Source organism: Pseudomonas sp. MWU16-30316 (assembly GCF_020515645.1).
GTDB lineage: Bacteria > Pseudomonadota > Gammaproteobacteria > Pseudomonadales > Pseudomonadaceae > Aquipseudomonas > Aquipseudomonas cerasi.
Map to the genome: position 1 here is coordinate 1 of NZ_JAIZAZ010000004.1, position 114,609 is coordinate 114,609.

The 114,609-nt window shown below is 59.9% G+C and carries 103 protein-coding genes, 1 other RNA gene and 1 pseudogene (1 of these 105 only partly in view); 63 read left to right on the forward strand and 42 right to left on the reverse strand.

What is annotated here, in order from left to right; genetic code table 11:
* Window positions 1-98: 98 nt before the first annotated feature.
* From LCH65_RS14690 to LCH65_RS14700, 3 genes and pseudogenes are all read right to left on the reverse strand, one after another.
* Window positions 99-797 carry a phasin family protein gene (locus LCH65_RS14690; protein WP_058397799.1) on the reverse strand — a complete coding sequence of 233 codons (699 nt, stop codon included), beginning with the start codon at window positions 795-797 and terminating at the stop codon, window positions 99-101.
* Window positions 798-807: 10 nt separating this feature from the next.
* Window positions 808-1,005, reverse strand: a pseudogene (locus LCH65_RS14695) (phasin family protein); the annotation flags it as partial.
* Between the two features lie 61 nt (window positions 1,006-1,066).
* Window positions 1,067-1,345 (reverse strand): polyhydroxyalkanoic acid system family protein, encoded by a 279-nt coding sequence (locus LCH65_RS14700; protein WP_003316638.1) that lies wholly within the window; start codon window positions 1,343-1,345, stop codon window positions 1,067-1,069.
* A gap of 144 nt (window positions 1,346-1,489) precedes the next feature.
* Here LCH65_RS14700 and ubiE point away from each other — a divergent pair, with 144 nt between their 5' ends.
* From ubiE to LCH65_RS14755, 11 genes are all read left to right on the forward strand, one after another.
* Window positions 1,490-2,260 carry a bifunctional demethylmenaquinone methyltransferase/2-methoxy-6-polyprenyl-1,4-benzoquinol methylase UbiE gene (ubiE, locus tag LCH65_RS14705; protein WP_002551635.1) on the forward strand — a complete coding sequence of 257 codons (771 nt, stop codon included), beginning with the start codon at window positions 1,490-1,492 and terminating at the stop codon, window positions 2,258-2,260.
* Window positions 2,260-2,883: an SCP2 sterol-binding domain-containing protein gene (locus LCH65_RS14710; protein WP_122266744.1), complete on the forward strand. Its 624-nt coding sequence runs from the start codon at window positions 2,260-2,262 to the stop codon at window positions 2,881-2,883. Before ubiE ends, LCH65_RS14710 begins: the two co-directional genes overlap by 1 nt.
* Window positions 2,880-4,499, forward strand: coding sequence for a ubiquinone biosynthesis regulatory protein kinase UbiB (gene ubiB, locus LCH65_RS14715; protein WP_003365970.1), 1,620 nt, complete (start codon window positions 2,880-2,882; stop codon window positions 4,497-4,499). The genes LCH65_RS14710 and ubiB overlap by 4 nt, the downstream gene beginning before the upstream one ends.
* Before the next feature lie 67 nt (window positions 4,500-4,566).
* Window positions 4,567-4,959: a phosphoribosyl-AMP cyclohydrolase gene (gene hisI / locus LCH65_RS14720; RefSeq protein ID WP_003432368.1), complete on the forward strand. Its 393-nt coding sequence runs from the start codon at window positions 4,567-4,569 to the stop codon at window positions 4,957-4,959.
* Between the two features lie 2 nt (window positions 4,960-4,961).
* Entirely contained in the window at window positions 4,962-5,294 is a 333-nt protein-coding gene (locus LCH65_RS14725) for a phosphoribosyl-ATP diphosphatase (RefSeq protein ID WP_002551631.1), read from the forward strand.
* A 44-nt stretch (window positions 5,295-5,338) separates the two neighbouring features.
* Window positions 5,339-5,614 (forward strand): twin-arginine translocase TatA/TatE family subunit, encoded by a 276-nt coding sequence (locus LCH65_RS14730; RefSeq protein WP_003316632.1) that lies wholly within the window; start codon window positions 5,339-5,341, stop codon window positions 5,612-5,614.
* A 4-nt stretch (window positions 5,615-5,618) separates the two neighbouring features.
* Window positions 5,619-6,095, forward strand: coding sequence for a Sec-independent protein translocase protein TatB (gene tatB / locus LCH65_RS14735; protein ID WP_003365964.1), 477 nt, complete (start codon window positions 5,619-5,621; stop codon window positions 6,093-6,095).
* A complete protein-coding gene (gene tatC / locus LCH65_RS14740) occupies window positions 6,092-6,892 on the forward strand; it encodes a twin-arginine translocase subunit TatC (RefSeq protein WP_003365962.1) in 801 nt (266 codons plus the stop codon). Before tatB ends, tatC begins: the two co-directional genes overlap by 4 nt.
* On the forward strand, window positions 6,889-7,596 hold the full coding sequence (locus tag LCH65_RS14745; RefSeq protein ID WP_003365960.1) for a 16S rRNA (uracil(1498)-N(3))-methyltransferase: 708 nt from the start codon (window positions 6,889-6,891) through the stop codon (window positions 7,594-7,596). Before tatC ends, LCH65_RS14745 begins: the two co-directional genes overlap by 4 nt.
* A gap of 88 nt (window positions 7,597-7,684) precedes the next feature.
* On the forward strand, window positions 7,685-9,601 hold the full coding sequence (locus LCH65_RS14750) for a methyl-accepting chemotaxis protein (RefSeq protein WP_054081254.1): 1,917 nt from the start codon (window positions 7,685-7,687) through the stop codon (window positions 9,599-9,601).
* Window positions 9,602-9,803: 202 nt separating this feature from the next.
* The gene (locus LCH65_RS14755; RefSeq protein ID WP_122266745.1) at window positions 9,804-11,747 is read left to right on the forward strand and encodes a methyl-accepting chemotaxis protein; all 1,944 of its coding nucleotides are present in this window, start codon (window positions 9,804-9,806) and stop codon (window positions 11,745-11,747) included.
* A gap of 882 nt (window positions 11,748-12,629) precedes the next feature.
* Here LCH65_RS14755 and mdoH read toward each other — a convergent pair.
* From mdoH to pip, 4 genes are all read right to left on the reverse strand, one after another.
* On the reverse strand, window positions 12,630-15,212 hold the full coding sequence (gene mdoH, locus LCH65_RS14760) for a glucans biosynthesis glucosyltransferase MdoH (RefSeq protein ID WP_024662890.1): 2,583 nt from the start codon (window positions 15,210-15,212) through the stop codon (window positions 12,630-12,632).
* Complete coding sequence (locus tag LCH65_RS14765; protein ID WP_003432358.1) at window positions 15,205-17,148, reverse strand: glucan biosynthesis protein G; 1,944 nt, start codon at window positions 17,146-17,148, stop codon at window positions 15,205-15,207. Before LCH65_RS14765 ends, mdoH begins: the two co-directional genes overlap by 8 nt.
* Before the next feature lie 263 nt (window positions 17,149-17,411).
* Complete coding sequence (gene dtd, locus LCH65_RS14770; RefSeq protein WP_058397805.1) at window positions 17,412-17,849, reverse strand: D-aminoacyl-tRNA deacylase; 438 nt, start codon at window positions 17,847-17,849, stop codon at window positions 17,412-17,414.
* 39 nt (window positions 17,850-17,888) lie between these two features.
* Entirely contained in the window at window positions 17,889-18,860 is a 972-nt protein-coding gene (gene pip, locus LCH65_RS14775; protein WP_003365948.1) for a prolyl aminopeptidase, read from the reverse strand.
* Between the two features lie 77 nt (window positions 18,861-18,937).
* Between pip and LCH65_RS14780 the strand changes: the two genes are divergently transcribed.
* The 7 genes from LCH65_RS14780 (at window position 18,938) to LCH65_RS14810 (ending at window position 28,272) form a co-directional block, all read left to right on the forward strand.
* A complete protein-coding gene (locus tag LCH65_RS14780) occupies window positions 18,938-19,075 on the forward strand; it encodes a hypothetical protein (protein ID WP_154583503.1) in 138 nt (45 codons plus the stop codon).
* Between the two features lie 65 nt (window positions 19,076-19,140).
* The gene (locus LCH65_RS14785; RefSeq protein ID WP_003365946.1) at window positions 19,141-21,591 is read left to right on the forward strand and encodes a glycogen/starch/alpha-glucan phosphorylase; all 2,451 of its coding nucleotides are present in this window, start codon (window positions 19,141-19,143) and stop codon (window positions 21,589-21,591) included.
* Window positions 21,592-21,858: 267 nt separating this feature from the next.
* A complete protein-coding gene (locus tag LCH65_RS14790; protein WP_058416536.1) occupies window positions 21,859-24,663 on the forward strand; it encodes a DUF2339 domain-containing protein in 2,805 nt (934 codons plus the stop codon).
* A 26-nt stretch (window positions 24,664-24,689) separates the two neighbouring features.
* Window positions 24,690-26,039 (forward strand): DUF3999 domain-containing protein, encoded by a 1,350-nt coding sequence (locus LCH65_RS14795; protein WP_226439654.1) that lies wholly within the window; start codon window positions 24,690-24,692, stop codon window positions 26,037-26,039.
* 134 nt (window positions 26,040-26,173) lie between these two features.
* On the forward strand, window positions 26,174-27,184 hold the full coding sequence (locus LCH65_RS14800) for a class 1 fructose-bisphosphatase (protein WP_003341445.1): 1,011 nt from the start codon (window positions 26,174-26,176) through the stop codon (window positions 27,182-27,184).
* 251 nt (window positions 27,185-27,435) lie between these two features.
* Window positions 27,436-27,690, forward strand: a complete 255-nt coding sequence (gene bamE / locus LCH65_RS14805) for an outer membrane protein assembly factor BamE (RefSeq protein WP_003403102.1) — start codon at window positions 27,436-27,438, stop codon at window positions 27,688-27,690.
* 3 nt (window positions 27,691-27,693) lie between these two features.
* The gene (locus LCH65_RS14810) at window positions 27,694-28,272 is read left to right on the forward strand and encodes a lipocalin family protein (RefSeq protein ID WP_003432336.1); all 579 of its coding nucleotides are present in this window, start codon (window positions 27,694-27,696) and stop codon (window positions 28,270-28,272) included.
* Window positions 28,273-28,360: 88 nt separating this feature from the next.
* Here LCH65_RS14810 and LCH65_RS14815 read toward each other — a convergent pair whose 3' ends face one another.
* The gene (locus tag LCH65_RS14815) at window positions 28,361-29,725 is read right to left on the reverse strand and encodes a formimidoylglutamate deiminase (RefSeq protein WP_003365936.1); all 1,365 of its coding nucleotides are present in this window, start codon (window positions 29,723-29,725) and stop codon (window positions 28,361-28,363) included.
* Window positions 29,726-29,929: 204 nt separating this feature from the next.
* Between LCH65_RS14815 and hutC the strand changes: the two genes are divergently transcribed.
* The 6 genes from hutC to LCH65_RS14845 all read left to right on the forward strand — a co-directional run bounded on the left by hutC (window position 29,930) and on the right by LCH65_RS14845 (window position 34,471).
* Window positions 29,930-30,640 carry a histidine utilization repressor gene (gene hutC, locus LCH65_RS14820; RefSeq protein ID WP_161420743.1) on the forward strand — a complete coding sequence of 237 codons (711 nt, stop codon included), beginning with the start codon at window positions 29,930-29,932 and terminating at the stop codon, window positions 30,638-30,640.
* Window positions 30,637-31,233 (forward strand): HutD family protein, encoded by a 597-nt coding sequence (locus LCH65_RS14825; RefSeq protein ID WP_003432335.1) that lies wholly within the window; start codon window positions 30,637-30,639, stop codon window positions 31,231-31,233. The genes hutC and LCH65_RS14825 overlap by 4 nt, the downstream gene beginning before the upstream one ends.
* A gap of 49 nt (window positions 31,234-31,282) precedes the next feature.
* On the forward strand, window positions 31,283-32,458 hold the full coding sequence (nhaA, locus tag LCH65_RS14830; RefSeq protein ID WP_003432334.1) for a Na+/H+ antiporter NhaA: 1,176 nt from the start codon (window positions 31,283-31,285) through the stop codon (window positions 32,456-32,458).
* Between the two features lie 104 nt (window positions 32,459-32,562).
* Window positions 32,563-33,096, forward strand: coding sequence for a DUF3455 domain-containing protein (locus LCH65_RS14835; protein WP_003365928.1), 534 nt, complete (start codon window positions 32,563-32,565; stop codon window positions 33,094-33,096).
* Window positions 33,097-33,200: 104 nt separating this feature from the next.
* Window positions 33,201-33,767 (forward strand): sigma-70 family RNA polymerase sigma factor, encoded by a 567-nt coding sequence (locus tag LCH65_RS14840; protein WP_003365926.1) that lies wholly within the window; start codon window positions 33,201-33,203, stop codon window positions 33,765-33,767.
* Window positions 33,764-34,471 (forward strand): anti-sigma factor, encoded by a 708-nt coding sequence (locus tag LCH65_RS14845; protein ID WP_122265761.1) that lies wholly within the window; start codon window positions 33,764-33,766, stop codon window positions 34,469-34,471. The genes LCH65_RS14840 and LCH65_RS14845 overlap by 4 nt, the downstream gene beginning before the upstream one ends.
* 12 nt (window positions 34,472-34,483) lie before the next feature.
* Here the strand turns inward: LCH65_RS14845 and epsC are convergent, their stop codons facing one another.
* Window positions 34,484-35,437 carry a serine O-acetyltransferase EpsC gene (gene epsC / locus LCH65_RS14850; protein WP_003432332.1) on the reverse strand — a complete coding sequence of 318 codons (954 nt, stop codon included), beginning with the start codon at window positions 35,435-35,437 and terminating at the stop codon, window positions 34,484-34,486.
* Between the two features lie 197 nt (window positions 35,438-35,634).
* Between epsC and LCH65_RS14855 the strand changes: the two genes are divergently transcribed.
* From LCH65_RS14855 to LCH65_RS14915, 13 genes are all read left to right on the forward strand, one after another.
* Window positions 35,635-36,633 carry a D-cysteine desulfhydrase gene (locus LCH65_RS14855; protein WP_226439584.1) on the forward strand — a complete coding sequence of 333 codons (999 nt, stop codon included), beginning with the start codon at window positions 35,635-35,637 and terminating at the stop codon, window positions 36,631-36,633.
* A gap of 220 nt (window positions 36,634-36,853) precedes the next feature.
* Window positions 36,854-37,651: a cystine ABC transporter substrate-binding protein gene (tcyJ, locus tag LCH65_RS14860; protein WP_003432330.1), complete on the forward strand. Its 798-nt coding sequence runs from the start codon at window positions 36,854-36,856 to the stop codon at window positions 37,649-37,651.
* Window positions 37,648-38,316, forward strand: coding sequence for a cystine ABC transporter permease (gene tcyL, locus LCH65_RS14865; protein ID WP_003341471.1), 669 nt, complete (start codon window positions 37,648-37,650; stop codon window positions 38,314-38,316). Before tcyJ ends, tcyL begins: the two co-directional genes overlap by 4 nt.
* Window positions 38,317-38,319: 3 nt before the next feature.
* Window positions 38,320-39,063, forward strand: coding sequence for an L-cystine ABC transporter ATP-binding protein TcyN (gene tcyN, locus LCH65_RS14870; RefSeq protein WP_004409156.1), 744 nt, complete (start codon window positions 38,320-38,322; stop codon window positions 39,061-39,063).
* A 577-nt stretch (window positions 39,064-39,640) separates the two neighbouring features.
* Window positions 39,641-40,360: a hypothetical protein gene (locus tag LCH65_RS14875; protein WP_024661618.1), complete on the forward strand. Its 720-nt coding sequence runs from the start codon at window positions 39,641-39,643 to the stop codon at window positions 40,358-40,360.
* Between the two features lie 538 nt (window positions 40,361-40,898).
* The gene (locus LCH65_RS14880) at window positions 40,899-42,071 is read left to right on the forward strand and encodes an SfnB family sulfur acquisition oxidoreductase (protein WP_226439655.1); all 1,173 of its coding nucleotides are present in this window, start codon (window positions 40,899-40,901) and stop codon (window positions 42,069-42,071) included.
* A gap of 25 nt (window positions 42,072-42,096) precedes the next feature.
* Window positions 42,097-43,302, forward strand: a complete 1,206-nt coding sequence (locus LCH65_RS14885; protein WP_226439585.1) for an SfnB family sulfur acquisition oxidoreductase — start codon at window positions 42,097-42,099, stop codon at window positions 43,300-43,302.
* The gene (locus tag LCH65_RS14890; RefSeq protein WP_226439586.1) at window positions 43,302-44,660 is read left to right on the forward strand and encodes an LLM class flavin-dependent oxidoreductase; all 1,359 of its coding nucleotides are present in this window, start codon (window positions 43,302-43,304) and stop codon (window positions 44,658-44,660) included. The genes LCH65_RS14885 and LCH65_RS14890 overlap by 1 nt, the downstream gene beginning before the upstream one ends.
* Before the next feature lie 1,551 nt (window positions 44,661-46,211).
* Entirely contained in the window at window positions 46,212-47,000 is a 789-nt protein-coding gene (locus tag LCH65_RS14895) for a MetQ/NlpA family ABC transporter substrate-binding protein (RefSeq protein ID WP_003432321.1), read from the forward strand.
* Entirely contained in the window at window positions 46,997-48,127 is a 1,131-nt protein-coding gene (locus tag LCH65_RS14900) for a methionine ABC transporter ATP-binding protein (protein ID WP_096128450.1), read from the forward strand. The genes LCH65_RS14895 and LCH65_RS14900 overlap by 4 nt, the downstream gene beginning before the upstream one ends.
* Entirely contained in the window at window positions 48,117-48,761 is a 645-nt protein-coding gene (locus tag LCH65_RS14905) for a methionine ABC transporter permease (protein WP_044308745.1), read from the forward strand. Before LCH65_RS14900 ends, LCH65_RS14905 begins: the two co-directional genes overlap by 11 nt.
* A 56-nt stretch (window positions 48,762-48,817) precedes the next feature.
* Window positions 48,818-49,444: a class I SAM-dependent methyltransferase gene (locus LCH65_RS14910; protein WP_096128451.1), complete on the forward strand. Its 627-nt coding sequence runs from the start codon at window positions 48,818-48,820 to the stop codon at window positions 49,442-49,444.
* Window positions 49,445-49,581: 137 nt separating this feature from the next.
* A complete protein-coding gene (locus LCH65_RS14915) occupies window positions 49,582-50,082 on the forward strand; it encodes a hypothetical protein (RefSeq protein ID WP_096128452.1) in 501 nt (166 codons plus the stop codon).
* Window positions 50,083-50,111: 29 nt separating this feature from the next.
* On the opposite strand, the gene LCH65_RS14920 is transcribed toward LCH65_RS14915, so the two are convergent.
* The 8 genes from LCH65_RS14920 to LCH65_RS14955 form a co-directional block, all read right to left on the reverse strand.
* Complete coding sequence (locus tag LCH65_RS14920; RefSeq protein WP_044308748.1) at window positions 50,112-53,213, reverse strand: efflux RND transporter permease subunit; 3,102 nt, start codon at window positions 53,211-53,213, stop codon at window positions 50,112-50,114.
* Window positions 53,210-54,295 (reverse strand): efflux RND transporter periplasmic adaptor subunit, encoded by a 1,086-nt coding sequence (locus tag LCH65_RS14925; protein ID WP_122267350.1) that lies wholly within the window; start codon window positions 54,293-54,295, stop codon window positions 53,210-53,212. The genes LCH65_RS14920 and LCH65_RS14925 overlap by 4 nt, the downstream gene beginning before the upstream one ends.
* Entirely contained in the window at window positions 54,292-55,410 is a 1,119-nt protein-coding gene (locus LCH65_RS14930) for an efflux RND transporter periplasmic adaptor subunit (protein ID WP_003432315.1), read from the reverse strand. The genes LCH65_RS14925 and LCH65_RS14930 overlap by 4 nt, the downstream gene beginning before the upstream one ends.
* Before the next feature lie 306 nt (window positions 55,411-55,716).
* On the reverse strand, window positions 55,717-56,700 hold the full coding sequence (locus tag LCH65_RS14935) for an RHS repeat-associated core domain-containing protein (RefSeq protein WP_096105869.1): 984 nt from the start codon (window positions 56,698-56,700) through the stop codon (window positions 55,717-55,719).
* Between the two features lie 626 nt (window positions 56,701-57,326).
* On the reverse strand, window positions 57,327-58,346 hold the full coding sequence (locus LCH65_RS14940; protein ID WP_003432311.1) for an ABC transporter substrate-binding protein: 1,020 nt from the start codon (window positions 58,344-58,346) through the stop codon (window positions 57,327-57,329).
* Window positions 58,347-58,384: 38 nt separating this feature from the next.
* A complete protein-coding gene (locus LCH65_RS14945) occupies window positions 58,385-59,251 on the reverse strand; it encodes an ABC transporter permease (RefSeq protein ID WP_054081243.1) in 867 nt (288 codons plus the stop codon).
* Between the two features lie 91 nt (window positions 59,252-59,342).
* A complete protein-coding gene (locus tag LCH65_RS14950; protein ID WP_003432308.1) occupies window positions 59,343-60,224 on the reverse strand; it encodes an ABC transporter ATP-binding protein in 882 nt (293 codons plus the stop codon).
* A gap of 16 nt (window positions 60,225-60,240) precedes the next feature.
* Complete coding sequence (locus LCH65_RS14955) at window positions 60,241-61,137, reverse strand: TauD/TfdA family dioxygenase (protein ID WP_058397812.1); 897 nt, start codon at window positions 61,135-61,137, stop codon at window positions 60,241-60,243.
* Window positions 61,138-61,353: 216 nt separating this feature from the next.
* On the opposite strand from LCH65_RS14955, the gene LCH65_RS14960 reads away from it, so the two are divergent.
* A complete protein-coding gene (locus tag LCH65_RS14960; protein ID WP_058397813.1) occupies window positions 61,354-64,452 on the forward strand; it encodes an autotransporter domain-containing protein in 3,099 nt (1,032 codons plus the stop codon).
* Between the two features lie 115 nt (window positions 64,453-64,567).
* Here the strand turns inward: LCH65_RS14960 and LCH65_RS14965 are convergent, their stop codons facing one another.
* Window positions 64,568-65,794 carry an MFS transporter gene (locus LCH65_RS14965; RefSeq protein ID WP_096105866.1) on the reverse strand — a complete coding sequence of 409 codons (1,227 nt, stop codon included), beginning with the start codon at window positions 65,792-65,794 and terminating at the stop codon, window positions 64,568-64,570.
* A 116-nt stretch (window positions 65,795-65,910) separates the two neighbouring features.
* Here LCH65_RS14965 and LCH65_RS14970 point away from each other — a divergent pair, with 116 nt between their 5' ends.
* Window positions 65,911-67,173 (forward strand): lipase family protein, encoded by a 1,263-nt coding sequence (locus LCH65_RS14970; protein ID WP_058416522.1) that lies wholly within the window; start codon window positions 65,911-65,913, stop codon window positions 67,171-67,173.
* Between the two features lie 299 nt (window positions 67,174-67,472).
* Here LCH65_RS14970 and LCH65_RS14975 read toward each other — a convergent pair whose 3' ends face one another.
* The 4 genes from LCH65_RS14975 to LCH65_RS14990 form a co-directional block, all read right to left on the reverse strand.
* Complete coding sequence (locus LCH65_RS14975) at window positions 67,473-68,255, reverse strand: MetQ/NlpA family ABC transporter substrate-binding protein (protein ID WP_072365130.1); 783 nt, start codon at window positions 68,253-68,255, stop codon at window positions 67,473-67,475.
* A gap of 203 nt (window positions 68,256-68,458) precedes the next feature.
* The gene (locus tag LCH65_RS14980) at window positions 68,459-69,409 is read right to left on the reverse strand and encodes a sigma 54-interacting transcriptional regulator (protein WP_072365132.1); all 951 of its coding nucleotides are present in this window, start codon (window positions 69,407-69,409) and stop codon (window positions 68,459-68,461) included.
* 83 nt (window positions 69,410-69,492) lie between these two features.
* Entirely contained in the window at window positions 69,493-70,074 is a 582-nt protein-coding gene (locus LCH65_RS14985) for an alpha/beta hydrolase (protein WP_003365875.1), read from the reverse strand.
* A gap of 213 nt (window positions 70,075-70,287) precedes the next feature.
* Entirely contained in the window at window positions 70,288-71,571 is a 1,284-nt protein-coding gene (locus LCH65_RS14990) for an MFS transporter (RefSeq protein WP_003365873.1), read from the reverse strand.
* A 637-nt stretch (window positions 71,572-72,208) separates the two neighbouring features.
* Between LCH65_RS14990 and LCH65_RS14995 the strand changes: the two genes are divergently transcribed.
* On the forward strand, window positions 72,209-73,201 hold the full coding sequence (locus tag LCH65_RS14995) for an AraC family transcriptional regulator (RefSeq protein ID WP_003365871.1): 993 nt from the start codon (window positions 72,209-72,211) through the stop codon (window positions 73,199-73,201).
* 203 nt (window positions 73,202-73,404) lie between these two features.
* On the opposite strand, the gene LCH65_RS15000 is transcribed toward LCH65_RS14995, so the two are convergent.
* The 4 genes from LCH65_RS15000 to LCH65_RS15015 all read right to left on the reverse strand — a co-directional run bounded on the left by LCH65_RS15000 (window position 73,405) and on the right by LCH65_RS15015 (window position 77,833).
* On the reverse strand, window positions 73,405-74,634 hold the full coding sequence (locus LCH65_RS15000) for a 2-octaprenyl-3-methyl-6-methoxy-1,4-benzoquinol hydroxylase (protein ID WP_003432291.1): 1,230 nt from the start codon (window positions 74,632-74,634) through the stop codon (window positions 73,405-73,407).
* Between the two features lie 51 nt (window positions 74,635-74,685).
* The gene (ubiH, locus tag LCH65_RS15005) at window positions 74,686-75,873 is read right to left on the reverse strand and encodes a 2-octaprenyl-6-methoxyphenyl hydroxylase (RefSeq protein WP_003365867.1); all 1,188 of its coding nucleotides are present in this window, start codon (window positions 75,871-75,873) and stop codon (window positions 74,686-74,688) included.
* Window positions 75,870-77,204 carry a Xaa-Pro aminopeptidase gene (gene pepP / locus LCH65_RS15010; protein ID WP_003432287.1) on the reverse strand — a complete coding sequence of 445 codons (1,335 nt, stop codon included), beginning with the start codon at window positions 77,202-77,204 and terminating at the stop codon, window positions 75,870-75,872. The genes ubiH and pepP overlap by 4 nt, the downstream gene beginning before the upstream one ends.
* 74 nt (window positions 77,205-77,278) lie before the next feature.
* Window positions 77,279-77,833, reverse strand: coding sequence for a YecA family protein (locus LCH65_RS15015; RefSeq protein WP_003432285.1), 555 nt, complete (start codon window positions 77,831-77,833; stop codon window positions 77,279-77,281).
* A 150-nt stretch (window positions 77,834-77,983) separates the two neighbouring features.
* On the opposite strand from LCH65_RS15015, the gene LCH65_RS15020 reads away from it, so the two are divergent.
* The 4 genes from LCH65_RS15020 (at window position 77,984) to LCH65_RS15035 (ending at window position 79,434) form a co-directional block, all read left to right on the forward strand.
* Window positions 77,984-78,193: a TIGR02449 family protein gene (locus LCH65_RS15020; protein ID WP_002551573.1), complete on the forward strand. Its 210-nt coding sequence runs from the start codon at window positions 77,984-77,986 to the stop codon at window positions 78,191-78,193.
* Complete coding sequence (locus LCH65_RS15025) at window positions 78,190-78,519, forward strand: cell division protein ZapA (RefSeq protein WP_003317331.1); 330 nt, start codon at window positions 78,190-78,192, stop codon at window positions 78,517-78,519. The genes LCH65_RS15020 and LCH65_RS15025 overlap by 4 nt, the downstream gene beginning before the upstream one ends.
* A gap of 30 nt (window positions 78,520-78,549) precedes the next feature.
* Window positions 78,550-78,728: non-coding RNA, 6S RNA (gene ssrS / locus LCH65_RS15030), on the forward strand.
* 94 nt (window positions 78,729-78,822) lie between these two features.
* The gene (locus LCH65_RS15035; RefSeq protein WP_003365861.1) at window positions 78,823-79,434 is read left to right on the forward strand and encodes a 5-formyltetrahydrofolate cyclo-ligase; all 612 of its coding nucleotides are present in this window, start codon (window positions 78,823-78,825) and stop codon (window positions 79,432-79,434) included.
* Between the two features lie 45 nt (window positions 79,435-79,479).
* On the opposite strand, the gene LCH65_RS15040 is transcribed toward LCH65_RS15035, so the two are convergent.
* Window positions 79,480-79,632 (reverse strand): hypothetical protein, encoded by a 153-nt coding sequence (locus LCH65_RS15040; RefSeq protein WP_003317333.1) that lies wholly within the window; start codon window positions 79,630-79,632, stop codon window positions 79,480-79,482.
* Between the two features lie 194 nt (window positions 79,633-79,826).
* Here LCH65_RS15040 and LCH65_RS15045 point away from each other — a divergent pair, with 194 nt between their 5' ends.
* Complete coding sequence (locus LCH65_RS15045) at window positions 79,827-80,276, forward strand: EVE domain-containing protein (protein ID WP_046718820.1); 450 nt, start codon at window positions 79,827-79,829, stop codon at window positions 80,274-80,276.
* A 6-nt stretch (window positions 80,277-80,282) separates the two neighbouring features.
* Here LCH65_RS15045 and LCH65_RS15050 read toward each other — a convergent pair whose 3' ends face one another.
* Window positions 80,283-80,690, reverse strand: a complete 408-nt coding sequence (locus LCH65_RS15050; protein ID WP_003365857.1) for a flagellar basal body-associated protein FliL — start codon at window positions 80,688-80,690, stop codon at window positions 80,283-80,285.
* A gap of 130 nt (window positions 80,691-80,820) precedes the next feature.
* On the opposite strand from LCH65_RS15050, the gene LCH65_RS15055 reads away from it, so the two are divergent.
* The 4 genes from LCH65_RS15055 (at window position 80,821) to LCH65_RS15070 (ending at window position 85,427) form a co-directional block, all read left to right on the forward strand.
* Window positions 80,821-81,804 (forward strand): NADPH:quinone oxidoreductase family protein, encoded by a 984-nt coding sequence (locus LCH65_RS15055; protein ID WP_074806610.1) that lies wholly within the window; start codon window positions 80,821-80,823, stop codon window positions 81,802-81,804.
* 895 nt (window positions 81,805-82,699) lie between these two features.
* A complete protein-coding gene (locus tag LCH65_RS15060) occupies window positions 82,700-84,331 on the forward strand; it encodes an S-type pyocin domain-containing protein (protein WP_226439656.1) in 1,632 nt (543 codons plus the stop codon).
* A complete protein-coding gene (locus LCH65_RS15065) occupies window positions 84,328-84,597 on the forward strand; it encodes a bacteriocin immunity protein (protein WP_010413539.1) in 270 nt (89 codons plus the stop codon). The genes LCH65_RS15060 and LCH65_RS15065 overlap by 4 nt, the downstream gene beginning before the upstream one ends.
* A gap of 47 nt (window positions 84,598-84,644) precedes the next feature.
* Window positions 84,645-85,427, forward strand: coding sequence for a hypothetical protein (locus LCH65_RS15070; RefSeq protein WP_060708539.1), 783 nt, complete (start codon window positions 84,645-84,647; stop codon window positions 85,425-85,427).
* A 70-nt stretch (window positions 85,428-85,497) separates the two neighbouring features.
* On the opposite strand, the gene LCH65_RS15075 is transcribed toward LCH65_RS15070, so the two are convergent.
* Window positions 85,498-86,133 (reverse strand): energy transducer TonB, encoded by a 636-nt coding sequence (locus LCH65_RS15075; protein ID WP_024661631.1) that lies wholly within the window; start codon window positions 86,131-86,133, stop codon window positions 85,498-85,500.
* A complete protein-coding gene (locus LCH65_RS15080; RefSeq protein ID WP_080480111.1) occupies window positions 86,130-86,777 on the reverse strand; it encodes an energy transducer TonB in 648 nt (215 codons plus the stop codon). The genes LCH65_RS15075 and LCH65_RS15080 overlap by 4 nt, the downstream gene beginning before the upstream one ends.
* A gap of 292 nt (window positions 86,778-87,069) precedes the next feature.
* Between LCH65_RS15080 and glpT the strand changes: the two genes are divergently transcribed.
* Window positions 87,070-88,419: a glycerol-3-phosphate transporter gene (gene glpT / locus LCH65_RS15085; protein ID WP_054081231.1), complete on the forward strand. Its 1,350-nt coding sequence runs from the start codon at window positions 87,070-87,072 to the stop codon at window positions 88,417-88,419.
* Here the strand turns inward: glpT and LCH65_RS15090 are convergent, their stop codons facing one another.
* The 6 genes from LCH65_RS15090 to LCH65_RS15115 form a co-directional block, all read right to left on the reverse strand.
* Window positions 88,420-89,088, reverse strand: a complete 669-nt coding sequence (locus LCH65_RS15090) for a gamma-glutamylcyclotransferase (protein WP_003365840.1) — start codon at window positions 89,086-89,088, stop codon at window positions 88,420-88,422.
* 208 nt (window positions 89,089-89,296) lie between these two features.
* Window positions 89,297-90,265: a CDP-6-deoxy-delta-3,4-glucoseen reductase gene (locus LCH65_RS15095; RefSeq protein ID WP_003432257.1), complete on the reverse strand. Its 969-nt coding sequence runs from the start codon at window positions 90,263-90,265 to the stop codon at window positions 89,297-89,299.
* Window positions 90,265-91,731: a 4-hydroxy-3-polyprenylbenzoate decarboxylase gene (gene ubiD, locus LCH65_RS15100; RefSeq protein WP_003317344.1), complete on the reverse strand. Its 1,467-nt coding sequence runs from the start codon at window positions 91,729-91,731 to the stop codon at window positions 90,265-90,267. Before ubiD ends, LCH65_RS15095 begins: the two co-directional genes overlap by 1 nt.
* Before the next feature lie 127 nt (window positions 91,732-91,858).
* On the reverse strand, window positions 91,859-93,118 hold the full coding sequence (rho, locus tag LCH65_RS15105) for a transcription termination factor Rho (RefSeq protein WP_002551560.1): 1,260 nt from the start codon (window positions 93,116-93,118) through the stop codon (window positions 91,859-91,861).
* Between the two features lie 231 nt (window positions 93,119-93,349).
* A complete protein-coding gene (gene trxA, locus LCH65_RS15110; RefSeq protein WP_003365837.1) occupies window positions 93,350-93,679 on the reverse strand; it encodes a thioredoxin TrxA in 330 nt (109 codons plus the stop codon).
* 121 nt (window positions 93,680-93,800) lie between these two features.
* Window positions 93,801-94,505 carry a FadR/GntR family transcriptional regulator gene (locus LCH65_RS15115; RefSeq protein WP_003365835.1) on the reverse strand — a complete coding sequence of 235 codons (705 nt, stop codon included), beginning with the start codon at window positions 94,503-94,505 and terminating at the stop codon, window positions 93,801-93,803.
* Window positions 94,506-94,755: 250 nt separating this feature from the next.
* On the opposite strand from LCH65_RS15115, the gene LCH65_RS15120 reads away from it, so the two are divergent.
* From LCH65_RS15120 to ppx, 5 genes are all read left to right on the forward strand, one after another.
* Window positions 94,756-95,541 carry a transporter substrate-binding domain-containing protein gene (locus tag LCH65_RS15120; protein ID WP_003432256.1) on the forward strand — a complete coding sequence of 262 codons (786 nt, stop codon included), beginning with the start codon at window positions 94,756-94,758 and terminating at the stop codon, window positions 95,539-95,541.
* A gap of 29 nt (window positions 95,542-95,570) precedes the next feature.
* Window positions 95,571-96,236, forward strand: a complete 666-nt coding sequence (locus tag LCH65_RS15125) for an amino acid ABC transporter permease (RefSeq protein WP_003365831.1) — start codon at window positions 95,571-95,573, stop codon at window positions 96,234-96,236.
* Window positions 96,233-96,883: an amino acid ABC transporter permease gene (locus tag LCH65_RS15130; protein ID WP_032609283.1), complete on the forward strand. Its 651-nt coding sequence runs from the start codon at window positions 96,233-96,235 to the stop codon at window positions 96,881-96,883. Before LCH65_RS15125 ends, LCH65_RS15130 begins: the two co-directional genes overlap by 4 nt.
* On the forward strand, window positions 96,870-97,604 hold the full coding sequence (locus tag LCH65_RS15135; protein ID WP_003432251.1) for an amino acid ABC transporter ATP-binding protein: 735 nt from the start codon (window positions 96,870-96,872) through the stop codon (window positions 97,602-97,604). The genes LCH65_RS15130 and LCH65_RS15135 overlap by 14 nt, the downstream gene beginning before the upstream one ends.
* Window positions 97,605-98,982: 1,378 nt before the next feature.
* Entirely contained in the window at window positions 98,983-100,485 is a 1,503-nt protein-coding gene (gene ppx, locus LCH65_RS15140; protein WP_003367359.1) for an exopolyphosphatase, read from the forward strand.
* Here the strand turns inward: ppx and ppk1 are convergent.
* Window positions 100,472-102,682, reverse strand: a complete 2,211-nt coding sequence (gene ppk1, locus LCH65_RS15145) for a polyphosphate kinase 1 (protein ID WP_003432250.1) — start codon at window positions 102,680-102,682, stop codon at window positions 100,472-100,474. The two genes, ppx and ppk1, sit on opposite strands and share 14 nt — an antisense overlap.
* 16 nt (window positions 102,683-102,698) lie before the next feature.
* Window positions 102,699-103,709, reverse strand: coding sequence for a porphobilinogen synthase (gene hemB / locus LCH65_RS15150; protein WP_003317357.1), 1,011 nt, complete (start codon window positions 103,707-103,709; stop codon window positions 102,699-102,701).
* A gap of 231 nt (window positions 103,710-103,940) precedes the next feature.
* Here hemB and LCH65_RS15155 point away from each other — a divergent pair, with 231 nt between their 5' ends.
* From LCH65_RS15155 to LCH65_RS15175, 5 genes are all read left to right on the forward strand, one after another.
* Window positions 103,941-104,603 carry a DedA family protein gene (locus tag LCH65_RS15155; RefSeq protein ID WP_003367362.1) on the forward strand — a complete coding sequence of 221 codons (663 nt, stop codon included), beginning with the start codon at window positions 103,941-103,943 and terminating at the stop codon, window positions 104,601-104,603.
* A 208-nt stretch (window positions 104,604-104,811) separates the two neighbouring features.
* The gene (elbB, locus tag LCH65_RS15160; protein WP_003432245.1) at window positions 104,812-105,480 is read left to right on the forward strand and encodes an isoprenoid biosynthesis glyoxalase ElbB; all 669 of its coding nucleotides are present in this window, start codon (window positions 104,812-104,814) and stop codon (window positions 105,478-105,480) included.
* Between the two features lie 120 nt (window positions 105,481-105,600).
* Window positions 105,601-106,659, forward strand: a complete 1,059-nt coding sequence (locus LCH65_RS15165) for a PA0069 family radical SAM protein (protein ID WP_103736019.1) — start codon at window positions 105,601-105,603, stop codon at window positions 106,657-106,659.
* A gap of 207 nt (window positions 106,660-106,866) precedes the next feature.
* Window positions 106,867-107,607 (forward strand): carbonic anhydrase, encoded by a 741-nt coding sequence (locus LCH65_RS15170; protein WP_003432243.1) that lies wholly within the window; start codon window positions 106,867-106,869, stop codon window positions 107,605-107,607.
* Window positions 107,608-107,711: 104 nt separating this feature from the next.
* A complete protein-coding gene (locus LCH65_RS15175) occupies window positions 107,712-109,244 on the forward strand; it encodes a SulP family inorganic anion transporter (protein WP_003432242.1) in 1,533 nt (510 codons plus the stop codon).
* A gap of 119 nt (window positions 109,245-109,363) precedes the next feature.
* On the opposite strand, the gene LCH65_RS15180 is transcribed toward LCH65_RS15175, so the two are convergent.
* The gene (locus LCH65_RS15180) at window positions 109,364-110,014 is read right to left on the reverse strand and encodes a hypothetical protein (RefSeq protein ID WP_003367366.1); all 651 of its coding nucleotides are present in this window, start codon (window positions 110,012-110,014) and stop codon (window positions 109,364-109,366) included.
* 280 nt (window positions 110,015-110,294) lie between these two features.
* Here LCH65_RS15180 and LCH65_RS15185 point away from each other — a divergent pair, with 280 nt between their 5' ends.
* Together LCH65_RS15185 and LCH65_RS15190 are read left to right on the forward strand one after the other, a co-directional pair.
* Entirely contained in the window at window positions 110,295-110,789 is a 495-nt protein-coding gene (locus LCH65_RS15185) for a cytochrome c oxidase assembly protein (RefSeq protein WP_054081229.1), read from the forward strand.
* 69 nt (window positions 110,790-110,858) lie between these two features.
* The gene (locus LCH65_RS15190) at window positions 110,859-111,491 is read left to right on the forward strand and encodes an SCO family protein (protein ID WP_054081334.1); all 633 of its coding nucleotides are present in this window, start codon (window positions 110,859-110,861) and stop codon (window positions 111,489-111,491) included.
* A 234-nt stretch (window positions 111,492-111,725) separates the two neighbouring features.
* On the opposite strand, the gene LCH65_RS15195 is transcribed toward LCH65_RS15190, so the two are convergent.
* The 3 genes from LCH65_RS15195 to LCH65_RS15205 are packed head-to-tail and all read right to left on the reverse strand — an operon-like array spanning window position 111,726 to window position 114,231.
* Complete coding sequence (locus tag LCH65_RS15195) at window positions 111,726-112,499, reverse strand: MetQ/NlpA family ABC transporter substrate-binding protein (RefSeq protein ID WP_003432230.1); 774 nt, start codon at window positions 112,497-112,499, stop codon at window positions 111,726-111,728.
* 50 nt (window positions 112,500-112,549) lie between these two features.
* On the reverse strand, window positions 112,550-113,224 hold the full coding sequence (locus LCH65_RS15200; RefSeq protein ID WP_003317371.1) for a methionine ABC transporter permease: 675 nt from the start codon (window positions 113,222-113,224) through the stop codon (window positions 112,550-112,552).
* Window positions 113,224-114,231, reverse strand: coding sequence for a methionine ABC transporter ATP-binding protein (locus tag LCH65_RS15205; RefSeq protein ID WP_003317372.1), 1,008 nt, complete (start codon window positions 114,229-114,231; stop codon window positions 113,224-113,226). Before LCH65_RS15205 ends, LCH65_RS15200 begins: the two co-directional genes overlap by 1 nt.
* Before the next feature lie 307 nt (window positions 114,232-114,538).
* Here LCH65_RS15205 and katE point away from each other — a divergent pair, with 307 nt between their 5' ends.
* On the forward strand, window positions 114,539-114,609 hold the 5' portion of the coding sequence (gene katE, locus LCH65_RS15210; protein ID WP_003367375.1) for a catalase HPII. It continues 2,080 nt past the right edge of the window; only the first 71 of its 2,151 coding nucleotides appear in the window; its start codon is at window positions 114,539-114,541; its stop codon lies beyond the right edge, outside the window.

The window sequence follows — 114,609 nt, forward strand, 5'->3', positions numbered from 1 at the left end:
AACGATAGTCGCCCGTAAGAACACCATCGTGCCCATGCTCCGCGTGGGTATGCCGTTCGGGACGCTCTGCGTCCGGTCTTCTTTGTTGCAGCCGGGTATCAGGACTGAATCGCGGGTTTTTCCGATGCGACCGGCGTAGAAGGCTTGGCCGCAGGTTTGGCGGCCGGCTTTCTTGCCGCTGGTTTTTTCGCTGCGGCAGGCTTTTTGGCAGCCTCGACGGGCTTGGCCGCTGCTTTCTTGACGGCAGGCTTGGCTGCTACGGTTTTGTTGGCTGACTTGTCCGCCACTTTGGCGACAGGTTTGGCAGCAGCGACCAACGGTTTTGCCGCGCTCTTCGCCGCTGCCGGTTTGGCCGCCACAGTGCGCGAGGCAGCCGGCTTGGCTTTCGCGCCCACCAATAGCTCGATCTGTCGGCTCAGCTGGTCGACCTTGCTGTGCAGCGCCTGCACCTCAGTGCGACTCGGCACACCCAAGCGTGAAATCGCGCCATTCAGGCGCTTGTCGAAAGCCTCTTCCAGCTCGTTCCACTTGCCAACCGCAAGGTCTTTCACGTCGTCCACACGGGACTTGGCCGACTTGCTGGTGCTCTTGACGTCATCGAGCTGCTTCTGCGCTTCGGCCTTGGTCAGCTTCTCGGCTTTTTCGCCGTCCTTCACCAGGGTCTCGAAAAGCTTGCTGCCATCATTGCTGATCTTGGAATACGCGCCCAAACCAGCCAGCCAGATCTGACGAGAGTACTTCTCAACCTCGCCCATCCAGGAGCTGCCATCTTTGTCGGTTTTTTTCTTGCCAGCCATCCTGTTCTCCTTATCGTCCAGACTTGGAACACCCGAGTCGTTTCGGCACGCAGCGTTCGAGCTTTATCGGCCCGACACGCTCGAGCAATGCCGTCAGCTCATCGAGCCTGGCAAAGAGCGTGTCTACATCATGTTTAGACGGGATACCGACCCGGTTCAAGGCCTTTGCGACTCTAAGGTCGAAAGCACGCTCGATTCTGTCGATTTGCGCTCACAAAAGAGCGCATGGGCATACGGCGGCGAAGAAAAAAATGGGCTGCGTACAACGCTCAGGCAGCGAGCGCCTTGTCCAGAACGCGCTCGACTTCTGTCTTGATCGAACCGCTCATGGCCGACAGGATGAAGTTCAGCTCGATGTTGACGCGGATCAAAGCCTCTTCGACCTCGACCTCACCCTTGGCTCCCTTGCCCTCCAGTTTTACGGTATCGCCAGCCCATTCGTGAGCCAGTCCGTATCGGGTGGACAGCTTCTCGACCAGTTGCTCGGCCTTTTCGCGAGCCTTCTCAAGGCCCAGGGCGTGCGGGCGTTCAACGGTTATCTTGGCCATCGGAGGCTTCCTTGATCGTCATATGAAATGCGGCGCAACTATATACACCCGCCCGCATCCAAGAAAGCGTTGCAGGTGAGCCTTGTCAAGACAAAGCCGGCCTTGGCGATTAGAATGACCCGCACTCTATTCCGGTGAAGCGATATGAACGATCAGCGCAAAGGCAGCGATGCCGAACCTACGACTCACTTCGGTTACAAAAATGTACCGGAAAGCCAGAAGGCAGAAAAAGTCGCTGAGGTTTTCCATTCGGTAGCGGCCAAGTACGACCTGATGAATGACCTGCTGTCCGGCGGCATGCATCGCCTGTGGAAGCGTTTCGCAATCGAGCTGTCCGGCGTCCGCACCGGCAATCGCGTGCTGGATATTGCTGGCGGTACGGGCGACCTGACCCGCAAATTCTCCAACCTGGTCGGCCCGACCGGCCAGGTGGTACTGGCTGATATCAACGCCTCCATGCTCAAGGTCGGCCGTGACCGCCTGCTGGACCTGGGTGTGTCGGGCAACGTCGAGTTCGTCCAGGCAGACGCCGAAAAGCTGCCATTCCCGGACAACCATTTCGACTGCGTGACCATCGCGTTCGGCCTGCGCAACGTGACGCACAAGGAAGACGCCCTGCGTTCCATGCTGCGCGTGCTCAAGCCGGGTGGTCGTCTGCTGGTACTGGAGTTTTCCAAGCCGACCAACAAGCTGATGTCCAAGGCCTACGACGCCTACTCGTTCGCGTTCATGCCGTTGATGGGCAAGCTGGTCACCAATGACTCGGAAAGCTACCGTTATCTGGCCGAATCGATCCGCATGCACCCCAACCAGGAAACCCTCAAGTCGATGATGGTAGAAGCCGGTTTTGACCGCGTGACCTATCACAACATGACTGCCGGCGTCGTGGCCCTGCATCGCGGTATCAAACCCTGATGTTGCTCCGGGGGCTGCTCGCCAGCATCGAGCACGGCATCAATCGGGTGCTGCGCCTGGACAGCACCGCGCTGCCACGCATGGCGCGTCTGTCCGGACGTGTCATTGCGGTGGACTGTCGCGATCTGTCCCTGAAGCTGTTCATCCTGCCCAGCGACGAAGGCTTGCTGCTCGCCGCTGACTGGGCTGCCGAGGCTGACTGCACCCTGCGCGCGCCGGCTTCCAGTCTGGTGCGCCTGGCCCTGAGCAAAGACAAAACCGCTGTGTTGCACGGCCCGGACGTAGAGCTCGACGGTGACAGCGGCGCGCTGCTGGAACTGGTCGGCATTCTTCAGGACCTGGAGCTGGACTGGGAACACGAACTGTCCAACTGGATCGGCCCGGTGGCCAGCCAGTTGTTCAGCAGCCACCTGCGCAACAGTGGGCGCTGGACGCGGGAAAGCTTCAACAGCCTCAGCCAGAACGTTGCCGACTACCTCAGCGAAGAATCGCGCACGCTGGTGGGCAAACACGAAGCCGAAGCACGATTCGCCGAACTCGACCAGATCAAGCTCGATCTGGAACGCCTCGAGGCGCGCTTTGCCCGCCTTGCCCACTCCCTCAATACCAGCGATAACGCATGAAGCTGCTTGCCGTCCGCCGTCTGTTTCGCATTCAACGTGTCGTTATCCGCTATCGTCTCGATGACCTGTTGTTCGCCCTGCCCCTGCCGTGGTGGATGCTCGCGCTGCGTTTCGTGCTGCCCTGGCGCTGGCTGCCACGGCGCAAATCCGAGCTGAGCCGGGGCGTACGCTTTCGTCTGGCGCTGCAGGACCTGGGGCCTATTTTCATCAAGTTCGGGCAATTGCTGTCCACCCGGCGCGACCTGTTGCCTGAGGACATCGCCGACGAACTGATGCTGCTGCAGGACCGCGTGCCGCCGTTCGATCAGCAACTGGCGATCAAGCTGATCGAAGAACAGCTCGGCGCGCGCATCTGTGACGTGTTCAGCCGCTTTGACGAGAAGCCTTTGGCATCCGCTTCGGTCGCTCAGGTGCATGCCGCCTGCCTGAAGACCGGCGAAGAAGTCGTGGTCAAGGTGGTACGCCCCGGCCTCAAGCCGATCATCGGCCAGGATCTGGCGTGGCTGTTCATTCTCGCCCGCACCGCCGAGCGCGTCTCCGCCGATGCCCGCCTGCTGCACCCGGTGCAGGTGGTGATGGATTATGAAAAGACCATCTACGACGAACTCGACCTGCTGCGTGAAGCGGCCAACGCCAGCCAGTTGCGGCGCAATTTCGAAGGCTCCGACCTGCTTTACGTGCCACAAGTCTACTGGGACTGGTGCCGCCCGAAAGTGCTGGTCATGGAGCGCATCTACGGGCTTCAGGTAACCGATCTGGCCGCGCTGGCAGATCAGCGCACCGACATGAAACTGCTCGCCGAGCGCGGTGTGGAGATTTTCTTCACGCAGATATTTCGCGACAGTTTCTTCCACGCCGACATGCACCCCGGCAACATTTTCGTCAGCACGGTCAACCCGTGGGCGCCGAAGTACATTGCCATCGACTGCGGTATCGTCGGCAGTCTGACCCCGGAAGATCAGGATTATCTGGCGCGTAACCTGTTTGCCTTTTTCAAACGAGATTATCGTCGCGTTGCGCAACTGCACATCGATTCGGGCTGGGTGCCGGCAGAGACCAAGCTCAATGAATTCGAAGCGGCCATCCGCACGGTCTGCGAGCCGATTTTCGAGAAGCCGCTCAAGGATATTTCCTTCGGCCAGGTGCTGATGCGTCTGTTCCAGACCGCGCGCCGCTTCAATATGGAAGTCCAGCCGCAACTGGTTCTGCTGCAAAAGACCCTGCTCAATATCGAAGGCTTGGGTCGTCAGTTGTACCCTGATCTGGACCTGTGGAGCACCGCGCAGCCTTATCTGGAGCGCTGGATGCGTGAACGGGTCAGCCCGAAGACCCTGCTGGGCAATCTGCAATCACAGGTCGAGCAACTGCCGCACATCGCGGGCATGACCCGTGACCTGCTGGAGCGCATGTCCCGCCCGCACGCCTCGGATCCGCCGCGCCCGTGGCACGATCGCAAGGACGAGCCGGTCCTGCGGCTGATCGGCGCGGCATTGCTGGTCGGCGGCGCGATACAGGGCTGGGTGATGAGCGAGGCCGCTACCCAGTTGCTGACGCTCACCGCGTGGCCGGCGGCGATCATGCTCATCGCCGGGCTGTATCTGATCGTTCGCCGATAGCCAGCAGCGGATGGCGCTGGCACACTGTTCAATCCGCCGGGCATGAACGCCGGCTGCCGGAGTAGATATGAAAGACTGGCTGGACGAGATTCACTGGAACAGCGACGGTCTGGTGCCTGCAATTGCTCAGGATCACAAGACCGGCCGGGTATTGATGATGGCCTGGATGAACCGCGAGGCCCTGAGCCTGACGGCGTCCGAGAACCGTGCCATCTATTGGTCGCGTTCGCGTGGCAAACTCTGGCGCAAAGGTGAAGAATCGGGTCATGTGCAAAAGCTGCATGAACTGCGCCTGGACTGTGACGCCGACGTCATTATCCTGATGGTCGAGCAGATCGGTGGCATCGCTTGCCATACCGGCCGCGAAAGTTGCTTCTACCGAGTGTATGAAAATTCAGGCTGGAAGACCGTAGACCCGGTTCTGAAAGATCCTGATGCTATTTACCAGGCAGGCCATTGAACATGACTGATACGTTGTCCCGTCTGGCCGAAGTGCTGGAATCACGCAAGGACGCCGCTGCCGACAGCTCCTATGTCGCAAGCCTGTATCACAAGGGCCTGAACAAGATTCTGGAAAAGCTCGGCGAAGAGTCGATCGAGACCATCATCGCTGCCAAGGACGCTGCGGTCAGCGGTGATTGCAGTGACGTGATTTATGAAACCGCTGACCTGTGGTTCCACAGCATGGTGATGCTCGCCGCGCTGGGTCAGCACCCGCAGGCCGTGCTCGATGAACTGGACCGCCGATTCGGCTTGTCCGGCCACGCGGAAAAAGCCGCTCGCACGGCAGAGTAACGCTCTCCCCTTTCAAGCTTGAAATCTTTTACGAGGACTGTTTCATGGGTATTTTTGACTGGAAACACTGGATCGTCATCCTGATCGTCGTTGTACTGGTTTTCGGGACCAAGAAACTCAAGGGCCTGGGCAGCGACGTCGGCGAATCGATCAAGGGCTTTCGCAAGGCGATGAATGACGACGACAAGCCAGCCGAACAGCCTGCACCTCAACCCCAGCAGGCCCAGCCAGCGCCACAGGGCTCGCCGCTGAATCAGCCACACACTATTGACGCTCAGGCGCACAAAGTCGACGAGCCGATCCGCAAAGACCAGGTTTAAGCCCATGTTCGGTATCAGCTTCTCTGAACTGCTGCTCGTTGGCCTGGTTGCCTTGCTGGTACTGGGTCCCGAGCGCCTGCCGGGTGCTGCACGCACCGCAGGCTTATGGATCGGTCGGTTGAAGCGCAGCTTCAATGCGATCAAACAGGAAGTTGAACGTGAAATCGGGGCTGACGAGATTCGTCGGCAGTTGCATAACGAGCACATTCTTTCGCTGGAAGACGAAGCGCGCAAAATGTTCGCGCCCAATCAGCCGCCCGAGAACGGCTCCGAGCCGGTAAACCCGTCGCCCGCACCGGCAGCAGCCGAAGCGGCAAGCCCCGCGCACGATGAAGCCGCACACCACGAAATCGGCCCGGCACAACCTGCGGCGCCGAAGACCGAGCTGTCGCTGGAGAAAACCGCGAAACCGGCTGACGCCGGCACACCGGTCCCGACGCCTCCCGCCCACGATTCGTCATTGCCACCGCGAGCACCATGAGCGCTGATATCCCGGAAAACGATCAGCAAATGCCGCTGATCTCGCACCTCACCGAGTTGCGTACACGTCTGTTGCGTTGTGTTGCGGCAGTGTTCCTGATTTTTGCCGGCCTGTTCTACTTCACGCAGAAGATCTACACACTGGTCTCGGCGCCGCTGCGAGTCTATCTGCCTGAAGGCGCAACGATGATCGCCACCGATGTGGCCTCGCCGTTCATCACGCCGTTCAAGCTGACCATGATGGTCGCGCTGTTTCTGTCCATGCCGGTCATCCTGCATCAGATCTGGGGCTTTATCGCGCCAGGCCTGTACAAGCACGAGAAGCGCGTCGCGGTGCCCCTGCTGGTGTCGAGTATCATCCTGTTCTACGCAGGCATGGCGTTTGCCTACTTTCTGGTCTTCCCGCTGATTTTCCACTTCTTCGCCAGCGTAACGCCGGAAGGCGTTTCGATGATGACCGACATCGCCAGTTACCTGGACTTCGTGATGACGTTGTTCTTCGCCTTTGGCGTGGCCTTCGAAATCCCGGTGGCCGTGGTGTTGCTGGTGTGGATCGGCATCGTCGACGTCAAATACCTGAAGAAGATCCGCCCTTACGTAATCATCGGCTGCTTCGTGGTCGGCATGATCCTGACGCCGCCGGACATCTTCTCGCAGACGCTGCTGGCGGTGCCGATGTGGCTGCTCTTCGAGCTGGGCGTACTGTGCAGTACGATGATCAAGAAGCGTGGCGAACATCCGGACGATGAGACCGAGGACGCTGACAAGCAGGACCAGCCGCCCGCGACCACACCGTGAACCTGCTGCTGCTTGAGGAAGCCGATTTCATTGCGGCTGACCGGGTGGTCCTGCGTGATCGCCGCCTGAAGCACATGCAGGAGGTGCACCGCGCAGAGGTCGGCGACAGTGTGCGGGTGGGCCGCGTCAACGGCCTGCTGGGCAATGCCGAACTGCTGCGCCTTGAACCCCATGAGGCAGAGCTGCGTGTCGAACTGCAGAGTGCTCCGCCGGCAAAACTGCCGCTCACCCTGCTGCTGGCGTTGCCACGTCCCAAGATGTTACGCCGGGTGTTTCAGACCGTCGCGACCATGGGCGTGCCGAAAGTCATCCTGCTGAACAGCTACAGGGTGGAAAAAAGCTTCTGGCAGACGCCGTTTCTAGAGCCTGAAGCCATCCGCGAGCAACTGATTCTGGGCCTGGAACAGGCGCGCGATTCGGTGCTGCCTGAGATTGTGATCGAAAAGCGCTTCAAGCCTTTCGTTGAAGATCGCTTGCCGCAGATCGCGCTCGACACACTGGGCCTGGTCGGCCATCCCGGTGATTTCCCCGCCTGCCCGCGTGCGGTCACAGAGCAAGTCACACTGGCCATCGGCCCTGAAGGTGGCTGGATACCCTACGAAATCGATCTGTTGCGTCAGTCGGGTTTGCAGCCCGTGCAATTGGGCGAACGTATCCTGCGCGTCGAAACCGCTGTAACGGCCCTTCTCGCCCGCTTGTTCTAAGCTGTCAGTGTCGACTCAATCGCTTCAGTTAACCGATAACTGGCCGATGCAATTGCATACTTAGAGCAAAAGACGTCAAGGAGTGATCATGTCTCGTGGGTTATCCAAAAGCCTCGCCAATGCGAGTGTCAGCCTGAAATTGGCGATCGGCTTTGGCCTGGTGCTGTTGATGACGCTGATGATTTCGGCCACCGGCTGGTTCAGCAATCAGGCCCTTATTGATCGTGGGGACCGTGTTACTGCGATTGCGCAGGTCAATGAGCTGACCCTTCAGTTGCGCATCAACCGTATGAGCTACGAGGCGCTGTACAACGCAGAGACCGCAGCGAAGGTCAGAAGTACACTCGATCAGCTGGACGCCGCGCTGCAAAGCGCCAGGAACCTGCTGCGATCCCCCGAGAACCTGCAGTTGCTGGATGCCCAGATTCAGGCCACTCGCGACTATCGCCAGTCGTTTGAGGACATGAGCAAGGCGATCGAAACCCGCGAAGCGAGCCGCAGCCAGATGGGCGAAAACGCCGACAAAGCGGTGGATCAGGCCGACAGGATCGAAGCCGAACTGCTCAAGGAAGATAACATCCTGGCCTTCAATGGCATCGTCGGCGTCAGCAAGCTGATTCAGCAGGCGCGTTTTCAGGTACGTGGTTACACCTACAGCGGCCGTCCCGATTTCGAAAAAGACGCCAATAAGGCCATCGATGACGCGGTGACCGGGATCAACACGCTGGCTGGCGACATTTCTTCCACTTATTCGCCCATGCTGCAACAGGCCATCGCCGGGCTGAATGGCTACCGCGCGGCTGTGGGCCGCTACCGCGATGCCCAGGCCGCCTCCAAGGCCGCACTGGATAAAATGACCACGTTGGGCGTCAGCATGCTAGACACCAGCAACGACCTGATCATCCGGCAGAACAAGAGCCGTGACGCAGACAGCGCCAAGTCGGTCACTATGATCGCTGCCGCTACGGCGTTGGCGCTGGTGCTGAGCATTCTCGCGGCGTGGGTCATCACTCGCCAGATCACCACCCCGTTGCAGGAGACCCTCGAAGTAGTGGAGCGGGTGGCCTCGGGCGACCTGAGTCGCAACCTCAAGGTTGATCGCAAGGACGAACTGGGCAAACTGCAGGCCACGATTCAACGTATGACGGTGAGCCTGCGTGAGCTGGTCGGCGGGATTCGCGATGGCGTCACCCAGATCGCCAGCGCGGCGGAAGAGCTGTCAGCGGTCACCGAGCAGACCAGCGCCGGAGTCAACAGCCAGAAGGTCGAAACCGATCAGGTCGCCACCGCCATGCATGAAATGACGGCAACGGTTCAGGAGGTTGCGCGCAACGCCGAGGAAGCCTCGGAAGCAGCAGTGGCGGCAGACCGTCAGGCCCGTGATGGCGAACGAGTGGTCAACGAGGCCATTGCGCAAATCGAACGTCTTGCCTCCGCGGTGGGCAACTCCAGCGAAGCGATGGGCGCGCTGAAACAGGAAAGCGACAAGATCGGCAGCGTGCTGGACGTCATCAAATCGGTCGCCGAACAGACCAACCTGCTGGCCTTGAACGCCGCTATCGAGGCAGCCCGCGCCGGTGAGGCCGGTCGGGGCTTTGCTGTGGTCGCCGATGAGGTGCGCAGTCTGGCGCAGCGCACGCAGAAATCCACCGAAGAGATCGAAGCACTGATCGCCGGCCTGCAAAGCGGCACACAGCAGGCCACAACGGTCATGGACAGCAGTCGCGAGCTGAGCACCAGCAGCGTGGAACTGACACGTCGGGCCGGAGGATCGCTGGAAAGCATCACCAAAACCGTCTCGGCGATCCAGGCGATGAATCAGCAGATCGCCGCCGCCGCCGAAGAACAGAGCGCCACCGCCGAAGAGATCAACCGTAGCATCATCAACGTCCGTGACGTGTCCGAGCAGACATCGGCGGCCAGTGAAGAAACCGCGGCTTCCAGCGTAGAACTCGCAAGACTGGGCAACCACCTTCAGGTGCTGGTGAGCCGCTTCACCGTCTGACCTGTCAGCACACAGCCCGCGCCCGCACTCGGCGCGGGCCATTTTCCCCAACTAAATGTGACAGCGTTCACCCCTCCTTCGTACTCGGAAATCTCCTACGACCTTCTCAGGTCACGCAATGAGTCACCACGCCGATGCGCTCACAACGCACGTCCCGACCGGTTCGGAACGTGCTTTTGTTCGCTCATTGCAGGAGATTCCAATGTTCCGACTGATCAATCAAGCGCTCGGCAACATGAACGTCAGATTCAAGCTGTCCCTGGGTTTCGGCCTGGTGCTGCTATTGACGCTGATCATCACACTGACCGGCTGGCATGGCCTGTACACCATGATCGACCGCTCGGAGTCGCTCTCGGACATCGCCCAGCTCAACGGTCTGACCAAAGACCTGCGCGCCGAGCGAATCACCGACCGCGTCGAAAAAACGCCGGAGAGCACCGCGCTGGTCACAGAGAAGCTCAATGAAATGAAAGCCCAACTCACCCTGCTGCACACACAGAGTGAGGAGGAGGCAACCATCAAGCTGCTAAACGGCCAGTTCGAGATGCTGAACAGGCTGGAAAAGACCTTCGCGGACGTTCGCACCAACCGACAAACCCGCAACCAGATACGCGCGCGCCTGGAGCAGACGTCCGAACAGGCCTTGCAGGCCATCGCGCAGGTTGAGGTAGAGGTACTCAAAAGCGTCAGCCAGGAACAGGACAGCAGCGAGCGGATGGAGGAGTTCACCAACATTTCCCAACTGAGGCAGCAGGTGCAGACCGCTCGTTATCAGGTGCAGGCGTATACCTTCACCACCCGCGACGCGGATGAGCACGCGGCCATTGCGGCCATCGACGAAGCGCTCAAGGAGATCGGGCAGATCGCTCAGGATCAAGGCAATGAAAGCCTTCAGGGCCTGACCCCGGCGACCGCCGCCTTGCAGAGTTATCGGGAACGGCTTGGCGAGTTCAAGCAGATACAGACCAAGGCCGAAGCGGATCAGGAAATCATGGAAGGTCTTGGCGAAACGCTGCTGGACTCCGTCGCGGCGCTGAACCGCCTGCAGACTGCCCAGCGTGACAGCGAGGCGGCCAACTCCAGCGCCATGCTGAGCAGTGTTGCAGGCCTGGCATTGCTGATCGGATTGCTTGCCGCCTGGATCATGACCCGGCAGATCACCGTGCCGTTGCAGCAGACTCTGGGGGCCGCAACACGCATCGCCCAGGGCGACCTGAGTCGGGACATATCGGTCACACGCCGTGACGAAATGGGTCAGTTGCAACGCAGCATGCAGACCATGACCATCAGCCTGCGCGAACTGGTTGGCGGCATCAGCGAGGGCGTATCGCAGATCGCCAGCGCGGCCGAGCAATTGTCAGCAGTGACCAGGCAGACCTGCATCGGGGTCACCAGTCAGAAAGACGAAACCGATCAGGTGGCCACGGCCATGAATGAAATGGCCGCAACCGTGCAGGAAGTCGCGCGCAATGCGCAGGAAGCGTCGCAGGCGGCCGCTCAGGCGGATCAACAGGCGCGCAGTGGCGATGAAGTGGTCGGGCAGGCGATCAGTCAGATCGAGCAACTGGCTCGCGAGGTGCTGAACTCCACGCAGTCAATGAGCGCGCTCAAGCAGGAAAGCAACAAGATCGTTGGCGTTCTAGATGTGATCAAGTCTGTTTCACAGCAGACCAACCTGTTGGCCCTCAATGCGGCCATCGAGGCAGCCCGCGCGGGAGAGGCCGGGCGCGGCTTCGCGGTGGTTGCCGATGAAGTCCGTGGTCTGGCGCAACGCACGCAAAAGTCCACCGAGGAAATCGAAGAGCTGATCGCCGCCCTGCAAACCGGCACCCAACAAGTCGCAACCACCCTGGATAACAGCCGCACCCTGACCGACAACACGGTTGAGCTGAGCCGTCGCGCGGGTGGCGCACTGGAGCAGATCACCCGCACCGTGGCGACGATCCAGCACATGAACGAACAGATCGCTACCGCCAGCGAGGAACAGAGCGTAGTCGCCGAACAGATCAACCGTAACGTCATCAGCGTACGCGACATCTCCGAACAGACCGCTGCAGCCAGCGAGCAAACCGCAACCTCCAGCGTCGAACTCGCCAGACTGGGAACGCACCTGCAGGCACTGGTGGGGCGATTCAGGGTGGGTTGAACCCATGCCATCACGCCGGTAGACGTCCGGACAACGCCATCGTGCCCATGCTCCAGCGTGGGCATGCCGGTCTCGGCGCTCCACGTCCTCTTGCGACGCAGAGCGTCGTGAACTGCATTCCCACGCCGGAGCGTGAGGAACGATCGTCGGCAGGAATAACACTATCGTACCCATGCTCCGCGTGGGTACGCCGGTCTGGACGCTCCGCGTCTTCTTGCGACGCAGAGCGTCGTGAACTGCATTCCCACGCCGGAGCGTGAGGAACGATCGTCGGCAGGGGTAACACCATCGTGCCCATGTTCCAGCGTGGGCATGCCGGTCTGGGCGCTCCACGTCCTCTTGCGACGCAGAGCGTCGTGAACTGCATTCCCACGCTGGAGCGTGAGGAACGATAGTCGGCAGGGATAACACCATCGTGCCCAGGCTCCAGCGTGGGCATGCCGGTCTGGACGCTCCGCGTCCTCTTGCGACGCAGAGCGTCGTGAACTGCATTTCCACGCCGGAGCGTGAGGAACGATCGTCGGCAGGGATAACACCATCGTGCCCATGCTCCAGCGTGGGCATGCCGGTCTGGACGCTCTGCGTCCTCTTGCGACGCGATGCGTCGTGAACTGCATTCCCACGCTGGAGCGTGAGGAACGATCGTCGGCAGGAATAACACTATCGTACCCATGCTCCGCGTGGGTATGCCGGTCTGGACGCTCTGCGTCCTCTTGCGACGCGGAGCTTCGTGAACCGCATTCCCACGCTGGAGCGTGAGGAACGATCGGGGTTCTGGAGAACCCGTCTTGACCATGTCCTGTGCATGTATGTGCCACAAAGCCCAATAAAAAAGCCCCCGACGCGTTAGGCGTCAGGGGCTCTTTTCGTAGCCGGGCGGTTTTAGACCGGGACCGGCTCCGATGCTTTACCTACAGGCTGCAAAGGCAGCAAAGGCGCATGCGGATCGGCTTCGATGGAAGCTCTCCACGCGGCCAGCCACTCTTCGTGACCTTCGCTCCAGACGCGCTCGTGCAAGCGGCCAAGGGCGACCGGGTCGCTCAGCAGCATCAGGCGTTCCTGATTGCCGAGTTTTGCCGGGCCGACCTTGAGTGCCTGATCAACACGTTCCATACGCACCACTTCAATAGGCTGAGCCTGACGGTGACGCGACGTCGCCAGGGCGCAAGCCAAAGCGTTCTGTCGCGGGTCGACCACAGCCCGAATGAAGCCCTGCTTCAGCGCATGCCAGCGGTTCTCGTAGGTGTACTGATCCGTCGAGATCAGCTCTTGCGGCGGCTCGAACTCTTCAGGAATCAGGAAGAACTTCTCGTCACGCGCCTTGACGCCCAGATTGGTACGGCTGGAAATCACCGACACCGGAATCGACAGCATCAACGACACCACGATCGGCGCAAGCCACCACAGGAAGCTTGGGTTCAACCAGAACACCAGCAAGGCCCAGCACGCGCCCAACAGGGTTTGCGGACCGTGGCGCTTCACTGCTTCGATCCACGGCGTGGAGTCATCGTCGCGTTGCGGCGAGTTCCAGGTCGCGGCCCAGCCCAGGAAAGCGGCCAGTACGAAGCGGGTGTGGAACAGCATGCGCACCGGAGCCAGCAGCACCGAGAAGAGCATTTCCAGCAGCATCGAAATGGTGACCTTGAACTTGCCACCAAAGCCTTTCGCACCCTTGGCCCAGATCAGAATAACGCTGAGCAGTTTAGGCAGGAACAGCAGGACGATGGTCGTCGAGAACAACGCGACGGCTTTTTCCGGGTGCCATTGTGGCCACAGCGGATACAGCTGACGCGGTTCAAGGAAGTAGGTCGGCTCCATCAGCGTGTTCACCGCCAGCAGGGCCGTGGATAGCACGAGGAAGAAGAACCACAACGGTGCCGACAGATAAGACATCACACCGGTCAGGAACACCGCACGGTGAACCGGGTGCATGCCCTTGACCAGGAACAGCCTGAAGTTCATCAGGTTGCCGTGGCACCAGCGACGGTCACGCTTGAGTTCGTCCAGCAGGTTGGGCGGCAACTCTTCATAACTGCCTGGCAGGTCGTAAGCAATCCACACGCCCCAGCCTGCACGGCGCATCAGCGCAGCTTCGACGAAGTCGTGGGAGAGGATCGCACCGGCGAACGCGCCCTTGCCGGGCAACGGCGCCAGGGCGCAGTGCTCGATGAAGGGTTTCATGCGGATGATCGCGTTGTGACCCCAATAGTGGGATTCACCCAACTGCCAGAAGTGCAGACCGGCGGTGAACAACGGGCCATAGACCCGGGTAGCGAACTGCTGCATGCGTGCATACAGCGTGTCCATACCCGACGCACGTGGCGCGGTCTGGATGATACCGGCGTCCGGCGTGGCTTCCATCAGGCGAACCAGGCTGGTCAGACACTCACCGCTCATGACGCTGTCGGCGTCCAGCACGACCATGTAGCGGTATTCACCGCCCCAGCGACGGCAGAAGTCGTCGAGGTTGCCGCTTTTGCGTTTTACGCGGCGGCGACGGCGACGATAGAAGATCTTGCCGAAACCTTTGGTCTCGCGGCACACGTCCAGCCACGCCTGTTGCTCGGCAACGGCGATGTCGGTTTCGTTGGTGTCGCTGAGCACGAAGAAATCGAAACGATCCAGGTCACCCGTGGCAGCTACCGACTCGAACGTAGCGCGCAGACCGGCGAAAACCCGAGGCACGTCCTCGTTGCAGATCGGCATGACCAGCGCAGTACGTGCGCCCTTTTCGATCGGCTCGTTGCCAGCACTGGCACCCGAGATGCGATATTTGTCGCGACCGGTGAGCAGCTCAAGGAACCCCATCAGCGCGGTCCAGAAACCGGCCGATACCCAGCAGAACAAAATCCCGAACAGCAACAGGATACTGGTCTGCAAGGCATAAGGCATGACCTGCAAGGCGGTCTGCACGAAGGTCTGACGGGTGATTTCGTCGAGCGAAACCAGCGACCAGCCCTGATACGGCAGGATGCCCTTCATGTACCAGCCAGCCACGATCGTCTGGCCCAGCATGAGGATCAGCAGGATGTAGCGACGGATCGAGCCGACGGTGCGCCAGCGCGCCTTCGGCAGATCCCGCGGCAGATCATCATGCGCGGGCTTGGGCGGGTTGGTCTTGCCGGTCAGACGACGCCAGCCGCGCACCAGAATGTTGGTGCGCCATGGCTCTGGCACGACCTTGGTCCGGCGAATCGGCGGTGTGGCCTTCAGGCACAGGCGACCGCTGGCATCGACGCCGAGCATCTCGGCGTCCTCCAACTGATCTGCAGTGGTCAGCGTCAGACGGCGACCCACCGAAGCCTGAGCGGCCTCGGCAGGGTCAGTGACCGGCTGCGCGGAAAGTCGCTCATGCAATTCGGCGAAGGTCGTGCAGCTGGCAAGTTCTGCCCGCTGCTCGTCGCTCATCGGTAAATGCGCCAGGTACTCGTTCAGAGACATTGGCACCGGTAGAGAATTACTCATCGCTCGGCAACTGATAGCTCCAGGTCTCGGTCATGACTTGCAACGTCTTGGCCGGTTCCGGATGGGTGGGCGCTGCCTCGGTTTCAGGCTGCTGAATTTCTTTACCGTCTTTATCCTTGGCTACTTCAGCCTTGGATGCGTCGGCTTTGCTTGCGTCGGCCTTGGCGACTTCGCCTTTGCCTTTGGCTGCATCAGCTTTTGCTGCGTCAGCCTTGCCAGCTTCAGACTTGGCAGTCTCAGGCTTGGCAGCTTCGGCCTTCGGCGCGTCGGCCTTGGCGATTTCTACCTGGTCGTTGGCGGACTCCTTGGCGACTGCCGGCTTGGCAGCTTCCTTGGCGGCAGCCTTCTTCTCTTCGGCCTTGTCAGCCACGAGCAGCGCAGGCTCCTTGCCTGGTTCGGCAGGGATTTCACGCAACAGGTAGGCGCGCATTTCGGTCGGCTTGCTGGAGTCCTTGACCTTCACCCGCAGGGTCAGGCGATAGCCTTTGGTGACCGGGTTGTAGCGCAGGTTGTTTTCCACCAGTTCGACGTTGTCGTCAGTGGTCACCTGGCTGCGAATGGTCTTGTCTTCCGGCAGTGCGGCGAGAACCGGGCCCACGAAGTCGACCAGGAAGGCAAGGCTGCCGTCCGGCTGACGGATCAGGTTGGACTGACGCACGTCACCGATGGAGCGTTGGGTCTGCTTGACCCAGCCCAGATCCGGCGAGTGGATCGAGTTTTCCTGCATGGTCCAGTGCAAACGGTAGTCGAACGCCATTTCCTGGCCAGGTTCTGCCAGAGTTTCAGGCTTCCAGTAGGCCACGATGTTGTCGTTGGTCTCGTCGGCAGTCGGGATTTCGACCAGCTCGACAGTCCCTTTACCCCAATCGCCCTTCGGCTCGATCCAGGCACTTGGGCGCTTGTCGTAGCGGTCATCCAGGTCTTCGTACTGGCTGAAGTCGCGGCCGCGTTGCAGCAGACCGAAACCACGCGGGTTCTCGACCGAGAAGCTGCTGATGGACAGATGTTTAGGGTTGTTCAGCGGACGCCACAGCCACTCACCGTTGGCCGCCTGGATCGACAGACCGCTGGAATCGTGCAGTTCACGACGGTAGTTAGGCACACGCGAAGGCTGGTTGGCGCCGAACAGGAACATACTGGTCAGCGGAGCAACGCCCAGCTTGTTGACCTTGTCACGCAGGAACATGCGCGACTTCACGTCAACCAGGGTGTTGGTACCCGGACGCAGGGTCAGCTGATAGGCGCCAGTGGCACGCGGCGAGTCGAGCAGTGCGAAGATCACCAGATGGTTGTCATCCGGGCCCGGCTTCTCGATCCAGAATTCCTTGAAGCGCGGAAATTCTTCACCGGACGGCGAGGCAGTGTCGATCGCCATACCGCGCGCGGACAGGCCATAAACCTGACCCTTGCCGATCACGCGGAAGTAGCTCGCGCCCAGCATGGTCATGATTTCGTCCTGCTTGTCATCCTTGTTGATCGGATACAGGACACGGAAACCGGCATAACCCAGTTTCTCGGTGGATTTTGGGTCGATCTTCAGATCGCCGAAGTCAAAACGACTCGGGTCGTATTTGATCTCGTCGACGCTGGTCGCGGTCACTTCGTTGATTTTGACCGGCGTGTCGAAGTGCATGCCCTGGTGGTAGAAAGACACTTTGAACGGAGTCTTTTCGCCCGCCCATTCGGCCTTGTCATCACGGAAGCGGATCTTCTGATAATCGGCGAACTTCATGTCGCGCAGCTCGTTCGGCAGATTGCTCCTCGGAGCCTCGAACTTCTGCCCGGCCATTTCTTTGGCCTTCGCCGCTACATCATCAAGGTTGAACGCCCACAGCTGACCTGCACTGAACAGGCATACAAGGGCCGAGCTTGCCAGAAGTGCACTACGCAACCGCTTGACAGGTGTCTTTGGAGCATCACAGGGACTAACAATCACGAGCAACCCTCGCCGAAAAACAGATGAAAAAACCAACGGCCAGCTATCAATGCCGGGTTGGCGAGCATTGTTCCGACTCCGAATGGGCTTAATGATTCCCCAACCCGGTGTCAGAACCGCTTTTGTCATACCAAATGGACCAACAGTGTCGATCCCCGTAGCGCGCGATTATCCAGTAGCACGCGCCACAACGCATCAGGTATGACAAAGAAATTTATTCCCGCAAGACAGATGAATTCAGGGGGACAAAGTGAAATCGTAGCTTATGTATCAAACAAAAATGTCACGGGGCCATCATTTATCAGGTGCACCTGCATGTCTGCACCAAACTGGCCCGCCGCTACCGTGGGATGCGCGATTCTGGCCTGGCTCAACAGATAGTCGAACAACTCGGCACCCAGCGCTGGAGGCGCGGCTTTCGAGAAGCCCGCGCGCAACCCGCTTTTGGTGTCTGCAGCCAGCGTGAACTGGGAAACCAGCAACAAGCCGCCACTCACCTCGCGCAAAGACAGATTCATCTTGCCCTCGGCATCGCTGAACACTCGATAATTGAGCAACTTGTGCAGCAACTTATCGGCACTGGCGCGGGTGTCTTGAGGCTCTATTCCCACCAACACCAGTAGGCCCTGTTCAATCGCACCCACCACCTCGGTGCCGACCTCGACGCGCGCACTTCGCACGCGCTGCAACAAACCTTTCATAGATGCCTTTCCAGACTCAAAACCAATACCGGATCACTGTCACGCTTCTTCGGGCGGCAGGTCGAGCAGGTTGCGTGCAACTTCTGCAGCGGCCCGCACCAGTGCGTCGGCGATACCGGGTTCGGCTGCCGAGTGCCCGGCCTCGCGAATCACCTGCAGCTCGCTGCCAGGCCAGTTCTGGTGCAACTCCCACGCATTGTCCAGCGGACAGATGACATCGTAACGACCGTGGACAATGATTGCCGGCAGGTGCGCGATCTTCGGCATGTCGCGAATCAGCTGGTTGTCTTCCAGAAAGGCGTTGTTCATGAAGTAGTGGCATTCGATGCGCGCGATGGACAACGCACGGTGCGGCTCGGCGAAGCGATCGACCACTTGCGGATTGGGCCGCAAGGTGGCGCAACGCCCCTCCCAGGTCGACCAGGCCTTGGCGGCATGCATCTGGGCAATCTGATCCGGCCCGGTGAGCCGCTTGTGGAAGGCAGCCAGAATGTTGTCACGCTCGTCCAGCGGAATCGGCGCGACATAATCCTGCCAATAATCCGGGAACAGACGGCTGGCACCTGCCTGGTAGAACCAGTCGATTTCCTGCTGACGGGCAAGGAATACGCCACGCAGGATCAGCGCGTGCACGCGGTCGGGATGGGTCTGTGCATACGCCAGGGCAAGGGTCGAGCCCCACGAACCGCCGAACAACACCCATTTGTCGATCCCGAGGTGCTCGCGGATCGCTTCAAGGTCTTCCACCAGTTTCCAGGTGGTGTTGTTTTCAAGGCTGGCATGCGGAGTGGAACGACCGCAGCCGCGCTGGTCGAACGTAACGATGCGGTACAGGTTTGGATCGAAATAGCAGCGACTGTGCGCATCGCATCCCGAACCCGGGCCGCCGTGGATGAACACCACCGGCAACCCTTCTGGCGAGCCACTTTCATCGACGTAAAGCACATGCGGTTGTTCCACGGCCAGATCGTGCCGGGCGTAGGGTTTGATCTGCGGGTACAAAGTCTGCATAAGTGCTCCATAAGTCCAATTTAGAGGCTTCTATTATTCTGCCGTGGGGCATCATAAACCCGAAACGAAGAATCAGCATGCTGCACGTCATCGATCAGGATGGAACGAACGATGCAAGCGTTTTGCCAATTTCAACGGTGCGCGAACCAGAGCCGTTGCGCTGGGTCGAAGCGAGAGCTGTGCCGTCAATTATTTCTCTTTTTTTCAGGAAATAATTGACGACACGCCTACAGTCTAAGAATCCCGTTTTCCATTCGTCAGACTACTTGAGGTTTTACCGATGTCTCAGGAACCACTTGTTCGTGACGCTGATGTGGCCGCTTTTCGCGCCGCTGTGCTCGCCAAACTCACCTACTCGGTGGGCAAGGACCCCGACCATGCGTTTGAGCATGACTGGTTTGAAGCTGTTGCCCTTGCCGCCCGCGACCACATGGTCGAACACTGGATGGACCACACGCGGCAGATCTATCGCAAGGTTCAGAAACGCGTTTACTACCTGTCTCTCGAATTCCTGATAGGCAGGCTGCTGTACGACAGCCTCAGTAACCTCGGCCTGCTCGAAGTCGCTCGCGAGGCGCTGACCGAACTGGGTGTGGACATCGAGCGCATCCGCCTGCTTGAACCGGATGCGGCACTGGGTAACGGCGGCCTGGGTCGTCTGGCGGCGTGCTTCATGGAAAGCATGTCGACCCTGGGTATCGCGGGTCATGGTTACGGCATTCGTTACGAGCACGGCCTGTTTCGTCAGGGCATCGTCGATGGCTGGCAGCAGGAACAAACCGAGAACTGGCTGGACTTCGGTAACCCATGGGAATTCGAACGCCCTGAGGTGGTTTACTCCATTGGCTTCGGCGGCAGCGTCGACACGGTCCCGACCGAAGCAGGCGACTCGCGTCAGGTATGGCGTCCGGGCGAGACCGTTCGGGCCATCGCCTATGACACCCCGGTGGTAGGCTGGCGTGGCAAGAGCGTCAACACGCTGCGCTTGTGGCGCGCCCGTGCAGTAGAAGACCTGCACCTGGAACGCTTCAACGCCGGCGATCACTTCGGCGCGGTTGCCGAAGTGGTGCGCGCCGAAAGCATTTCCCGCGTGCTTTACCCGAACGATGCAACCGAAGCGGGTCAGGAACTGCGTCTGCGTCAGGAATACTTTTTCGTCTCCGCGTCGCTGCAGGACTTGCTGCGCCGCCATCTGAACCAACACGCCACGCTGACGGATCTGTCCGAGCACGCGGCGATTCAGATGAACGACACGCACCCCTCGATCGCAGTGGCCGAGCTGATGCGTCAGTTGATCGACAACCACAACATCCCGTGGGACACCGCGTGGAAAATCACCGTCGGCACCCTCGGCTACACCAACCACACCCTGCTGCCTGAAGCGCTGGAAACCTGGTCGGTCGGTCTGATGGAGCGGATGCTGCCGCGCCACATGCAGATCATCTACCTGATCAACGCGCAGCACATTGACACACTGCGCGCCAAAGGCGTCGACGACGTCAACGTACTGCGTGCCGTATCGCTGATCGAAGAAGACAACGGTCGTCGGGTACGCATGGGCAACCTGGCGTTCCTCGGCTCGCACAGCGTCAACGGCGTTTCGGCGCTGCACACCCAGCTGATGCGCAAGACCGTGTTCGCCGAGCTGCACAAGATCTACCCGGAGCGGATCAACAACAAGACCAACGGCATCACCTTCCGCCGCTGGCTGTTCCAGGCCAACCCGAAGCTGACCGAGATGCTTGTCGAGTCACTCGGCGAGGATGTTCTGGACAACGCCGAGACGCGCCTCAAAGAGCTCGAGCCGTTCGCCGAGAAGTCGTCGTTCCGCAAGCAGATGGCCGATCAACGCCTGCACAGCAAGCGTGCGCTGGCCGCGATCATTCACGAGCGCCTGGGCATTGCCGTCAATCCTGCCGCGATGTTTGACGTTCAGGTCAAGCGGATTCACGAATACAAACGCCAGTTGCTGAACCTGTTCCACACGGTTGCTCTGTATCAGGCCATTCGCGCCGAGCCGGGTACCGATTGGGTGCCACGGGTGAAGATCTTCGCCGGCAAGGCGGCGGCCAGTTATCACTCGGCCAAGCTGATCATCAAGCTGACCAACGACATCGCACGGACCGTGAACAACGATCCGACCGTACGCGGTCTGCTGAAAGTGGTGTTCATGCCCAACTACAACGTCAGCCTGGCGGAGAGCATCATCCCGGCGGCCGACCTGTCCGAGCAGATTTCCACCGCAGGCCTGGAGGCGTCCGGCACCAGCAACATGAAGTTCGGCCTCAACGGCGCACTGACCATCGGTACGCTGGACGGTGCCAACGTGGAGATGAGCGAGCAGGTCGGGCTGGAGCACATGTTCATCTTCGGCATGTCCTCGCAACAGGTCGAAGCCCGCAAGCGTGCAGGTGAATTCAGCGCGCACGACGATGTGGCCGCCTCCGGACGCTTGAACGATGTCCTGCAGGCGATCCGTGGCGGTGTGTTCTCGCCGGATGATCCGAACCGTTATGTGGGGCTGATCGATCAGTTGCTGGCGTATGACCGCTTCCTGGTCTGCGCTGACTTCGACTCGTATTGGGCGGCCCAGGCCAAGGTCGAAGAGCGCTGGCACGACTCCAAGGAATGGTGGCGCTCGGCGGTCCTCAACACCGCACGCATGGGCTGGTTCTCCTCGGACCGGACCATCCGCGAGTACGCCGGAGACATTTGGAAGGCGCTGGACTGACGTCAGAGCCTGAAAAGACTCACAACCCCAGTGGGAGCGAGCCGGGCGACGCTTCGCTTGCTCGCGAAGAGGCCATTAAGGTCTCCGTAAAGAAGGCGCTCGAGACGACGCCTTCGTGAGCAAGCTCACTCCCACAAGCGCCACGAGGATCTGTCTCAGTCCTGCAGAGACTCTGGTGCCCCCGGCATAAAACATTACAAACGATGTCCGCCCGCCCCTATATACTGCGCTCGATGAACCTTCACACATCGAAAAGGATGTCGTCGCGTGCTTTGGATTTGTCTGGTGTTGGGCGGCGCTGCGCTGGGCTATTCGCTGAGTTATGACGAGTGGGCCGGTGCACTGATTGGTGCAGTCATGGGCTGGGCCGTGTGGGCCGGCATTCGCGTGCGCGTGCTTGGCAGGCAATCGGCTGATCAGCAGCAACAACTGCTCGCAAACCGCAAATCCCTCGACGCCCTTCAACAGCGCCTGAGCGCACTCGAACGTCAGTCCGCGCCTGGCGTACCGCCTGCGCAGGACCCTGCGCCGCTTCCACTCGATGCGATCATTGTCGAAGCACCCGGCGACGGCCCCGAGCTGATCTGGGACCTGCCGGACGAAGCGCCGCAGGTAGCAACACCTGTCGAGCCCGCCCCGCCGATACACGAGCCAACCAACACAGCAAAAACCAACCCGCTGGACAGCGCGATCAACGCCGCAAAAGACTGGCTGTTGGGCGGGAATGCAGTGCTGCGCGTGGGTGTCGTGGTGCTGTTCCTCGGCCTGGCGTTTTTGCTGCGCTATGCCACTGAGGGCATGGTCGTGCCGCTTGAAGCACGCTACGCCGCAGTCGCCGCCAGTGCGCTGGCCCTGCTCGGTCTGGGCTGGTGGCTGCGCAGGCGCAACGGTCCTTACGCCTTGATGCTGCAAGGCGCAGGCGTTGGGGTGCTGTACCTGACCGTGTTCGCCGCGATGAAACTGCACACCCTGCTGGACCCGACCCTGGGCTTCGCGCTGCTGGTCGCAATCACCAGCTTCTCAGCCATTCTGGCGCTGACGCAAAATTCGCTGGCACTCGCCTGCGCTGGCGCGCTCGGCGGCTTCGCGGCACCGTTGCTGGCCTCGACCGGGCAAGGTAGCCATATCTCGCTGTTCAGTTACTTTGCCCTACTCAATGCGGGCATCATCGCCATCGCATGGTTCAAGGCCTGGCGCACGCTCAACCTGATCGGCTTCTTCGGCACTTTCGGCATCGGCTTCGCCTGGGGCCTGCAGGCTTACACTCCGGCATTGTTCTGGAGCACCGAGCCCTTTCTGATGGTGTTCTTCCTGATGTATCTGGCCATCGGCCTGCTGTTTGCCCGCCGCAAACTGCTCGAACTGGACAGCGCGCCACCTGACCATACTCGCGAAGCCATGCTGCGCTGGGCTGCGCGTCAGGGCGATTACGTCGACGGCACGTTGTTGCTGGGCACGCCGATAGTCGGCTTCGGCCTGCAATATGCGCTCGTCGAGCATTTGGAATTCGGCGCTGCGTTCAGCGCGCTTGGGTTGGGCTTGATCTACATGGCGCTGGCACGCTGGCTGGCAGCACGTGCACCGGGCCAAACCGCCTTGCTGATGGAAACCTGCCTGGCGCTGGGCGTGGTGTTTGCCACGCTGGCGATCCCGTTGGGCCTGGGTTCTCAGTGGACGACGAGCGCGTGGGCTGTGGAAGGCGCGGCGATTTTCTGGCTGGGTTTGCGGCAGCAGCGCAAGCTGGCACAGGCTTTCGGCCTGCTGCTGCAACTGTGCGCCAGCGTGATGTTGATCAATGCGTCAGGCAGCGCCGACTCGGCTGACGACTACTGGACGCCGATGATCCTGGCCATCGGTGCGCTGGTCAGTGCCTGGAGTGCGTACCGCTTCAACACCCTGACCCTTATCGATCAAAAAGTCGCCAGAACCGTACTGACCGTATGGGGTGCGATCTGGTGGTCGGTTTCATTGATCAGCGTCGTGCAGTTGTACGTTCCCATTGGAGTGCAAACGTCTGTGCTGTTGATCGCCGCCGCGCTCAGCGTGGCAATCTGGACAGTGCTGTCCGTACGCTTGCGCTGGCCAGACCTCGCCGCGCTGTGCAGCACGCTTACGCCCGTCAGCGCAGCATTACTGTCGGGCTCGCTGAGTGAACATTACCACCCCGCCGCCCACTGGGGCTGGCTGGCCTGGCTGGTGGTGTTCGCCGTGCATCTGCTGACTCTGCGCTATCTGGCAGACCGGCAGCCCATCCTCGCACGACGTGTCGCTCACACCGCGGGCTGCCTGCTGATCATCGCCGTGCTGGCTCTGGAACTGCGCTTCGGCCTGCTGCAACTGTCCGAACATTACAACGCCTGGCGCTGGCTGGGCTGGGCGATTCTGCCGAGCCTGTTCCTGCTGGCGATGAGCTCGGCGCGCCAATGGCCGTGGCCGGTAAAAGCCTGCCCCGAAGCCTATCACCTCGGTGCCGCTGCGCCGCTAGCGGTGTTGATGCTGGCGTGGTTCTGGCTGGCGAATACCTTGAGCGACGGCGCGGCGGAACCACTGCCATATATCCCGCTGTTCAACCCGCTGGAAATCGGTTTGCTATTGTCACTGGCAGGGGTCTGCCTGTGGCTGCGCAAACAGGTCATGCGCCTTGGTAACGCTGCGTTGCTGGTGGCTGGCGCCTCGCTGTTCCCGCTGGTCACGACGATGGTCATGCGCACGGCGCATCATTGGGCTGATGTGCCATGGAACACCGGGGCGCTGCTTGACTCGATGCGCGTCCAGGCCGGGTTGTCGATAGTCTGGACGCTGATGGCACTGGCCCTGATGATCGGCGGTCACATGCGCTCCAACCGCCAGCTGTGGCTGGGCGGAGCAGCGTTGATCGGGATGGTGGTGGTCAAGCTGTTCTTCGTCGAGCTGAGCAATCGTGGCGGCATGGAGCGCATCGTCTCGTTCATCGGTGTTGGCATTTTGCTATTGGTGGTGGGATATTTCGCACCATTACCGCCGAAACACTCTGCCACAGAGGCCGGCGAAGAACCCGGCCCAGGCTCGACTGCCGCGCCGGACACGCTATGAGGAAACCGTTCTTGAGTCATCCTGCCATGAAGATCGCCGTGCTTGGCCTGGCCTTGTGCACGGCGATAACCGCCCTCGCTCAGGACAAACCGGCGGACTTTGCCAGCCAGACGCCGCTGAGCCTGAGCGGCGAAGGGCCGTGGTATCGCATCGAGTTGCCGCTTGCCGTCCAGTTGAATGCCCGGCAGACCGATCTGAGCGATGTACGTGTGTTCAATGCCGAGGGCCAGACGCAGGCTTACTCGATCACGCCGCGCCAACCCGCCCCCGAACAAGAGCCGGTGCCGATTGAGGTCAACTGGTTCGCCCTGTACAGCACACAGGAATCAGCCGACGCCGCGCCGGTCATCCGTATCGAGCGCTCCAGCAACGGCAGCGTGATCGAGGTCCAGCCACAAAGCGATATCGAAGCGGGCGAAGAAGTGCTGCGCGGCTGGTTGCTGGACACCAGCGCAATCAAGGCACCGCTGGAGCAGTTGGTTATCGACTGGAGCACCGAGCGGGAGGGCTTCCAGAACTTCAGCATCGAAGCCAGTGATGACCTGCAGCACTGGCGCAACTGGGGCGAGGGACAGGTTGCACGGCTGTCGTTTGCCGACGAAGTGGTCGAACAGCGCGAAGTCGGCCTGCCCGGCCAGAGCGCGCGCTATCTGCGCCTGCTGTGGCATTCCCCGCACAGTGCGCCGCTGCTGATCTCTGCGCACCTGCTGAGTGCCAGCAGAGACACTCCAGCCACGCCGCTGACCTGGTCGCCACCGGTCAAGGGCAGCGTCGAAAGCCCCAACGAGTATGTCTGGCAACTGCCCACCGGCTTGCCGATAGGCCGCGTCAGGATCGACATCACCCAGCCCAACAGCCTGGCACCGGCGACGCTCTACGGCCGGCTCGATGCCGGGCAGCCCTGGCAGCCAATCAGCAGCGGCCTGCTGTATCGGTTGTCGCAGAACAACAGCGATGTCCTGCAGGACCAGTTGCAATTGTCCGGACGCATCGTTCGGCAGCTCAAGCTGGTGGTGGATGATCGCGGCGGCGGACTGGGCAGTGAAGCGCCGCAGTTGAGTGTGGCCGTGCCTGCCACGGAGGTGGTGTTCCTGGCGCGCGGTAACGGGCCCTTCACCCTGGCAATCGGCAACCCAAGCGTCAAGGCTGCCAACCTGTCGCTGGCCACGCTGATTCCCGACCTGAGCCCGGAGAAGCTCGCGACTCTCGGCACAGCAAGCCCGGCCACGGCTACCGTGGCCAACATGGCCGCTGCGCCGATCGCCGTGCAACAAACTACTGACTTCAAACGCCTGGGGCTTTGGGCCCTTCTGCTGCTTGGCGTGGTGTTCCTTGGCTGGATGGCATTCAGCACGCTGCGCGCTGCAAAACGCTAAAACGGGCGGCCTGTCAGGTGCGGTTCGCCTGACATCTGAACTGAAACAGTCTTAAGCCAGTCTCATAGCAGTATTACGTCGCCACTCGCGTTAAACTGCGCGGGTTTTCATACCCCCTATTTTCGGAGCTATCCATGTCCCGCGTTACACTAAGTCGTTACTTGATTGAGCAGACTCGCAGCAACAACACCCCTGCCGATCTGCGCTTCCTGATCGAAGTTGTGGCGCGCGCATGCAAGGAAATCAGCCACGCCGTCTCCAAGGGCGCGCTGGGTGGCGTACTGGGCAGCATGGGCACCGAAAACGTGCAGGGCGAAGTGCAGAAAAAGCTCGATGTGATCTCCAACGAGATTCTGCTCGAAGCCAACGAATGGGGCGGTCACCTGGCCGGCATGGCTTCCGAAGAAATGGACAACGCCTACCAGATCCCGGGCAAATACCCGAAGGGTGCCTACCTGCTGGTTTTCGACCCATTGGACGGCTCGTCGAACATCGACATCAACGCACCGGTCGGCACGATCTTCTCGGTACTGCGCTGCCCGAACGAATACCTGAGCCAGAACGAAGCGCTGAATGAAAAGGCCTTCCTGCAGCCAGGCACCGAACAGGTCGCCGCCGGTTACGCCATCTACGGTCCGCAAACCATGCTGGTCCTGACCCTGGGCGATGGCGTGAAAGGCTTCACCCTGGACCGTGAAATGGGCAGCTTCGTGCTGACTCACGAAGACATCACCATCCCGGAGTCCACTCAGGAGTTCGCGGTCAACATGTCCAACCAGCGTCACTGGGAAGCCCCGGTACAGCGCTACGTGAGCGAGCTGCTGGCCGGTGAAGACGGTCCGCTGAAAAAGAACTACAACATGCGCTGGGTCGCGGCGATGGTTGCCGACGTGCACCGTATCCTGACCCGTGGCGGCCTGTTCATGTACCCGCGCGACAGCCGCGAGCCTTCCAAGCCGGGCAAGCTGCGCCTGATGTACGAAGCCAACCCGATGTCCTTCCTGGTAGAACAGGCTGGCGGCGCGTCCACCGACGGCCATCAGCGCATTCTCGACATTCAGCCTGAAGGCCTGCACCAGCGCGTAGCGGTGTACTTGGGTTCCAAGGAAGAAGTCGAGCGTGCCACCGCGTATCACAAGGCGTAAGACGCCTTCTGCACCGGTAGTGATCGGGCCATGCTCGATCACTGCCGAGTGAGCCAATGCTCTGAAACACGAGCAGTCAGCCATTCGCTCAGCCCCGTCTGCGGGCCAACTATCTGATCCTCGGCACAAATCCTTGCGCCGTCCGGGAACCAGAGTCCCTTTTTCTCTTCTAAGCTTGCGGTACTGCGCCAGCGCCAGACTGCACCGGCTTGCACTGCGACGCGACCCCCTTCCGTTCAGGAGCTACATCCATGTCCTTGCGTTCTGTCGCGTTACTCTCGTTCTGCGTCCTGCTGGCTGCCTGCAGCAAGATCACTCAGGAAAACTATTCCAAACTGTCCGCTGGCATGCCCAAGGCTCAAGTCGAGTCCTTGCTGGGCAGCCCGACGGAATGTTCCGGTGCCTTGGGCATGTCGAGCTGCACCTGGGGCGACCAGAACACCTTTATCAGCGTGCAATACGCAGCGGACAAGGTGGTGCTGTTCTCGGGTCAGGGTCTGAAATAACCCATGATCAAGGTACTGGTACGTTTTGGAATTTGTGTCATGGCCAGCTTTTTGGCCATCGGTTTTGCCCACTCGGCTGACAACCTCGAGCCAAAGACTGTAGGTAACGTCGACCTCAAGCAGTATCAGGGTACCTGGTACGAGATCGCCCGCTTGCCGATGTTTTTCCAGCGCAAGTGCGCTCAGTCCGAGGCGCGTTACACGCTCAAGGACGACGGCAACATCGCAGTGACCAACCGCTGCCGCACGATTGAAGGCAAGTGGGAAGAAGCAACGGGTACGGCTTCGCCGCAGGTTGCGGGCAAGACCGACAAACTGTGGGTTGTGTTCGACAATTGGTTCTCGCGCCTGCTGCCCAGCGTCGCCAAGGGTGATTACTGGATTCTGGACGTCAGCGAAGGCTACCGTACCGCCGTGGTCGGCAACCCGGATCGCAAATACCTGTGGCTGCTGTCGCGTACACCGACCGTCTCCGCATCGGTCAGGGAAGACATGCTGAGCAAGGCCCGCCAGCAAGGCTACGACACCTCACGCCTGATCTGGCGCGAGGATGACTCGAAGATCGGCAAGGGCGAGAAGTAACCAGGCTGGAACAAGCGTCCGCAAGAACACTATCGTGCCCATGCTCCACGTGGGCACGCCGTCTGGACACTCTGCGTCCTCTCTTGCATCAGCCGAGCAATTCCCTCAACACCTGCGCGAACTCGCGGTTGCTTTGTTGTTCTGCGGCGTGTCGCCCCTCACGTATGACCCATCGCCCGTTGACCGCCACGTCGCGGATCTGCCGGTCGCTGCCGGCGAACAGCCAGCGGTTGAGGATGGCGTCTTCCGAGGCCGTGGCGATGTACGGGTCATTGCCATCCAGCACCAGCCAGTCGGCGCGTTGACCCACTTGCAGCGTACCAATCTGCTGCCCCAATGCCTGCGCGCCACCGGCAAGTGCAGCGTCATATAGCGTGCGGCCAACCATGGGCTGATCGCTGCGATACAGCCGGTTGCGGCGCTGATCGCGCAGACGCTGGCCGTATTCCAGCCAGCGCAGTTCCTCGACCACACTGAGCGAGACGTGACTGTCCGAGCCGATCCCCCAGCGACCGCCCTGAGCAATGTAGTCCACTGCCGGAAAGATCCCGTCGCCGAGGTTGGCCTCGGTGGTCAGGCATAACCCGGCCACCGCGCCGCTTTGCGCCATCAGAGCCACTTCATCCGCCTCGGCATGGGTCGCATGGACCAGGCACCAGCGGTTATCCACAGGCACGTTTTCATACAGCCATTGCAACGGGCGCCGACCGCTCCAGCTCAGGCAGTCATCGACCTCCTTCTGCTGCTCCGCGATATGAATATGCACCGGACACTGCCGGTCGCTGGCCGCCAGCACCTCACTGATCTGCTGCGGCGTCACCGCGCGCAGCGAGTGGAAGCAAAGACCGAGTTGCTGGGCAGGCTGAGCCGCCAGAACCGGACGCAGACGAGCCTGCACATCCAGATAGCTGTCGGTGCTGTGGATAAAACGCCGCTGGCCTTCGTTGGGTGCCTGCCCGCCAAAGCCGGAATGGCTGTACAGCACCGGCAGCAAGGTCAGGCCGATACCGACCGAACCGGCCGCCTGGCTGATCTGCAGCGCGAGCTCGGCAGGATCGGCATAGGGCTTGCCGTCACTGTCCTGATGCACGTAATGAAATTCGGCCACCGAGGTGTAGCCGCCCTTGAGCATCTCGATGTACAGCTGACGAGCGATAACGCCCAACTGCTGCGGGCTGATGCGCCCCACCAGGCGATACATGAGATCGCGCCAGGTCCAGAAACTGTCGTTGGGGTTGCCGGCCACTTCCGCAAGCCCGGCCATTGCACGCTGGAACGCGTGGGAGTGCAGGTTAGGCATGCCAGGCAGCAAAGGCCCGCTGACTTTCTCGGCGCCCTGCTGAGCGGCATCGGCCTCGACGCGGGTCAAAATACCGTCCTGACTGACCTCCAGACGCACATTGCTGGCCCAGCCGTCGGGGAGTAACGCGCGCTCGGCAAAGAAGGCTGACATTGACTTCACACCTCATCACTGTAATTTGTATATACATATACAGACGTTTCAGCGACCGGTAAACCGCCTGCACGCTTGCCGAGCAGCAGGTTAATGGTTAGCGTGAGCGCTTTGCAGCGTCTGAATGCGCTCGAAAACACCGTCTCGAACAACAAGGACTCCCACGTGTCGACTCCGCCCGCCGCTTCTTCCCTGGCAGCCCAGATGGGCGAAAGTCCCGCACCCTTGTACGCCCGCGTGAAACAGATGATCGCTCTGCAGATTCAGAACGGCACCTGGCCGCCGCATCACCGTGTGCCGTCGGAAAGCGAACTGGTGACGCAACTGGGCTTCAGCCGCATGACCATAAACCGGGCACTGCGCGAGCTGACCGCCGAGGGCCTGCTGGTGCGCATGCAGGGCGTCGGCACCTTTGTCGCCGAGCCCAAGAGCCAGTCGGCGCTGTTCGAAGTGCATAACATTGCCGACGAGATTGCCGCGCGCGGCCATCGCCACACTTGCAAGGTCATGGTCCTCAAGGAGGAAGCCGCTGGCTCCGAGCGCGCCCTGGCGCTGGACATGCGCGAAGGCCAGCGGGTTTTCCACTCGCTGATCGTGCATTACGAGAATGACATTCCGGTGCAGATCGAGGACCGCTTCGTGAACGCCCAGGTCGCTCCGGACTACCTCCGGCAGGACTTTACCCTGCAGACGCCTTACGCCTACCTCTCGCAGGTTGCGCCGCTCACCGAAGGCGAGCATGTGGTCGAGGCGATTCTCGCCGAAGCCGATGAATGCAGGCTGTTGCAGATTGAGGCGGGGGAGCCCTGCCTGCTGATTCGCCGTCGGACCTGGTCTGGTCGTCAGCCGGTTACCGCTGCGCGCCTGATCCACCCCGGCTCCCGTCATCGCCTGGAAGGACGCTTTACCAAATGAGCCAGACCCGCATTTTGCGCGCCGTCGACTACCCGCGCATGCCGTGGAAAAACGGCGGTGGCAGCACGGAAGAGATCGCTCGCGACGCTGGCCAGGATCTGGACGGTTTCGGTTGGCGGCTGTCGATTGCCGACATCGAAACCTCGGGCGGCTTTTCGGTGTTCGCCGGTTATCAACGCATCATCACCGTCCTGCAGGGCACGGGCATGACGCTGGACGTGGATGGTCTGAGCAGTCGTCCGCTGCTGCCATCGGACCCGTTCGCATTCAGCGGTGACAGCCAGGTCAATTGCACCTTGCTGGACGGGCCGATTCGCGATTTCAACCTGATCTACGCCTCACACCGCTACACTGCACGTCTGCACTGGATAGACGTGCGTCACCCGCAACGCCTGTTCAGTTCTGCCAGTACCCTGGTGCTGTTCAGTATGGCCGAGCAAGTGGCGATCAGCGTCGACAGCCAGCCGTGGGAAATTCTTGGCAAACACGATTGCGCTCAGGTGGACAATGCTGGCGGTCTGCTCGAAGTCGAACTGCAATCGCCTCGCGCCAGCCGTTGCTGCCTGATCGAGCTCACTGCCACAGGCCAGTAACCGCATTCCTGGCATTACGATAAAAAAGTGCTTCGTTTCAAGGACAACCATGACTCAAGTTCCGAACCGGGAAACGCCCAGAGGCATTGCCGTCCTCGCACGCTTCCTCGCCTCCGAATCAGCTGGCGGCATCGTGTTGATGGCCGCTGCGCTGGCGGCATTGATCGTTGCCAACTCGCCTCTTTCTGCCGGCTATTTCTCGATCCTGCACAGCGTCTGGCTGGGCCTCTCGGTCGAGCTGTGGATCAACGACGGGCTGATGGCGATCTTCTTCCTGATGGTCGGCCTGGAGATCAAACGTGAAGTCCTCGCCGGAGGCCTGGCGACCTGGGGGCAACGAGCCCTGCCCGGCTTTGCAGCGGCAGGCGGCATGCTCGTGCCTGCGCTGATCTACATCGCGATCAATTGGGGCAATCCGCAGACCCTGAGCGGCTGGGCGATCCCGGCAGCCACCGACATCGCCTTTGCTCTCGGCGTGCTGTCGCTGCTCGGCAACCGGGTGCCGACCTCGCTGAAGGTGTTTCTGGCCGCGCTGGCGATCCTCGACGATCTGGGCGCCGTGACGATCATCGCCTTCTTCTACAGCTCCGGTCTGAACCTGCCGATGCTGGCAGCCGCTTTCGTGACCTTGGCGGTGCTGATCGTCATGAATCGTTTGAACGTGCGCCGTCTGTTGCCCTATCTGCTGCTCGGCGCGCTGCTGTGGTTCTTCGTCCTGCAATCGGGCGTACACGCCACGCTGGCCGGTGTCGCCCTGGCGCTGTGCATCCCGATGGGCAAGCCCGAGGAAGAAGCCCGCTCGCCGCTGCTGTTCCTCGAAGAAAAGATGCACTACTGGGTGGCCTTCGCCGTGGTGCCGATCTTTGGTTTTGCCAATGCGGGCGTGTCGCTGGCCGGCATTACCCTGGGCAACCTGGTCGATCCTGTGCCGCTGGGCGTTGCGCTGGGGCTGTTCGTGGGCAAGCAGATCGGCGTGTTTCTCGCCGCCGTGCTGGCCATACGCGCCGGGCTGGCGGTGTTGCCGGAGGGCAGCAACTGGGTGCAACTGTACGGCGTGGCGATTCTGTGCGGCATCGGTTTCACCATGAGCCTGTTCATCGGCAACTTGGCGTTCCCCGGCTCGCAACACCTGATCGACGAGGTGAAGGTCGGCGTACTGATCGGCTCGGGTCTGGCCGCGATTGCCGGGATTGTGCTGCTGCGCAGCCGTTTCAGCCGGCGCTGAAAAATATTTTCAAATCACTGCATCCAGATGGGTTTCTCGCGGGTAGTACATTCAGCAGCCACTTCGAGTTGCTGAGCGCGGTTAAACCTTCTGGAGATTTCTGCATGAACGCAAAACGCTTGCTCTGCCTTGCTGGTACTACTCTGGCCTTCACTTGCCTGTCGTCTGTTGCCATGGCTCAGACCGACCTCCCCGAAAGCGTCCGTGTGCCGGCTGGCAACAAGGTCGGCATGCAAACCACCGGGGTTGGCGAGATCACCTACGAGTGCCGCGCCAAGGCCAACATGCCCAACGAAATGGAGTGGGCGTTCGTCGGTCCCAAAGCAGTGCTCAACGACAAGAGCGGCAAACAGGTCGGCACCTACTACGGCCCACCTGCCACCTGGGAAGCCAAAGACGGTTCCAAAATAACCGGCACTCAAGTCGCCGTGGCCCCTTCGAGCGCTGGCAACCTGCCGTACCAGCTGGTCAAGGCCAACCCGGCCGAAGGCAAGGGCGCAATGACCGGCGTCACGTACATTCAGCGTGTAGCCCTGAAAGGCGGCGTTGCCCCGGCCAAAGCCTGCGCAGAGAGCAACAAGGGCGCGAAGGAAGTGGTCAAGTATCAGGCCGACTACCTGTTCTGGACTGCAAGCTGATAGCCATCATTCACCGGGTGACTGCGCAGCCAGTGGTCTATGCTGCTGCGCGGGAGCCTCGTGATGTCAACGAGGCAGTAGTCTTCCATTGATGGCGGATCATCTTGTCTTCGCACGAATCTCTCTTTGATTACGAAGCGACGTTGCAGGCCTGCGCTCGCGGTGAAAAGCAGGCCTTGCAGCGTCTCTATCAACAGGAAAGCGCCCGGTTGCTCGGCGTCGCTCAGCGCTTGGTGCGTGACCGCGCGCTGGCCGAAGACATCGTGCATGACGCGTTCCTGAAAATCTGGTCCCACGCGGCCAGCTTCGATGCCTCGCGTGGTTCGGCACGTGGCTGGATCTTCAGCGTGACCCGCCACCTGGCGCTCAACACATTGCGCAACACGGCTCGCGAAGTGCGTGTCGAGGACGACGGCAGTGAAGATCATCATGAACAGGCGACACTGGAAGGCTGGCAGGAAATCGGCGATGCCTTCGATTGGCAGGTCAATCCAGGACGGATCACGTCATGCCTGGAGCAGCTGGAGCCGGTAAGACGCAACTGTGTTTTTCACGCGTACGTGGACGGTTATTCGCATCAGGAAATCGCGCAGAAAATTGGCGCGCCATTGGGGACGGTCAAAGCCTGGATCAAGCGTAGCCTGACGGCTTTGCGGGAGTGCATGGGATGACCCGGCCTTTAGACGACAACATTCACGAGCTGGCGGGCGAGTATGTACTCGGCACGCTATCGGCGCAGAAACGGCTCGAGGTAGAGCGTCGCCTGTCGCGCGAGCCCGACCTGCAGGCCGCCGTCGATGCCTGGGAACAGCGTCTGCTGCCCCTGACCGAACTGGCCGAACCGGTGATGCCCTCGCCCGGCCTGTGGGATCGTATCGAACGTAACCTGCTGGACATGACCGCGCCTGCCAGCACGCCGCAAAGACCGCGCGTTCGCTGGTGGGACAATCTGTCGATCTGGCGCGGCCTGGCCGGAGCAGGCCTGGCTGCTTCACTGGTACTGGGCATGACGCTGCTGACCCGCGCACCGGCGCAACCGTCTTATCTGGTGGTCCTCGTAGGACCGCAGGACAAGGCTCCCGGCTGGGTCGTGCAGGCCAGTAACTCGCAGGAAATACAGCTTATCCCGCTGGGCGTGTTCGAGGTTCCGACCGACAAGGCGCTGGAGTTCTGGACCAAGGGTGACGACTGGCAAGGCCCGGTTTCGCTTGGGCTGGTCAAGCCGGGAGAGAGCCTGCATGTGCCGCTGGATAAACTGCCGCCGCTGCAACCCAACCAGTTGTTCGAGCTGACACTGGAGAAATCCACTGGCTCGCCAATCGGCAAACCCACCGGGCCGATTCAGTTCATCGGCCGGGCGGTGAAGGTGATCTGACGCGAAGGTCGCCTACTTGCGGCTGCAGTCGTCCTGTTGCAGCAGGTTGGCCTGGGTCAGGTTGCAGTCTGCCGGTACGCTGCGCGTCAGCCAGACATTGCCGCCGATGGTCGAACCCTTGCCGATGGTGATGCGACCCAGAATGGTCGCACCCGCGTAGATCACCACGTCGTCTTCAACGATTGGATGCCGTGCGTGGCCTTTCTGCAACTGACCGTCCTCGTCCGACGGGAAGCGCTTGGCGCCCAGGGTCACGGCCTGATAGATCCGCACCCGCTCGCCGATGATCGCGGTTTCGCCAATCACCACGCCTGTTCCGTGATCGATAAAGAAGCTCGGGCCGATCTGCGCACCCGGATGAATATCGATACCGGTCGCCGAATGGGCGATTTCCGAGCTGATACGCGCCAGCAACGGCAAGCCGGCGCGATACAGATAATGCGCCAGCCGATGGTGGATCACCGCCAGAATGCCGGGATAGCACAGCAGCACTTCATCGACACTGCGCGCCGCAGGGTCGCCGTGATAGGCGGCCAGCACGTCGGTGTCCAGCAACAGACGAATACCCGGCAGGGCCATGGCGAAACCCTGGATCAGCTCGAGTGCTCGCGCATCGATGCTCTTCAGGTCACCGCCCTGCTGATGGGCCACATAGCGCAATTCAAGCCGGGCCTGAGCCAGCAGTGCGTTGAGCGCCACATCCAGCGTATGGCCGACATAGAAGTCCTCGCTTTCCTCACGCAGGTCCACCGGGCCCAGGCGCATCGGGAACAGTGCGCCGCTCAAGGCTTCAAGAATCTCGCCCATGGCCGCACGCGAAGGCAGCTCACGCCCACCGTGTTCACCGCTCACTCGCCTGTTGCGAGCCCGCCAGTCTTCACGCGCGCTGCGCAACTGGCTGACGATGCGCTGCAACTGCCAGTGGCTGGAGCGGCCGTCGGCGGACGCTTCTGGAATATCGCTCACGCTTGACTCTCCTTGATGTAAAGGGTGGCGACCGACAGTACGGGCCGCTGCTGTTGCCACTCTACGGCAAACATTCAGACGAAAAAAACAACAATTTCTGTCGGAATACGCGAAGAGAGCCGTGCGCACAGATAAGTTGCCGTGCGAGAAACGTCTGCCTATAGTCCGCTGACTCTTTACACGGCTTATCGACCACCATGATCAAAAATCAGCTTGCCCGCTTCAATCGCCTGGACCTGATCAGCGCGCCAACGGCTCTGGAAAAGCTCGAGCGCCTGTCGGTCTGGGCAGATCGTGATATCTACATCAAGCGGGATGACACCACGACGCTGGCCCTGGGCGGCAACAAGGTGCGCAAACTCGAGTACCTGGCCGCCGATGCGCTGGCCCAGGGTGCCGACACACTGATCACCGCCGGGGCCATCCAGTCCAACCATGTCCGCCAGACCGCAGCGCTGGCCGCGCGCCTGGGCCTGGGCTGTGTGGCGCTGCTGGAAAACCCCATCGGCACCGAAGACCCCAGTTACCTGAAAAACGGCAACCGCCTGCTGCTGGAGCTGTTCGATGCCAAGGTCGAGCTGGTGGAAAACCTCGACAACGCCGACGAGCAACTGCACGCCCTGGCAGCACGCCTGCGTTCCAGCGGCAAAAAGCCTTATCTGGTGCCCATCGGTGGCTCGAGCCCGGTGGGGGCGCTGGGTTATGTGCGCGCGGGGCTGGAACTGGCCGAGCAGATCAAGCAGACCGGCATCGAGTTTGCGGCCGTCGTTCTGGCCTCCGGCAGTGCCGGCACGCACAGCGGTCTGGCGCTGGCTCTGGCTCACGAGCTGCCGCAATTGCCGGTCATCGGCGTGACCGTGTCGCGCAGTGAAGAAGCACAGTTGCCCAAGGTTCAGGGCCTGGCCGAGCGCACCGCAGAGTTGCTCGGCGCTCCGTTGCCCCAACACTTCAAGGTCGAACTGTGGGATGAGTATTTCGCGCCACGGTATGGCGAACCGAATGCCGGCACGCTGTCAGCCATCAAGCTGGCGGCCAGCCACGAAGGGCTGTTGCTCGACCCGGTCTACACCGGCAAGGCCATGTCCGGTCTGCTCGATGGTATCGGTCGTCAACGCTTTAACGACGGCCCACTGATCTTTCTGCACACCGGCGGTGCGCCAGCGCTGTTTGCCTATCCGGATGCGTTCGACCAGTGACGTTTCAGCCAACGGGTCCTTTATGCTTTTGTGGAGGGAAAATAACTTTTTTTGTTATTTTTCCTCATAAGCTGATGGCTATATAGTCGCGCCCGGCAGACCACAACGCTTAACCTTACACCTGACGTAACTGCCTGAAAAAAAGCTGAATAATCAGCACGAAGTTGCTTGAGTCGGGTCAGAAAATGGCCAGACACTTCCACACCAACAAGGGGCTTGCATGAACATTTCCGCTATTCGTCGTACGTTTCTTTTCTCGGCAATGGGCTTGATGCTCAATGCCGGTATCGCCGGGCAAGCCATGGCTGGCGAGCAACTGCAGAAAATCAAGGACAGCGGTACGCTCAATGTAGGCCTGGAAGGCACTTACCCACCGTTCAGCTTCGTCGATGAGAGCGGCAAGCTCACCGGCTTCGAAGTCGAGTTTTCCGAAGCGCTGGCCAAGGAACTGGGCGTGAAGGCCAAGATCCAGCCGTCGAAATGGGATGGCATCCTGGCCGCTCTGGACTCCAAGCGTCTGGATGTGGTGATCAACCAGGTGACCATCTCCGACGAGCGCAAGAAGAAGTACGACTTCTCCGAGCCCTACACCGTGTCCGGCATTCAGGCGCTGGTTCTGAAGACGAACGAAGACAAGATCAAGACAGCCACAGACCTGACCGGCAAGAAGGTCGGTGTGGGCCTGGGCACCAACTACGAGGAATGGCTCAAGGCGAACGTTCCGGGCGCGATCGTCAAAACCTATGACGATGACCCGAGCAAGATCCAGGACCTGAGTGTAGGTCGTATCGATGCGATCCTCGTTGACCGTCTGGCCGCCCTGGAAATGGCTGCCAAAACGAAAAACAAACTCGTCCCTGCAGGCGACGCATTCTCCCGCCAGGAATCGGGCATTGCCCTGCGCAAAGGCGAGCCTGAATTGCTGGCGGCCATCGACAAGGCCATCGACAAGCTGCGTGCCGACGGTACGCTGAAGAAATTGTCGGAAAAGTACTTCAACGCTGACGTCACCAAATGATTGAAGAGAGCCTTCAGCTCGCGCTGGACTCCGCGCCCTTCCTCCTCAAGGGCGCGTACTACACCGTCTTCCTCAGTATTGGCGGGATGTTTTTCGGTTTGCTGCTGGGCTTCGGCCTGGCCTTGATGCGCCTCTCGCGCATCAAACCGGTGAACTGGATAGCACGCATCTACGTGTCGTTCTTTCGCGGCACGCCCTTGCTGGTGCAGCTGTTCGTGATTTATTACGGCCTGCCGGAGCTGGGTATCCAGCTCGAACCGCTGAGCGCTGCGCTGATCGGTTTTTCCCTGAACATGGCCGCTTACGCCTGCGAAATCCTGCGCGCGGCCATCAGTTCGGTGGAGCGCGGCCAGTGGGAAGCCGCGGCCAGTATCGGCATGACCCGCTGGCAGACCATGCGTCGGGCGATCCTCCCGCAGGCCGCACGCACCGCATTGCCGCCACTGGGCAACAGCTTCATCTCGCTGGTCAAGGACACGGCGCTGGCAGCCACCATCCAGGTGCCGGAGCTGTTCCGTCAGGCGCAGTTGATCACCGCACGCACCTTCGAAATTTTCACCATGTACCTGGCCGCTGCACTGATCTACTGGATCCTTGCCACGGCGCTCTCGCACCTGCAAAACAAGCTGGAAGCCAGGGTCAACCGGCACGATCTGGAGACCTGACACATGATAGTGGTTGAAAAACTCACCAAGGCATTCAAGGGCAATGAGGTGCTCAAGGGCATTGATCTGCGTATCGAAGCCGGGGAAGTGGTGGCCATCATCGGGCCCAGCGGCTCGGGCAAGACCACCCTGCTGCGCTGCCTGAATCTGCTGGAAACGCCTGACAGCGGCAGGATCAAGGTCGGTGACATCGAGATTGATGGCACCCGCTCCATGAACCAGCAACAGGGGTTGATCCGCCAGTTGCGTCAGCAGGTCGGGTTCGTGTTTCAGAACTTCAATCTGTTTCCGCATCGCACCGCACTGGAAAATGTCATCGAAGGTCCGGTGGTGGTCAAGAAGGTGGCCCGCGAAGCCGCCGAGGCGCTGGGCAGAAAGCTGCTCGCCAAGGTCGGCCTGAGCGGCAAGGAAGACGCTTACCCGCGACGCCTTTCCGGCGGGCAGCAACAGCGCGTGGCGATTGCACGGGCGCTGGCGATGGAGCCGCAAGTGATCCTGTTCGACGAGCCGACCTCGGCTCTGGACCCGGAGCTGGTCGGCGAGGTGCTGACCACCATCCGCGCGCTGGCTGAAGAGAACCGCACCATGGTCATCGTCACTCACGAGATGAGCTTTGCCCGGGACGTCGCCAACCGGGTGATCTTCATCGACAAGGGAGTGATCGTGGAGCAAGGCGAAGCCAAGGCGCTGTTCGCCAACCCGAAAGAAGAACGCACCAGGCAGTTTCTTGAGCGTACCCGCTCCTGATCAGGACGATCAGCATCTGCAAAAAGCAGCGTCCATCCAGCGGCGCTGCTTTTTTCTTACATTTCCGGAAGGACTAATCGTTCAATATCCTTGCTGAATTCCCGCGTAATTTCCCGAAAAATCATCGAAATAATAAAATTAGCCCACGTCCTTCCTGCTCCTTGATTCGTAGCCGGGCGCGCCACTGCGCGTCCGTGTTGCCAGACTTTTCCTTCCGGACACTCTGCTGTCGGTTACGGCCTGTTGCCATTGATACTTTGTGGTAGGACGGTTGTTTCGTGAGGAGTCAACGGTTCCAAACACACAGCGTAGGAAGTATCCGGTTTTCAAGTAAACAGTCCTTAAATGCACTTCGCACATTGACAAGTTCCCGCAAAGCCCATTAGCTCACCTACTTCACGCATTTCAGTGGGGCAGTAAAGTTTCAAGCACACCTTTAATACCGTTTGTAATGTTTGCCATAGCTTGGATATTTAAGGTAATTATCCCCCTGCCTGAAACGCACACTTCATTACTTGAACATGACAACTTATGACGATTCTTTACTTGAACTATTGATTATCTGGAGTACCCCGACATGCGTCAAAATACTTGCAACGCCAGCCCCTTGGGCTTGCCTATCCCTTCTGTTCCGCTGGCCAGCCGACATGGCATAGGCGTGAGGAACGCCTCTCAACTCGTTGTTCATGTTGAACCCTATGGCAGCATGGAAGAGGGCGATCTGATCGAACTGTTCTGGGACGGCTGTTACGTCGCGTCAACAATTTTGAAGGCATCCGACGTCGGCAAGCCTGTCGTCCTACGTGTGCCGGAAAGTTTTCTGCAGAATGGCAAGGCGAGGACTTACTACCGGGTCATGAAGATAGGCGGAGTGCCTGTGACCTCGCCCTGCCGCAAGCTATGGGTCAAGCTGAACGCACCGGGAGGGCGGCTGGTCAGCGCCAACACGGAAGAAAACCAGGGGCTGGCGCCACTCTATGTTGCGCCATCGGTCATACGCCACGGACTCTCGCGCAGGCACCTGGAAGGCGGCTTGCCGATGACCATCGAGCCTTATCTGAACATGGCTGTTCACGACGAGATCACCGTGCGCTGGGGTGATCTGCGCATGGACCTGCCGCCGCTCACTGCCGACGATATCGGTGAGCCGGTCGACCTGGTCGTACCGCCTGAGTTGATACGCGAAGGCGGAGACGAACAACGGCTGGAAGTGAGTTACTGTGTTATCGACCGGGTGGGCAACAACTCGCTCTGGGCGCCACCCCGAATAATAAGGATCCAACCGCTGGGCCATTGAATGCCTGACGACGGCAAGTCGGACAAACCGCATCACTCGACAATACTGTTCAATGGACAACACCGCACGGACCATTCTAAAAACGAAGCGTTAGTTATTCACGCTCATTACCTGCATTAAACATTGGCCACGCGTGTAAGAAAGTTCAACGTCGCTCCGGCATACGCCGTGTTTCATCCGTACTTGGCTCTGCGCAGACGTCTAACATCGTGCGTTACGCGAGGTGAGGATATGAAGCGGCATTGGCGACTGACAATAACTGTCTATGCTTATTCCAAAAAGCACGTTTTAAAAACTTTTATACACGCTTAGGGTATATGCACCGGACCACCGGACATCGTGATGTTTTCCAGCCGCACCTGATGCGGCCTACTGCTACGAGGTTCCGATGGTCCCTTTCACAACTACCCCTGTGGATAAACCCAGGGTCGTATCGATTGACGGTGAGCGACGCGAGTCTGATCCGGCGACGGTAGCGACCCAACGCGTCGAGGCTTCACAAGAGCCTGACGCTGCTCCCCGCCTGCTGAAGGCCACCGTGTTGCAAAACGACGCGCAAGCCATTGCAGCAGCCCATGAACTGGCCGCAGCCGCACAGATCAATGCTGCCAATCGTGACAGACAACGTGCCTTGCCATGGGCTGAAATCGAACAGTTCACTCGCAGCGGACTGGGCAGTATTTCCGTCCCGCGCGCATACGGCGGCCCGCAAGTATCGTTCGTCACAGTGGCTGAAGTCTTCCGGATCATTTCTGCTGCCGACCCGGCACTGGGACAAATTCCGCAAAACCAGTTCGGCATTCTGCATCTGCTGCAGGGCAGCGCCACCGAGCAACAGAAGAAAACACTGTTCCAGAGCGTGCTGGACGGTTGGCGCATCGGCAACGCCGGGCCCGAGCGCGGCACCAAAAACACACTGGAACTCAAGGCACGGATCACCGCCAATGGCGACCGCCTGGCCATCACCGGACAGAAGTTCTACTCCACCGGCGCGTTGTTCGCGCATTGGGTTGCCGTCAAGGCGCTGGATGACCAGGGACGGCAGATCATGGCCTTCGTCCAGCGGGGCACACCGGGCCTGCGCATCGTTGATGACTGGTCGGGCTTTGGCCAGCGCACCACCGCCAGCGGCACGGTGCAGCTCGACAACGTGCCGGTGGACGCCGGGCTGGTGGTCGATAACTGGCGCCTGTCCCTGACGCCGAACATTCAGGGTGCCGTTTCGCAACTGATCCAGGCCGCCATCGATGCGGGCATAGCGCGCGGGGCCATCGACGATGCGATAGCTTTTGTACGCGAGAAATCCCGTCCGTGGATCGACGCCAACGTCGAGCGCGCCAGCGATGACCTCTATGTGATCGCCGACATCGGCAAGCTGAAACTCGAACTGCACGCCGCAGAAGCGCTGCTGCGCAAGGCGGGCCAGGAACTCGACGAAATCAGCGCTGCGCCTATCGATGAGCAATCGGCAGCCCGCGCCTCCATTGCAGTGGCGCGGGCCAAAGTCCTGACCACCGAGATCTCGCTGCTGGCCAGCGAGAAGCTGTTCGAACTGGCCGGTAGCCGCGCGACCCTGGCCGAGTTCAATCTCGACCGCCACTGGCGCAACGCGCGCGTCCACACCCTGCATGACCCGGTGCGCTGGAAATACCACGCGGTCGGCACGTGGCATTTGAACGGCACCCTGCCTGCTCGCCATTCCTGGATCTGAACCAGACCACTGGAGAACACCCTTCATGAGTTTCAACCCAAAAGCGCGCGCTAACGCAGCGCTGATCACCAGTGACGCTCAGGCCCTGCACACAGCCCGCGAACTGGCCCTGCAATTGAAAACCGACAGCGCGCAACGCGATCGCGAACGCCGTTTGCCGCATGCCGAACTGGACCTGTTCAGCCAGTCCGGTCTGTGGGGCATCAGTGTGCCGCAAGCCTTCGGCGGCGCGGGTGTTTCCAATGTCACGCTGGCCAAGGTGATCCAGCTGATTTCCGAAGCCGATGGCTCGCTGGGCCAGATTCCGCAAAACCACTTTTACGCCCTGGAAGTGCTGCGCGTGAACGGCAGTCCGGAACAACAGGCGCGCTTGTACGCCGAGGCACTGGCGGGCGTACGCTTCGGCAATGCGCTGGCCGAACTGGGGACCAGAACCGCACATGACCGCACCACTCGCCTGAGCCGCGACGGGGACGGTTATTGCATCAACGGCCGCAAGTTCTACGCCACCGGCGCGCTGTACGCGCAACGCATTCCCACCTCGGTGATTGACGACGAGGGTGTGCAGCAACTGGTGTTCGTGCCGCATGACAGCGAGGGGCTCAGCGTCATCGACGACTGGAGCGGTTTCGGGCAGCGCACCACGGGCAGCGGCTCGGTGGTGTTCGACAATGTGTATGTCAGCGCCCGCGATGTGGTGCCGTTCCAGAGCGCCTTCCAGCGCCCCACCACGGTCGGGCCACTGGCGCAGATTCTCCATGCGGCGATCGACACCGGCATTGCCCGCGCAGCCTTCGAGGACGCCCTGACGTTCGTGCGGACGCGTACCCGGCCATGGATCGATTCGGGTATTGAAAAGGCCGTGGATGACCCGCTGACGCTGCACAGCTTCGGCAAGCTGGGTATTCGCCTGCACGCCGCCGAAGCACTGCTCGAGCGCGCCGGAGAGTTTCTCGATGTCGCTCAGGCCGACAGCAATGCCGAAACCGTCGCCGCGGCCTCGATAGCCGTGGCCGAAGCGCGCGCCATCAGCACGGAGATTTCCCTGGCCGCCGGCAGCACGCTGTTCGAACTGGCGGGCAGTCAATCCACGCTGGCGGAACACGGCCTGGATCGCCACTGGCGCAATGCGCGCGTTCATACGCTGCACGACCCGGTACGCTGGAAGTTTCACGCCATCGGCAATTACTACCTCAACGACACTAATCCTCCCCTGCGGGGGACGATCTGATGGCGGGTAAAAAGATCCTCCTCAACGCGTTCAACATGAACTGCATCGGCCATATCAACCATGGCCTGTGGACCCATCCACGGGACACATCGACGCAATTCAACAGCCTTGAGTACTGGACTGACCTGGCGAAACTGCTCGAACGCGGGTTGTTCGACGGCCTGTTCATCGCCGACATCGTGGGCGTGTATGACGTGTATCAGAACTCGGTGGACGTTACCCTCAAGGAGGCGATCCAGTTGCCGGTCAACGACCCACTGCTGCTGGTCTCGGCGATGGCAGGGGTCACGAAACACCTGGGCTTCGGCCTGACCGCCAACCTGACCTACGACGCGCCCTATCTGTTCGCCAGGCGCATGTCGACGCTGGATCACCTGAGCCGTGGCCGGGTGGGCTGGAACATTGTCACCGGCTACCTCGACAGCGCGGCGCGGGCCATGGGCCTCAGCGAGCAGAACGAGCATGACCGCCGTTATGATCAGGCCGACGAGTACCTGGAGGTGCTGTACAAGCTCTGGGAAGGCAGTTGGGAAGACGATGCCGTGATCAATGATCGCGAGCAGCGCGTCTACGCCCAGCCGGGCAAGGTGCATAAGGTCCGGCACCAGGGCGAGTTCTATCAGGTCGAGGGTTATCACCTCTGCGAACCGTCGCCGCAACGCACGCCGGTGCTGTTTCAGGCCGGCAGTTCGGAGCGCGGCCTGCAGTTTGCGGGACAGAACGCCGAATGCGTTTTCATCAGCGGGCAGAACAAGGCAGCGACCCGCGAGCAGGTCGACAAGGTGCGCGCCAGTGCCGTGCAGGCCGGGCGCAACCCGGACGACATCAAAGTGTTCATGGGCCTGAACGTGATCGTCGCGGCCACCGAAGCACTGGCTAGGGAGAAGCACGCCGAATACCGCCGCCATGCCAGCGCCGAAGCCGGCGTGGCGCACTTCGCCGCGTCCACGGGCATCGATTTTTCTGAGTACGAACTCGACGAACCCATTCAGTACGTGAAAAACAACGCCATTCAATCGGCGACCAGGAACCTGAAAAACAACGACTGGACGCGCCAGAAACTGCTCGACCAGCACGCCTTGGGCGGCCGTTACATCACCTTGATCGGCTCGCCCGAACAGGTCGCCGACGAACTGGAGTCATGGATCGACGAAACCGGCCTGGACGGCTTCAACCTGACCCGCATCGTCACCCCGGAAAGTTACGAGGACTTCATTGACCTGGTGATCCCGGAACTGCAACGCCGCGGCTCATACAAGACCGCTTACGAAGAAGGCAGCCTGCGCAAAAAACTGTTTCCGGAAGGCACCGACCGTTTACCGCAACGGCATGGGGGGGCGGCACACCGGCCTATTTGATGACGACATGCGCCCCACGCCGAAGCACTTGGCGTTGTACACAGTTTTTGTGGGAGCGAGCTTGCTCGCGAAAGCGATTGCCCAGACGCCCTGCTTTCTGCGGCTGCACTGGCCTATTCGCGAGCAAGCTCGCTCCCACAGGACCGGTGCGCTGCGGGGGATGCACACCGGCGTTGATGACGACATGCGCCCCATGCTGAAGCGCCTGGCGTTGTACACAGTTTTTGTGGGAGCGATGCGCTGCGGGGGATCCACACCGGCGTAGTTGATGAAGACATGCGCCCCACGCCGAAGCACTTGGCGTTGTACACAGATTTTGTGGGAGCGAGCTTGCTCGCGAAAGCGATTGCCCAGACGCCCTGCTTTCTGCGGCTGCACTGGCCTATTCGCGAGCAAGCTCGCTCCCACAGGACCGATGCGCTGCGGGGGATACACACCGGCGTAATTGATGACGACATGCGCACCTACGCTGAAGCACTTGGCGTTGTACGCAGATTTGGTGGGAGCGAGCTTGCTCGCGAAAGCGATTGCCCAGACGCCCTGTTTTCTGCGGCTGCACTGGCCTATTCGCGAGCAAGCTCGCTCCCACAGGGCCGATGCGCTGCGGGGATACACACCGGCGTAATTGATGACGACATGCGCACCTACGCCGAAGCACTTGGCGTTGTACACAGATTTTGTGGGAGCGAGCTTGCTCGCGAAAGCGATTGGCCAGACGCCCTGCTCTCTGTGGCTGCACTGGCCTATTCGCGAGCAAGCTCGCTCCCACAGGGCCTATGCGCTAAGTGGGATGCACACCGGCGTAGTTGATGATGACATGCGCGCCCACGCTGAAGCGCCTGGCGTTGTACACAGATTTTGTGGGAGCGAGCTTGCTCGCGAAAGCGATTGGCCAGACGCCCTGTTTTCTGCGGCTGCACTGGCCTATTCGCGAGCAAGCTCGCTCCCACAGGGCCGATGCGCTGCGGGGATACACACCGGCGTAATTGATGACGACATGCGCACCTACGCCGAAGCACTTGGCGTTGTACACAGATTTTGTGGGAGCGAGCTTGCTCGCGAAAGCGATTGGCCAGACGCCCTGCTCTCTGTGGCTGCACTGGCCTATTCGCGAGCAAGCTCGCTCCCACAGGGCCTATGCGCTAAGTGGGATGCACACCGGCGTAATTGATGACGACATGCGCGCCCACGCTAAAGCGCTTGGCGTTGTACACAGTTTTTGTGGGAGCGAGCTTGCTCGCGAAAGCGATTGCCCAGACGCCTTGTTTTCTGCGGCTGCACTGGCCTATTCGCGAGCAAGCTCGCTCCCACAGGACCGGTGCGCTGCGGGGGATGTACACCGGCGTAATTAATGACGACATGCGCCCCCACGCCGAAGCACTTGGCGTTGTACACAGTTTTTGTGGGAGCGAGCTTGCTCGCGAAAGCGATTGTCCAGACGCCCTGCTTTCTGCGGCTGCACTGGCCTATTCGCGAGCAAGCTCGCTCCCACAGGATCGATAAGCGCAAGACGTGGGAACGAGACTTAGGTATTTTTAAAAGGACCACATCATGAGCAAAACCCTCGCTGCACTGGCCCTCGGCCTGTTGACCCTGACCGCTTACGCTGACGATAAACCCCTGAAAGTCGGGACCACGGCAGCCTTCGCGATACCGCTGGAAGCCGCTGTCGAAGAGGCTGGCAAGCAGGGCCTGAAGGTCGAGCTGGTCGAGTTCACCGACTGGATCGCGCCCAACGTCAGCCTCGCTGCCGGCGATATCGACGTGAATTATTTTCAGCACATCCCGTTCCTGACCAATGCCAACGAAGCCGCTGGCTTCGGTTTGGTGCCTTACGCACCGGGGATCATCAACAACGTAGGTCTGTACTCGAAAAAGTACAAAAGCTTCGATGAGCTGCCGACCGGCGCCACCGTGGCCATCGCCAATGACCCGATCAACAGCGGACGCGGCCTGCAACTGCTGGCCAAGGCCGGGCTGATCACGCTCAAGGAAGGTGTTGGTTACAAGGCCACCGAAGAAGACATCACGGCCAACCCAAAAAAACTCAAGCTCATACAGGTCGAAGCCGTGCAACTGGTGCGAGCCTACGACGATGCCGATCTGGTGCAGGGCTACCCCGCCTACATCCGTCTGGCCAAGACCTTTCCCGCTGACTCGGCGATCCTGTTCGACGGCCTGGACCACCCGGAATACGTGATTCAGTTCGTGATCAAGCCTGATCACAAGGATGACCCGCGGCTGGCGAAATTCGTCGACATTTACCAGCACTCGCCGGTCGTCCGCGCTTCGCTGGACAAGGTCAACGGCAAGCTTTATCAGGCCGGGTGGAAAGAATGACTGCGACCGCGCAACGCCAACGGCCACTCGACACTGCGGGCGCATGTCAACGGGCGCAAGAGGCCGAGCTGCACCCGGAGCTGAATCGCGCGCATGTGCGCTTCATCAACCTGGGCAAGACCTATCACGGCAAGCAAGGCACGGTGGAGGCGCTGGGCAATATCGATCTGGCCGTCCAGCGCGGCGAGATCTTCGGCATTATCGGCCGCAGCGGCGCAGGCAAATCCTCGTTGATCCGCACCATCAATCGCCTGGAACAACCGAGCAGCGGTCGCGTATTGATCGATCAGGTGGACATCGGCGAGTTCGACGAAGACAAGCTGGTGGAGCTACGCCGACGCATCGGCATGATCTTCCAGCACTTCAACCTGATGTCGGCCAAGACCGTCTGGCAGAACGTCGAACTGCCGCTCAAGGTTGCCGGTGTGCCCAAGGAGCAACGCGCGCGCAAGGTCGCGCAGTTGCTGGAACTGGTGGGTTTGCAGGACAAGCACAAGGCGTACCCCGCGCAACTGTCCGGCGGGCAGAAACAGCGTGTCGGCATCGCCCGCGCGCTGGTACACGACCCGGCGATTCTGTTGTGCGACGAAGCCACTTCGGCGCTGGACCCGGAAACCACCCAGTCGATCCTCGGCCTGCTGCGCGAGATCAACCAGCGCCTGGGCCTGACCATCGTGCTGATCACCCATGAAATGGCGGTTATCCGTGATATCTGCCACCGCGTGGTGGTGCTGGAACAGGGGCGAGTCGTCGAGCAGGGGCCGGTATGGCAGGTGTTTGGCGACCCGCAGCACGACGTCAGCAAAACCTTGCTGGCTCCGCTGCAAACCGGGCTGCCGAAAGAGTGGGCAGAGCGCCTGAGCGATCAGCCGCAACGATCCGATGCGGCCCTGCTGCTGGACGTGCATTTCACCGGTGTCAGTGACGAAGGGCCGGATCTGGCCGCGCTGTTTGCCGCACTGGGCGGCAAGGTGCAATTGCTGCAGGGCGGCGTCGAGCGGATTCAGGAGCGGCCCATCGGGCATCTCATTCTGTCGGTTGCCGGCTCGCCACACAGCCGGGAAGAACTGCTGGCGCGCGCCCGCACACTGGCGCCACGCGCGGAGGTATTGGGTTATGTGGGTTGATCGCTTGCTGCAAGGCACCCTCGACACGTTTCTGATGGTCGGTGTGTCGTCATTGATCGCACTGCTGCTGGGCATTCCGCTGGCAGTGATTCTGGTCACCAGTTCCAAAGGCGGCATCTACGAAGCACCGGGGATCAACCGGGTGCTGGGTGGCTTCGTGAACCTGTTTCGTTCGATTCCGTTTCTGATCCTGATGGTCGCGCTGATTCCGTTCACGCGGATGATCGTCGGCACCACCTATGGCGTATGGGCAGCCGTCGTGCCGCTGACCATTGCCGCCACGCCATTCTTTGCGCGGGTCGCTGAAGTGAGCCTGCGGGAGGTCGATCATGGTCTGGTTGAGGCCGCGCAAGCGATGGGCTGTCGGCGCTGGCATATCATCTGGCATGTGCTGCTGCCGGAGGCGCGTCCCGGTATCGTCGGCGGCTTTACGATCACGCTGGTGACCATGATCAACTCATCGGCCATGGCCGGTGCCATCGGCGCAGGCGGGCTGGGCGATATTGCCTATCGCTATGGCTATCAGCGCTTCGACACGCAGGTGATGTTGACAGTGATTGTCTTGCTGGTAGCGGTCGTCGCGCTGGTGCAGCTGGGCGGGGACCGGCTGGCACGCAGCTTCGACAGGCGCTGAGCAGCCGCAACGCAGCGAGGGTATATTGGCGGTCTTCCTTTACCGGACCGCCCTTGATGAAACTCGATCCACAGACCCTTGCGCAGATCACCTCCGCGACCCTCGACAATTACAACCGCGTGGCCGACGACTTTCGCGAAGGCACCCGCGACCACGACGTCAGTCAGAACATCGACGCCCTGCTGCGGCATATCGAAGGACCGGCACCCTGGCAGATTCTCGATTTCGGCTGCGGGCCGGGCCGCGACCTGAAAACGTTTACCGCGATGGGCCATGTGGCGGTCGGGCTCGACGGGGCCGAACGTTTCGCCGAGATGGCCCGTGCCGAGACCGGTTGCGAAGTGCTGCAACAAAACTTCCTCGAACTCGACCTGCCGCACAGCCGCTTCGATGGCGTTTTCGCCAACGCGGTGCTGTTTCACATCCCCAAACAGGAGCTGCCGCGCGTCCTGCGTCAGTTGCATGACGCGCTCAAGCCGGGCGGCGTGCTGTTCAGCTCCAACCCGCGTGGTGAGAATCAGGAAGGCTGGAACGGCGAGCGTTACGGCGCTTATCACGACCTGGAATCATGGCGCACATTGCTGACCGAAGCCGGCTTTATCGAACTGGAGCATTACTACCGCCCCGCCGGATTGCCGAGAGAGCAGCAGCCGTGGCTGGCGAGTGTCTGGCGGCGTCAGTGATGTCCGGCGCTGTGCAGTCCGCGTGCTGTTACTTCTGACAGTATCGGCAAATACTCACGCGCCTTAGGATGGACTCCCATCCGCCTACGCAGGCGGCTGGCAATGGAATCCATTTGAACCGATCAAAGGAACTGATCATGGCGACCGAATTCGTGAAAAACGGCAACTTCAGCGACGATCTCAAGTACTGGGCAGCACCGGAGGGCTTTGATCCTGACTTCAAGCCGTGGCCCGCAGGGGATGGGCAGAGCATCAAACTGGATGCGACTGGAGTGACCGTAAGCCAATTTATCAATGCGCTGCCTGACTCTACCCTGCATATCGAGTTCGATGTGCATAGCGCAGACCTGAAATTAGACGAGGCGCTCTTTGTTATAGCCGTGGGAGGTTATAACAAAGAGGGCGCGCTGAATATGACACCGGTCATTGGCCTCGCCACTGAAGAGTGGGAACATTTTTCAGGCGACGTTACGTTCGGAGAAGCGCTTGAAAAATGCTTCGTGAATCTGTCGGCGCCTTCGAACACGTTCCGCTTCTCGCTCTCAAACTCAAGGCTGGCTTCACCGTACGGCCCGGTACGGTTCGCCAACCTCAGCCTGTCCACGATCGACGTCAAAGACGCAGACGAGACCGACTGATTGCCCACAGGCGGCAGGGCACGCCGACCTCAATGCGCTGGCTGCGCGTGCTCGCCGTCATCCTTGTCAGCTGCTTCGCGACGCTGTTCATCGGTCGGTTCCTTGATGCGATACCAGGCCACGTACAACGCTGGCAGGAACAGCAAGGTCAGCAGCGTGGCGATGATGATGCCGCCGATCATGGCGTAGGCCATCGGCCCCCAGAACACCTCTCGGGCGATTGGAATCATACCCAGGCTGGCCGCTGCCGCCGTCAACAGGATCGGACGACGGCGATGCTCGGTGGCTTCGACCACAGCGTCCCAAGGCAGATACCCACTGCGCTCATAGGCATCGATCTGGGTCACCAGAATCACCGAGTTGCGGATGATGATGCCGATCAGCGCCAGCACCCCGAGAATCGCCACGAACCCCAGTGGCGTCCCCGTCGGGATCAGCGCCAGCACCACACCGATTAGCCCCAGAGGCGCGACACTGGCCACCAGAAACATCTTCTGAATGCTGTGCAACTGAATCATCAGGAACGTCGCCATGAGGAACAGCATCAGCGGCGCAACGCTGGCAATCGGCCCCTGCGCCTTGCTGCTTTCTTCGACCGTACCGCCGGTTGCAACCTTGTAGCCGACCGGCAGACCTGCGGCAAACTTGTCGATTTCCGGTTGCAGCTGCTTGACCAGATCAGTCGGCTGAATTGCATCGCGGACGGCGCCTTTCACCGTGATGGTCGGCTTGCGATCGCGGCGCCAGACCAATGGCTGCTCCAGCTCGTAACCGACCGTGGCGAACGCCAGCAGCGGGATCGACGTGCCGGTCGGCGTCACGATCTGCAGGTTCTGCAGGGTTTCCGGTGTGCCGCGCTCGGCATCTTCAGCACGCCCGATCACGTTGATCAGGTAGATATCATCGCGCACCTGGGTCACGGTAGAACCACTGACCACGCTGTTCATCAGCTTGGCGACGTCTTCCGACGACAGACCCAACTGCCGGGCCTTGTCCTGGTTGATGTCGATGCGCAGGACCTTGCCCGGCTCGTTCCAGTCGTAGATCACTTCGCCCACATGCGGGTTGTGATCGAGCAGCGTAGCCAGTTCGATAGCGTGCTGGCGTACCTTGTCGATGTTCTCGCCGCTGACGCGATACTGCAACGGACGACCCACCGGCGGGCCCATTTCCAGCGCCTGCACATAGGACCCGATGCCGACGAAGTCATCACGCAGGCGTTTTTGCAGACGGGCAGTCAACGCGCCACGCTCCTCCAGGCCTTTACTGACAATCACCAGCTGGGCGTAGAACGGATTTTCCAGCTGCTGATCGAGCGGCAGGTAGAAACGCAACGCGCCCTGGCCGATGTAGGTGCTCCAGCGCTCGATGTCCGGATCGTCCTTGAGGCTCGCTTCAAAACGATCCACTACCTTGCGCGTCTCGTTGATCGAGGCGTTCTGCGGCAGGTTCAGGTCGACCAGTATTTCCGGGCGGTCCGAAGACGGGAAGAACTGGTTCTGCACGAACTGCATGGAGAACAGCGACGCGGCGAACAACCCTACCGTGATGGCAATCGCCAGCCAGCGATGACGCATGGCCCAGAGCATGCTGCCGTTGAATGCCCGGCCTATGCGGCCCGGCTCTTCGGATTTGGGCTTGATGTTGGCGCTCAGAATGTGCACGCCGATCACCGGCGCAAACAGCACGGCAACCACCCACGACACCAGCATCGCCACGGCAATCACGGCAAAAAGTGTGAATGTGTATTCCCCCGCCGAGCTGTTGTTCAGTCCGATCGGCACAAAGCCAGCCACAGTCACCAGCGTACCGGTGAGCATCGGGAACGCTGTCGAGGTGTAGGCGTACGTCGCGGCCTGCTCCTTGGATTCGCCCATTTCCAGCCGTGTGACCATCATTTCCACGGTAATCATGGCGTCATCCACCAGCAGGCCGAGGGCGATGATCAGCGCGCCGAGGGAAATCCGTTGCATGGTGATGCCGCTGTATTCCATGAACACGAACACCATCGCCAGTACCAGCGGAATCGAACACGCAACCACCAACCCTGCGCGAAACCCGAGGCTCACGAAGCTGACCAACAGCACGATAATTACCGCCTCGAACAACGCGCTGGTGAAGCCGCCCACAGCCTTGTTCACCACCTCGGCCTGATCCGAGACCTTGTGCACACCAATGCCGACTGGCAGCTCCGCTGTGGTAGCGTCCATACGTTCGTGCAGCGCCTTGCCGAAGGACTGGATGTTGCCGCCCTTCTGCATCGCGATGGCCAGGCCGATCGCCGGTTTGCCATCGAAGCGGAACAGTGGCTTGGGCGGATCGGTGTAGCCGCGGGTGATGTCAGCAATGTCGCTCAGACGGTAAAAACGGTCATTGATGCGCAGATTGACCGCAGCCAGATCCTTCTCGGACGCGAACTGCCCGGAGGTGCGTACCGAGATCCGCTCCGGCCCGGCTTCGATAACACCGGCAGGCGTCACCGCGTTCTGCGATTGCAGGCTTTGCACCACCTGGCTCTGGTCGATGCCCAATGCTGCGAGTTTGCGTGTCGAGAAGTTCAGGTACACCACTTCGTCCTGCTGACCGATCATCTCGACCTTGCCCAGGCCGGGCACGTCGCGGATGTCGGCGCGAACCTTCTCGACGTAGTCCCGCAACTGACGCATCGAGAAACCGTCTGCGGTAAACGCATAGATCGAGCCGTATACATCGCCGAACTCGTCGTTGAACGACGGGCCTTGCAGCCCCTGCGGGAACTGGCCACGAATGTCATCGACCTTCTTGCGCACCTGATACCAGATTTCCGGTATCGCCTTGGCACTGGTGGTGTCACGCAGGTACACGAAGACTGTGGACTCGCCCGGTCGTGTGTAGCTCTTCACGTAGTCCAGCGAGTCCAGTTCTTCGAGCTTCTTCTCGATGCGGTCGGTGACCTGCTCGAGGGTCTCGTCCACCGTCGCGCCCGGCCAGCGGGTCTGGATAATCATGGTCTTGATGGTGAAGGACGGGTCTTCCTCGCGCCCAAGCTTCATGTAGGAAAACACGCCCATCAACAGCGCGACGAACATCAGGTACCAGACGAACGACTGATGCTTGATGGCCCACTCGGATAAATTGAAATTCCCTTTCATCGCGGGCTTTCCTCATCGACTTTGACTTTCTGGCCCGGCTTGAGGCTGTTGACGCCCGCGCTCACCACTTTTTCACCCGCTTTGACGCCATCGGTCAGCACGAAAGAGTCGCTGTCACGGCTGGCAATAGTGACGGCTCTGGGGTTAACCGTCTGGCTCTGCGAATCGACGATCCAGATCTGGCGTTTGCCATCGACTTCCTGCAGGGCATTGATCGGCAGGCGCATGCGCGGTGTGATGGTCGAACTGAGCGTCACGCTGATGGCCGTGCCCAGGCGGAACGCCGCTGGCGTTTGCGCCAGCGACAGACGCGCACGACGAGTACGCGTCGTGCGGTCGGCCTGGGGTTCGATTTCACGAAGGGTGGCGGTGGTGTTCACTTCCGGATTCAGCTGACTGGCGACGGTGAATACCACGTCGGACGGCAATTGGTCGGCCAGTGTATCGGGCAGGTCGATCACCGCTTCCTTGATGTCCGGCCGCGCCAGGGTCACGACCTCCTGACCGGCTGTCACCACCTGCCCGGCTTCGACTTTCCATTCGGTGACCACTGCGTCGTGATCACTGTGCAGCTCGCTGTAACTCAATTGGTCGCGGGCCTGTTGAGCCGCGGCTTTGGCCTGTTCCTGCGACGAGCTGGCGGTCTTCAGATCGGTCAGGGCGATGTCCAGTTGCGCCTGGGCACCGACGCCGCGATCGAACAGTTCCTGCTGGCGGCGAGCATTGGCCTGGGCGTTGATGTACTGCGCCTGAACATTGGCCAGGTCGCCCTGCCGGGCACGCACTGTATTCTGTTGATCGGTCGGATCGAGGGTTGCGAGCAAATCGCCTTTCCTGACTTCAGCGCCTACGTCGACGTCGCGCCGGGCGATGCGCCCCGCGACCCGAAAGCCCAGCACACTTTGATAACGCGCCTGGATATTGCCGGCAAAGCGCCCGAAATCCTGGACGGACTCAGGTCGGGCTTCGACGAAGACGACAGGACGCACCGGTTCAGGAGGTGTTTCATCCTTGCCACAACCGCTCAATAGTAAGCCGCTCAACAAAAGGCTGCCCAGCGCTACGCATGACAGACGCTTCATGGCTGCACCTGTGCGTTCTGCTGCTTGGGCTGTTCGGCAATGTCGACCTGCATGTCCGGGTGTAACAACTGTCCGCCTGCCACCACGACTTTCTCTCCACTCTTGAGCCCGTCGCCGATGATGACTTTGGCGGTCAGGTAACGGGTGACGGTGACCTTGCGCAGATTGACCTTGCCCTGCTCGTCCACCACCCACACGGCAGGCTTGCCCAACTGCTCGCCGAGGTCCTTGGTCAGCGCCGCCCATGGCAACTCGACACTGGCATTGGCCGGTGCGCTTAGTGCCACGCTGACCACCGAGCCGAGGTCCATGCCTTCAGGCAGCGGGTCCAGCGCGATCTTGACCTGCAAGGTGCCGGTTTGCGCCGACACCGCCGGAGTCACTTCACGCACTTTGCCGCTGACCTTGATAGTCGGGTTATCGAGCAACGTGACCTGCACGGCCTGATCAGTGGGCGGCTTGACGAACAGGGACTCGTAGACGTTGAACACCGCATCGCGATCACCGTCGCGCGCCAGATCGAAAATCGGCATGGTGGCCTGCACCACTTGCCCGACTTCAGCCTGACGCGCGGTGATCACACCCGGTGCGTCAGCGACCAGAGCGGTGTAACCCAGTTGTTCACGGGCATTGGCCAATTGCGCCTGCGCCGCCTTCAACGAACTTTCACTGCCGCGCAAGGCGGCCTGTGCAGAGTCATATTCGCTGCGGCTGGTATAGCCCTTGGGCAACAACTTTTGTTGTCGGACGAAAGCAGCGCTGGCCTGATTCACGCGGGCCTGCTCGGCGGCCACAGCAGCAGCGGCCGAGTCGACATTGACCTGCAGATCCTTGGGGTCGAGCCGCGCCAGCACCTGCCGGGCAGTGACCCGGTCGCCCACATCGACATTACGCTGAATGATCTTGCCATTGACCCGGAATGAAAGCCGGGTCTGCACCCGCGCCTGAACATCACCGGTCAGGGCGACACTGGCGGCGAAGTCGGCACTTTTTACCGTCTGCACATAAACCCTGGGCAGTTCGGGCGCCGCCGGTTTTTCCTCGCCACAACCGGCCAGCGCCGCCAATGCAGCAGCCAGACCGAACGTAACCAGTCTTGAAATACGAACGGGCATGCAGACTCCTTGTGCAACTGCCGGATGCGGGCGTGATCAGGGCGAGAGAATAGCGTGAGTATGCGACTGTGTGCGAGAGGGAGGGTTCATTGGGGCTTGCGTTGTAGAAGCGCCGGGAGACGGCTTGAGCGAGTGGCGTCAGCGAAGAAACGTGGTCCGGCGGGTCGTAAGTGTATCGGCAGAGGAGAGCCGTGATCGATCCCTGATGATGGAGTAAAGGCTTCAGCCTGAACCGATTCGGGATGAGGGGCTACTGCCAGAAAGGTCAGTATCGGGGGGAAGGTGCCTGACAAGTGGTAGCAAATATCACAAGGCCGTTCGGATGACCGAAGCATTACTAATGTTCGACGTATTACTTGAGCGTCTCATGGCAGGGCCTTTAAGAAGCACAGGCACTGCTTTCTGGACCCGTTTGTCCATTATGGAACGAGCAATTGACCAGCCACGCAGCCCAGCCGTCGGGTAAGCAATAAGGATAGCGGCAATCCTCAGTGGGCGAATTGCTGGCGATTCAGGGTCAGTTTTTGTCAGAACGAAGGAAGTGGCCCATGCCGAAGTGGCAACCAGTGCAGACACTCCGGTGAATGCCGAGATTTTTTCCGCTGTATTCGCCGGTCTTCTTGTCTCCTGAACGGGAAAAGCCAGGTTATTGCTGGCGACAGCCTGAGGCTTCACTTTGACACCTTTTAGTACAGCTCTTATAGGTGCACGGACCGCCAGCAAACCAATAATGCCGCTCAGAATTGCAGCACCGATGTAGAGGGAAGTTTCCACATCCTCAAGAAAGCCATGCCCCGTCGGATCAGATCGATTGACCGGATCCCCCGCACAATACGCATAGGCATTTATTCCACCCTTGCCAAACGGACTCAGGCTATCGGGACTGTTGAAGCGCATCAGAACAGGGTTATAGGCGCGATAGCCGTTGCCCAGCAGATAATGACCGGTCAATGGATCGGGGCGCTCACCGTTGAAGCCTGGCAGTTGGTTCAACGCTTGCCCATGCCCATAGGGGGTGTAAGCGATAGGGTCAGACAAGCTGGCCGATACGGTGTGGAGCACGCTGTGCTGTTGGTCCGAGCCGATCAACAGCGTGGCGAGCGCTGACTGCGTGGCCAGCAACTGACGACCGTGATGCAGGAATCGAACGTGTTCTGCACCCTGAATCTCGCTGACCAAGGTGTCGGACTGATAGTACGAGCGGGCAATGGTCCCTGCCGCAGGCGTGCGAGCCGCGAGCCGGTCAAGCGCGTCGTAGCGGTAACGGCACAGAGTAGTTTGCTGGCGCATGGCGAGTAACCGGAGTGGTCTTGATTAGCGAGACAGGCCTCTTCAAGCACACAATGCATTGCAAGGACCGCAGCGGCTACTCGTAGAACTGCTAGGTTGCATCAGGGATGTCAGGGGTTCTGGACGCATTCCAGCGAGCGCTCCAGCTCGGCCTTGGCCATATTGATCAGATGCCTGCTGCTAAACAAACAAGGGTGGCGACTTTGACGCGGGTTAGCAGACCGGTAGAGAACACAGACCCGGCGCACTCGAAAGTGCCCCACGCAAAGCCGCCATAAAACGGTAATTGCGCTGCGTGTCTCTGGACAGGCTGCTAAACCCGATCGCTGAAAAACCAGCGACCGACGCAGCCTAGTGTGCGGATTTGGCAGGCGCAAGGGCCCGGGATTTTCTAGGAAAGGTCATACGCAGGAAAGAGAAAAGACTGAAAGAAAGGTCCTGCAGGACAGGTTTTTCGTGAGCGGAAGTAACCTGATTTGTTCAGAAGAGGACGCAGAGCGTCCAGAACGGCATTCCCACGCTGGAGCGTGAGGAACGATAGGCGCCCGGGAGATCTTCTATCGTTCCTCACGCTCCGCGTGGGAATGCCCTTCATGACGCTCCGCGTCATCTTCAAAACGCGTCGATCAACTGCCCTCGGTGCCGTGCGCTTCTTCGAAGAAGTAGTCCTTCCAGCTCGCCGCCTTGTTTTTCAACACGCCCAGCTCATGCAGTTTCTCGGCGTAGATAAAGGTGCGCTGCGGCGTGACGGTGAAGTCGATTTCCGGGTCGGCGACGATTTTCTCTACCAGTGGCAACGGCAGCTTCGATTGCTCGACGCGGATGTAGGTCTGCGCGGCAGCAGGCTTGTCGGCTTTGATGATCTTCTCGGCTTCGGCCAGCGCGTCGTAGAACGCCTTGTAGGTCTTGGGGTTTTCGTCGTGGAATTTCTCGGTGGTGTAGAGCACGTTGAACGTCGCCTGGCCGCCCAGCACGTCATAGGAACTGAGCACCTTATGCACGTTGGGGTTCTCCAGTTCCTGGTACTGGAACGGCGGGCTGGAGAAGTGCGAGTTGATTTCCGAACCACCGGCAATCAGCGCGGAGGTCGCGTCCGGGTGCGCGAGGCTGACCGAGATGTTGTCGAATTTCTTGTAGTTGTCGTTACCGAACAGCTTGGCGGTTTCGATCTGCAATGTGCGCGACTGGAAGCCCACGCCCGCAGCCGGTACGGCGATGCGGTCCTTTTCGGTGAAGTCCTTGAGGGTCTTGACGCTGGGGTTGTTGGTCAGCAGGTAATTGGGCATCGAACCCAGCGAGGCAATCGCCTTGACGTTCTGCTTGCCCTTGGTGCGGTCCCAGACGGTCAGCATCGGCGGCACGCCTGCCGACACCACGTCAAGCGCGCCGGCCAGCAGCGCTTCGTTCATCGCCGTGGCACCGGAGATGCTGTTCCAGTCGACCTTGATATCCAGACCCTGCTCCTTGCCGTGTTTCTCGATCAGCTTCTGATCGCGCACCACGTCGAGGATCAGGTAGCCGATGCCGAATTGCTGAGCGATGCTGATCTTGCCTTCAGCCTGAGCGCCGCCACTGAGCAGCGCGCCAAACAAGCCAAGCGTCGCCGCCAGCACAGTCAGTGCCGGGCGTTGAAATGCAGTGTTCATGTGGTTCCCACCCTGATTATTCAAAAAAAGACGGCGTTTCAACGCTGCATGCCCCAGCGCTTGACGGTCAGGCGCTCGATGTTGGCGAACAGCAGGTTCTCGACCAGCAGGCCGATGAGGATCACCGCTGCCAGACCGGCAAAGACCTTGTCGGTATACAACTCGTTACGATTCTGGAAGATGTACCAGCCCAGACCGCCCTTGCCGGAGGACGCGCCAAACACCAGCTCGGCGGCGATCAGCGTGCGCCAGGCAAAGGCCCAGCCGATTTTCAGACCGGCGAGAATCGATGGCAGCGCAGCAGGAATCAGGATGTGCCAGACAAAGCGCAGGCCTTTGAGACCATAGTTGCGCCCGGCCATGCGCTGGGTTTCCGAGACACCGAGAAAGCCCGCATAAGTATTGAGCGCCAGCGCCCACAGCACCGAATGCACCAGCACGAAGATCAGGCTGTTCTGGCCCAGCCCGAACCACAGCAGCGCCAGCGGCAACAGGGCAATGGCCGGCAGCGGATTGAACATCGCAGTCAGCGTGCCGAGCAGGTCGCGGCCCAGTTGGGTGGACACTGCCAGGGTGGTCAGGGCGAACGCCAGCACGATGCCGATCAGGTAGCCCTGAATCAGTACGGTCAGGGAAATCCACACCTTGCCTGGAAGCTCGCCGGAGATCAGCCCGTCATAAAAGGCGGCCGCCGTTTGCAGAAAGCTCGGCAACAGCAGGTCGTTGTTCTGCAGACGTGCAGCCAGTTCCCAGATCACCGCCAGGGCGATCATGATGATGCATTTGCGCACCCAGCTCAGTTGCCAGATGCGCTGTGCCAGGGGCAGGTCGCGGGCCAGGTCTTCCTGAGTGAAAGGCTCCAGCGTGATTTCATATTCTTCGCGAGCGGGAGGTGCGAGGCTCATGATTCGGGTTTCCCGGTAATCGTGTAGATAGGACGCGGAGCGTCCTGAAAGGCATTACCACGCGGAGCGTGGGAACGATCAAGGCAGTCGCCTAGTAAGCAATCCGGATGTCCTGAAAATTCAGATCCTGCTCCACCGGCCCGGCCTCGCCCTCATCGAACAACAAACGATGAATACGCTGCGCGGTCTGCTGAAAACCAACGCCGCCCAGGCTTTTCAGGTCGTATTGATGGCTGTTGATTTCCGCCCGTACGCGACCCGGATGCGGTGACAGCAGCAGGATGCGGTTACCGACCACCAGCGCTTCTTCGATGGAGTGCGTGACGAACAGCAACGTAAAGCGCACCTCTTCCCACAGCTCAAGCAGCTCTTCCTGCATCTTGCGTCGGGTCAGTGCATCGAGCGCGGCAAACGGCTCATCCATCAGCAGGATTTTCGGCTGCATGGCCAAGGCCCGGGCAATCGCCACGCGGGCTTTCATGCCACCGGACAATGTGTGCGGGTAGGCATCGGCAAACGCACTGAGGCCGACCTTTTCCAGGTAGTAACGTGCACGCTCCAGCGCTTCGGGACGCTTCAGGGTGCGCGATGCCAGCAGCGGAAACATGACGTTCTCGATCACGGTTTTCCACGGCGGCAACTGGTCGAATTCCTGAAACACCACGATGCGGTCCGGGCCAGGTTCGGTGACCTGATGACCCGCCAGACGAATCTCGCCCTCGCTGGGCCGGATGAACCCGGCTACGGCTTTGAGCAATGTGGACTTGCCGCAACCGGATGGGCCGAGCAGCACGAAACGATCGGCCGGATCGACTTCGAAACTGACCTGATGCGTTGCCCGTACCACACGTTCTGGTGTGCGGTATTCGAGGCTGACGCCGCGAACTTGCAACAAGGCTTCAGCTGTCGGCTGTGCGGCCGGTTGCGGTTGGGTGCTGGTGCTGGCCGTGTGGCCTTGCGCGACAGCATTCATGAACGGCTCTCCTGGATCAAAATGGCGCGGTGCCTTGAATGGTCGTGCGATGCAGTTTGCGACGCAGGTGCGCCGGGCAGCCGGCAGCCAGATGGATCAGGGAACGGTTGTCCCAGAACACCATGTCGTCGGCCTGCCACTGGTGCCGATAGATGTGCTCGGGCTTCACGCTGTGGGCGTAAATCTCGTTGAGAATCTGACGGCTCTCGTCTTCCGGCAGACCGAGGATGCGCGTCGTGAAACCCTCGCTGACGAACAGCGCCTTGCGCCCGTTTTCAGGGTGGGTGCGAACGATCGGGTGGCTGACTTCCACCACCTGAGCCAGTTGCTCGGCGGTCAGGGTCGGACGCCAGTTGGCGGCGTTATGGCCCTCGGCGTAGCGTGCGGTGTAACTGTGCACCGCCGAGCGCCCTTCGACTGCATCGCGCAGGTGTTGCGGCAACGTTTCCCACGCCAGGTGCATGTCTGCAAACAGCGTATCGCCGCCTTCACTTGGCAGCTCCTGGGCGTAAAGCATCGAGCCCAGGCTCGGCAGCTCTTTGTAAGACAGGTCCGAATGCCAGTACTTGCCGGCATCGCCCAGGCCCACAGGCTTATCGTTCTCGACAACGTTGGAGACGATCAGGATTTCCGGATGGTTGGCCAACAGAAACTGCTTGAGCACATGGATCTGCAGCACCCCAAAACGCCGGCTGAAATCGATCTGCTGTTGCGGCGTGATCTGCTGATCGCGAAACACCACGACATGGTGATCCAGATGTGCCTGATGCACACGAGCGAAGTCGGCATCGTTCAACGGCCTGGACAGATCCAGCCCAACGATTTCAGCGCCCACCTTTTCGGTGAATGGACGCACTTCGAAGGATTGCGAAGCAGGTTGAGCGGACGATGAAGCGAGGGAGGCTGCTGGCATGAGAACTCCGACTCCAGGACTGTGTGACTGAAAGACGAAACTCTATAGGTATAAGAAAGATAATTTAAATACCGTTAAGGAATATCCATAGTGCTGATTTTTCACTGCCTCGCTGTGTAGCGTCAGCCAGCATAAATGTGTCACGACAGATACATCCAAGTGTAAGACCGCCTTGCTAGGGTCGGCGCCTCATCCGAATCGAGTGAAGCGCCCGCTATGCGATCCAATAAACCGGTTGCCCATGTAATGGTGTCGTCATTGATACTTTCGCTGCTTGCCGTCTCGGTTCAGGCAGCGAGCCGTGCCAATGACAATCGTATAAACGGTGTCGACCTGCTCTCCGGGTTCAACACCCTGTGGACGACCGGTGCGACCTGGGACACCGGCACGCCGACTGCCCTCGGTCAGAGCCTGCTGCGACGCAACCTGCAGATCGTGGTCGACCGCGCCAACTCGCGCACGCTGGCGCAGGAAACCGCCGCCTACTTCGATGACCGCCGCGACCAGAGCTACAGCGCCATCAGCGGCCTGGGCTCGCTGAGCGATGCTTACAAAGCCGGCGCGGGCGCGTTCACGACGATCACGCAATTCGACGACAGCAATAAAACCGTCAGGTACGACGACAAGGGCAATGGCGCAGGCAGTTCGTCCTCGGCGCTGGGCAAGGTGGTCGATCTGGTCGGTGCCGTGCGTAACGATGCCTCCACGACCCCGGCCAAGTCCCACTATCTGTATCCACGGCCATGGCGGCAGAGCCTCGACGGACAGAGCCTGGCATTCGTCGTCGCGCCGTCCCTGCGCCCGGCCGAAAGCACCACGCCGGCCAGTGACTCGGGCTTCCCCAGCGGGCACACCAACGCTGCCTACCTGTCAGCCTACGCATTGGCCTACGCGATCCCCGAGCGGTTCAGCGAGTTGATGCTGCGTGCTTCGGAAATCGGCGACAACCGCATCGAAGCGGGCATGCACTCGCCCTTCGACGTGATGGGCGGGCGAATCACCGCGACCTATTTCGCCATCGACAACCTGTCCAATTCCGCCAACACGCAATTGCGCGCCGATGCTCGCGCGCAGGCGCTGGCCTACTTCACCGCTCAGTGCGGCGGCGACGTCAACAATTGCATGACGGCCATCGACCCGGCCACCGATCGCACTTCCCAGCATGCGCAGGACAAGGCGCTGTATACCACCCGCATGACCTACGGCTTCGACCCGGTCGGCCCGACCAATCTCGCGCCGGTCGTGCCGACCAACGCTGAAGTGCTGCTGGAAACACGTTTCCCGTACCTGGACGCCAGCCAGCGCCGCGAGATTCTGGCGACCACTGAGCTGTCGTCGGGCTACGCAGTGATCGATCAGTCAGGTGGCTACGGTCGCTTGAACCTGTATGCCGCAGGCGATGGTTACGGCGCGTTCAATTCCAACGTCACCGTCAACATGAACGCCAGCCTGGGCGGCTATAACGCCATCGACGCCTGGCGCAACGACATCAGCGGCAGCGGTGCGCTGATCAAGAACGGCACGGGCAACCTGATCCTGACCGGCAACAACACCTACTCGGGCGGCACGCTGATCAACGGCGGCACCCTGACCGGTCATGCGCAGGCCTTCGGCAGCGGCACGATCACCGACAACGCAACGCTGGTGGTCGATCAGTCCACCAACGACACCCTCGCCAACACCCTGACCGGCAACGGCGCGTTGATCAAACGCGGCGTCGGTTCACTGAACCTGACCGGCAACAGCAGCCTGTCCGGCGCGACCACCGTGCAGGCCGGTCGCCTGGCAGTGAATGGCAACCTCGGCAACTCCATCGTCAGCGTGCAGCAAGGCGCGACGCTGGGTGGCAACGGCACCGTTGGCGGCATCAACGTCGCTCAGGGCGGCGTGGTCGCACCGGGTAATTCGGTCGGGCAGCTGAACGTCAATGGTGACGTCAACCTGGCTCAGGGTTCGGTTTATCAAGTGGAATCGGACGCCAATGGCAATGCCGACCGCATCGTCGCCAGCGGCCGCGCGACGATCAATAACAGCACGCTGTCGCTGGTCGAAGGCGGTAACTGGCTGGCCGCCAGCCGTTACTCGATCATTTCCGCAGCCGGTGGCGTGAGCGGTGCATTTGCCGCCGTGCAAACCAACTTCGCGTTCCTTACCCCGACGCTGAACTACACCGCGACCGACGTAGGGCTGACGCTGGATCGCAACGCACAAACCTTCGCCAGCCTGGCGACCACGCGCAACGCCAAGGCGGTCGCGCAGGGTCTGGACAGCGCGGGCGCAGGCAACGCGCTATGGCGTCAGGTGGTGCAGGACGACGCCTCGACGGCGCAGGCCACGTTCAGCGCGCTGTCCAACGAGCTGCACGCATCGACTCAATCTGCGCTGATCGAAGACAGCCGGCTGGTGCGCAATGCCATGAACGATCGCATGCAACAAGCGCAGTCCGCGCAGTCATTCGGCAGCACAACACAAACCCTGGCCGGTGATGCCTCGCGTGGCGTGGTGTGGACCCAGGCCATCGGCGCGACCGGCCAGACCGACAGCAGCCGCGACGCCTCGGGCCTGGAAACCCGCACCAGCGGCCTGTTGTTCGGCGCCGACGTACCGCTCGACGACACCTGGCGTGTGGGTGCATTGGCAGGCTTCAGCAACAGCAGCTTCGACCTGCGCCACGCGTCTGGCTCGACCGACAGCGACAACTATCATCTGGGTGTCTACGGCGGCGCGAAATGGGGCCAACTGGGCCTGCGCCTCGGCGCGGTACGCACCTGGCATGAGCTGACCGCCAAGCGTACGCTGGACCTGCCGGGCTCGTCCGAGCACTTCAAGGAAGACTACAAGGCAGCGACCAATCAGGTCTTCGGCGAGCTGGGCTACTCCATCGAAATGGGCAATGCGCTGCTTGAACCCTTCGCCAACCTCGCCCATGTGCGCCTCGACACCGACGCCTTCGACGAGAACAGCAACGCCATCAGCCTGCAGAACAAATCCCAGGACAACCACATCACCTTCAGTACCCTGGGCCTGCGTGCAGCGACCCGCCTGAACGCTGGCAGCGTCGTGATCAAACCCAACGCCACACTGGGCTGGCGTCGCGCCTACGGTGACGTCACCCCGGAAAGCCGCTCAGCCTTCAGCGGCGGCAGCACCTTCGAACTCTCCGGCGCACCGATCGCCCGCAGCGCCGCCGTGCTCGGCGCAGGCGTCGACCTGGGGTTGAGCGATACGCTGAGCGTGGGCCTGAGTTACGACGGTCAGGTGAGTAACGATGCTTCGGATCAGTCGCTGAATGCTCGGGTGACATTGGCGTTTTAAGGCTGAAGCGGCGGCTGCTCTCTGTAGTGACGGAGAGCAGCCTGCCAAAGTTATCAGGGGGTCTGAGCGCTCTTGCGTTGACCCTCAATTCCATCCAGCTCTAACCCTCTCGTTTTCATTTCCCGGCCTCCCGATCAGCCTCAACAATCGGGGTCGGGAATGGGCTGCGTGCCTTTGCAAACCACCACAGGGCACCCGCCCCGATAACGCTCGTCAGCATGGCCAAACTCAGGATGACCTGGCGAATGCCCAAAGGCGCTGCGAGCAGGGCCACCAGCAAACCCGCCAGAGGCTGCGACAGGTTGTTGAGCAACGTGATCACGCCCACCGTCTTGCCGAAGTCCTGAGGCGGTATCACCCGCTGCCGGAGGGTGCGCATGTAGACGTTGAACATCTTGTCGAAGCCGACGATCAACAGAAACCCCAGCGCATAGCCAATCAGGTTCGGGCTCAGGGCGCTGATAAATGCCCCGATCGCGATCATTGAATACCCGACACCGCCCAGCACCCGCAAAGGCAGCACCACACGGGCCAGGAAGAACAGGATCACGATAGTGGTCACTGCCCCCGCCGCCTGCAGCACTGCATAGTTATCCTTGCCTGCGCTGTACTCGCCGATGACCATGGCTGCCGAGGTCGCCAGCGTGACGCCGACGATCAGGTTGACCCCTACTGCCAGCGTGATGATCTTTTTCAATTCGGCCAGGCCACGGATATGCCCTAACGCAATCCGCAGTGGCTGCAGCCAGATGTCTTGATGCTGCTCGAACACTTCCAGCTTAAAACGGCCAAGACGTTGCCAAGCCAACATGCAGAGGTCTGCCAGCAGGAATAGTCCGGCGATCCAGAGCACAACCCAGTGCCAGGCCCACACCTCCAGCATCAGTGCCGCCACCAGCGGCCCGAGGACCAGCCCTGACTGGTCGGCGATCTGGGAATAGGACAACGTTTTGGTGTAGCTGTAGTGCTGAAAGATATGCGGCATGAGCACTTCGCGCGCCATGATGCCTTGCGTGGTCAGCACCCCGCACAATGCCGAGAGCACTACGAGCCACCCAATGCCACCAAAGAGTGCGTAGAGCACCATCGCCAGCACGCAGAGCAATGCCCGGTAGACCTGGCTGATATGCAGAATTCTGATAGGCGAATACTTGTCGCACAGCGCGCCGCATAACGGAAACGCGAGAAACCTCGGTAACGATTCGACGAAAAACGCCAGCCCCGCCCATGAAGCGCTGTTGGTGGTCTGGAACACCACCAGCGGCACTATGAACAACAGGATCTGATCCGCCAGCCTGGACAGGAAAAGCGAGATGAAGAAAGCGAGGTAATCCTTGCGCATGAAGAACTCCGTTCAGTACACGCAGCGCGTGCGTCAGTTATCATCCCTCAGGTCATAATCGGCTTGATACATCGATGCTGATGCGCTCTCTCCTGTCAGCTTGTGGAGAAATACTGATGAACTCATCGCCAAGGTATTCGGCCGTTCTGGCCACCCTGTTGATGGTCCTGCTCGCAGCTTGCAGCGCAGTGCCAGGCACTTCCATGAAAACTGTCGCCGTTGCCCAGTCAGACCCGGGCGAAGGCGGTGTTCCCGCATTTTACACATGGCCGGATAAAGTACCGTCGACACCGGGCCAACTGCTGCGCTCGGAGCCGCTGACGGCCACGCAGAGCCTTGAGAGTGCCGGACAGAATGTCCGCATCCTGTACACCTCGACAGACGGGCTCAACAACCAGCCAGTCGCAGTGTCAGGAGCCTTGTTCATGCCCAAGGGTGAGCCGCCAAAGGGCGGATGGCCGCTGATGGCGTGGGCGCATGGCACGGTTGGCAGCGCGGACATCTGTGCGCCTTCCTTTGCCGGGCGCAGTGATCGCGACACGCGCTATCTGAATGAATGGCTCGGGCGGGGCTACGCGATTGTGGCTACTGATTACCAGGGTTTGGGCACGCCGGGGCTGCACCCGTTCGGGCTGAGCAGTCCGCTGGCGTATGGTGTGCTCGACAGCATTCGTGCGGTTCAGAAGGCGGACTTCAATCTGTCTTCGCAGGTGGTTGTGTTCGGGCAGTCGCAAGGTGGCCGTGCCGCTTTCGCAACAGCCGTCTACCAGAAGACTTATGCGCCCGAATTGAACATTGTCGGTGTGGTTGCGACAGGGACGCCGTATCCGATGGCTCAATCGCGTGAGAAACATGCCGGACCAGACACCTTCCGCGATCAGGTCACGCCATCGCTGGCCTATAACCTGTTGCGACTGAGTACTGCCGCGCTGATCGACCCGTCGCTGCATCCTGCCGATTACCTGAGCGACCGCGCAAAGCCCGCGTTCGAAACCAGTCAGCGTGAATGCCTGCAAGCCATCGAGCGCAAGGTGGTCGCGGATGGACTGACATTCAACAACAGTTTCAAACGCTCACCCGATAAGGCACTTGATCAGGTCAATCGCCAATCGGACTACCCGACGTTAAAGTCGGACATTCCGGTTTTTATCGGTACGGGAGGCAAGGATGTCATTTCACCTGTTCGCAGCCAGATCGCGCTGGTGAAAGACGCGTGCAAGGTCGGCGACCGCATCGAGTGGCATTACTACCCGCAGCTGGATCACTCGGGAGCGGTGAATGGCTCTCTGCCGGACTCGACGCGCTTTGTCGAGAAAGCGTTTTCGGGGGAGTTTATGGCGGGGAATTGTGGGGCGACGCAGAGCGTCGCACGACAGTGAGATGATCGTTCCTCACGCTCCAGCGCAGGAATGCCTTGCGTGACGCTCCGCGTCACAGGTCTGCGCCGCGCCATATGCTCAAAAGAGGACGCAAAGCGTCCAGAACGGCATGTGACGCGGAGCGTCGCACGATAGTGATGTTATCGTTCCTCACGCTCCAGCGCAGGAATGCCTTGCGTGACGCTCCGCGTCACAGATCTGTGCCGCGCCACATGCTCGAAAGAGGACGCAAAGCGTCCAGAACGGCATGCGACGCGGAGCGTCGCACGATAGTTAGATTACGCACGACACTCAGAGGGTCAGAACGCAGGCAGTACCGCGCCGTCGTACTTCTTGTTGATGAAGTCTTTGACTTCCTGGCTGGTCAACGCTTTCGACAGCTTTTCGATGGCGTCGGTGTGAGCGTTGTCTTCGCGGGTGACGAGGAAGTTCACGTACGGCGAATCGGCACCTTCGATGATCAGCGCGTCTTTCTTCGGATTGAGCTTGGCTTCCAGCGCGTAGTTGGTGTTGATCAAGGCAAGGTCAACCTGCTTCAACGCACGTGGCAGTACAGCCGATTCCAGTTCGCGGAACTTGAAATTCTTCGGGTTGGTTGCGATGTCTTTCGGCGTGGACAGGGCGTTGGTCGGATCCTTCAGGGTGATGAGGCCACCTTTTTGCAACAGCAGCAGTGCGCGGCCTGCGTTGCTGCCTTCGTTTGGAATGGCGATGGTTGCGCCTTCAGGCAAATCAGCCAGCGTCTTGTACTTGCTGGAGTAGCCGCCGAACGGTTCGACGTGTACGCCCACGCCAGTCACCAGATTGGTGCCTTTGCCCTTATTGAAGCCATCCAGATAAGGCTTGGTTTGAAAATAGTTGGCATCCAGGCGTTTTTCGCTCAATTGAACGTTTGGCTGCACGTAGTCAGTGAAGACCTTGATTTCCAGGTCCACGCCTTCTTTGGCCAGGGTCGGCTTGATCAGCTCAAGGATTTCCGCGTGCGGTACTGGCGTCGCGCCGACGACCAGCTTTTCACCTGCGTGAGCCAGGCCAATGGAGAACACAGCCGCCAGAGCGGTCAGCAAAAACGTCTTTTTCATGCAATGTCCTTAACGAAAATCCGAGAGCGTCATCTAGAAATGACACCTTATTATTCAATGGTTTGTCACAGCTATCCGAACCCTGCGACATCACGCTGACATTACCGGTGTTTTATATTCCGATAAAATACTTTTTAATCGAGTGCTTATGCTTTTTTGCATCAGCATCTACTCTACCTCATCAGGACCGTGCTGGGGCGCGCTCAAGCAGGACGCCGCGCCAGCTCTGAGGTGACTGTTTCAAGCAATTGCCTGAGCGCGGACAGCTGCCTGCGATCACCACCATCGAGCAATAGCTGCGTCTGGCGCTCGATCAGCGTGAACGGATCGGCGATGTCCGGCAGATTGATATCTTCAGCCCGAATTTCATCACCGCTGCTGACCAGCAAGGCAAAGTGAATGACGTTCTCCAGTTCACGGGTATTACCGGGCCAGCTGTGAGCCTCCAGCGTGCGCTGCGCATCCTCGCTGATCAATTGCACCGGCAGATTCAGACGCTGGCTGTAGATCCCGACAAAATATTCGGCCAGCGGCAGGATGTTGCCCGGCTGCTCGCGCAACGCCGGCAGTTCAAGACGCCCCTCGCTCAGGTAGTGATAAAGCCGCTCGTGGAATTTGCCGGCAGCCACGGCCTGCGCCAGATCGATACTGGTGGCTGCGACCAGACGCACATCGACCGGGCTCGGCTGCTGCGCACCCACTCGCGTGACTTCGTGATTCTCAAGCGCCGCGAGCAGCTTGACCTGAATCGGCAACGGCAGGTCGCCGATTTCATCCAGATACAAGGTGCCACCGTTGGCCGAGCCAAACCAGCCTGCGCGGCTGCTGACCGTCCCACTGTGGGCTCCGGCGGCGTAGCCGAACAATTCGGCGTCGGCATAGGTCGGGCTGATCGCACCGCAGTTCACCGAAACGAATAAACCCGAGCGATCACTGCCGCGATGAATATGCCGGGCCAGCAACTCCTTGCCGGTCCCGGACTCGCCACGGATCAGTACCGGTAGAGAACGGGGAGCCAGTTGCTCCATTTCTTCACGCAATCGGCGCGAGCGTGGGTCGATGAACACCAGCGCCTTGGCGCGAATGCTCAGTGGGCTTTTTTCCGCATCGGGAAAGGTCAGCAGCGGCTGGCCGAAGTTTTCGTGAAGGCTCATGACACACTCCCGCCTGAGCCCTTGCGATGGCTCAAGCGTTTAAAAAGACGGGACCCGGTGAGTCCGATAAACAGGCTGCCCGGTCATGCGCGACGACGCGCGTGTTGCTCCAGGCGGTTTTGCAGCCGGTACAGGTAGGCGAACCCCTGCTCCCAGCGCTGATGACCGGACTTGACGTTGATATGCCCGGCCTGACTCAGAAACCCGACTTCCGCGCCCCAGTGACGGGCCATTTCCATGGCGCGCTGGGAGCTGACCGCAGGGTCGTTGTCAGAGCTGACAATCTGCGTCGGAAACGGCAACAGATCAGCAGGGATCGGCGCGAAATTACGCAACGCAGGCGGGCAATTCGGACGCTCGACGTCCGCCGGTGCCACCAGTAGCGCGCCCTGCACCTGACGCAAGGTTTCCAGCGGCGCGAGTTGAGCCCAATGCGCGACGGTGACGCAACCCAGGCTATGAGCGATCAGGATCACGGGGGTGTCGTGCGCGGCAATCGTGCGCTGCAACTCGCCGACCCAGTCTTCACGACGAGGCTTGAGCCAGTCGGCCTGTTCCACGCGTGTGCTGTTGGGCAGGCTGTTCTGCCAGTGGGTCTGCCAATGATCATCAGGAGACCCCTGCCAGCCTGGCACGATCAGATACCGGATCGACTCGTTATGCATGGATTCGCCTCCTGCATGTATGCGTTCATGAGACGAGTATAGGGATGGAAGTTATATTCGCTAAGGAATAAGAAGCTATTTGTTAATTCCCAAAACGAATATCAGCCAATAGACAAAAAAAGAGGCCACTCCCTGCCTTCGAGGAACGGCCTCTAATAAAAATCACTTTCAGGGCAAAGACTATCCGTACTTCGTTACAGGATTACGACGGCCTCAGGTTGCAGGCACAGTACGCGGGCCCTGCTCGCCCGCAGGCAGCGGTACCGGCTCGTCGTACTGCGGGACTTCACGGGCAACGTTCCACACCACGATCGCAGCGACGATGTCGAAGATTGCCAGCACCACGAACAGCGGGCTGTAGCCGATTTTGGTGACCAGCACGCCGAACACCATGGTGAACGCCGCCGCCCCGAAAAAGCCGAACATTCCGCCCATCCCGGTCGCTGTGGCCACCTCGTTCTTGCCGAATGAATCCGAGGTGATCGAATACAGCGCGCCCGACAGGGTCTGGTGGGCAAAACCGCCGATGCACAGCAAGGCAATGGCGGTGTAGGGGCTTTCGACCAGCCCGATGCACGCCGGCCCGATCATGCAGGAGCAGCCGAACAGCATGACCATCTTGCGCGAGGTGAACAGCGACACCTTGCAGTACTTGTGGAACAGCGGGCTGAGGTAGCCGCCCAGTACGCAGCCAATGTCAGCCGCCAGAAACGGCAGCCAGGCGAACATCGCGACTTCCTTGATGTTCATGTGGCGTTCGGTCATCAGGTACAGCGGGATCCACGCATTGAAAGTCTGCCAGGCAGGCTCGGAGAGGATTCGCGCCGAAGCAATCGCGTAGAAATTACGGTTTTTGAACAGTCGCTTCCAACTGCCTTTCCGGGCAGGTGCATCCTTCAGACGCGCTTCCTGGCCGCTGAGGATGTAGTCGCGTTCGGCATCGCCCAGACGCTTCTGATCGCGCGGATGCTTGTACAACAGCAGCCACAGGCCGCTCCACACAATGCCCAGACCGCCAACAATCAGGAACGCCAGCTCCCAGCCACTCTGCAGAATGGCCCAGACCACCAGCGGGGGTGCAAGCAATGCGCCGAACGACGAGCCAATGTTGAACCAGCCGATGGCGACCGAGCGCTCTTTGGCCGGAAACCATTCGGTCGTGGCCTTGACGCCTGCCGGCAGGCCCGCGGCTTCGGTCAGGCCGAGCATGCCGCGGAAGATCGCCAGACTCTGCCAGCCGGTTGCGAATGCGGCGGCAGCGCAGGCGGCAGACCAGGCGATGGCGAAAATCGCAAAGCCCATCTTGGTGCCGATCGCGTCGATGATGTAGCCCGCCACGGGCTGCATGATGGCGTAGCACAATTGCCAGGCGACCACGATGTGCGCGTACTGCTCGGTGGAGATGCTCAGCTCGCTCATGAGCGTCGGTGCTGCGACAGACAGCGTATTGCGTGCCAGGTAGTTGACGACCAGGCCGGCCGTGACCAGCCCCACCATCCACCACCGAATGCCTTTTATCTTCATCTCTTCACCCTGTTTATTTTTAGATTGGCGATGAGCGTCCCGCGGCCAAGGCCGTGAGGCGGCTGGTTTTATGTAACTTCAGGTTACGGTTTCTTCAGAAGACTTTTAGGCGCTTTCTGCCGACGATCATGCGTAAAAACGGATTTTTCGCACGAGGAGCATGCCTTTATGGCCTGAGAATTCAGACTGATCATGAGGTTGTTACTCTTTGAATTATTTTTGTGGTTGTAATTTTATTCGAGTCTTATGTTGTCGTACAACATGGAGAACTTATAGTCATTTACCATTCCAGTGTCAAATGACAGAAACGCTCTGACCTTCATCAGCATGGGCTGGCGACGTGTTGAGAAGGGAGGGAGCGTTTTCGCGTTATACGACGACTGCGCAATTGGCGACTGCTGATAGCTCGTTTGGGCCTATGGGGCACTGCTCAGCGATTAGAGCGCGAACTATTTTCTGTGTGACGGCAAGAAACGCGTCCTGGCACTTGCACAACTGTCACAAATGCTCTCATTCTTGGTGACGGCGTCAGGCAATGGAGTTGCCCGGTGGTGCCTTGTCGGCACCGGCCTGCTGCCGAAGTCACCTTATGCCAGGAAGAGGCGTCCGCATGCCTGAGCCAAGCAGTCTCGCCAGCTGGACCCCCGCTCTGCGCAAGCAGCTCATTGCCTTGGGTATGGACAGCGATGCGTTGTGCCGAAGCGCGGGTATTGACCTGAACAGGCTGAGTGAACCCGATGCGCAATTCTCGCCGGATGTCACCGCCGCGCTCTGGCAACGCGCAGTGCAAGCCAGCCTTGACCCGGCCCTGGGTTTGCGTGTTTCACGCTTTGTCAGCCCGACGGCGTTTCATGCGCTGGGCTACACGCTTGTCGCCAGCGGCTCGTTGCGCGAGGTTTTCGAGCGCATCGTACGTTACCGCTCGATGGCCGAGGACTCTCTGGAGCTGGATTTCAGAACAGTCGGCGAGCGTTATGAATTCCGCTTCGGTACGCCGCCATCCTGTCAGTCACCGGTTCATGAGCTGCTGGATGCATTTGCCGCCATTTACGTACGCACCTGCCGCAATCGGCTAGGCCGGGGCTATGCGCCGCTCGCCGTGCACCTGCAACGTCCGGCACCCGAGGATCCGCAGCCCTGGCACGACCTGTTTCGTTCACCGGTCACGTTTGCGGCGCAGGAGAACCTGCTGGAGTTTGGCGGTGATCAATTCGACAGCCATCTGGATGACGGGCCGGTACAGCTGAACGGCCAGGAATCCCAAGGAGATCCGTTACCGTCACTGATCTGGGAACAGCGCGTACGCTCGGCCATCGAAACCCTGCTGCCGGACGGCGAGCCCACCGCCCAAAGCATCGCCGAAGCCCTGCACCTGAGCACGCGCAGCCTGCAGCGCCATCTGGCCGACGAGGGCTGCTGCTATGACCTGCTGCTCAATCAATGCCGCCAGAACCTGGCGCTGCTGCACATGAACGATCAGCAAAGCTCGCTGAGCGAAATCGCCTACCTGCTGGGCTTTTCCGACACCGACTGCCTGAGCCGCGCCTTCAAACGCTGGACCGGGCTGACACCAGAACAGTACCGCAGCGGCGTGGTGCGTTGAGCATTGTCAGGGACACACCATCGTGCCCAGGCTGCGCGTCCACTCTTGATCAAGCGGCGCAGCGCACATCCATGACGCAGAGCGTCACGAAAGGCATTCCCACGCTGGAGCGTGAGGAACGATAGGTGTCTGGGGGATCGCGAGCGTAACGTGCCCGGAAGAACACCATCGTACCCATGCTCCGCGCAGGTATGTATTGGCTTCTAGTGTGCTTCGATCCGCGCCAGCTCGGGCAGGTCTCCCGACAACCCCAGCGCTTCGCGCACGAACAGCGATTTGGCTTCGGGCATGCGGTTGACCATTTTCAGGCCGGTATTGCGCAACCAGCGCAAGGGCAGCGGGTCGGCCTGGAACAGGCGTTCGAAGCCTTCCATCGCGGCCATCAGCGCGAGGTTGTGCGGCATGCGGCGGCGCTCGTAACGGCCCAGCACACGCAGGTCAGACCAGCGCTCGCCACGCTTTGCAGCATGGGTCAGTACTTCCGCCAGCACTGCGGCGTCGAGGAAACCGAGGTTCACGCCCTGCCCGGCCAGCGGGTGAATGGTGTGTGCCGCATCGCCAATCAACGCCAATCCGCTGGCAACGTAACGCTTGGCGTGACGCTGACGCAGCGGCACGCACAGGCGGCTATCGGCAGACAGCACCTGGCCCAGTCGCCCTTCGAATGCCTGCTCCAGCTCGCGGCAGAACAGGTCATCCTCCAGCACCATCAGGCGCTCGGCTTCGGCAGGTGTGACTGACCAGACGATGGAGCACCAATGCTCGCCCTCGCGTTCCAGCGGCAGAAAGGCCAGCGGCCCGTCATCGGTGAAACGCTGCCAGGCGGTTTTTCTGTGGGGATCGGCGGTACGCACACTGGTGACGATGGCGTGATGCAGGTAATCCCATTCACGCGTCGGCGTTTCGGTCAGGCGGCGCACAGCGGAATTCGCACCGTCGGCGGCCACCACCAGCGGTGCGCGCAGCTGACGACCATCGGCCAAGGTCAGCAGCCAGTCATCGCCGGAGTGACGCATCTGTTCAAGCCGCGCATTGGCCAGCAGACCGATGTCGCTGGCATGCAGGCGGTCGAGCAGCGCGTCCTGCACCACACGATTTTCGATGATGTGGCCCAGCACGTCGGCATGCACGCTGGAGGCCGAGAAGTGAATCTGCCCGGTGCCGCTGCCGTCCCAGACGTGCATATGCGCATACGGGCTGATGCGCCGGGCTGCGATGCCTTCCCACACACCCAGACGCTGAAGGATTCGCTGGCTGGCCGCCGACAGGGCGCTGACCCGCGGCTCGAAGCCCGACTGTTGATCAAATGGCTCGACGCTCAGCGGCCCACCGTCGACCACCAGCACATCAAGGCCGCTGCCCTGCAATGCCAAGGCAAGGGCACTGCCGACCATTCCGGCTCCGACAATCAGCACATCTGCGCGCGTTTCCATGGTCAAACCGTTCTCGCTTGCGGCCGAAGCCCTGTGTTTAAAGTGTGTGATTCACACATCGGATCGAGTCCCCAACCCCATGGCCTGGCGGGCAAACCAGCGCTTGGCGGCGGGCAGCAGGTCGAGGCCGAGCAACCCGACGTTACGCCCGGTGGCAACCGCCGACCGGGAGCTGCCGAACAGGCGTGTCACCTTGTCGGAGAAGCCCACGGTCAATTGCTGATCCTGACGCTGACGCTCACGGTAGAGCTGCAGAGTCGACAACTCACCGGGCGGCGCGGCGCTGTCCAGCAGCGTCCCGGCCAGTGCATCGGCGTCACGCAAGGACAGATTGAACCCCTGCCCGGCGACCGGATGCAGGCTGTGCGCCGCATTACCCAGAATCACCAGATGCGAACGCACCTGCTCTTCGGCCTCGATCAGCGCCAGGGGGTAGACATGCCGTGCACCGACCTGACGCAGCGTGCCCAGGCGATAGCCAAACACGCCCTGCAGCTCTTCCAGAAAACTGCGGTCGTCCAGCTCGGCCAGGCGCTGGGTATCGTTGCCCGGACGCGTCCAGACCAGCGCACAGCGGTTTTCCGGCAATGGCAGCAGCGCCATCGGCCCGTCCTCGGTGAAACGTTCGAACGCCTGCCCGCAGTGAGCTTCGCTCGGCGTGATATTGGCAATCAGCGCATGCTGATCGTAGGGCCGTTGCCGCACCCCGATACCCAACTGCTCGCGCAGACTGGAGCGGCCGCCGTCGGCCAGCACCGCCAGGTCACAGTCCAGCTCGCTGTCGTCACTCAGGCTCAGGCGATAACCGTCGGCCAATGGCTGCATGTGTTTGACCTCGGCCGGCACACGCCAACTGACCACATCACGATCCAGCCCGGCCCACAGAGCCTGACCGAGCCAAGCGTTTTCGACTACGTAGCCGAGCGCCGGAACGCCCTCTTCAATCGCAGACAGGCGAGTGGCGCCGAAGCGACCACGGTCCGACACCTGGATTTGCAGAATCGGCTCGGCGCGTCGGGAAATCTGCTGCCACAGGCCAAGCCGCTCATAGATGCGTCGCGAGCCGAACGACAGTGCCGAAGAACGCGCATCGTAACTGGGCTGCCAGGCCTCACCCGGCGCGAAGGGTTCGATGAGCACGATTTTCCAGCCGCGCGCCTTGGCACCGGCCTGCAGCGACAACGCAAGGCTTGCACCGACCAGCCCGCCGCCGACGATGGCGATATTGAAGCGGCTCATGCGACCTGTTCCTGTGCAGCCGCCATCAGCGCCTCGATCTCGGCGACGGTCTTGGGCACGCCGCCGGACAGAATTTCACACCCCTGCCTGGTCACAACCACGTCATCCTCGATTCGCACACCAATACCTCGCCATTTCTTCGCGACTTCCAGGTTGTCGGGGGATATGTAAATCCCGGGTTCAACGGTCAGCGTCATGCCGACCTCCAGTACGCGCCACTCGCCGCCGACCTTGTATTCGCCTACGTCGTGCACATCCATGCCCAGCCAGTGCCCGGCACGGTGCATGTAAAACATTTTGTAGGCTTCGCTTTCGATCAGCTCGCCAACGTCGCCGCGCAGCAGGCCCAGTTCGACCAGCCCGGCGGTAATGACCTTGACCGTCGCCTCATGTGCCTGGTTCCAGTGCTTGTCGGGGCCGATGGCCTCGAAGGCCGCATGCTGGGCCTTGAGCACCAGCTCGTAAATGGCTTTCTGCTCGGGGGAAAACCTGCCGTTCACCGGAAAGGTACGGGTGATGTCGCTGGCATAGCAGTCGATTTCGCAGCCGGCGTCGATCAACACCAGATCACCGTCCCTGAGCACCGCGTCGTTCTGCTGATAATGCAGGATGCAACCGTTGCGCCCCGAGGCAACGATCGAGCCGTAGGCAGGCATCTTCGAACCGCCCTTGCGAAACTCGTAGTCCAGTTCGGCTTCCAGGCTGAACTCGTGCAGCCCGGCGCGGCAGGCCTGCATCGCACGCACGTGAGCCCGCGCCGAAATATCTGCCGCGCAACGCATGACTTTGATTTCCGCAGCGGACTTGTACAGGCGCATGTCGTGCAGCAGATGGTCCAGCGCCACGAACTCCTTGGGCGGCTCGGCACCGAGGTGCGCTTTGGAGCGAATCACGTTGATCCAGTCCATCAGGTGCCGGTCGAATTCGGGATTGCTGCCCATCGCCGAATACACCCGATCCCGGCCTTCGATCAGGCCGGGCAGGATTTCATCGATGTCATTGATGGGAAACGCATCGTCTGCACCGTACTCACGGATCGCGCCTTCCTGGCCTGCGCGCAGACCTTCCCACAGCTCGCGCTCGGGATTGCGCTCGCGGCAGAACAAGACGTACTCGCCGTATTCACGACCGGGGATCAGCACCACCACCGCTTCCGGCTCGGGAAAGCCGCTCAGGTACTGAAAGTCACTGTCCTGCCGGTAGACGTGCTCGACGTCACGATTGCGGATGGCAACCGCAGCGGCCGGCAGAATGGCAATGCTGTCCGGCTCCATCTGAGCCATCAGAGCCTTGCGGCGGCGGGCGTATTCGGACTTAGGGATCTGAATCATGGGCAGCAGCGTCCTGATGGAGTCCACCGGCTCGCGCTATGGCACGCGCAGGCCGGTGTCGCAGTGATCGGCTATCAGTGCAGTGAAGGCTTGGGTTGCGGCGCGGACGGCTCGTTGAATTCAGTGAACAGCAGCAGCGGCGCTACGCGCATGTACTCCATGACTTCCATGTAGTCGGTTTCGCCGTCTTCGGACTCTTCCAGCGCGTCCTGAACCTGCGCAATCGCCGCCAGATCCTCAAGAACGGCCTTGGCCTCTGTACCCAGCGGCTTGTCACCGATGTTCAGACCGAAGCCTGTCAAAAATCCCTGACACCATTGGCCCAGCGCAGCAGCGCGCTCGGTCAGTGGTTCGTCGTCGCCCGGCAGCAACAGCACAACGGTCATGTCGTCGCCGGTGAGCTCGCCCTTGACCATCTCTTGCAGACCGATGAGCGCCTGACGGATATTGTCTTGCGGCTCGGTTTCCAGCAGTTGCGACGCGTCGGCGAACCAGCCTTCGTTGTCGAAACCGGCAGCTGCGCAACTGCGCCCCAGCAACAGGCCATGCAGCTCGGCAGGAGATACCTGGTGACCGCCACTGTTGAGCAGAGTGGCGAACGCTTTGTACGGAGAATTCTGAATGGGCATGGGTAGCTAGTCGCCAAACGGCGCAATGTCTAGAATGAAGGCCTTGTATCCTAGACTATCCGCGCGACAAGATCACCCGGACGGTGGTTCGAGCTTGAGCACAAGCATCGCTCCCCCTGCCATTCATCAGAAAGTATTCAGTGGAAAACAATGGAAGACACCGACCTGCAAGCGCTGATGAAACGTGTGGAGCTGCTCCTGAAGTATGCCGAGCAACTTAAAGGCCAAAACGCACTCTTATTAGCTCAGGAAAAGACCTGGCGCGAGGAACGTGCCCAACTGATTGAAAAAAACGAAATCGCCCGGCAGAAGGTCGAGTCAATGATTTCGCGCCTTAAAGCCCTGGAGCAAGACTCATGAGCAATGGCAACAGCGTTACCGTTCAGATCCTGGACAAGGAATATTCGATCATCTGCCCTCAGGAAGAGCGCACCAACCTGGTCAGCGCCGCCCGCTACCTGGATGGCAAGATGCGTGAAATCCGCAGCAGCGGTAAAGTTATCGGCGCCGATCGCATCGCCGTGATGGCCGCTCTCAACATCACTCACGATCTGCTGCACAAGGAACATCTGCCTGACGTACAGACCAGCGGTTCAACCCGCGAACAGGTCCGCGATCTGCTCGACAAGGTCGATCTGGTGCTGGCGACAGACACGCCCGGCACACCGGATTCAACTCGGGGCTGATTATTGCGGGGCATTTCTGTATACTCGCGCTGCTCCCTGGAGTGCTTGCCAGTCGGTCATGTCCCTGAGCCGATACGCACAACCACGGGGGTTGCACGTTGGGGTTGGTGTGCATGTCCGCTCGACGGAAAGCCTTAAAACCTCCTGCAATCTCCACCTTGAACTTTCGGGTTCAAGGGCTAAACCGACAGCGGTTCGTCGGGGAGTCCATATTCGGTCAGTTGCCAGCCCCGTTGTCTGGCAACGACGACCCCGCTCAAGCTTCAACCTCCTTTCCGGATCAGCCTGCATGACCTCCTGCTCATGATCAGCGCCCAGTCACTTACACGTCCGCAATTGCGCCGCCAGCTACGCAAGGCACGCAAAGCCTTGAGCCGCAGCCAGCAACGCGAAGCCGCACGGGATATTTACCGTCAACTGGCGCAGCACCCACTGTTTCGACGTGCCCGACATGTTTCGCTGTACCTGCCGATGGATGGCGAGATCGACCCGCGGCTGTTGCTGCGCGAAGCCCAGCGCCGCGGCAAGGCAACCTATCTGCCAGTGCTCAACGCATGGCCGCGCACCCGCATGGTTTTTCAGCGCGTGCGTCCCGGCGAGACATTCATCCCCAACCGTTTCCGCATCCCCGAGCCGCGCATTGACCGGGCAAAACAGCGCACTATATGGGCGCTCGACCTGATTCTGATGCCGTTGGTAGGTTTCGATGACGAAGGCGGTCGCCTGGGCATGGGCGGAGGTTTCTACGACCGCAGCCTGGCGTACCTGGCGCGCAGAAAGACCTGGCGCAAACCGGTGTTACTGGGACTGGCTCACGAGTGTCAGAAAGTCGATCGACTGGCGCAGGCCAGTTGGGATGTACCGCTGCAAGGCACGGTATCGGATAAAGGCTGGTATGTGACGCAGACACTCTGATCGTTCAGCCAACAGGGCAATCAACGATCAGAGTACAAGCAGGGCTCAATGCCTGCCGGGGACTTTTTGCTGCTGCTGAGTGATCTCGACTGGAGCGTCATCCTTGGTGGACCACAAGCTTTGTGCATAACCGGTTGTCACGACACCCAAGCCAAACAAAATAACCAGAATCCAGAGTAAATCAGGCTTGCGTTTCATTGACTGCCCTCCTTAGGCAAATCAATACGATGTCAGCATCGGTTTTTATATAGGCCGTGCAGCAGCGTGGAACTTTAAAGGGCGGCATTTTGCGGTAACGTGAACCAGTACGCAAATAGTGGCGCGAACCGATTGTCGGTTTGTCATCAAGCCACTCGAAATACCGTGAACTTTTTGTCTGTGGAGTGAGCACAATGGCCTATTGGCTGATGAAGTCCGAGCCTGATGAATTCTCGATCAGCGACCTGCAACGACTGGGCAACGCTCGCTGGGACGGGGTGCGCAACTATCAGGCGCGTAATTTTCTGAGAGCCATGACCGAGGGCGACGAGTTCTTTTTCTACCACTCCAGTTGCCCGGAGCCGGGAATCGCCGGCATCGCTAAAATCGCCAGGTCAGCCTATCCGGACCCTACCGCACTGGACCCCGAGAGCCACTATCACGACGCCAAGGCCACAGAGGAAAAGAATCCGTGGAGTGCCATCGACGTCGAGTTCGTGGAGAACTTCAAGCGCGTGCTGGGGCTGGGCTATCTCAAGCAACAAAGCCAGCTGGAGCAACTGCCTCTGGTACAGAAAGGCAGCCGGCTCTCGGTGATGCCGGTCACCGCCGAGCAATGGGCGGCGATACTGGCACTGCGCTGACGGACGTTATTGAACGATGAAGTTATTGAACAGCAGGTCTTCGACAATCGGCTTGCCTTCTTCATCGTTCATAACGCGCTGAACCTGCTTGAGTGCCTCCTGACGAATGTTTTCCTTCGCTTCGGCGCTGCTCATGGAATCAACGGTCTGCTGAGTGAACAGCGAAACCAGTTGATTGCGGATCAGTGCATCATTGCGCTTCACGGCGGCCTCGGCGTCGGCACCGGTCACACGCAAGGAAATGTCAGCCTTGTAGACACGCAGCTTGGGGCCGCCATCGAGCGCGTAGTTACCCACGAACGGAGGCGTCAGCGAGACATAAGCCGCCTTGGGCGCACCACCTTCTTCCTTGGCTTCCTCTTGCGCCATGACAGGCAATGACAAGGCCAGCAACATCAGAATCCACGCTTTCACAGTTCACTCCTTAATACGGTTTGCCACGTAGCTTACAGCTTATGTGTGCTTATCAGGCAGGGCCATGCTTGTTGACCCGGGAACCCGCTTAACTGACTTTATCGGCCATTACCGGAAAAGGAATAGCCCGATGAAAGCCCTGTTATGCAAAGCCTTCGGCCCTGCCAGCACACTGGTGCTCGAAGACGTCCCCGGCCCCGCGATCAAAAAGAACGAAATTCTGCTTGAAGTGCGCGCCGCCGGGGTCAACTTTCCCGACACCTTGATCATCGAGGGCAAATACCAGTTCAAGCCCCCCTTCCCGTTCTCACCGGGTGGTGAGGCCGCAGGCGTGATAGCCGCCGTCGGGGAAAACGTCAGCCACCTGAAACCCGGAGACCGTGTCATGGCGCTCACCGGCTGGGGCAGCTTTGCCGAACAGGTCGCCGTTCCCCACTACAACGTACTGCCGATTCCGCAGGGCATGGACTTCACCACGGCGGCCGCATTCAGCATGACCTACGGCACCTCCATGCACGCGCTCAAACAACGCGCCAACCTGCAAGCGGGAGAAACCCTGCTGGTGCTCGGCGCATCCGGCGGCGTCGGCCTGGCCGCCGTGGAAATTGGCAAAGCCCTCGGCGCCCGCGTCATCGCCGCCGCCAGTAGCGCGGAAAAACTTGAAGTCGCCAAAAACGCAGGCGCAGACGAACTGATCAATTACAGCGAAACCAGCCTCAAGGACGAAGTAAAACGTCTCACCAACGGCAACGGCGCCGACGTGATCTACGACCCGGTCGGCGGCGACCTTTTCGACCAGGCCATCCGCGCCATCGCCTGGAACGGTCGCCTGCTGGTCGTCGGCTTCGCCAGCGGCCGCATTCCGGAACTGCCCGTCAACCTGACCCTGCTCAAGGGCGCCTCGGTGGTCGGCGTGTTCTGGGGCTCGTTTGCGCAGCGACAACCGCAGGACAATGCGGCGAACTTCAAGCAGCTGTTTGCGTGGTTTGAAGAAGGGAAATTGAAGCCGCTGGTGTCGACGGTTTATCCGCTGGAAAGGGCTGGGGAGGCGATTGATTTGTTGGGGGGGCGCAGGGCTGTGGGGAAGGTGGTGGTGTTGGTTGGCAAAGCCTGAAACTCACGCAAATACACGCGAGATTCCCTGACATGGGGATGCGATCCAAGCGAAGCTTCGCTTGCTCGCGAAGGCGTATTCACAGGGCAACAAACATTTTCGTTGCCATGCTCGCTCACGCTTCTCTGGAGACTCCGCGTCCAATCTTGAATGTGCATCATGGAGCGAATGGTGACGCGGAGCCTTACGAAAGGCATTCCCGCTGACGCGTGCGAGACGAGAGATATCCGTCGGCTGTACCGACGTCTTCGTGAGCAAGCTCACTCCCACAAGTACGCGGCACTCACGCTGTCCGTGACTGAAGCTTTGTACGCACCGAGAAGAAATCCTCACACTGCTCGCATAGCCTTCTTTATTAGAAGGTAAACGCGAAAATATATAAACCACTAAGGCAGCATCTTCAAATAATCACAGTGACTTTAGTGCAGGCAGTAAATTTGCGAGCTTACTAAACACTATAAATCAGGAAGTTGGCACATCACCCATACATAATTATGGCTTTTCAGAAAAAAGCCTTTGTTAGCCTATCGCCATACAAAAAAAAGGAAATTGTATGAGCGAAAATAACAGTAACGATGACCCTCCGGAAAAAAACATCCTGGTAGACCGTGGTATTCCAATGCGCCCGGATTCGGATTTATCAAAAAACTTTCATATCGGTGCGGAAAGCAACGGCAGCAATTCCGGTTGGAACATTGGAGTCGTTGGTAGCGGCAATGGACCCAGCACTACCGGCCTAGGCCCAGGCCGCGGTCGCCGAAGAGGTATCACTAATAAACAGCTGAGACGTCTATTAAGGCAACAAGAGGCAGAGGCGCATGCGTTGGCACAGCGGCAAGCAGCAGAACACGCGGCTCATCTCGCAAGACTAGAAGCTGAGGCGCATGCTCGGGCAATGGCGGAAGCCGCCGAGCGAGAGCGCGTTGAAGCGCAGGTGCGCGCACAGGCCGAAAAAGATCAGGCACATCGACAGGCTCTTGAAACGCTGACAGCGTCCTATCCCTCGTTACAATCTGGATTGGCACAAAACTACTTACTGGCTTCTGCATCGCTGCCGAATGATCTTCAAAAAGAGATAGCGTCAGGTCATGATCTAAATGCTGATCCCCCACGCGACGAGCAGACTCTTGAGCTGATACTTCAGAAAAAAACCAGGGTTAACTATTTACTTGCAATCAAACAACCGTTACTGGACGAGCGTCGCACTCAGGCTCTGAGTCTCACCGGTCAAGAGCTTGACCATGCTACACAAAAAGACCACCTGAACTACCTGGTGTACTACAGCCAAGGTGATCCGCCACGTGTGCAGCAGGCCCATGAAGCGTGGGTAAACGCTTTATCTCAAACCTACGAAGCAAAGCTTCTTGCCGAGTCGGTCACGCTGCTCAATGAACAATCAGCAGCGCTTTCCATGCGCCATGCTGAACTGTCGCTGGCCAATAAACCGGCGAGTCAGGAAGCACGACAGGCCGCTGGCATCGACAAGTTGTGGTCAGTTATTACCCCCGCGTCAACCACCACCGCAGCACCAGGCATCAGAACCGTTGCGACCAACATCGCGAAGGATCAACTCATCAGGATTGCGACCAGAACATTGGGCAGCAATCTGGTTACGTTGCTGGCGATGTATCCACAACCGTTGGGCGACGCAGAACTGCCGCCCGCCGTTATCGCCACACCTCTGTCGCAGCTCAACCTGCCGCCGCATATCGATCTGCACTACCTTGCCAGCGTCAAGGGCACGCTGGATGTCCCTCATCGACTGACATCCGATGAAGCTGGCACAAGCGGCGCTACACGCTGGGTAGCTACGGACGGTGTGAAAGTTGGTACCAAGGTTCGCGTAAGAACTTTCACCTATAACGCACAGAACAATTCCTACGAGTTTATCCGTGACGGGGAATCGACACCGGCACTGATATGGACGCCAATAGCACGACCGGCGGACAGCTCGACAAGCTCACCCGCAGGACCACCCGCTTTGCCGGTAAATCCAGGCAACGTGGTAACACCTTTTGTACCCGAGCTTGAAGCTTACCCGGCGATTGATCGAGATGATCCTGATGATTACATTCTCATATCGCCGATTGATTCAGGGCTGCCGAATAGCTACCTGCTGTTCAAGGACCCGAGGTCGATTCCGGGGGTTGCGAGTGGGCATGGCGAGGCGGTGACAGCTACCTGGCTGAGAGGGCCGACGGCAAGCCAACCAGCGCCGATTCCTTCCAGTGTTGCGGAAAAGCTGAGTGGGCGACCATTCGCAAGCTTTGCCAAGTTAAGGGAAGCGATCTGGTTAGAGGTATCAAAAGACCCGGAGTTGAGCGGACATCTTGGAGAGTTAAACCTTCAGGAGCTATCAAACAAACGTGCACCTCGTGCCCCGCTAGCAGATCGAGTCGGCAAGCGCGTGAAATATGAAATCCATCACAAACACCGGGTCAGTGAAGGGGGATCAGTTTATGATCTGGACAACCTTATAATTATGACCCCTAAAGACCACATCCAGACTCACAGGAGTAACCAATGAAACTGAAATCCAAACTGAGCGATTACACCGAAGCTGAGTTCATGGAAATTCTAAGTGAGCTTTTCACTGGCGTAAGCGAAACGAGAGAAGATGCCGAAGAGTACGTGAACAGCCTTGTCGACCACATTACAGAAGTGACAGAGCATCCGGAAAAATCGGACCTCCTGTATTACCCGCTCGAAGGCAGAGAGGATAGCGCCGCAGGGGTTATGAAAGAAATTAAAGAATGGCGAGCTAAAAATGGCAAGCCTGGATTCAAAAGTTAAGTACTCCACAAACTAATAGTTCAAACACTATAAAAAGGAAATCATCCATGGAAGAACTACATCATCACCTACGGCAATTACCTGGTTTTCTGCAAGCCGAGATTGCGGCTTACGTCGGCGACTGGAGCGGGATGAATTATATCGAAATAACCGACAAACACATACAGGCCGTCAACCATCTGATAAATAGTAAACGAGCGCCCCTGCAGCCGATCAATATCGAGTATGCCCATACACTTTGGGGTGACCAGCGCTCAACCAAAGAAGATATGGAAATGAGCGCACACCTACGAACTCTTCCTGGTGACGGCCGTATGGATTTAATTGCCGAAGCCAGATTCTTCATGGAAAGTATCCTGTTCCTAGAGAATTTCAAACGCAGCATCGAAGACTTACTTACTCGGCTATTGGAACTTGGTCGCCAACACGCAGAGCGCATGGCCCAAGAAGCCGCACAACGCCAAGCCGAAGAAGAAGCGCGCGCGCGAGCCGAGGCGGAAGAGGCGGCTCGCCGACTCGCGGAAGAACATGCTGCGCAGCAGCGAGCTATAGAGGCAGCGTTCCAGCTTGCACAGCGTCAGGTCGAAGAAGCCGAGCACGCATTGGCCCTACGCAACGCCGAGGAAGCTCGCGCTAAAGAGGCCGAATCCAACCGAGCGATAGAGATGACGTTCGGGCCTGAGGCGTCGCGAGAAATCGATAATGCGATCAAGGTGCTGAGGGGCACTATCGAAATCGCGATCACCGACTTCTCGAATACGATCAGCGCTCACGGGGCGTTCGATATGAGTCAGCTTGAAGCGATTCAAAATATGAGCGCGACTCACTAACCGCTCACCAACAGTGCGGGGACCAAGGCAATAATGCTTTGGTCCCCGCATTTCGCTAACGCGCCCTCCCTTACAACGCCTTCCTCACATTCTCCGGCAAATAATCAACATACCTGCGCATCGGATTTTTTTGGCATTGAGCGACAATACCCGGCGTCGCTTCCAGCAGCTCAAGAACCAGGGCCTGACGCTCGTCCAGAGTGAGAAACTGCTCTACGACCGGACTGCTCGATAGGTACAGTTCTGTGCGCATCAGCGCATCCGGCTTGACGTCCTTGCGCCATTTGCGTCCCTCGAACATTTCCGTATTCAGCTGCCAGCACAACACCTGCTTCAGCTCGACATTGGCTGTCAGCGGCGGGTTGACATGTGGCCGCCCTGTGAAATTGAACGTGACCGTAACTGCTTCGCCCTCGGGGTGAGAGGCCGGCGGCTGCCAAGGTTCGAAGACCCACTGTTCGACAGCACTTCGGGTCAGGCTGATGAGCCTCGGATCGGGCGCCCCCAGCACTTCCAGGAAGCGCACGCGTCCATCGGCCTGAATGAAAACCCTGATGCTGACACTGCGTTTTACGGAGGAACGAAGCATTGATGTCGGATAGCCCGGCTCAGGCATATGCAACGGCACCGGATACGACGGCAACGCCTGTGCTCCCCCCGCCCAAAGCAACCCTGTAATCATCATGCAACCCAGCACGCGGCTCATTCGCCGCCCTCCGCTTGCTCGGCCAACCCGACCATCAACGCCTTGATCGGCGCTGGCAGATAGTCGCCATACAGACGATCGGGATTGCTTCGGCAATTGCTGACCATCATCGGTATCGCGGCGCCCAGTTGCTCAAGCAAGACCTGGCGTTGCGGCTCGCTACGCAGGTGGGCAACATGGCTGCCGAACAGTGCCTGCCCGGTGTGCCAGAACACGTCGACCTTGCTCAGCGGTTCCTTGGGATAGTACTGGCGGGCGGATTTCACTTCGTCGTTCAGGTAGCCGCAGCGGATGTTGCCCAGGCCCACGGTCACTTCGGTATTGAAGCGCCGATAGCCGTGGGAATCAAAAATGACGGGCACGGTGATCGTGGTCATGGGCGGTGCGCCGACTGTTCCGACCCAGGGTTTATAGCGCCATTGGCGGAGTGCCTGCTCCACTGCTGCGGCGAGCTGCGGATGCCCGCTCTCGATCGCCCTAGCTTCACGAACCTGCCCGTCGGATTTGATCCACAGCTGGGCGCGGACCTTGCCTGCGTAGCGGGTCTTGACCAGCTCAGGCGGAAAAACCGGTGTCGGCGTGTATATCGGCACCAGAAATGGCTCTGCAGCGCCTGCGTGAGGGGCCAGTGATGCGGCAATCATGAACGCGGTCATTCTCATTGTTGTAGGGGCTCATCGTCGTGGTGCACCTCCAGGGCGCAGTGATGACGATGGTAAGAACCTGCCGACATATCAGTCAGCACACGACTTCCGATACGCCTGTAGGACCCATCCCAAATACTTGAAACACCTTTAAACATTTGCGCAATGTTCGTAAAAGAACAGCCGATCGCCTGCATTTCCTACAAGGAATCAGCCCGAAGGCACTGCTTTTTTCTGTAATGAAAATGTAATATTCGCATTCGCAAAAACAACAACAATCAGGAGCTTCTCCATGTTTGGGTTTTTCCGCCCTGCCAGGCATCAGGCACCCCTTCCCGAAGAAAAGGTCGACAGTACCTATCGCCGTCTGCGCTGGCAGATCTTCGCGGGCATCTTTATCGGTTACGCGGGTTACTACCTGCTGCGCAAGAATTTCTCGCTGGCGATGCCGTATCTGATCGACGAAGGCTATACGCGTGGCCAGCTGGGCGTGGCGATGTCTGCCATTGCGATTGCCTACGGCTTGTCGAAATTCCTCATGGGCATCGTTTCGGATCGCTCCAACCCGCGTTACTTCCTGCCGTTCGGCCTGCTGGTCTCTGCGGGGATCATGTTCATCTTCGGCTTCGCGCCGTGGGCGACGTCCAGTGTCACGATCATGTTCGTGCTGCTGTTCATCAATGGCTGGGCACAGGGCATGGGCTGGCCGCCGAGCGGGCGGACGATGGTCCACTGGTGGTCGCAGAAAGAGCGCGGCGGTGTGGTGTCGGTGTGGAACGTGGCGCACAACGTCGGCGGCGGTTTGATCGGCCCACTGTTCCTGCTCGGCATGGGCTGGACCAACGACTGGCATGCGGCGTTTTACGTGCCGGCGGCGGTTGCATTGCTGGTCGCGGTGTTCGCCTTCGCGACCATGCGTGACACACCGCAATCGGTCGGCCTGCCGCCTATCGAGCACTACAAGAACGATTATCCGGAAGGCTACGATGCCAGCCACGAAGAAGAATTCAGCGCCAGGGAAATCTTCATCAAGTACGTGCTGCGCAACAAATTCCTGTGGTACATCGCCATGGCCAACGTGTTCGTTTACCTGCTGCGCTACGGCGTGCTGGACTGGGCACCGACCTATCTGAAAGAAGCCAAGCACTTCACGGTCGACAAGACCTCATGGGCCTATTTCCTCTACGAGTGGGCGGGCATTCCGGGCACGCTGCTGTGCGGCTGGATGTCGGACAAGATCTTCAAGGGCAATCGCGGCCTGACCGGCATGGTGTTCATGCTTCTGGTGACCATCGCCACGCTGGTGTACTGGCTGAACCCTGAAGGCAATCCGACCGTCGACATGATCGCCCTGGTGTCCATCGGCTTCCTGATCTACGGCCCGGTGATGCTGATCGGCCTGCAGGCGCTGGAACTGGCGCCGAAGAAGGCAGCAGGCACGGCGGCAGGTTTTACCGGGCTGTTCGGCTATCTGGGCGGGTCGGTCGCGGCCAGCGCGGCAATGGGCTACACGGTTGACCACTTCGGCTGGGATGGCGGCTTCGTGCTGTTGATCGGCGCGTGCATTCTGGCGATGGTGTTCCTTGCGCCGACGCTGCGGCACAAGCAGGTCGCCAGCACGTCCCGCGACATCAAAGGCTGATCAGGCAGTCTCTGACTTGCAGCGCTTGAGCCGCGCCTCCAGATTCAGGTCTGGCATGGCGTGGCTACGCAGGGCCTTGGCGGTCTGCTCCACGTACTCGCGGGTGGTTCCATAGCGTCCTCTGGCGCTGGCGAGCACCTGGCTCAGCACGCTGTCCGGCAGGTTGCCTGCGTAGCTGGGCAGATGCCGCTCGAGCACGAAGCCCAGCGCCTGCACCTTCCGGCCATCTTCAAGGCGGCAATTGAGCCAGTGCGGGCGATACGAGGGGTACGGCATCTCGCGCTCCCACAAGGCCAGCAGCGATTTTTCCAGGCATTCATCCGGCAGACGATAGGCAAAGCCGGTGCATGAACCGCCACGATCCAGACCAAATACCAGCCCCGGTACTTCAGGCGTGCCACGGTGTTCGTGCGACCAGAGGTAAAGCCCGCGGTGGTAACCGTGCACTCGGGCGCGCTGGCTCTCCACGGCGGTGCACTCGGGACGCCAGATCAGTGAGCCGTAAGCGAACAGCCAGACCGGGCCGCCCTTGTGACGACGCATGGTGGCGTTCATGGATGCGAGCAACTGCTCGCGGGTAAGCTGTGGGCCCATATCGATAACGGGCGGGTACGTCAGGCCAAGGCCGTCATGCACTGCAACGGCCAACTCGTTGATTGGGTTCTCCATTTGCCTCCCTGACAGTCTGACTGTCAGTTTTTACCGAGCCCCGCCGACTCGCTCGTGGTTGAGCGGCATCAGGGTGTCGTGGTTCGGTTGTTGCCACAGGCCAAGGGCCTGCCGTTACTAAAGTTTGCCTGGCGACGAACAGGCGTCGCCATCGGTTGTAATCAGTTAAAGCAATTTACACTCCACTCATGCAGCCGTCAGTCCGGCATTACGGACGCGGTGCGTAGGCGAATACGTCTGCGCGCATCTGATGGGCATCCATTCCGGCGTCGACCAGAGCGTCCAGCGTTCCGTAGATCATCGCTGGAGAGCCGCTGGCGTAGACGTGGACGGCCGACAGGTCCTTGATGTCCTCGCAAACCGCCTCGTGCAGCAGACCGCAACGCCCCTCCCAGCCGCACAGGTCGCTGACAACCTTGTGCAGGAACAGGTTCGGCAGTTTCGCCCACTCATCCCAATGGCTGACCTGGTAGAAATCTTCGGGACGACGCACGCCCCAGTAAAGGTGCACGGGATGACTGAAGCCTGTGGAGCGACAGTGTTCCAACAAACTGTTCATTTGCGCCATGCCCGTACCGGCCGCGATCAGCACCAGCGGCCCGTCCGGCAGCTCTGCAAGGTGGGTGTCGCCAAAGGGCAGCTCGACCCGTGCCATGCGGTTGCGTTGCAGCTGCTCGATCAGACTGCGCGCACTGTCTTCACGAGCCAGCACGTGCAGCTCCAGGTCGCGACCGCTGTGCGGCGCCGATGCGATGGAAAACGCCGACTTCTCGCCGTTCTCGCGCTCGATCATCAGGTACTGCCCGGCGTGATAACGCGGTGGCTTGCCAGCCGGCGCGCGCAGGCCGACCCGCCAGACATCACCACCCACCTCGACACATTCGCTCAACTGGCAGGCAAAGCTGCGCACCGGCAGTTCACCCTTGGCCAGCACGCCATCCCACAGCACCACACACTCAGTCAGCGGCTCGGCCACACAGGTGTGAATTTCGCCGTGATCGAGCGTCTGCCCCGACTGCATCACACGGCCCTCGACCAGCAGAGCCGAACAGACATGGCAGTTGCCATTGCGACAACTCTGCGGGCACTCGTAACCCAGACGCTGTGCAGCATCGAGTATCCGCTCGCCCGGCAGGGTTTCCAGCACCGCACCTGATGGCTGCAAGGTTACGCGCATCAATCTATTCCCAACTGAGTCCAGATTTCATCCACCCGGCGTGTGGTGGCTTCGTCCTTGACGATCGCCCTGCCCCACTCGCGACTGGTCTCACCTGGCCATTTGTTCGTGGCATCCAACCCCATTTTCGATCCCAGGCCGGACACCGGCGAGGCGAAATCGAGGTAATCGATGGGCGTGTTGTCGATCATGACCGTGTCGCGCTTGGGGTCCATGCGCGTGGTGATGGCCCAGATCACGTCATTCCAGTCCCGTGCATTGATATCGTCGTCGGTGACGATCACGAACTTGGTGTACATGAACTGGCGCAAGAACGACCAGACGCCCAGCATCACGCGCTTGGCATGGCCGGGATACTGCTTCTTGATGGTCACCACCGCCATGCGGTACGAGCAACCCTCGGGCGGCAGGTAGAAATCGACGATTTCCGGGAACTGCTTTTGCAGAATCGGCACGAACACTTCGTTCAGCGCGACGCCCAGAATCGCCGGCTCATCAGGCGGACGACCGGTGTAGGTGCTGTGGTAAATCGGCTTGATGCGGTGTGTGATGCGCTCGACGGTCAGCACCGGAAAGCTGTCGACTTCGTTGTAATAGCCGGTGTGATCGCCGTAAGGCCCCTCGTCGGCCATCTCGCCCGGATGAATCACCCCTTCGAGCACGATCTCGGCGCTGGCCGGGACTTGCAGATTGCTGCCACGGCACTTGATCAGCTCGGTGCGCGAGCCACGCAGCAGCCCGGCAAAGGCATATTCGGACAGGCTGTCCGGTACCGGCGTCACCGCACCAAGAATGGTCGCCGGGTCCGCGCCCAGAGCGACGGCGACCGGATAAGGCTCGCCAGGATGCTTGACGCACCAGTCGCGGAAGTCCAGCGCACCACCGCGATGGCTGAGCCAGCGCATGATGATCTTGTTGCGACCGATGACCTGCTGGCGATAGATGCCGAGGTTCTGGCGCTCCTTGTTCGGGCCTTTGGTGACGGTCAGGCCCCAGGTGATCAGCGGCGCGACATCACCCGGCCAGCAGGTCTGTACAGGCAACATGCCGAGGTCGACGTCATCGCCTTCGATGACGACCTCCTGGCACGGTGCATCCTTGACGACCTTTGGCGCCATGGCGATGACCTTGCGGAAGATCGGCAGCTTGGACCAGGCGTCCTTCAAACCCTTGGGTGGCTCAGGCTCTTTGAGAAACGCCAGCAGCTTGCCGATTTCACGCAGCTCACTGACCGCTTCGGCGCCCATGCCCATGGCTACGCGCTCTGGCGTGCCGAACAGGTTGCCCAGCACCGGGATATCAAAACCAACCGGTTTTTCGAACAGCAGGGCCGGGCCCTTGGCACGCAAGGTACGGTCACAGATTTCAGTCATTTCCAGCACAGGCGAGATCGGCATCTGGATGCGTTTCAACTCTCCGCGCTGCTCAAGCTGCTGCACGAAATCCCTAAGATCTTTGAATTTCATTAACCCGGCCATTTATCCAATAGACGCACATCGTACCTGCTCCAGCCCTTCAAGGCAGCTAATCGGCGGCATGCAGGCAAAAAAAATGGTGCCCCGAAGGGCACCATTTTTTGTTTCAGCCTGCCCGTTACTTGCGTTTCATGGACAGGAAGAACTCGTCGTTGGTCTTGGTCTGCTTGAGCTTGTCGATCAGGAACTCGATAGCCGCGACTTCGTCCATCGGGTGCAGCAGCTTGCGCAGAATCCACATGCGCTGCAGCTCGTCATCAGCGGTCAACAGCTCTTCACGGCGTGTGCCGGAGCGGTTGATGTTGATGGCCGGGAACACACGCTTCTCTGCGATCTTACGATCCAGAGGCAGCTCCATGTTGCCAGTACCCTTGAACTCTTCGTAGATCACTTCATCCATCTTCGAACCGGTTTCAACCAGTGCGGTGGCGATGATGGTCAACGAGCCGCCTTCTTCGATGTTACGCGCAGCACCGAAGAAACGCTTTGGCTTCTCGAGTGCATGAGCGTCAACACCACCGGTCAATACCTTGCCGGAGCTCGGGATGACGGTGTTGTAGGCACGAGCCAGACGGGTGATGGAGTCGAGCAGGATAACGACGTCTTTCTTGTGCTCGACCAGGCGCTTGGCCTTTTCGATCACCATTTCGGCAACCTGTACGTGACGGGTTGGCGGTTCGTCGAATGTCGAGGCAACCACTTCGCCGCGCACGGTGCGCTGCATCTCGGTCACTTCTTCCGGGCGCTCGTCGATCAGCAGAACGATCAGATGCACTTCCGGGTTGTTACGCGTGATGTTCGACGCGATGTTCTGCAGCATGATGGTCTTGCCCGCCTTCGGCGGAGCAACGATCAGACCACGCTGGCCTTTACCGATCGGTGCGCACAGATCGATCACACGACCGGTCAGGTCTTCGGTGGAGCCGTTACCGGCTTCCATCTTCATGCGGATCGTCGGGAACAACGGCGTCAGGTTTTCGAACAGAATCTTGTTCTTGGCGTTTTCCGGACGGTCGTAGTTGATCGTGTCGACCTTGAGCAGAGCGAAATAACGCTCGCCTTCCTTGGGTGGACGGATCTTGCCAACGATGGTGTCGCCGGTACGCAGGTTGAAGCGGCGGATCTGGCTGGGGGAGACATAGATGTCATCCGGGCCGGCCAGGTAGGAAGCGTCTGCAGAGCGCAGGAAACCGAAGCCGTCCTGGAGAATCTCCAGCACGCCATCACCGGATATTTCCTCGCCACTTTTGGCGTGCCGTTTGAGCAGGGAGAAAATGACGTCCTGCTTGCGCGAACGGGCCATATTCTCAATGCCAGCCTGTTCGGCCATTTCGAGCAATTCGGTAATCGGCTTTTGCTTGAGTTCAGTCAGGTTCATATGGGGAATGACGTAATCATGTATGGAGGGGGAAATTAAGCTTTTGGCTTAATGAGGCCGCGCCGCAGAGAAGGCGACAGGATCGCGTACTAAATCGAAAGGAGAGCGTCGGCGACGGCTAGCAGGGGGCAACGGAGAAGCCGTTGCGGGGCCGAATGTACCACCTGATTTTCCAGGCGTCTAGTACGACACCCGAAAAAAACCCCGCGATTTGCGGGGCTTTGAAACGCCTCAGATGTTGGCGTCGAGGAACGCAGCCAGCTGCGACTTCGACAGGGCGCCGACTTTGGTCGCTTCAACATTGCCGTTCTTGAACAGCATCAGCGTAGGGATACCGCGAACACCATGCTTGGCAGGAGTGTCCTGGTTTTCATCGATGTTCAACTTGGCAACAGTCAGCTTGCCTTCGTAGGTGCTGGCGATTTCGTCCAGAACCGGGGCAATCATTTTGCAAGGGCCACACCATTCAGCCCAATAGTCAACAAGCACAGGACCCTGAGCCTTGAGTACTTCGGCTTCAAAGGTGGCGTCGGTGACGTGTTTGATAAGGTCGCTACTCATGGAAGTCTCCGAGTTCATAGGCTAAAAACGACGCTCATCATAGCGGGCCTCAGGTGATTCAGGAAGCGAAGGTTCATTGAGTCTGACTATGATGAGCCATGACTGCAGTTATGGCCGGCGTTCAGTTGGCGGGCGAAACGAACACGATACCGGTGCGCAGTGCCGCGCCACGAATATGGTCCTGCATGGCCTTTTGCGCAGGCCCTGACGCATGTCGGGCCAGCGCGCGAAGGATCTTGCGGTGCTCCTGCCAGGTTTCCATGACCCTGGCCGCCCGGATGAACGGCATCTTCTGGCTTTCCAGAAAGATGTCAGCCCCGGCAGTCACGATCCCGAGCATCGCCTGATTGCCGCTGGCGACCAGAATGTGCCGATGAAACTCGAAGTCGAGCCGCGCCGCAGCCTCGAAGTCACCGGCACGCAGCTCCAGGCGCATGGCTTCGACGTTGTCCTCCAGCACATCCCGCTCGTCGGCGGTCAGGGTCACCGCTGCCATTCCCGCAGCAAAACCTTCCAGTGCATAGCGCAACTGAAAGGTGTCGGCCGGGGAAACCTGAGCTTCATAAGGCCAGGAAAAACCACCTGTGCGCTGTTCTGGTTCAGAAATCGACTGCACGAAGACGCCTTTGCCGGGCTGGACACTGACCACTCCGAGTGCGCTGAGCGATGACAAGGCTTCACGCAAGGACGCCCGACTGACCCCCAGCAAAACCGCCAGATCGCGTTGCGACGGCAGGCTCTCGCCGGGCTTGTACCCTTGCTCGGCGATCAATTTGCGAATGGCCCGGAGGGCTGATTCGGGTACTGCGAGTGAAGTGTGCGGCATCACTGTTCAGGCCAGTCAGTCCAGTAAAAATCCCTTTTATCGCCATCTCGAACATTCGGCAAGCGACGCCCAGCACTGGGGCAGCAAGGCTTTAAAGCGCGCCAAAGCAGGGCGAGGCCTCCTCCAACTGGTCAGACCAGTAAGACCATAAATGCGCTGCAAACCTTGATTCATGGCAGGTAATGACCGAATGGCATGCGCTGTGCACTGGAGACAGGCCAACACCTTTCGTTTCGCCCGGAGACTTCATATGACCAAGCGTTACAGCGCCCTGCTTACTGCACTGTTTGCCAGTCTGATGCTGAGCCAGACACCCGCCCACGCCAACGGCCTGGACGACGTTGTAGCGCGCGGCACCCTCAAGGTGGCCGTTCCGCAGGACTTCCCGCCATTCGGCTCGGTCGGCCCCGACATGAAACCGCGCGGCCTGGACATCGACACCGCACAACTGCTGGCCGACAAGCTGAAGGTCAAGCTGGAGCTGACCCCGGTCAACAGCACCAACCGCATTCCGTTCCTGACCACCGGCAAGGTCGACCTGGTGATATCCAGCCTGGGCAAGAACCCGGACCGCGAAAAAGTCATCGACTTCTCACGCGCCTACGCACCGTTCTACCTGGCGGTATTCGGTCCACCTGATTCGCCGGTCAAGGACATCGCTGACCTGAAAGGCAAGACCATCAGCGTCACCCGTGGTGCTATCGAAGACATCGAGCTGTCGAAAGTGGCTCCGGAAGGCGCGGTCATCAAGCGCTTCGAAGACAACAACTCCACCATCGCAGCCTATCTGGCCGGTCAGACCGACCTGATTGCCAGCGGCAACGTGGTGATGGTCGCGATCAGCGAGCGCAATCCCAAGCGCATCCCGGCACTGAAAGTGAAACTCAAGGACTCGCCCGTGTATGTCGGCGTGAACAAGGGTCAGCCGGAACTGTTGGGCAAGGTCGATGAGATTCTGAATGCCGCCAAGGCTGACGGCTCGCTGGAAAATGCTTCCCAGAAATGGCTGAAGCAACCGCTGCCTGCCGATCTCTGATCACTGCTTTCCGGTAACAGGATTCACCAATGGCTTATCACTTCGACTTTACACCGGTCCTGCAGAGCATCGATCTGCTGTTGCGCGGGGCTTTGTTCACGCTGGAACTGACGGCCATTGGCACCCTGCTGGGCGTCAGTCTCGGTATTGTCGGTGCCGTCGTGAGGGCCTGGAAGATTCAGCCTTTTGCGACGATCTTTGCCATCTATGTCGAGCTGATCCGCAACACACCGTTTCTGGTCCAGCTGTTCTTCATTTTCTTCGGTCTGCCGTCGCTGGGCGTGCAGATCACGGAATGGCAGGCAGCGGTGCTGGCGATGGTCATCAACCTGGGTGCCTACTCGACCGAAATCGTGCGGGCGGGTATCCAGGCGATTCCCAAGGGTCAGCTTGAAGCGTCGGCTGCGCTGGCAATGAACCGTTACGAAGCCTTTCGCCACGTGGTGCTGGTTCCGGCGTTGGGCAAGGTCTGGCCGGCACTGAGCAGCCAGATCATCATCGTCATGCTGGGCTCGTCGGTCTGCTCGCAGATTGCCACTGAAGAACTGAGCTTCTTTGCCAACTTCATTCAGTCACGCAACTTCCGCTCGTTCGAAACCTACATTGTGACCACGCTGATCTACCTGGCCATGGCGCTGCTGATCCGGCAACTGCTGGCCTGGATCGGGCGTCGCTACATCTCGAGGAACAGCTGATGGATTTCACCCTCTGGGACATCGTGCGCAATCTGCTGATCGGCCTGCAATGGACCGTGGCCTTGTCGCTGGTGGCCTTCATCGGCGGCGGGCTGATCGGCTTGCTGATCATGGGCATGCGCACCTCGGAGAAATCCGGCCCGCGCGTGACCGCGAAACTCTATATAGAACTGTTTCAGGGCACGCCGCTGTTGATGCAGTTGTTTCTAGTGTTCTTCGGCGTCGCCCTGATGGGCATGAACATTTCGCCCTGGGCTGCGGCGGCACTGGCCTTGACGCTGTTTACCAGCGCCTACCTTGCGGAAATCTGGCGTGGCTGCGTCGAATCGATTTCCAAGGGCCAGTGGGAAGCATCCGCGAGCCTGGCGCTGACCCCATTCGAGCAGATGCGTTACGTGATTCTGCCGCAGGCGTTGCGCATCGCGGTCGCGCCGACGGTCGGCTTTTCCGTGCAGGTGGTCAAAGGCACTGCAGTGACGTCGATCATCGGTTTCACCGAACTGACCAAGACCGGCAGCATGCTGGCCAACGCTACGTTCGAACCTTTCATGGTCTATGGCTTCGTTGCTCTGGGCTACTTCATCCTGTGCTACCCCTTGTCGCTGTGCGCGCGCCATCTGGAAAGGAGACTGCATGCCTCTGCTTAGAATTTCCGCCCTGCATAAATACTATGGCGATCATCACGTACTCAAAGGCATCGATCTGTCGGTCGAAGAAGGCCAGGTCGTGGCGATCATCGGTCGCAGCGGCTCGGGCAAAAGCACCCTGTTGCGCACGCTCAACGGTCTGGAGTCGATCAACGATGGTGTGATCGAGGTCGATGGCGAATACCTGGACGCCGCGCGCGCCGACCTGCGCACGCTGCGCCAGAAGGTCGGCATGGTGTTCCAGCAGTTCAACCTGTTCCCGCACCTGAGCGTGGGTGAGAACGTCATGCTTGCGCCGCAGGTCGTGCAGAAAGTACCGAAGGCCGAGGCCGCCAAACTGGCGAGGAAGATGCTCGAACGCGTCGGGCTGGGCGAGAAGTTCGACGCCTTCCCGGATCGCCTGTCCGGTGGTCAACAGCAACGCGTAGCGATTGCCCGAGCGCTGGCGATGTCGCCCAAGGTATTGCTGTGCGACGAAATCACCTCGGCACTGGACCCGGAGCTGGTCAACGAAGTGCTCAGCGTGGTGCGCCAGTTGGCAGCCGATGGCATGACCCTGATCATGGTCACCCACGAAATGCGCTTCGCGCGTGAAGTGGGTGACAAGCTGGTGTTCATGCACCAGGGCAAGGTGCACGAAGTGGGCGATCCGAAAGAACTCTTCGCCAACCCGAAAACCCCGGAACTGGCGAACTTCATCGGCACAGTGGAGCACGCCTGAGGCTGGACCTGGAAGCAGAGCGTCCGGAACGGCATGCGCACGCGGTGCATCGATAGTGGTCTTGCGCGCACCTATCGTTCCTCACGCTCCGCGTGGGAATGCATTTCGTGACGCTCCGCGTCACAGCTACATGCTGTATCGGACTGGACAGAAATCTTGGTGGGAGTGAGCTTGCTCACGAAGGCGTTGGTCCAAACACCATATCTCCGGGGGCTGCACCGGCCTCTTCGCGAGCAAGCTCGCTCCCACGAAGACTTGTGTGTAACGCTGAGCGCGGAGCATGTTGCGGGCACTTATCGTTCCTCACGCTCCGCGTGGGAATGCATTTCGTGACGCTCCGCGTCACAGCTACATGCTGTATCGGGCTGGACAGAAATCTTGGTGGGAGTGAGCTTGCTCACGAAGACTTTGGTCCAAACGCCATATTTTCAGGGGCTGCACCGGCCTCTTCGCGAGCAAGCTCGCCCCCACGAAAACTTGTGTGTAACGCTGAGCGCGGAGCATGTTGCGGGCACTCATCGTTCCTCACGCTCCGCGTGGGAATGCATTTCGTGACGCTCCGCGTCACAGCTACATGCTGTATCGGGCTGGACAGATATCTTGGTGGGAGTGAGCTTGCTCACGAAGACTTTGGTCCAAACGCCATATTTTCAGGGGCTGCACCGGCCTCTTCGCGAGCAAGCTCGCTCCCACGAAAACGTGTGTGTAACGCTGAGCGCGGAGCATGTTGCGGGCACTCATCGTTCCTCACGCTCCGCGTGGGAATGCATTTCGTGACGCTCCGCGTCACAGCTACATGCTGTATCGGACTGGACAGAAATCTTGGTGGGAGTGAGCTTGCTCACGAAGGCGTTGGTCCAAACACCATATCTCCGGGGGCTGCACCGGCCTCTTCGCGAGCAAGCTCGCTCCCACGAAGACTTGTGTGTAACGCTGAGCGCGGAGCATGTTGCGGGCACTTATCGTTCCTCACGCTCCGCGTGGGAATGCAGTTCGTGACGCTCCGCGTCACAGCTACATGCTGTATCGGGCTGGACAGAAATCTTGGTGGGAGTGAGCTTGCTCACGAAGACTTTGGTCCAAACGCCATATTTTCAGGGGCTGCACCGGCCTCTTCACGAGCAAGCTCGCTCCCACGAAGACTGTGTATTACGCTGAGCCCGGCGCATAGACACGATGGCGTCTTAGGGATACCTCTCGTTCTGCACGCTTTAGCGTGGCAATGCATTTTGGTGAAGCTCTGCGTCACATGGCATTGATAGCCATACGCCACGCGCGCGAGTAATACCGGGTATTTCCGGTGCCTGAACAGCTTCGCGTTGGCGGCAAGCATGGATCGTGGCACGATGGTCCGGTTATCGAACCGGATTTCCTGACCATGCCGCACTCAACACCCAAGAATTTTTCACTGATCGCCGCTATCGACCTGGGCTCCAACAGCTTTCATATGGTTGTGGCAAAAGCCAATCAGGGCGAGATTCGCATTCTTGAGCGCCTGGGCGAGAAGGTGCAGTTGGCCGCTGGCATCGACGAAGAGCGCCAGCTGACCGAAGAATCCATGCAACGCGGTCTCGACTGCCTGAAACGTTTCGCCCAGTTGATCAACGGGCTGCCGCTCGGTGCGGTACGCATCGTGGGCACCAATGCCCTGCGCGAGGCGCGTAACCGCAACGACTTCATTCACCGCGCCGAAGAAATCCTCGGCCACCCGGTGGAAGTGATTTCCGGCCGCGAGGAAGCGCGCCTCATTTATCTGGGCGTCTCCCACACGCTGGCCGATACCCCGGGCAAACGTCTGGTCGCCGACATCGGCGGCGGCAGTACCGAATTCATCATCGGCCAGCGCTTCGAGCCGCTGCTGCGTGAAAGCCTGCAGATGGGCTGCGTGAGTTTTACCCAGCGCTACTTCCGCGACGGCAAGGTGACACCGGCCCGTTATGCTCAGGCCTACACCGCTGCCCGTCTGGAAATCATGAGCATCGAACACGCACTGCATCGCCTCAAGTGGGATGAAGCGATTGGTTCGTCAGGCACCATTCGTGCTATCGGCTTGGCGCTCAAGGCCAATGGTTACGGCGCTGGCGAGGTCAACGCCGAAGGGCTGGCCTGGCTCAAGCGCAAGCTGTTCAAGCTGGGTGATGTGGAAAAGATCGACTTCGACGGCATCAAGCCCGACCGTCGCGCCATTTTCCCCGCAGGCCTGGCGATTCTCGAAGCCATCTTCGACGCCCTCGAACTCAAGCGCATGGATCACTGCGAAGGTGCCCTGCGTGAAGGCGTGCTGTATGACCTGATGGGCCGCCATCATCATGAAGACGTCCGTGAGCGTACGCTCAGCTCGCTGATGGAGCGTTATCACGTCGATCTGGAACAGGCGGCACGCGTCGAAGCCAAGGCGCTGCATGCACTGGAGCAAGTCGCCGAGAGCTGGGAATTACAGCACGAGAGCTACGCCGAACTGCTGAGCTGGGCGGCCAAGGTGCACGAAATCGGCCTGGACATCGCCCACTATCACTACCACAAGCACGGCGCGTACCTGATCGAGCACTCCGACCTGGCCGGTTTCTCACGCGAAGACCAGCAAATGCTCGCACTGCTGGTGCGCGGTCATCGCCGTAATATTCCCAAGGACAAGTTCGCCGATTTCGGCGACGAAGGCATCAAGCTGATTCGCTTGTGCGTGCTGTTGCGCTTTGCGATTCTGTTTCACCACATTCGCGGCACCCAAGAGATGCCACGTGTGGTGTTGCGTGCCGACGGCCCGAATCTGGACGCCGAATTCCCGAAAGGCTGGCTGGACAACAACCAGCTGACTCAGGCCGACTTCGCCCTGGAAGCGGAGTGGCTGACCCGAGTCGGCATCGTCTTCAGCGTACGCTGAGGACCGGGTTGCTCAGGCGCTCCAAAAGGGTCGCCTGGGCGCTTCGCGGGTTCTGATTACCGGTCGGCGTGCTGCGCACGTAACGCCCGTCCGGCTGCAACAGCCAGCTGTGGGTGTTGTCGGTCAGATAGCTTTCCAGTTCCTTTTTCACACGCAGAATCAGCTTCTTGCCTTCCACCGGGAAGCAGGTCTCGACGCGCTTGTCGAGGTTGCGCTCCATCCAGTCGGCACTCGACAGGAACATCTGCTCGTCGCCGCCGTTAAGGAAGTAGAACACTCGCGTGTGTTCCAGGAAGCGGCCGATGATCGAGCGCACATGGATATTGTGCGAAACCCCGGCGATGCCCGGACGCAGACAGCACATGCCGCGCACCACCAGATCGATGCGTACTCCGGACTGGCTGGCCTTGTACAACGCCCGGATGATCTTCGGATCGGTCAGCGAGTTGAACTTGGCGATGATGTGCGCAGGCTTGCCGTCGAGCGCAAATTGCGTCTCGCGGGCGATCATGTCGAGCATGCCTTTCTTGAGCGTGAACGGCGCATGCAGCAGCTTCTTCATGCGCAGCGTCTTGCCCATGCCGATCAACTGGCTGAACAGTTTGCCGACGTCTTCGCACAACGCGTCATCGGAGGTCAGCAAGCTGTAGTCGGTATACAGACGCGCGTTACCGGCGTGGTAGTTGCCGGTCCCGAGATGCGCATAACGCACGATCTCGCCCGCTTCGCGACGCAGAATCAACATCATCTTGGCGTGGGTCTTGAAGCCGACCACGCCGTAGATCACCACTGCACCGGCGGCCTGCAGACGGCTGGCCAGTTGCAGGTTGGACTCTTCGTCGAAACGCGCACGCAGCTCGATCACCGCAGTGACTTCCTTACCGTTACGCGCGGCATCGACCAGCGCATCGACGATTTCCGAGTTAGCGCCGCTGCGATACAGCGTCTGGCGTACCGCAAGCACGTGCGGGTCTTTTGCCGCCTGGCGCAGCAGGTCGACCACTGGCGTGAAGGACTCGAAAGGGTGCAGCAACAGGATGTCCTGTTTGCTGACCACGCTGAAAACGTTTTCGCTGTTCTGCAGCAGCTTGGGAATGGCTGGCGTGAACGGCGGGTATTGCAATTCGGGGTGGCTGTCCAGGCCGGTGATGCTGAACAGACGTGTCAGGTTGACCGGACCATTCACCTGATACAGCTCGGACTCGTTCAGGTTGAACTGCTTGAGCAGGTAGTCCGACAGGTGTTTCGGGCAGGTATCCGCCACTTCCAGACGTACCGCATCACCATAGCGACGCGAGAACAACTCGCCACGCAGTGCGCGCGCCAGGTCTTCCACATCTTCGGAGTCCAGCGCCAGGTCGGCGTTTCGGGTCAGGCGGAACTGGTAGCAGCCCTTGACCTTCATACCCTGAAACAGATCGTCAGCGTGGGCGTGGATCATCGACGACAGGAACACGAAGTTGTCGCCAGGCCCGCAGACATCTTCCGGCACTTTGATCACACGCGGCAGCAGACGCGGCGCGGGAATGATCGCAAGACCGGAGTCGCGCCCGAAGGCATCGATACCTTCAAGCTCGACGATGAAGTTCAGGCTCTTGTTGACCAGCAACGGGAACGGGTGCGTCGGATCGAGACCGATCGGGGTGATGATCGGCGCGATCTCGTCGCGGAAATAGCGTCGTACCCAGGCCTTGAGCTTGGCCGTCCAGTGACGGCGGCGAATGAAGCGGACCTGATGTTTCTCCAGTTCCGGCAGCAGAATGTCGTTGAGGATCGCGTACTGACGATCCACGTGACCGTGTACCAGTTCGCTGATCCTGGCCAGCGCCTGATGCGGCTGCAGACCATCGGCGCCCGCCTGTTCGCGGGCAAAGGTGATCTGTTTCTTCAGGCCCGCAACACGAATCTCGAAGAACTCATCGAGGTTGCTGGAGAAGATCAGCAGAAACTTCAGCCGCTCCAGCAATGGGTAGGACTCATCGAGCGCCTGTTCCAGAACCCGGATATTGAACTGCAGTTGCGACAGTTCACGGTGGATATACAGGCTGCTGTCGTCCAGGTTCGGGGCGACGATAGCGGGCACCGCAGCGGCGGGTGCCTCGATGGCCGGGATTACTTCGATGTCAGGTTCGACCACGGGCGTTGCCTCCGGGACATCGACTTGAACAGCGGCTTCGATGAGTGCTTCGGTATTCATGAATGTTCCTGTGAGGCTATTGCCCCTTCAACAGTTGAGCGGCGCGGACAGCAAAGTAGGTAAGGATGCCGTCGGCACCGGCGCGTTTGAAGGCAGTGAGGGATTCGAGAATCACCCCTTCACTCAGCCAACCGTTCTGGATTGCGGCCATGTGCATCGCGTATTCACCGCTGACCTGATAAACAAAGGTCGGCACTTTGAACTCATCCTTGACCCTGTACAGAATGTCCAGATAAGGCATGCCAGGCTTGACCATGACCATGTCGGCGCCTTCGGCAAGGTCGGCTGCCACTTCGTGCAGGGCCTCGTTGCTGTTGGCCGGGTCCATCTGATAAGAGGCCTTGTTGGCCTTGCCCAGATTCAGCGAAGAACCCACCGCGTCACGGAACGGACCGTAGTAGGCACTGGCGTACTTGGCCGAATAGGCCATGATCCTGACATTTACATGCCCGGCCAGCTCCAGAGACTCGCGGATGGCCTGAATGCGACCGTCCATCATGTCCGACGGCGCGACCACCTGAGCACCGGCATCGGCGTGCGACAGCGCCTGCTTCACCAGCGCGTCGACGGTGATGTCGTTCTGAACATAGCCCTCTTCGTCGAGGATGCCGTCCTGGCCATGGGTGGTGAACGGGTCCAGCGCCACATCAGTGATGACGCCCAGCTCCGGGAAACGGTCACGCAGGGCGCGGGTCGCGCGCTGGGCGATGCCGTCCGGGTTCCAGGCTTCGGCACCGTCGAGGGATTTCTTTTCCGGCGGTGTCACCGGGAACAGCGCCAGCGCAGGGATACCCAACGCGACCCAGTGTTCGGCTTCCTTGAGCAACAGATCCACACTCAAGCGCTCGACGCCAGGCATCGAGGCGATGGATTCACGACGGTTTTCACCATCGAGGACAAATACGGGAAGAATCAGATCGTCGACAGTGACAACGTTTTCACGCACCAGCCTACGGGAAAAGTCGTCGCGGCGATTACGGCGCAGACGAGTGAGAGGAAACAGGCGGTTGGCGGGGGTAAAGCTCACGGCGAGACTCCTGAGCCCGCTTACGCGGGCAAGCGCGACAGTTATAAGCCGCCATTATGACCAATGTGTGACAGTCATGGTTCGACCTGCGACTGCACGTCGCGGTCACGGCCTTCAAGGGGATACGACCATTGTGGTTGCAAGAATCTTTAACGTCGAGACACATATGGACACTTTCATGATTGCCTTGGGCGCGTTAGGCTGCGCGTTCATTTCGCCAGCATCCAGACAATGCTCCAGAATTTCTTGAACGAATTCGGCTACTTTGCCCTGTTCCTCGGCACCTTTTTTGAAGGCGAGACCATTCTGGTTCTTGCCGGATTCCTGGCGTTTCGCGGATACATGGACCTCAACATCGTCATCCTCGTGGCCTTTTGTGGCAGTTATGCGGGTGACCAGTTGTGGTATTTCATGGGGCGCAAGCACGGCCGCAAGCTCCTGGCGCGCAAGCCTCGCTGGCAACTCATGGGCGACAAGGCCCTGCGGCTGGTCCGCAAACACCCGGATATCTGGGTATTGAGCTTCCGCTTCGTGTACGGGCTGCGAACGGTCATGCCCGTGGCCATCGGCCTGTCAGGTTATCCACCCGGGCGTTATCTTCTGCTGAACGGTATCGGCGCAGCTGTCTGGGCTGCGGCGCTGGGTTCGGCTGCTTACCACTTCGGCGCGGTTCTCGAAGGCTTGCTGGGCAACGTCAAGAAATATGAACTCTGGGTGCTGGGCGCGCTGGTACTGCTGGGGCTGGCCCTGTGGATACGCAGACGCATCAAGAACGCCCGCATCGCCCGTGAAGAGCGTGCAGAAAAGAGCCGCTTCTGCGCATCGGCAGCGGCCTCCGACCTGGAAACGCCGGTCACCGTGCCCGTCGATCTGACGAAAAAGTCCGACGAATAAACTCCCCCGTACCTCTCCCGAGCGCAGGCTGACAGGCCTCGCTCGGCGACAGCGCACAGACGCTGCAGACCTCGCGACCACCACCCTCCCCATGCACCTTGTGCGCAGCCAGCAATCCCTCAACTGAACACTCGGCCCGCAAAGCGATCAACTGAACAGACAAATTAAAAGAAGCCTTAGGTTGCTCAAGCACAAGGAGCCGAAATCGATGCAGAAAAAAGTGGCTGTAATCCTCTCCGGCTGTGGCGTCTACGACGGTGCCGAGATTCACGAAAGCGTTCTCACCCTGTTGCGCCTGGATCAGCGCGGTGCGCAGGTTCAGTGCTTCGCGCCTGACATCACTCAGCATCACGTCATCAATCACCTGAGCGGTGAGGAAATGCCCGAGTCGCGCAATGTACTGGTCGAGTCTGCGCGCATTGCACGGGGCGAAGTGAAGGACATCCGCGAGGCGAATGCCGAAGACTTTGACGCCCTGATCATCCCGGGCGGTTTCGGCTCGGCAAAGAATCTTTCCGACCTTGCCCTGCAAGGCCATGCCTGCCAGGTCGAAGCCGGGTTGCTGGAGCTCGCCGAGGCGTTTGCCGAAGCCGGCAAACCGGTCGGGCTGATCTGCATCACCCCGGCACTCGCGGCCAAGATCTATGGTCCCGGCGTGACCTGCACCATCGGTAACGACCCTGAAACCGCCGCGGCCATCACCAAAATGGGTGGCAGTCATTCAGAATGCGCCGTCGATGACATCGTCGAGGACGAAGCGCGAAAACTGGTCAGCACGCCTGCCTATATGGTCGCCAAAAGCATCAGCGAGGCGGCCTCGGGCATCAATAAGCTGGTTGACCGTGTGCTGGAGCTGACTCACGAGGGCGATGCCTGACCGTCGCCCTGCCTGCAAAACACCGCCCGTCAGGCGAGCGGTGTTTTGCAGGCCGACCTTAGTGATCCATCCGGGCTTTATGCTGTACTGTACGCATGAACAGTATATGAGTAATGCCAGATGTCCAGCCTCTATCCGGTTCGTGGCCGAGGTACTGCCAGCAATCCGCATAACCGTTTCGCACCCAGTCAATCAGTGGCTGAAGACGATGGCTGGTATCAGGAAGTGCCACTCACGAAAGGCACCCAGGTTACCAGCGAAACAGCCAAAAGCATCATCACCCGCAACAGCTCGCCGGATATCCCCTTTGACAGGTCGATCAACCCTTACCGGGGCTGCGAGCACGGCTGCATCTATTGTTTCGCCAGACCCAGCCACGCCTATTGGGACATGTCTCCCGGCCTGGACTTCGAGACCAAGCTGATCGCCAAGACCAACGCGGCGGCGTTGCTCGAGCAACAGCTCTCCAAACCCGGCTACCGCTGCGCGCCCATCACCCTCGGGGCCAACACCGACCCCTACCAGCCGATCGAACGGGAGTACCGCATCACTCGGGCGACGCTTGAGGTGTTGCTGCGCTATCGGCATCCGGTCAGCATCATTACCAAAGGCTCGCTGATCCTGCGCGACCTGGATCTGCTGGCAGAAATGGCCAGGCTGCGGCTGGTGTCGGTCTTCATCAGCCTGACGACGCTGGATGACGAGCTCAAATGCATCCTCGAACCCAGGGCAGCGGCGCCCAAGGCTCGCCTGCGGGCCATTCGGGTATTGCGTCAGGCGGGTGTCCCGGTCGGTGTGCTGTGTGCGCCGATGATCCCGATGATCAACGACAGCGAGCTGGAGGCACTGCTGAGCGAAGCGAAGGCTGCGGGCGCCCTGAGCGCCAGCTACGTCATGCTGCGCCTGCCGCTGGAAGTCGCGCCGCTGTTCGACGAGTGGCTGAAGACACATTACCCGCAACGCGCCGATCATGTGATGAGTCTGATTCGTCAAAGTCGCGGCGGAGCTGTGTACGACAGCACATTTGGGTCTCGAATGCGTGGCGAAGGACCGTTTGCCGACCTGCTGGCTCAACGCTATGCCTTGGCAATCAAACGACTCGGATTGAACAAACGTGGTGGATTTGCACTCGATTGCGATGCGTTTTGTCCGCCGGGAGGACAAATGTCGCTGCTGTGACGAACTTGGTACTATCGTGCAAACCCGCGTCCCAGAGCCATCGCATTCAGTTTCGTTTAAGCTTCGGCGATTAGTCTGTTACTCGGAGTGTCATCAGCGATAGCGCTCAAGGGATTTGTTCGTGATGCCCTTTAGAGAGGGATCACATCCGGCTCTGGTCAAACAGGCATGAAGAATCCACATCAATTCGTCAGAGAGGATGAAGACATGACAGACATCGGTAAACAGCATTCGGCTACGTCGTCCAGCACATCAAGCCATTCAGACAGCGCCGACGTAGCGTTGAAACATATCGTCGATGGCTTTGTACATTTCCGTAACGAGGTCTTCCCCCAGCAGGAAGAGCTGTTCAAGAAGCTGGCGACTGCCCAATCGCCACGGGCCATGTTCATCACCTGCGCCGACTCGCGCATCGTGCCCGAATTGATCACCCAAAGTTCGCCTGGCGACCTGTTCGTCACGCGTAACGTCGGCAACGTCGTCCCGCCGTATGGCCAGATGAACGGCGGCGTGTCCACCGCTCTGGAATACGCAGTGGTTGCACTGGGCGTGCAGCACATCATCGTTTGCGGACACTCTGACTGCGGCGCCATGCGCGCAGTGCTCAACCCTGACAGCCTGGACAAGATGCCTACGGTAAAAGCCTGGTTGCGTCATGCCGAGGTTGCCCGCACGGTAGTCGAGCAGAACTGCAGCTGCAGCGGCGAACTGGAAACCATGCAGGTCCTGACTCAGGAAAACGTGATTTCCCAGTTGCAACACCTGCGCACCCACCCTTCGGTCGCAGCAAAAATGGCCAGCGGCCAATTGTTCATTCACGGCTGGGTCTACAGCATCGAAACCAGCGAAATCCTGGCTTATGACGCCGAGCTCGATCGTTTCATACCGCTCGACGGTTCGGGACCGACGCCGATGGCTTCACCGAAAGCACGCTTTTCAGCCGACTGATCACCAGTCCGACTGACGGCAAGCCCTTCTTTATCAGCTGATGGCGGCTGCGCAGGATGCGCGTCGCCCGTCTTGCCTCGTCTGAAGAATTCCGGAGAAGCGTCATGGGTATTACAGCATTGAAAACCGCTTTACCACGGGAGCTGCTCGCTTCCGTGGTCGTGTTCCTGGTCGCCCTGCCGCTGTGCATGGGGATTGCCATCGCATCCGGCATGCCTCCGGCCAAAGGTCTGATCACCGGCATCGTGGGCGGGCTTATAGTCGGCTGGATAGCCGGTTCTCCGTTGCAGGTCAGCGGACCCGCAGCCGGTCTGGCAGTACTGGTTTTTGAAGTGGTACGCGAGCACGGCATGGCCATGCTGGGTCCTATTCTGGTACTCGCCGGGTTACTTCAGCTGCTGGCAGGTCGATTCAAGCTTGGCTGCTGGTTCCGGGTCACGGCGCCTGCGGTGGTCTATGGCATGCTCGCCGGTATCGGCGTGTTGATCGTACTGTCACAGGCACACGTGATGTTCGACAGCGGTCCCAAACCTTCCGGGCTGGACAATCTGATCGCCTTCCCTTCCACACTGATCCAGGCCTTCGGACCAGGCACCGGCATGCAGGCCGGTATGCTCGGTCTGGGCACCATGCTGATCATGTGGGGCTGGGAAAAACTTCGTCCGCAGTCTTTGCGCTTCGTACCCGGCGCGCTGCTGGGCGTGGGTATCGCCACCGGCATCAGCCTGTTCATGGCCTTGCAGGTCAAGCGTGTCGAAGTGCCTGACAACCTGGCCGACGCCATCGACTGGCTTCGCCCGGCCGACCTGATGAACCTGGCCGACCCGGCCATTCTGGTTGCCGCTATCGTTGTGGCGTTCATTGCCAGTGCCGAAACGCTGCTTTCTGCCTCGGCAGTTGACCGCATGCACAGTGGCCAGCGTTCGGACTTCGACAAGGAACTCAGCGCTCAAGGCGTGGGCAACATGCTCTGCGGCGTGCTCGGTGCGTTGCCGATGACCGGCGTTATCGTGCGCAGCTCGGCCAATGTCCAGGCCGGTGCCACCACGCGCTTCTCGACGATCTTCCACGGCCTGTGGCTGCTGGCGTTCGTGTTGCTGCTGTCGAGCGTACTGCAGAGCATTCCGGTCGCGAGTCTGGCTGGCGTGCTGGTTTATACCGGTCTGAAGCTGGTCGACCTGAAAGCGTTTCGTGGTCTGGGTCGCTATGGCCGGATGCCGATGTTTACCTATGCGGCGACTGCCGTGGCGATCATCTTCACCGACCTGCTGACCGGTGTACTGGTCGGTTTCGGTCTGACCCTGGTGAAGCTGGCGTTCAAGGCATCGCGCCTGAAGATCAATGTGGTCGAACTGGCGGGCGAGAAGGAATTCGAGCTGCGTCTGGTCGGTGCCGCAACGTTCCTCAAGGTGCCGGCGCTGACTCAGGCACTGGGCACTATTCCGCAGGGCAGCACGGTGCATGTGCCATTGGGCAATTTGTCCTACATCGACCATTCGTGTCTGGAACTGCTGGAAGAATGGGGTCGTTCCAATGCCGCTCATGGCACCCGGTTGCTTATCGAATCGCGTGGCTTGAAGCGTCGTCTTGAAGGGCGGATCTACACGACAACGGGGATCGGCTCGGGCGCCGCCTGACAGTCGCTACCCTGTGATCACAGCTCTGGGACATGTGAGCCGGATGGGTCTTCGCGTAGCAGCGGAGCGATATCCGGCTCCTTCCATTGCGGGCGAAGACAGTGATTCGGGCCTCTGAATCAGACCGCGGAGCGCTCCAGCTCCAGGCCGACGCCCAATTGCCGTGACAGGCTTGGCCAGCGCTGCCAGGCCGCACCCGTTTCAGGGCTGATCAGCTTCTCGCGGTAGGCCTCGACCGAGTCCAGCGCGAAACTCTCCTCATCAAGCAGCTCATCGACAGCATGGTGAACCGCTTCGTCCAGCTGGTTGGCAAATTGCTCGCCGATCAACTGGTGGGCAATCACGCTGGCAACCGTGGTATTTGACGGTATCAGCGGCTGACCGAAATGCTTGATGTACAGGTCATTCACTTCCTCGACCAGCCGATGCGCCAGATAAGCCTCGTCCAACAGGCTTTCCAGGCCTTCATGCCCATCCATGATGGAAGGCGGGGCCGCGAAAAAATGCTCGGCGATTTTCAACACCGGCTTTATCTGCCCTTCGATCCCGGCGTGCAGCGCGACCTCATGGGCAGCGTCCAGCAGATCGGGGACCAGATCGATGTAGGCCGTGACAAAACGCGTGAGTACGTCTTTCGCGTCGACTTCCGGCAGGTGGATGGCGGGATGAAGATGTGGGAGCTTTTGTTCCAACTGTTGCAGCAAGTGGCCGGTCCGGGCCTCATGTTGATGGGCTAGTTGTATCTGCTCGCGCAATGCGGCGGTGTTCATGGCTGCTGGGACTCCTTGAGGCGTCAGACCCCATGGTTCGTTGATGGAGAGTCATACGTTAGCTTGCTTAACTAAATGCCTAAGACGGTTTTGCTATATGCAACTCACATTTAGATACATTTGCGCTATCAGGGTATATTTTGCTCAATTTTTGACCGAAAACGACTGCCTTCCCCCGGCGATGAGGGTGCGCTGCAGTTCGCGTTTTGAATAAGCAGGCTACTCTGAAGTCGCCCGCAGCTCTTTCGACACGCTGTCAGACATAAAAAGTGAGCCACGCATGAGCCAGCCTCTTTTGTCCAAACAGCTCGTTCTGCGTTTGACGTGTTTAATAGTGATCATATTGATGTGCGGATTGGCATTGCCGTCGCTTTACGGCGTGCTGACCGGACACAACGACAATGGCGTAGCGGGTCAGGACGCTTCACGCCAGATCGATGTGCTGTTCACTGCCGGCAATGCGGCTGGGATGACCTGGGCGTTCTACCCGCAGTCGCGCCAGATGCAGGTCCATCCCGGAGCGCTCAACGAGATGATCTTCATCGCGCAGAACCCGACCGACAGACCGATGAAAGCCCAGGCCGTACCGGGTATTTCGCCCGGAAAGGCCGCAGCGTGGTTTCACAAGACCGAATGCTTCTGCTTCACCCAACAGACATTACAGCCGGGCGAGCGCATCGAGATGCCGGTGCGCTTCATCGTCGACCGTGACATACCCGAGGATGTAAAACGTCTGACGCTGGCCTATACGCTGTTCGATGTCACCACGCCCTAGATCTAGGCTCGGTGCGCGATATAGGCCATCATCCCCGGCCGCATGCCGATCACTACCCGCGCCGACACCATGACCCGTACTCAGAAAACCGTTTTCATTGTTGCTGCCATTGTCGCCCTGCTTCTGGGCCTGATCCTCAGCCAGGTGCTGACTGGCCGCAACCCACAGGACCAGGCGGCGCTCAACGACGCCGGTATTGTGCTGCTCCCCAAAAGCCGCCAGTTACCGGCCCTGAGCATGACCGACCAGAACGGCGCGGCTGTAGCGCTTGATGGCTTGAAAGACCAATGGACGTTGATGTTCTTCGGCTACACCTTCTGCCCGGACATCTGCCCCACGACCCTGGCGCAGATCAAGCAGATCAGGACCGAGCTGCCCGAAGAGACAGTCAAGCGCATGCGGGTGGTACTGGTCAGCGTCGACCCGAACCGCGACACGCCGCAGCAGCTCAAGCAATACCTGGGCTACTTCGACCCGCAGTACATCGGCCTGACGGCACCTGTCGCTGATATCCAGACACTGGCCAATGCCGTGAGCATTCCGTTCATTCCCGCAGACACCAGCAAAGCGAACTACTTCGTCGACCACAGCGGTAATCTGGCTTTGATCGGCCCGGATGGTACGCAACGAGGCTTTATCCGCGCACCGCTGAACAATCAGAAGCTGGTGAAGCAATTGCCGGGGCTGCTGGAAAGGGATTAGGGCCTGTGAGATTCCTGCGGGAGTGACCGGGGCGGCGATCCGCATTGCTCACGACGACTTGGTCCAAACGCTCTATTTTCTGGAGGCTTTACCGGCCTCTTCGTGAGCAAGCTCGCTCCCACGACGCGCCTGTATAACTATGAGCGCAGAGCGTGGGAGCGATAAGGTGTTCCCGACGCTCTGCGTCACAAGGGACGCAGAGCACTGGCGCGAGAACCGCAAGGTACAATCGGATCAGAACGCCGGAACCACAGCGCCTTTGTACTTCTCGGTCAGGAATGTTTTCACTTCCGGGCTCTGCAAGGCGGCTACCAGCTTCTTCATCGCGTCCGAGTCCTTGTTGTCCGGGCGGGCCACCAGAATGTTCGCGTAGGGCGAATCGGCACCTTCGATGATCAGCGCGTCCTTGGTCGGGTCGAGCTTGGCACTCAGGGCGTAGTTGGTGTTGATCAGCGCCAGATCGACCTGAGTCAGGACGCGAGGCAGCGTGGCCGCTTCCAGCTCACGGAACTTCAGGTCTTTCGGGTTATTCACGACATCCGAAGGCTTGGACAGGATGTTGCCCGGCTCTTTCAGGGTGATCAGACCTGCCTTGGCCAGCAGCAGCAAGGCGCGGCCTTCGTTGGTGGCGTCATTGGGCAGGGCGACATTGGCGCCGTTGGGCAGCTCTGCCAGCGTCTTGAACTTGTCGGAGTAAGCGCCGAAAGGCTCGATGTGCACCTTGGCCACGGCCACCAGATCAGTGCCTTTGCCCTTGTTGAACTCATCCAGATACGGCTGGTGCTGGAAGAAATTCGCGTCCATACGGTTCTGCGACACCTGCACGTTAGGCTGAATGTAGTCATTGAACACCTTGATGTTCAAATCCACGCCTTCTTTGGCCAGGGTCGGTTTGACGAACTCGAGGATCTCGGCGTGCGGCACGGCAGAGGCCGCGACGGTCAGGGTTTCGTTGGCTTGCGCGGACAAGGCGGTGACAGCGGCGAATATGGCCAATAGTTTCTTCATGCAACAACTCCTTCGGGCCCGCACAGGCGGGCCAATACCAACGGATTCGATCAACGATGTGTGAAATGCGCGACCAGTCTGTCGCCGATGGTCTGCAGAATCTGCACCAGCACCAGCAACAATACGACCGTCACGAACATCACATCGTTCTGGAAGCGTTGATAACCATAACGAATCGCCAGGTCGCCCAGCCCGCCAGCGCCCACCGCACCGGCCATGGCCGTGAACGACACCAGCGCAATGGCGGTCACCGTGATCGCCGCCAGAATGCCGGGGCGCGCCTCAGGCAGCAGCGCCTTGACGATGATCTGCCGGGTCGTCGCGCCCATGGCCTGCGTGGCTTCGATGATGCCGCGATCCACTTCGCGCAAGGCGGTCTCTACCAGGCGCGCAAAGAACGGCGTGGCACCGGCGATCAGCGGCGGCAACGTGCCGAGGATGCCCAGTGACGTACCGGTAATGATCTCGGTCAACGGCATCATCACGATCAGCAGGATGATGAACGGCAGCGCGCGCAGCATGTTGACGATCACCCCGACCGTCGCATACAGCTGCTTGTGCTCCAGCAACTGACGCGGCGAGGTGAGAAACATCAGCACGCCCAGCGGCAGGCCGAGCAGGATGGTGAAACCGAGCGATACACCGAGCATGATCAGCGTGTCGCCAGTGGCCACCCAGATCTCGTACCAGTCGACATTGGAAAACAGGTTCAGAAAAGCGTCCATCAGCGCAGCACCTCCATATGAACATCAGCGGCGGTGAAGCGCGCGAAGGCGGCGTCCATGTCGCCGCCGGTGATGGCCAGCGTCAACTGCCCGTAAGGGGTGTCCTTGATGCGGTCGATACGACCGGCGAGGATGCTGTAATCGACGCCGGTTTCCCGCGCCACCGTGCCGAGCAACGGCGCGTAGGTGGCCTCGCCCTGAAACGTCAGACGCACGATACGGCCCTGAACGTGAGCGAAATCATCGCGCTGTTCGTTTTCGTCGACCTGCTCGTCTTCCTGCACAAAGCGCCTGGTGGTCGGGTGTTGTGGATGCAGAAACACATCAGCGACCCTGCCGTGCTCGACAATCACCCCGGCGTCCATCACGGCCACCTGATCGCAGACGCGACGAATCACGTCCATTTCATGGGTGATGAGCACGATGGTCAGCTTCAGCTCACGATTGATCTCGGCCAGCAGTTGCAAGACCGACGCAGTGGTCTGCGGGTCCAGTGCGCTGGTGGCTTCATCGCAAAGCAGGATTTTGGGTTTGGTAGCCAGTGCGCGGGCGATGCCGACACGCTGCTTCTGGCCGCCCGACAGTTGTGCCGGGTACTTTTTGGCGTGATCGGACAATCCGACCCGCTCCAGCAACTCGGCCACACGCTGGTCGATCTGCTTGCGCGGCATATCGCCTGCCAGGGTCAGCGGCATGGCGACGTTGTCGGCCACGGTTTTGGACGCCAGCAGATTGAAGTGCTGGAAAATCATCCCGACCTGTTGGCGGAAACGGCGCAGGCCATTGGCGTCGAGCGCAGTGACGTCTTCGCCATCGACCACGATCTGTCCACCACTCGGGGTTTCCAGGCGGTTGATCAGACGCAGCAAGGTACTTTTGCCCGCGCCGGAGTGGCCGATGATGCCGAACACCTGGCCACTGTCGACGCGCAGGCTGGTGGGGTGCAGGGCCGGTATTTCCTTGCCTGCCACCCGATAGGTTTTGTGGACGTTATGAAACTCGATCACGGAGCGAACCTTGTGGGGGCGCGTTAAAAAATCAGCGCAGTGGATCAATTCCACTTGCTTCGTTACCTCGGCCAGATTGAGCCGGGCGCGCATTTTAGCCTGTCCTGCCCGCTGTGCTTAGCATTTATTTGCAGGCTGTCCTGCGCAATGGACATAACACGACCGTTGGTGATCGCAGGTCGAAAATAAAAGGAACGGCTGTTTTTTGCTCCGGTCACTTCTTGGATACCGTGATTTCCCGCTTACGCCAGGGAAGTCGTATTCAGCGAACCCAACTCAATGATTGGGGCGAGATAAGGAGTCTCTGATGGCTAGCAAGAACGCACCACCTGTAACCCAAACGCCCAAGAGCGAATTGGCAGGTACCGACACCCTGGA

What these genes read in the sequence shown, in the direction of transcription:
- LCH65_RS14690 (WP_058397799.1), bottom strand. Translation starts at nt 797, where the DNA reads ATGGCTGGCAAGAAAAAAACCGACAAAGATGGCAGCTCCTGGATGGGC.
- LCH65_RS14700 (WP_003316638.1), bottom strand. Translation starts at nt 1,345, where the DNA reads ATGGCCAAGATAACCGTTGAACGCCCGCACGCCCTGGGCCTTGAGAAG.
- ubiE (WP_002551635.1), top strand. Translation starts at nt 1,490, where the DNA reads ATGAACGATCAGCGCAAAGGCAGCGATGCCGAACCTACGACTCACTTC.
- LCH65_RS14710 (WP_122266744.1), top strand. Translation starts at nt 2,260, where the DNA reads ATGTTGCTCCGGGGGCTGCTCGCCAGCATCGAGCACGGCATCAATCGG.
- ubiB (WP_003365970.1), top strand. Translation starts at nt 2,880, where the DNA reads ATGAAGCTGCTTGCCGTCCGCCGTCTGTTTCGCATTCAACGTGTCGTT.
- hisI (WP_003432368.1), top strand. Translation starts at nt 4,567, where the DNA reads ATGAAAGACTGGCTGGACGAGATTCACTGGAACAGCGACGGTCTGGTG.
- LCH65_RS14725 (WP_002551631.1), top strand. Translation starts at nt 4,962, where the DNA reads ATGACTGATACGTTGTCCCGTCTGGCCGAAGTGCTGGAATCACGCAAG.
- LCH65_RS14730 (WP_003316632.1), top strand. Translation starts at nt 5,339, where the DNA reads ATGGGTATTTTTGACTGGAAACACTGGATCGTCATCCTGATCGTCGTT.
- tatB (WP_003365964.1), top strand. Translation starts at nt 5,619, where the DNA reads ATGTTCGGTATCAGCTTCTCTGAACTGCTGCTCGTTGGCCTGGTTGCC.
- tatC (WP_003365962.1), top strand. Translation starts at nt 6,092, where the DNA reads ATGAGCGCTGATATCCCGGAAAACGATCAGCAAATGCCGCTGATCTCG.
- LCH65_RS14750 (WP_054081254.1), top strand. Translation starts at nt 7,685, where the DNA reads ATGTCTCGTGGGTTATCCAAAAGCCTCGCCAATGCGAGTGTCAGCCTG.
- LCH65_RS14755 (WP_122266745.1), top strand. Translation starts at nt 9,804, where the DNA reads ATGTTCCGACTGATCAATCAAGCGCTCGGCAACATGAACGTCAGATTC.
- mdoH (WP_024662890.1), bottom strand. Translation starts at nt 15,212, where the DNA reads ATGAGTAATTCTCTACCGGTGCCAATGTCTCTGAACGAGTACCTGGCG.
- dtd (WP_058397805.1), bottom strand. Translation starts at nt 17,849, where the DNA reads ATGAAAGGTTTGTTGCAGCGCGTGCGAAGTGCGCGCGTCGAGGTCGGC.
- pip (WP_003365948.1), bottom strand. Translation starts at nt 18,860, where the DNA reads ATGCAGACTTTGTACCCGCAGATCAAACCCTACGCCCGGCACGATCTG.
- LCH65_RS14780 (WP_154583503.1), top strand. Translation starts at nt 18,938, where the DNA reads ATGCTGCACGTCATCGATCAGGATGGAACGAACGATGCAAGCGTTTTG.
- LCH65_RS14785 (WP_003365946.1), top strand. Translation starts at nt 19,141, where the DNA reads ATGTCTCAGGAACCACTTGTTCGTGACGCTGATGTGGCCGCTTTTCGC.
- LCH65_RS14795 (WP_226439654.1), top strand. Translation starts at nt 24,690, where the DNA reads ATGAAGATCGCCGTGCTTGGCCTGGCCTTGTGCACGGCGATAACCGCC.
- LCH65_RS14800 (WP_003341445.1), top strand. Translation starts at nt 26,174, where the DNA reads ATGTCCCGCGTTACACTAAGTCGTTACTTGATTGAGCAGACTCGCAGC.
- bamE (WP_003403102.1), top strand. Translation starts at nt 27,436, where the DNA reads ATGTCCTTGCGTTCTGTCGCGTTACTCTCGTTCTGCGTCCTGCTGGCT.
- LCH65_RS14810 (WP_003432336.1), top strand. Translation starts at nt 27,694, where the DNA reads ATGATCAAGGTACTGGTACGTTTTGGAATTTGTGTCATGGCCAGCTTT.
- LCH65_RS14815 (WP_003365936.1), bottom strand. Translation starts at nt 29,725, where the DNA reads ATGTCAGCCTTCTTTGCCGAGCGCGCGTTACTCCCCGACGGCTGGGCC.
- hutC (WP_161420743.1), top strand. Translation starts at nt 29,930, where the DNA reads ATGGGCGAAAGTCCCGCACCCTTGTACGCCCGCGTGAAACAGATGATC.
- LCH65_RS14825 (WP_003432335.1), top strand. Translation starts at nt 30,637, where the DNA reads ATGAGCCAGACCCGCATTTTGCGCGCCGTCGACTACCCGCGCATGCCG.
- nhaA (WP_003432334.1), top strand. Translation starts at nt 31,283, where the DNA reads ATGACTCAAGTTCCGAACCGGGAAACGCCCAGAGGCATTGCCGTCCTC.
- LCH65_RS14835 (WP_003365928.1), top strand. Translation starts at nt 32,563, where the DNA reads ATGAACGCAAAACGCTTGCTCTGCCTTGCTGGTACTACTCTGGCCTTC.
- LCH65_RS14845 (WP_122265761.1), top strand. Translation starts at nt 33,764, where the DNA reads ATGACCCGGCCTTTAGACGACAACATTCACGAGCTGGCGGGCGAGTAT.
- LCH65_RS14855 (WP_226439584.1), top strand. Translation starts at nt 35,635, where the DNA reads ATGATCAAAAATCAGCTTGCCCGCTTCAATCGCCTGGACCTGATCAGC.
- tcyJ (WP_003432330.1), top strand. Translation starts at nt 36,854, where the DNA reads ATGAACATTTCCGCTATTCGTCGTACGTTTCTTTTCTCGGCAATGGGC.
- tcyL (WP_003341471.1), top strand. Translation starts at nt 37,648, where the DNA reads ATGATTGAAGAGAGCCTTCAGCTCGCGCTGGACTCCGCGCCCTTCCTC.
- tcyN (WP_004409156.1), top strand. Translation starts at nt 38,320, where the DNA reads ATGATAGTGGTTGAAAAACTCACCAAGGCATTCAAGGGCAATGAGGTG.
- LCH65_RS14875 (WP_024661618.1), top strand. Translation starts at nt 39,641, where the DNA reads ATGCGTCAAAATACTTGCAACGCCAGCCCCTTGGGCTTGCCTATCCCT.
- LCH65_RS14885 (WP_226439585.1), top strand. Translation starts at nt 42,097, where the DNA reads ATGAGTTTCAACCCAAAAGCGCGCGCTAACGCAGCGCTGATCACCAGT.
- LCH65_RS14890 (WP_226439586.1), top strand. Translation starts at nt 43,302, where the DNA reads ATGGCGGGTAAAAAGATCCTCCTCAACGCGTTCAACATGAACTGCATC.
- LCH65_RS14895 (WP_003432321.1), top strand. Translation starts at nt 46,212, where the DNA reads ATGAGCAAAACCCTCGCTGCACTGGCCCTCGGCCTGTTGACCCTGACC.
- LCH65_RS14900 (WP_096128450.1), top strand. Translation starts at nt 46,997, where the DNA reads ATGACTGCGACCGCGCAACGCCAACGGCCACTCGACACTGCGGGCGCA.
- LCH65_RS14905 (WP_044308745.1), top strand. Translation starts at nt 48,117, where the DNA reads ATGTGGGTTGATCGCTTGCTGCAAGGCACCCTCGACACGTTTCTGATG.
- LCH65_RS14910 (WP_096128451.1), top strand. Translation starts at nt 48,818, where the DNA reads ATGAAACTCGATCCACAGACCCTTGCGCAGATCACCTCCGCGACCCTC.
- LCH65_RS14915 (WP_096128452.1), top strand. Translation starts at nt 49,582, where the DNA reads ATGGCGACCGAATTCGTGAAAAACGGCAACTTCAGCGACGATCTCAAG.
- LCH65_RS14920 (WP_044308748.1), bottom strand. Translation starts at nt 53,213, where the DNA reads ATGAAAGGGAATTTCAATTTATCCGAGTGGGCCATCAAGCATCAGTCG.
- LCH65_RS14925 (WP_122267350.1), bottom strand. Translation starts at nt 54,295, where the DNA reads ATGAAGCGTCTGTCATGCGTAGCGCTGGGCAGCCTTTTGTTGAGCGGC.
- LCH65_RS14930 (WP_003432315.1), bottom strand. Translation starts at nt 55,410, where the DNA reads ATGCCCGTTCGTATTTCAAGACTGGTTACGTTCGGTCTGGCTGCTGCA.
- LCH65_RS14935 (WP_096105869.1), bottom strand. Translation starts at nt 56,700, where the DNA reads ATGCGCCAGCAAACTACTCTGTGCCGTTACCGCTACGACGCGCTTGAC.
- LCH65_RS14940 (WP_003432311.1), bottom strand. Translation starts at nt 58,346, where the DNA reads ATGAACACTGCATTTCAACGCCCGGCACTGACTGTGCTGGCGGCGACG.
- LCH65_RS14945 (WP_054081243.1), bottom strand. Translation starts at nt 59,251, where the DNA reads ATGAGCCTCGCACCTCCCGCTCGCGAAGAATATGAAATCACGCTGGAG.
- LCH65_RS14950 (WP_003432308.1), bottom strand. Translation starts at nt 60,224, where the DNA reads ATGAATGCTGTCGCGCAAGGCCACACGGCCAGCACCAGCACCCAACCG.
- LCH65_RS14955 (WP_058397812.1), bottom strand. Translation starts at nt 61,137, where the DNA reads ATGCCAGCAGCCTCCCTCGCTTCATCGTCCGCTCAACCTGCTTCGCAA.
- LCH65_RS14960 (WP_058397813.1), top strand. Translation starts at nt 61,354, where the DNA reads ATGCGATCCAATAAACCGGTTGCCCATGTAATGGTGTCGTCATTGATA.
- LCH65_RS14965 (WP_096105866.1), bottom strand. Translation starts at nt 65,794, where the DNA reads ATGCGCAAGGATTACCTCGCTTTCTTCATCTCGCTTTTCCTGTCCAGG.
- LCH65_RS14970 (WP_058416522.1), top strand. Translation starts at nt 65,911, where the DNA reads ATGAACTCATCGCCAAGGTATTCGGCCGTTCTGGCCACCCTGTTGATG.
- LCH65_RS14975 (WP_072365130.1), bottom strand. Translation starts at nt 68,255, where the DNA reads ATGAAAAAGACGTTTTTGCTGACCGCTCTGGCGGCTGTGTTCTCCATT.
- LCH65_RS14980 (WP_072365132.1), bottom strand. Translation starts at nt 69,409, where the DNA reads ATGAGCCTTCACGAAAACTTCGGCCAGCCGCTGCTGACCTTTCCCGAT.
- LCH65_RS14985 (WP_003365875.1), bottom strand. Translation starts at nt 70,074, where the DNA reads ATGCATAACGAGTCGATCCGGTATCTGATCGTGCCAGGCTGGCAGGGG.
- LCH65_RS14990 (WP_003365873.1), bottom strand. Translation starts at nt 71,571, where the DNA reads ATGGTGGGGCTGGTCACGGCCGGCCTGGTCGTCAACTACCTGGCACGC.
- LCH65_RS14995 (WP_003365871.1), top strand. Translation starts at nt 72,209, where the DNA reads ATGCCTGAGCCAAGCAGTCTCGCCAGCTGGACCCCCGCTCTGCGCAAG.
- LCH65_RS15000 (WP_003432291.1), bottom strand. Translation starts at nt 74,634, where the DNA reads ATGGAAACGCGCGCAGATGTGCTGATTGTCGGAGCCGGAATGGTCGGC.
- ubiH (WP_003365867.1), bottom strand. Translation starts at nt 75,873, where the DNA reads ATGAGCCGCTTCAATATCGCCATCGTCGGCGGCGGGCTGGTCGGTGCA.
- pepP (WP_003432287.1), bottom strand. Translation starts at nt 77,204, where the DNA reads ATGATTCAGATCCCTAAGTCCGAATACGCCCGCCGCCGCAAGGCTCTG.
- LCH65_RS15015 (WP_003432285.1), bottom strand. Translation starts at nt 77,833, where the DNA reads ATGCCCATTCAGAATTCTCCGTACAAAGCGTTCGCCACTCTGCTCAAC.
- LCH65_RS15020 (WP_002551573.1), top strand. Translation starts at nt 77,984, where the DNA reads ATGGAAGACACCGACCTGCAAGCGCTGATGAAACGTGTGGAGCTGCTC.
- LCH65_RS15025 (WP_003317331.1), top strand. Translation starts at nt 78,190, where the DNA reads ATGAGCAATGGCAACAGCGTTACCGTTCAGATCCTGGACAAGGAATAT.
- LCH65_RS15035 (WP_003365861.1), top strand. Translation starts at nt 78,823, where the DNA reads ATGATCAGCGCCCAGTCACTTACACGTCCGCAATTGCGCCGCCAGCTA.
- LCH65_RS15040 (WP_003317333.1), bottom strand. Translation starts at nt 79,632, where the DNA reads ATGAAACGCAAGCCTGATTTACTCTGGATTCTGGTTATTTTGTTTGGC.
- LCH65_RS15045 (WP_046718820.1), top strand. Translation starts at nt 79,827, where the DNA reads ATGGCCTATTGGCTGATGAAGTCCGAGCCTGATGAATTCTCGATCAGC.
- LCH65_RS15055 (WP_074806610.1), top strand. Translation starts at nt 80,821, where the DNA reads ATGAAAGCCCTGTTATGCAAAGCCTTCGGCCCTGCCAGCACACTGGTG.
- LCH65_RS15060 (WP_226439656.1), top strand. Translation starts at nt 82,700, where the DNA reads ATGGCGGAAGCCGCCGAGCGAGAGCGCGTTGAAGCGCAGGTGCGCGCA.
- LCH65_RS15065 (WP_010413539.1), top strand. Translation starts at nt 84,328, where the DNA reads ATGAAACTGAAATCCAAACTGAGCGATTACACCGAAGCTGAGTTCATG.
- LCH65_RS15070 (WP_060708539.1), top strand. Translation starts at nt 84,645, where the DNA reads ATGGAAGAACTACATCATCACCTACGGCAATTACCTGGTTTTCTGCAA.
- LCH65_RS15075 (WP_024661631.1), bottom strand. Translation starts at nt 86,133, where the DNA reads ATGAGCCGCGTGCTGGGTTGCATGATGATTACAGGGTTGCTTTGGGCG.
- LCH65_RS15080 (WP_080480111.1), bottom strand. Translation starts at nt 86,777, where the DNA reads ATGATTGCCGCATCACTGGCCCCTCACGCAGGCGCTGCAGAGCCATTT.
- glpT (WP_054081231.1), top strand. Translation starts at nt 87,070, where the DNA reads ATGTTTGGGTTTTTCCGCCCTGCCAGGCATCAGGCACCCCTTCCCGAA.
- LCH65_RS15090 (WP_003365840.1), bottom strand. Translation starts at nt 89,088, where the DNA reads ATGGAGAACCCAATCAACGAGTTGGCCGTTGCAGTGCATGACGGCCTT.
- LCH65_RS15095 (WP_003432257.1), bottom strand. Translation starts at nt 90,265, where the DNA reads ATGCGCGTAACCTTGCAGCCATCAGGTGCGGTGCTGGAAACCCTGCCG.
- ubiD (WP_003317344.1), bottom strand. Translation starts at nt 91,731, where the DNA reads ATGAAATTCAAAGATCTTAGGGATTTCGTGCAGCAGCTTGAGCAGCGC.
- rho (WP_002551560.1), bottom strand. Translation starts at nt 93,118, where the DNA reads ATGAACCTGACTGAACTCAAGCAAAAGCCGATTACCGAATTGCTCGAA.
- trxA (WP_003365837.1), bottom strand. Translation starts at nt 93,679, where the DNA reads ATGAGTAGCGACCTTATCAAACACGTCACCGACGCCACCTTTGAAGCC.
- LCH65_RS15115 (WP_003365835.1), bottom strand. Translation starts at nt 94,505, where the DNA reads ATGCCGCACACTTCACTCGCAGTACCCGAATCAGCCCTCCGGGCCATT.
- LCH65_RS15120 (WP_003432256.1), top strand. Translation starts at nt 94,756, where the DNA reads ATGACCAAGCGTTACAGCGCCCTGCTTACTGCACTGTTTGCCAGTCTG.
- LCH65_RS15125 (WP_003365831.1), top strand. Translation starts at nt 95,571, where the DNA reads ATGGCTTATCACTTCGACTTTACACCGGTCCTGCAGAGCATCGATCTG.
- LCH65_RS15135 (WP_003432251.1), top strand. Translation starts at nt 96,870, where the DNA reads ATGCCTCTGCTTAGAATTTCCGCCCTGCATAAATACTATGGCGATCAT.
- ppx (WP_003367359.1), top strand. Translation starts at nt 98,983, where the DNA reads ATGCCGCACTCAACACCCAAGAATTTTTCACTGATCGCCGCTATCGAC.
- ppk1 (WP_003432250.1), bottom strand. Translation starts at nt 102,682, where the DNA reads ATGAATACCGAAGCACTCATCGAAGCCGCTGTTCAAGTCGATGTCCCG.
- LCH65_RS15155 (WP_003367362.1), top strand. Translation starts at nt 103,941, where the DNA reads ATGCTCCAGAATTTCTTGAACGAATTCGGCTACTTTGCCCTGTTCCTC.
- elbB (WP_003432245.1), top strand. Translation starts at nt 104,812, where the DNA reads ATGCAGAAAAAAGTGGCTGTAATCCTCTCCGGCTGTGGCGTCTACGAC.
- LCH65_RS15165 (WP_103736019.1), top strand. Translation starts at nt 105,601, where the DNA reads ATGTCCAGCCTCTATCCGGTTCGTGGCCGAGGTACTGCCAGCAATCCG.
- LCH65_RS15170 (WP_003432243.1), top strand. Translation starts at nt 106,867, where the DNA reads ATGACAGACATCGGTAAACAGCATTCGGCTACGTCGTCCAGCACATCA.
- LCH65_RS15175 (WP_003432242.1), top strand. Translation starts at nt 107,712, where the DNA reads ATGGGTATTACAGCATTGAAAACCGCTTTACCACGGGAGCTGCTCGCT.
- LCH65_RS15180 (WP_003367366.1), bottom strand. Translation starts at nt 110,014, where the DNA reads ATGAACACCGCCGCATTGCGCGAGCAGATACAACTAGCCCATCAACAT.
- LCH65_RS15185 (WP_054081229.1), top strand. Translation starts at nt 110,295, where the DNA reads ATGAGCCAGCCTCTTTTGTCCAAACAGCTCGTTCTGCGTTTGACGTGT.
- LCH65_RS15190 (WP_054081334.1), top strand. Translation starts at nt 110,859, where the DNA reads ATGACCCGTACTCAGAAAACCGTTTTCATTGTTGCTGCCATTGTCGCC.
- LCH65_RS15195 (WP_003432230.1), bottom strand. Translation starts at nt 112,499, where the DNA reads ATGAAGAAACTATTGGCCATATTCGCCGCTGTCACCGCCTTGTCCGCG.
- LCH65_RS15200 (WP_003317371.1), bottom strand. Translation starts at nt 113,224, where the DNA reads ATGGACGCTTTTCTGAACCTGTTTTCCAATGTCGACTGGTACGAGATC.